This is a genomic window from Paraburkholderia largidicola, from assembly GCF_013426895.1.
GTDB lineage: Bacteria > Pseudomonadota > Gammaproteobacteria > Burkholderiales > Burkholderiaceae > Paraburkholderia > Paraburkholderia largidicola.
Genome location: NZ_AP023175.1, coordinates 57,672 through 173,014, shown reverse-complemented (window position 1 = coordinate 173,014; position 115,343 = coordinate 57,672). Strand labels below are relative to the sequence as shown.

Annotated in this window: 97 protein-coding genes and 2 pseudogenes (2 of these 99 cut by a window edge); 47 read left to right on the top strand and 52 right to left on the bottom strand. The window is 62.5% G+C overall.

The annotated features are described in order from the left end of the window. From PPGU16_RS17525 to PPGU16_RS17505, 5 genes are all read right to left on the bottom strand, one after another. A protein-coding gene (locus tag PPGU16_RS17525; RefSeq protein WP_180723889.1) for a (Fe-S)-binding protein crosses the window boundary here: on the bottom strand, positions 1–950 show its 5' portion. Its footprint begins 970 nt before the window's first position; 950 of the gene's 1,920 nt are visible here — the first part of the coding sequence; the start codon lies at positions 948–950; its stop codon lies off the left edge, out of view. Between the two features lie 2 nt (positions 951–952). After that, positions 953–3,016: an NADH:flavin oxidoreductase gene (locus PPGU16_RS17520; RefSeq protein ID WP_180723888.1), complete on the bottom strand. Its 2,064-nt coding sequence runs from the start codon at positions 3,014–3,016 to the stop codon at positions 953–955. Positions 3,017–3,109: 93 nt separating this feature from the next. After that, complete coding sequence (locus PPGU16_RS17515; RefSeq protein ID WP_042314027.1) at positions 3,110–3,655, bottom strand: DUF5943 domain-containing protein; 546 nt, start codon at positions 3,653–3,655, stop codon at positions 3,110–3,112. Between the two features lie 30 nt (positions 3,656–3,685). Next, positions 3,686–4,657, bottom strand: a complete 972-nt coding sequence (locus PPGU16_RS17510) for a dipeptidase (RefSeq protein WP_042314023.1) — start codon at positions 4,655–4,657, stop codon at positions 3,686–3,688. A gap of 42 nt (positions 4,658–4,699) precedes the next feature. After that, positions 4,700–5,974, bottom strand: coding sequence for a serine hydroxymethyltransferase (locus PPGU16_RS17505; protein WP_007744918.1), 1,275 nt, complete (start codon positions 5,972–5,974; stop codon positions 4,700–4,702). A gap of 514 nt (positions 5,975–6,488) precedes the next feature. On the opposite strand from PPGU16_RS17505, the gene PPGU16_RS17500 reads away from it, so the two are divergent. The 3 genes from PPGU16_RS17500 (at position 6,489) to PPGU16_RS17490 (ending at position 11,557) form a co-directional block, all read left to right on the top strand. After that, complete coding sequence (locus PPGU16_RS17500) at positions 6,489–7,508, top strand: GlxA family transcriptional regulator (RefSeq protein WP_180723887.1); 1,020 nt, start codon at positions 6,489–6,491, stop codon at positions 7,506–7,508. A gap of 871 nt (positions 7,509–8,379) precedes the next feature. Beyond that, entirely contained in the window at positions 8,380–10,941 is a 2,562-nt protein-coding gene (locus PPGU16_RS17495) for an adenosylcobalamin-dependent ribonucleoside-diphosphate reductase (protein ID WP_180723886.1), read from the top strand. Positions 10,942–11,062: 121 nt separating this feature from the next. After that, the gene (locus PPGU16_RS17490; protein WP_224032913.1) at positions 11,063–11,557 is read left to right on the top strand and encodes a hypothetical protein; all 495 of its coding nucleotides are present in this window, start codon (positions 11,063–11,065) and stop codon (positions 11,555–11,557) included. Between the two features lie 143 nt (positions 11,558–11,700). Here PPGU16_RS17490 and fdhA read toward each other — a convergent pair whose 3' ends face one another. Then, a complete protein-coding gene (gene fdhA, locus PPGU16_RS17485) occupies positions 11,701–12,900 on the bottom strand; it encodes a formaldehyde dehydrogenase, glutathione-independent (RefSeq protein ID WP_180723884.1) in 1,200 nt (399 codons plus the stop codon). 197 nt (positions 12,901–13,097) lie between these two features. Between fdhA and betI the strand changes: the two genes are divergently transcribed. The 5 genes from betI (at position 13,098) to PPGU16_RS17460 (ending at position 18,974) form a co-directional block, all read left to right on the top strand. Next, complete coding sequence (gene betI / locus PPGU16_RS17480) at positions 13,098–13,688, top strand: transcriptional regulator BetI (RefSeq protein WP_180723883.1); 591 nt, start codon at positions 13,098–13,100, stop codon at positions 13,686–13,688. Between the two features lie 41 nt (positions 13,689–13,729). Next, on the top strand, positions 13,730–15,199 hold the full coding sequence (betB, locus tag PPGU16_RS17475) for a betaine-aldehyde dehydrogenase (RefSeq protein ID WP_180723882.1): 1,470 nt from the start codon (positions 13,730–13,732) through the stop codon (positions 15,197–15,199). An 11-nt stretch (positions 15,200–15,210) separates the two neighbouring features. Continuing rightward, entirely contained in the window at positions 15,211–16,929 is a 1,719-nt protein-coding gene (gene betA / locus PPGU16_RS17470) for a choline dehydrogenase (protein WP_180723881.1), read from the top strand. A 162-nt stretch (positions 16,930–17,091) separates the two neighbouring features. Beyond that, positions 17,092–18,507 (top strand): MFS transporter, encoded by a 1,416-nt coding sequence (locus PPGU16_RS17465; protein ID WP_180723880.1) that lies wholly within the window; start codon positions 17,092–17,094, stop codon positions 18,505–18,507. A 248-nt stretch (positions 18,508–18,755) separates the two neighbouring features. After that, complete coding sequence (locus tag PPGU16_RS17460; RefSeq protein WP_180723879.1) at positions 18,756–18,974, top strand: hypothetical protein; 219 nt, start codon at positions 18,756–18,758, stop codon at positions 18,972–18,974. A gap of 6 nt (positions 18,975–18,980) precedes the next feature. On the opposite strand, the gene PPGU16_RS17455 is transcribed toward PPGU16_RS17460, so the two are convergent. The 6 genes from PPGU16_RS17455 to PPGU16_RS17430 form a co-directional block, all read right to left on the bottom strand. Continuing rightward, the gene (locus PPGU16_RS17455) at positions 18,981–20,126 is read right to left on the bottom strand and encodes a metallophosphoesterase (RefSeq protein WP_180723878.1); all 1,146 of its coding nucleotides are present in this window, start codon (positions 20,124–20,126) and stop codon (positions 18,981–18,983) included. 252 nt (positions 20,127–20,378) lie between these two features. Next, complete coding sequence (locus PPGU16_RS17450; protein ID WP_180723877.1) at positions 20,379–21,722, bottom strand: sigma-54-dependent transcriptional regulator; 1,344 nt, start codon at positions 21,720–21,722, stop codon at positions 20,379–20,381. Between the two features lie 605 nt (positions 21,723–22,327). Beyond that, positions 22,328–22,807: an OsmC family protein gene (locus PPGU16_RS17445; RefSeq protein ID WP_180723876.1), complete on the bottom strand. Its 480-nt coding sequence runs from the start codon at positions 22,805–22,807 to the stop codon at positions 22,328–22,330. A gap of 28 nt (positions 22,808–22,835) precedes the next feature. After that, positions 22,836–23,768, bottom strand: a complete 933-nt coding sequence (locus PPGU16_RS17440; RefSeq protein ID WP_180723875.1) for a 2-hydroxyacid dehydrogenase — start codon at positions 23,766–23,768, stop codon at positions 22,836–22,838. A gap of 93 nt (positions 23,769–23,861) precedes the next feature. After that, the gene (locus PPGU16_RS17435) at positions 23,862–24,374 is read right to left on the bottom strand and encodes a DUF1697 domain-containing protein (protein WP_180723874.1); all 513 of its coding nucleotides are present in this window, start codon (positions 24,372–24,374) and stop codon (positions 23,862–23,864) included. 98 nt (positions 24,375–24,472) lie between these two features. Continuing rightward, entirely contained in the window at positions 24,473–25,486 is a 1,014-nt protein-coding gene (locus PPGU16_RS17430; RefSeq protein ID WP_180723873.1) for an aldo/keto reductase, read from the bottom strand. A gap of 148 nt (positions 25,487–25,634) precedes the next feature. On the opposite strand from PPGU16_RS17430, the gene PPGU16_RS17425 reads away from it, so the two are divergent. After that, the gene (locus tag PPGU16_RS17425; RefSeq protein ID WP_180723872.1) at positions 25,635–26,546 is read left to right on the top strand and encodes a LysR family transcriptional regulator; all 912 of its coding nucleotides are present in this window, start codon (positions 25,635–25,637) and stop codon (positions 26,544–26,546) included. A gap of 16 nt (positions 26,547–26,562) precedes the next feature. Here the strand turns inward: PPGU16_RS17425 and PPGU16_RS17420 are convergent, their stop codons facing one another. From PPGU16_RS17420 to PPGU16_RS17410, 3 genes are all read right to left on the bottom strand, one after another. After that, the gene (locus PPGU16_RS17420; protein WP_180723871.1) at positions 26,563–26,826 is read right to left on the bottom strand and encodes a DUF2164 domain-containing protein; all 264 of its coding nucleotides are present in this window, start codon (positions 26,824–26,826) and stop codon (positions 26,563–26,565) included. Positions 26,827–26,933: 107 nt separating this feature from the next. Continuing rightward, a complete protein-coding gene (locus tag PPGU16_RS17415; protein ID WP_180723870.1) occupies positions 26,934–27,755 on the bottom strand; it encodes an alpha/beta fold hydrolase in 822 nt (273 codons plus the stop codon). A 253-nt stretch (positions 27,756–28,008) separates the two neighbouring features. Continuing rightward, positions 28,009–28,209 (bottom strand): hypothetical protein, encoded by a 201-nt coding sequence (locus tag PPGU16_RS17410; protein WP_180723869.1) that lies wholly within the window; start codon positions 28,207–28,209, stop codon positions 28,009–28,011. A gap of 340 nt (positions 28,210–28,549) precedes the next feature. Between PPGU16_RS17410 and PPGU16_RS17405 the strand changes: the two genes are divergently transcribed. Then, the gene (locus PPGU16_RS17405) at positions 28,550–29,740 is read left to right on the top strand and encodes a polysaccharide pyruvyl transferase family protein (RefSeq protein ID WP_180723868.1); all 1,191 of its coding nucleotides are present in this window, start codon (positions 28,550–28,552) and stop codon (positions 29,738–29,740) included. 167 nt (positions 29,741–29,907) lie between these two features. Next, a complete protein-coding gene (locus PPGU16_RS17400) occupies positions 29,908–31,380 on the top strand; it encodes a sensor domain-containing diguanylate cyclase (RefSeq protein ID WP_180723867.1) in 1,473 nt (490 codons plus the stop codon). Positions 31,381–31,402: 22 nt separating this feature from the next. Here PPGU16_RS17400 and PPGU16_RS17395 read toward each other — a convergent pair whose 3' ends face one another. Further along, positions 31,403–31,717, bottom strand: a complete 315-nt coding sequence (locus PPGU16_RS17395) for a VOC family protein (protein WP_180723866.1) — start codon at positions 31,715–31,717, stop codon at positions 31,403–31,405. Between the two features lie 166 nt (positions 31,718–31,883). Here PPGU16_RS17395 and PPGU16_RS17390 point away from each other — a divergent pair, with 166 nt between their 5' ends. After that, positions 31,884–32,276, top strand: coding sequence for a VOC family protein (locus PPGU16_RS17390; protein ID WP_180723865.1), 393 nt, complete (start codon positions 31,884–31,886; stop codon positions 32,274–32,276). A gap of 22 nt (positions 32,277–32,298) precedes the next feature. On the opposite strand, the gene PPGU16_RS17385 is transcribed toward PPGU16_RS17390, so the two are convergent. Beyond that, positions 32,299–33,279, bottom strand: coding sequence for an AraC family transcriptional regulator (locus tag PPGU16_RS17385; protein ID WP_180723864.1), 981 nt, complete (start codon positions 33,277–33,279; stop codon positions 32,299–32,301). Between the two features lie 366 nt (positions 33,280–33,645). On the opposite strand from PPGU16_RS17385, the gene PPGU16_RS17380 reads away from it, so the two are divergent. After that, entirely contained in the window at positions 33,646–34,698 is a 1,053-nt protein-coding gene (locus PPGU16_RS17380) for an NAD(P)-dependent alcohol dehydrogenase (protein ID WP_180723863.1), read from the top strand. 188 nt (positions 34,699–34,886) lie between these two features. Further along, on the top strand, positions 34,887–35,846 hold the full coding sequence (locus PPGU16_RS17375; RefSeq protein ID WP_180723862.1) for a LysR family transcriptional regulator: 960 nt from the start codon (positions 34,887–34,889) through the stop codon (positions 35,844–35,846). Between the two features lie 835 nt (positions 35,847–36,681). Here PPGU16_RS17375 and PPGU16_RS17370 read toward each other — a convergent pair. From PPGU16_RS17370 to PPGU16_RS17340, 7 genes are read right to left on the bottom strand one after another with little or no spacing between them, the layout of a single operon-like run. Beyond that, positions 36,682–36,942, bottom strand: a complete 261-nt coding sequence (locus PPGU16_RS17370) for a hypothetical protein (protein WP_180723861.1) — start codon at positions 36,940–36,942, stop codon at positions 36,682–36,684. A 9-nt stretch (positions 36,943–36,951) separates the two neighbouring features. Next, positions 36,952–37,413, bottom strand: coding sequence for a dihydroneopterin aldolase (locus tag PPGU16_RS17365; protein ID WP_405033778.1), 462 nt, complete (start codon positions 37,411–37,413; stop codon positions 36,952–36,954). Then, entirely contained in the window at positions 37,410–38,060 is a 651-nt protein-coding gene (locus PPGU16_RS17360; RefSeq protein WP_180723860.1) for a sarcosine oxidase subunit gamma, read from the bottom strand. The genes PPGU16_RS17365 and PPGU16_RS17360 overlap by 4 nt, the downstream gene beginning before the upstream one ends. After that, complete coding sequence (locus PPGU16_RS17355; RefSeq protein WP_180723859.1) at positions 38,050–41,049, bottom strand: sarcosine oxidase subunit alpha family protein; 3,000 nt, start codon at positions 41,047–41,049, stop codon at positions 38,050–38,052. The genes PPGU16_RS17360 and PPGU16_RS17355 overlap by 11 nt, the downstream gene beginning before the upstream one ends. Next, a complete protein-coding gene (locus tag PPGU16_RS17350) occupies positions 41,046–41,345 on the bottom strand; it encodes a sarcosine oxidase subunit delta (RefSeq protein WP_180723858.1) in 300 nt (99 codons plus the stop codon). The genes PPGU16_RS17355 and PPGU16_RS17350 overlap by 4 nt, the downstream gene beginning before the upstream one ends. 26 nt (positions 41,346–41,371) lie before the next feature. Continuing rightward, positions 41,372–42,616, bottom strand: coding sequence for a sarcosine oxidase subunit beta family protein (locus PPGU16_RS17345; protein WP_180723857.1), 1,245 nt, complete (start codon positions 42,614–42,616; stop codon positions 41,372–41,374). A 28-nt stretch (positions 42,617–42,644) separates the two neighbouring features. Continuing rightward, positions 42,645–44,033 (bottom strand): L-serine ammonia-lyase, encoded by a 1,389-nt coding sequence (locus PPGU16_RS17340; protein ID WP_180723856.1) that lies wholly within the window; start codon positions 44,031–44,033, stop codon positions 42,645–42,647. A gap of 371 nt (positions 44,034–44,404) precedes the next feature. On the opposite strand from PPGU16_RS17340, the gene PPGU16_RS17335 reads away from it, so the two are divergent. Beyond that, positions 44,405–45,490: a GlxA family transcriptional regulator gene (locus PPGU16_RS17335; protein ID WP_180723855.1), complete on the top strand. Its 1,086-nt coding sequence runs from the start codon at positions 44,405–44,407 to the stop codon at positions 45,488–45,490. Positions 45,491–45,522: 32 nt separating this feature from the next. Here PPGU16_RS17335 and PPGU16_RS17330 read toward each other — a convergent pair whose 3' ends face one another. The 4 genes from PPGU16_RS17330 to lhpH form a co-directional block, all read right to left on the bottom strand. Beyond that, complete coding sequence (locus tag PPGU16_RS17330; RefSeq protein WP_180723854.1) at positions 45,523–47,163, bottom strand: hypothetical protein; 1,641 nt, start codon at positions 47,161–47,163, stop codon at positions 45,523–45,525. Positions 47,164–48,391: 1,228 nt separating this feature from the next. Continuing rightward, positions 48,392–49,876, bottom strand: coding sequence for a glucose-6-phosphate dehydrogenase (zwf, locus tag PPGU16_RS17325; protein WP_180723853.1), 1,485 nt, complete (start codon positions 49,874–49,876; stop codon positions 48,392–48,394). Between the two features lie 211 nt (positions 49,877–50,087). Then, positions 50,088–51,005, bottom strand: coding sequence for a bifunctional Delta(1)-pyrroline-2-carboxylate/Delta(1)-piperideine-2-carboxylate reductase (gene lhpI, locus PPGU16_RS17320; RefSeq protein WP_180723852.1), 918 nt, complete (start codon positions 51,003–51,005; stop codon positions 50,088–50,090). A 24-nt stretch (positions 51,006–51,029) separates the two neighbouring features. Then, positions 51,030–52,037, bottom strand: a complete 1,008-nt coding sequence (gene lhpH / locus PPGU16_RS17315) for a trans-3-hydroxy-L-proline dehydratase (RefSeq protein WP_180723851.1) — start codon at positions 52,035–52,037, stop codon at positions 51,030–51,032. Between the two features lie 197 nt (positions 52,038–52,234). Here lhpH and PPGU16_RS17310 point away from each other — a divergent pair, with 197 nt between their 5' ends. Continuing rightward, positions 52,235–52,972 carry a FadR/GntR family transcriptional regulator gene (locus PPGU16_RS17310; RefSeq protein ID WP_180725119.1) on the top strand — a complete coding sequence of 246 codons (738 nt, stop codon included), beginning with the start codon at positions 52,235–52,237 and terminating at the stop codon, positions 52,970–52,972. Between the two features lie 215 nt (positions 52,973–53,187). Here the strand turns inward: PPGU16_RS17310 and PPGU16_RS43215 are convergent, their stop codons facing one another. From PPGU16_RS43215 to PPGU16_RS43080, 8 genes and pseudogenes are all read right to left on the bottom strand, one after another. Beyond that, positions 53,188–53,595 (bottom strand): PAAR domain-containing protein, encoded by a 408-nt coding sequence (locus tag PPGU16_RS43215; RefSeq protein WP_180723850.1) that lies wholly within the window; start codon positions 53,593–53,595, stop codon positions 53,188–53,190. A gap of 49 nt (positions 53,596–53,644) precedes the next feature. Continuing rightward, positions 53,645–55,651: a type VI secretion system Vgr family protein gene (locus PPGU16_RS17300; protein WP_180723849.1), complete on the bottom strand. Its 2,007-nt coding sequence runs from the start codon at positions 55,649–55,651 to the stop codon at positions 53,645–53,647. A gap of 188 nt (positions 55,652–55,839) precedes the next feature. Then, positions 55,840–56,481, bottom strand: coding sequence for a hypothetical protein (locus PPGU16_RS17295; RefSeq protein ID WP_180723848.1), 642 nt, complete (start codon positions 56,479–56,481; stop codon positions 55,840–55,842). Beyond that, positions 56,453–57,052 carry a hypothetical protein gene (locus tag PPGU16_RS17290; protein ID WP_180723847.1) on the bottom strand — a complete coding sequence of 200 codons (600 nt, stop codon included), beginning with the start codon at positions 57,050–57,052 and terminating at the stop codon, positions 56,453–56,455. The genes PPGU16_RS17295 and PPGU16_RS17290 overlap by 29 nt, the downstream gene beginning before the upstream one ends. Before the next feature lie 51 nt (positions 57,053–57,103). After that, positions 57,104–58,209: pseudogene (gene tssG, locus PPGU16_RS17285) on the bottom strand (type VI secretion system baseplate subunit TssG). Next, positions 58,209–60,095, bottom strand: coding sequence for a type VI secretion system baseplate subunit TssF (tssF, locus tag PPGU16_RS17280; protein WP_180723846.1), 1,887 nt, complete (start codon positions 60,093–60,095; stop codon positions 58,209–58,211). Before tssF ends, tssG begins: the two are co-directional and overlap by 1 nt. 893 nt (positions 60,096–60,988) lie before the next feature. Beyond that, positions 60,989–62,328: pseudogene (locus PPGU16_RS17275) on the bottom strand (NAD(P)/FAD-dependent oxidoreductase). 306 nt (positions 62,329–62,634) lie between these two features. Next, positions 62,635–62,760, bottom strand: coding sequence for a hypothetical protein (locus tag PPGU16_RS43080; RefSeq protein WP_274599987.1), 126 nt, complete (start codon positions 62,758–62,760; stop codon positions 62,635–62,637). A gap of 33 nt (positions 62,761–62,793) precedes the next feature. On the opposite strand from PPGU16_RS43080, the gene PPGU16_RS17270 reads away from it, so the two are divergent. After that, entirely contained in the window at positions 62,794–63,648 is an 855-nt protein-coding gene (locus PPGU16_RS17270; RefSeq protein ID WP_007588675.1) for a helix-turn-helix domain-containing protein, read from the top strand. A 28-nt stretch (positions 63,649–63,676) separates the two neighbouring features. Here the strand turns inward: PPGU16_RS17270 and PPGU16_RS17265 are convergent, their stop codons facing one another. Further along, entirely contained in the window at positions 63,677–65,530 is a 1,854-nt protein-coding gene (locus PPGU16_RS17265; RefSeq protein ID WP_180723845.1) for an ATP-binding response regulator, read from the bottom strand. Continuing rightward, the gene (locus PPGU16_RS17260; protein ID WP_180723844.1) at positions 65,500–66,036 is read right to left on the bottom strand and encodes a putative pterin-binding protein; all 537 of its coding nucleotides are present in this window, start codon (positions 66,034–66,036) and stop codon (positions 65,500–65,502) included. Before PPGU16_RS17260 ends, PPGU16_RS17265 begins: the two co-directional genes overlap by 31 nt. Positions 66,037–66,235: 199 nt before the next feature. Here PPGU16_RS17260 and PPGU16_RS17255 point away from each other — a divergent pair, with 199 nt between their 5' ends. Beyond that, complete coding sequence (locus PPGU16_RS17255; RefSeq protein WP_180723843.1) at positions 66,236–67,183, top strand: phosphoribosyltransferase; 948 nt, start codon at positions 66,236–66,238, stop codon at positions 67,181–67,183. Between the two features lie 21 nt (positions 67,184–67,204). On the opposite strand, the gene PPGU16_RS17250 is transcribed toward PPGU16_RS17255, so the two are convergent. Next, on the bottom strand, positions 67,205–68,878 hold the full coding sequence (locus tag PPGU16_RS17250) for an ATP-binding domain-containing protein (RefSeq protein WP_180723842.1): 1,674 nt from the start codon (positions 68,876–68,878) through the stop codon (positions 67,205–67,207). Positions 68,879–69,033: 155 nt separating this feature from the next. Between PPGU16_RS17250 and PPGU16_RS17245 the strand changes: the two genes are divergently transcribed. From PPGU16_RS17245 to PPGU16_RS17235, 3 genes are read left to right on the top strand one after another with little or no spacing between them, the layout of a single operon-like run. Then, positions 69,034–69,660: a glutathione S-transferase family protein gene (locus tag PPGU16_RS17245; RefSeq protein WP_180723841.1), complete on the top strand. Its 627-nt coding sequence runs from the start codon at positions 69,034–69,036 to the stop codon at positions 69,658–69,660. A 2-nt stretch (positions 69,661–69,662) separates the two neighbouring features. Next, positions 69,663–70,289, top strand: coding sequence for a glutathione binding-like protein (locus tag PPGU16_RS17240; protein WP_180723840.1), 627 nt, complete (start codon positions 69,663–69,665; stop codon positions 70,287–70,289). 19 nt (positions 70,290–70,308) lie between these two features. Continuing rightward, positions 70,309–70,902, top strand: a complete 594-nt coding sequence (locus PPGU16_RS17235) for a Fur family transcriptional regulator (RefSeq protein WP_180723839.1) — start codon at positions 70,309–70,311, stop codon at positions 70,900–70,902. A 33-nt stretch (positions 70,903–70,935) separates the two neighbouring features. On the opposite strand, the gene PPGU16_RS17230 is transcribed toward PPGU16_RS17235, so the two are convergent. Together PPGU16_RS17230 and PPGU16_RS17225 are read right to left on the bottom strand one after the other, a co-directional pair. Then, on the bottom strand, positions 70,936–71,400 hold the full coding sequence (locus tag PPGU16_RS17230) for a response regulator (RefSeq protein ID WP_180723838.1): 465 nt from the start codon (positions 71,398–71,400) through the stop codon (positions 70,936–70,938). Positions 71,401–71,794: 394 nt separating this feature from the next. After that, positions 71,795–72,541 carry a TetR/AcrR family transcriptional regulator gene (locus PPGU16_RS17225; protein ID WP_180723837.1) on the bottom strand — a complete coding sequence of 249 codons (747 nt, stop codon included), beginning with the start codon at positions 72,539–72,541 and terminating at the stop codon, positions 71,795–71,797. An 84-nt stretch (positions 72,542–72,625) separates the two neighbouring features. On the opposite strand from PPGU16_RS17225, the gene PPGU16_RS17220 reads away from it, so the two are divergent. The 3 genes from PPGU16_RS17220 (at position 72,626) to PPGU16_RS17210 (ending at position 76,907) form a co-directional block, all read left to right on the top strand. After that, positions 72,626–74,134 carry an MDR family MFS transporter gene (locus tag PPGU16_RS17220; protein ID WP_180723836.1) on the top strand — a complete coding sequence of 503 codons (1,509 nt, stop codon included), beginning with the start codon at positions 72,626–72,628 and terminating at the stop codon, positions 74,132–74,134. Between the two features lie 510 nt (positions 74,135–74,644). Then, positions 74,645–75,682, top strand: a complete 1,038-nt coding sequence (locus PPGU16_RS17215) for a zinc ribbon domain-containing protein (protein ID WP_243460626.1) — start codon at positions 74,645–74,647, stop codon at positions 75,680–75,682. Between the two features lie 118 nt (positions 75,683–75,800). After that, positions 75,801–76,907: a TAXI family TRAP transporter solute-binding subunit gene (locus PPGU16_RS17210; RefSeq protein WP_180723834.1), complete on the top strand. Its 1,107-nt coding sequence runs from the start codon at positions 75,801–75,803 to the stop codon at positions 76,905–76,907. Positions 76,908–76,988: 81 nt separating this feature from the next. Here the strand turns inward: PPGU16_RS17210 and PPGU16_RS17205 are convergent, their stop codons facing one another. From PPGU16_RS17205 to PPGU16_RS17195, 3 genes are all read right to left on the bottom strand, one after another. Beyond that, the gene (locus PPGU16_RS17205; RefSeq protein WP_180725118.1) at positions 76,989–78,419 is read right to left on the bottom strand and encodes an efflux transporter outer membrane subunit; all 1,431 of its coding nucleotides are present in this window, start codon (positions 78,417–78,419) and stop codon (positions 76,989–76,991) included. A 101-nt stretch (positions 78,420–78,520) separates the two neighbouring features. Next, the gene (locus PPGU16_RS17200; protein WP_180723833.1) at positions 78,521–80,089 is read right to left on the bottom strand and encodes an MDR family MFS transporter; all 1,569 of its coding nucleotides are present in this window, start codon (positions 80,087–80,089) and stop codon (positions 78,521–78,523) included. Further along, positions 80,082–81,206 (bottom strand): HlyD family secretion protein, encoded by a 1,125-nt coding sequence (locus PPGU16_RS17195; RefSeq protein WP_180723832.1) that lies wholly within the window; start codon positions 81,204–81,206, stop codon positions 80,082–80,084. Before PPGU16_RS17195 ends, PPGU16_RS17200 begins: the two co-directional genes overlap by 8 nt. 178 nt (positions 81,207–81,384) lie before the next feature. Between PPGU16_RS17195 and PPGU16_RS17190 the strand changes: the two genes are divergently transcribed. Together PPGU16_RS17190 and PPGU16_RS17185 are read left to right on the top strand one after the other, a co-directional pair. Continuing rightward, on the top strand, positions 81,385–82,119 hold the full coding sequence (locus tag PPGU16_RS17190; RefSeq protein ID WP_180723831.1) for a CerR family C-terminal domain-containing protein: 735 nt from the start codon (positions 81,385–81,387) through the stop codon (positions 82,117–82,119). A 266-nt stretch (positions 82,120–82,385) separates the two neighbouring features. Then, on the top strand, positions 82,386–82,592 hold the full coding sequence (locus tag PPGU16_RS17185; protein WP_238269887.1) for a hypothetical protein: 207 nt from the start codon (positions 82,386–82,388) through the stop codon (positions 82,590–82,592). 47 nt (positions 82,593–82,639) lie between these two features. On the opposite strand, the gene PPGU16_RS17180 is transcribed toward PPGU16_RS17185, so the two are convergent. Then, on the bottom strand, positions 82,640–83,194 hold the full coding sequence (locus PPGU16_RS17180; protein ID WP_180723830.1) for an acyl-CoA thioesterase: 555 nt from the start codon (positions 83,192–83,194) through the stop codon (positions 82,640–82,642). 131 nt (positions 83,195–83,325) lie between these two features. After that, on the bottom strand, positions 83,326–84,429 hold the full coding sequence (locus PPGU16_RS17175; RefSeq protein ID WP_180723829.1) for an aromatic acid exporter family protein: 1,104 nt from the start codon (positions 84,427–84,429) through the stop codon (positions 83,326–83,328). A 221-nt stretch (positions 84,430–84,650) separates the two neighbouring features. Here PPGU16_RS17175 and PPGU16_RS17170 point away from each other — a divergent pair, with 221 nt between their 5' ends. The 6 genes from PPGU16_RS17170 (at position 84,651) to PPGU16_RS17145 (ending at position 90,727) form a co-directional block, all read left to right on the top strand. Continuing rightward, positions 84,651–85,217, top strand: a complete 567-nt coding sequence (locus PPGU16_RS17170) for a GNAT family N-acetyltransferase (RefSeq protein ID WP_180723828.1) — start codon at positions 84,651–84,653, stop codon at positions 85,215–85,217. A 55-nt stretch (positions 85,218–85,272) separates the two neighbouring features. Further along, positions 85,273–86,121 carry a MerR family transcriptional regulator gene (locus PPGU16_RS17165; RefSeq protein WP_180723827.1) on the top strand — a complete coding sequence of 283 codons (849 nt, stop codon included), beginning with the start codon at positions 85,273–85,275 and terminating at the stop codon, positions 86,119–86,121. A gap of 229 nt (positions 86,122–86,350) precedes the next feature. Then, on the top strand, positions 86,351–87,901 hold the full coding sequence (locus PPGU16_RS17160) for a flavin-containing monooxygenase (protein WP_180723826.1): 1,551 nt from the start codon (positions 86,351–86,353) through the stop codon (positions 87,899–87,901). 63 nt (positions 87,902–87,964) lie between these two features. After that, a complete protein-coding gene (locus PPGU16_RS17155) occupies positions 87,965–88,873 on the top strand; it encodes an SDR family NAD(P)-dependent oxidoreductase (RefSeq protein ID WP_180723825.1) in 909 nt (302 codons plus the stop codon). Between the two features lie 46 nt (positions 88,874–88,919). Next, on the top strand, positions 88,920–89,801 hold the full coding sequence (locus PPGU16_RS17150; protein ID WP_180723824.1) for a metal-dependent hydrolase: 882 nt from the start codon (positions 88,920–88,922) through the stop codon (positions 89,799–89,801). A 5-nt stretch (positions 89,802–89,806) separates the two neighbouring features. Further along, the gene (locus PPGU16_RS17145) at positions 89,807–90,727 is read left to right on the top strand and encodes an alpha/beta fold hydrolase (RefSeq protein WP_180723823.1); all 921 of its coding nucleotides are present in this window, start codon (positions 89,807–89,809) and stop codon (positions 90,725–90,727) included. Here PPGU16_RS17145 and PPGU16_RS17140 read toward each other — a convergent pair. Beyond that, complete coding sequence (locus PPGU16_RS17140; RefSeq protein ID WP_180723822.1) at positions 90,688–91,242, bottom strand: putative glycolipid-binding domain-containing protein; 555 nt, start codon at positions 91,240–91,242, stop codon at positions 90,688–90,690. The genes PPGU16_RS17145 and PPGU16_RS17140 overlap by 40 nt on opposite strands. 247 nt (positions 91,243–91,489) lie before the next feature. Between PPGU16_RS17140 and PPGU16_RS17135 the strand changes: the two genes are divergently transcribed. The 8 genes from PPGU16_RS17135 to PPGU16_RS17100 all read left to right on the top strand — a co-directional run bounded on the left by PPGU16_RS17135 (position 91,490) and on the right by PPGU16_RS17100 (position 99,736). Next, complete coding sequence (locus tag PPGU16_RS17135; RefSeq protein WP_180723821.1) at positions 91,490–92,449, top strand: urea transporter; 960 nt, start codon at positions 91,490–91,492, stop codon at positions 92,447–92,449. A gap of 23 nt (positions 92,450–92,472) precedes the next feature. Further along, positions 92,473–93,252 (top strand): class II aldolase/adducin family protein, encoded by a 780-nt coding sequence (locus PPGU16_RS17130; protein WP_180723820.1) that lies wholly within the window; start codon positions 92,473–92,475, stop codon positions 93,250–93,252. Between the two features lie 35 nt (positions 93,253–93,287). Beyond that, positions 93,288–93,476, top strand: coding sequence for a 4-oxalocrotonate tautomerase (locus PPGU16_RS17125; RefSeq protein WP_180723819.1), 189 nt, complete (start codon positions 93,288–93,290; stop codon positions 93,474–93,476). 741 nt (positions 93,477–94,217) lie between these two features. Then, positions 94,218–95,353, top strand: a protein-coding gene (locus PPGU16_RS17120; RefSeq protein WP_180723796.1) for an IS3 family transposase whose coding sequence is annotated in 2 segments (ribosomal slippage) — positions 94,218–94,476 and positions 94,476–95,353 — 1,137 coding nt in all. Because the reading frame shifts where the segments join, the coding sequence is not laid out codon by codon here. A gap of 392 nt (positions 95,354–95,745) precedes the next feature. Then, a complete protein-coding gene (locus tag PPGU16_RS17115; protein ID WP_180723818.1) occupies positions 95,746–97,152 on the top strand; it encodes a cytochrome ubiquinol oxidase subunit I in 1,407 nt (468 codons plus the stop codon). 29 nt (positions 97,153–97,181) lie between these two features. Further along, positions 97,182–98,183, top strand: coding sequence for a cytochrome d ubiquinol oxidase subunit II (gene cydB, locus PPGU16_RS17110; RefSeq protein WP_180723817.1), 1,002 nt, complete (start codon positions 97,182–97,184; stop codon positions 98,181–98,183). Continuing rightward, on the top strand, positions 98,161–98,328 hold the full coding sequence (locus tag PPGU16_RS17105; protein WP_180723816.1) for a hypothetical protein: 168 nt from the start codon (positions 98,161–98,163) through the stop codon (positions 98,326–98,328). Before cydB ends, PPGU16_RS17105 begins: the two co-directional genes overlap by 23 nt. A 649-nt stretch (positions 98,329–98,977) precedes the next feature. After that, entirely contained in the window at positions 98,978–99,736 is a 759-nt protein-coding gene (locus tag PPGU16_RS17100) for a response regulator transcription factor (protein ID WP_180723815.1), read from the top strand. A gap of 78 nt (positions 99,737–99,814) precedes the next feature. Here the strand turns inward: PPGU16_RS17100 and PPGU16_RS17095 are convergent, their stop codons facing one another. Both PPGU16_RS17095 and PPGU16_RS17090 read right to left on the bottom strand, forming a co-directional pair. Beyond that, positions 99,815–100,132, bottom strand: a complete 318-nt coding sequence (locus tag PPGU16_RS17095; RefSeq protein WP_180723814.1) for a hypothetical protein — start codon at positions 100,130–100,132, stop codon at positions 99,815–99,817. 335 nt (positions 100,133–100,467) lie between these two features. Continuing rightward, complete coding sequence (locus PPGU16_RS17090) at positions 100,468–102,297, bottom strand: ATP-binding response regulator (RefSeq protein WP_180723813.1); 1,830 nt, start codon at positions 102,295–102,297, stop codon at positions 100,468–100,470. 451 nt (positions 102,298–102,748) lie between these two features. On the opposite strand from PPGU16_RS17090, the gene PPGU16_RS17085 reads away from it, so the two are divergent. Together PPGU16_RS17085 and PPGU16_RS17080 are read left to right on the top strand one after the other, a co-directional pair. Then, positions 102,749–103,558, top strand: a complete 810-nt coding sequence (locus PPGU16_RS17085; protein WP_180723812.1) for a hypothetical protein — start codon at positions 102,749–102,751, stop codon at positions 103,556–103,558. Between the two features lie 359 nt (positions 103,559–103,917). Then, a complete protein-coding gene (locus tag PPGU16_RS17080; RefSeq protein WP_180723811.1) occupies positions 103,918–107,316 on the top strand; it encodes an alpha/beta fold hydrolase in 3,399 nt (1,132 codons plus the stop codon). A gap of 59 nt (positions 107,317–107,375) precedes the next feature. Here the strand turns inward: PPGU16_RS17080 and PPGU16_RS17075 are convergent, their stop codons facing one another. Both PPGU16_RS17075 and PPGU16_RS17070 read right to left on the bottom strand, forming a co-directional pair. After that, positions 107,376–108,776 (bottom strand): FAD-binding oxidoreductase, encoded by a 1,401-nt coding sequence (locus PPGU16_RS17075; protein ID WP_180723810.1) that lies wholly within the window; start codon positions 108,774–108,776, stop codon positions 107,376–107,378. Positions 108,777–108,784: 8 nt separating this feature from the next. Further along, positions 108,785–109,768, bottom strand: coding sequence for an isopenicillin N synthase family dioxygenase (locus PPGU16_RS17070; RefSeq protein ID WP_180723809.1), 984 nt, complete (start codon positions 109,766–109,768; stop codon positions 108,785–108,787). A gap of 291 nt (positions 109,769–110,059) precedes the next feature. Between PPGU16_RS17070 and PPGU16_RS17065 the strand changes: the two genes are divergently transcribed. From PPGU16_RS17065 to hutC (PPGU16_RS17045), 5 genes are all read left to right on the top strand, one after another. Continuing rightward, complete coding sequence (locus tag PPGU16_RS17065) at positions 110,060–110,899, top strand: transporter substrate-binding domain-containing protein (protein WP_180723808.1); 840 nt, start codon at positions 110,060–110,062, stop codon at positions 110,897–110,899. Between the two features lie 71 nt (positions 110,900–110,970). Then, a complete protein-coding gene (locus PPGU16_RS17060) occupies positions 110,971–111,621 on the top strand; it encodes an amino acid ABC transporter permease (protein ID WP_180723807.1) in 651 nt (216 codons plus the stop codon). 10 nt (positions 111,622–111,631) lie between these two features. Beyond that, the gene (locus PPGU16_RS17055) at positions 111,632–112,294 is read left to right on the top strand and encodes an amino acid ABC transporter permease (protein WP_180723806.1); all 663 of its coding nucleotides are present in this window, start codon (positions 111,632–111,634) and stop codon (positions 112,292–112,294) included. Between the two features lie 19 nt (positions 112,295–112,313). After that, complete coding sequence (locus PPGU16_RS17050; protein ID WP_274599986.1) at positions 112,314–113,189, top strand: amino acid ABC transporter ATP-binding protein; 876 nt, start codon at positions 112,314–112,316, stop codon at positions 113,187–113,189. 109 nt (positions 113,190–113,298) lie between these two features. Next, on the top strand, positions 113,299–114,045 hold the full coding sequence (gene hutC, locus PPGU16_RS17045) for a histidine utilization transcriptional repressor HutC (protein ID WP_180725115.1): 747 nt from the start codon (positions 113,299–113,301) through the stop codon (positions 114,043–114,045). 758 nt (positions 114,046–114,803) lie between these two features. On the opposite strand, the gene hutC (PPGU16_RS17040) is transcribed toward hutC (PPGU16_RS17045), so the two are convergent. Further along, positions 114,804–115,343 carry the 3' portion of a histidine utilization transcriptional repressor HutC gene (gene hutC / locus PPGU16_RS17040; protein WP_180725114.1) on the bottom strand. The gene runs 216 nt beyond the window's last position, so only the last 540 of its 756 coding nucleotides appear in the window; its start codon lies off the right edge, out of view — the gene reads right to left on this strand; the stop codon is at positions 114,804–114,806.

Sequence of the window (115,343 nt, the reverse complement as noted above, 5' to 3'; positions counted from 1 at the left end):
AGGCTCGAAATGATGGGACGCTGCGGCTCGCCGCCATGCTGGCCGACCTGGATGCCGGGCGTCGGGCTGCCCGCATAGGCCGCATCCGTGCCGCCGACCATGCCCGTCACGAGGTCCTGAATCAGCTTCTTCGGATTGAGCGGCTGGCCTGCCGCAAACGCGGGACATGCCGCTTCGCACTTGCCGCATTGCACGCATGCATCGAAGCTCAGCAACTGGTTCCAGCGAAACTCGACCGGCTTGCCGACGCCGTATTCGTTCTGTTCGAGCGCGGGTGCTTTGAGCGCGGTCGGCGGAACAGCCGCTTCACGACGCACGTCGCCTTGCGCCGCAAAGCGCTCCTGACGCGGATGAAACGCAAGGTGCAGGAGGCCGGCCAGCGCATGCTTCATCGGACCGCCGCGCGCCGCGCCGAACGTCATCGCGAATGCGCCTGCCGCAATCAGCAGCGCGAAGATGATCGCGAGACCACCCGACATCGCCGACGCCGGCAACAGCGTGTACAGCAGCAGACCGAGCGAGAACGAGCCGAGCAGCCAGGGCAGCGTATTCCACGGACCGCGCGACAGACGTGCGGGCACATCCTTCGCGTGACGCCGGCGCCATACGAACACGGCGCCCACCAGCATGATCAGCGCAGCCAGAAAGATCAGCCGGTCGAGCCACGGCGAATAGATCGCGAGACCGTAGTTGATGAAGACGAGCGCGAACGCGGCGATGGCGCCGCCCGCCGTCGCAACGTGGGTCTTCGCGATGTACGGATCGCGCGCGACGACGTGATGCAGATCGACGAAGTAGCGCTTCGGGATGGTCAGCAGATTGGTCCAGCCGAATGCACCGGCTGCCGTTGCCCGTCCGAGACGCCAGTAAGCCGCCCGTTTTGCGACCGCGAACGCAAGGCCGGCGACCGAGACCCACAACAACGCGGTGATGAGAAACGCCGGGCTCATCGTCAGAAGTCCTTGCAGAGACGCAGCGCGTCGTAGATCGCGCCGTGGATGTTATGCATCGAGATGCAGTCGCCGACACGGAACAGCAGGAAGCGTCCGTTGCCGAGTTCTTCCGAAAGCGACGGCTGCGGTTCCGCTGCAAAGAGCTTGTGCACGTCCACCTGCCCGCGATTCACCGACTCGGGCTTGAGCTTCCAGTACAACGCGTCGTTCGGCGTGCTGCCGTTTTCGATGATGACCTGATCGACGGCGCGCTCTTCCTGCTCTTCCGTGTACTCGTTGCGGATCACGGCAATCTTCCTGCCGTCTTCCTCGTATACACGGTCGAGCCAGTAGTTCGGCGTGTGGATCACACCTTGCGCGTACAGACGTCGATAGAAAATCGGGAACGTGGTGCCGCCGACATCGTCGGCCACTTTCACGTCCGGCGTGACGATCTCGACCTTCGAGCCGCGGCTCGAAATGAAGTCGGCCACGCCCGCGCCTGCATGCGTGCTCACGCCGTCATAGACGAGCACGTTCTGCTTCGGCTCGACCTTGCCCGACAGAATGTCCCACGAACTCACGGCGAGACCTTCTTCGACGCCCCATGCAGGCACTTGCTGCGTGAAGCTCGTGCCGCCCGTGGCGAGCACGATGATGTCGGGCTTCTCGGCGAGAATCATCTTCTCGTCGGCTTCGACGCCCAGACGCCGATCGACGCCGAGACGCTTCGTTTCCATGTCGAACCAGCGCACGATGCCCGCCATCTGCTCGCGTTGCGGCGCTTTCGCGGCCAGCATGATCTGGCCACCGACAGCATCGCTCTTTTCGAACAGCACGACGTCGTGACCGCGCGAACGCGCAACGCGCGCCGCCTCCAGACCCGCCGGACCTGCGCCGACCACGACCACCTTGCGGCGCGGTCCGCGCGTTTTTTCGATCACATGCGGCATCGTCGCTTCACGCGAGGTCGCCGCGTTCTGCACGCACAGCACATCGAGGCCGTTGTACTGGCGGTCGATACAGTAGTTCGCGCCGACGCACTGCTTGATCTCGTCTTCGCGGCCATCGCGAATCTTGATGACCATATGCGGATCGGCGATCTGCGCGCGCGTCATGCCGACCAGGTCGACCATGCCGTTCGCGAGCAGACGCTCCGCTTGTCCAGCATCGCGGATGCTTTGCGCGTGCATCACGGGGAGCTTGACCACCGACTTGATGCCCGCTGCGAGATGCACGAACGGCTCGGGCGGCAGCGCCATCGGCGGCATGCAGTTGGCGAGCGTGTTGTGCGTGTCCGCGCCGGAACCGATCACGCCGATGTAATCGATCAGCCCTTTTTCCGCCATCGCCTGCGCGATTTCTTTCAGTTGCTCGTGATCGAGGCCATCTTCATGGAACTCGTCGCCGCACATGCGCAGGCCGACGCAGAAGTCCTTGCCGACTGCTTCGCGCACCGCCTGCAATACTTCGACGCCGAAGCGCAGACGGTTTTCGAGCGAGCCGCCCCATTCGTCGGTACGGAAGTTCGTGCGCGGGCTCCAGAACTGATCGATCAGATGCTGGTGCGCGGCCGAAATTTCGATGCCGTCCATGCCCGCGTCTTTCACGCGCTTCGCAGCCGCGGCGAAGTCGCTGATGATGCGGCGGATTTCTTCCACCTCGATGATCTTCGCGTTGCCGCGGTGCACGGGCTCGCGCACGCCGGAAGGCGTCATCAGATGCGGCCAGTGCTCGCCATGAAACGCCGAGCGGCGGCCCATGTGCGTCGCCTGAATCATGATCTTCGCGCCGTGGCGATGCATCGCTTCGGCGAGACGCGAGAGAGGATCGATGATCTTGTCCGTCGACAGATTGACGGACTTCCACCAGCCCTGCGGACTGTCGATCGACACCGGGCTCGACCCGCCGCACACGGCCAGGCCCACACCGCCCTTGGCCTTTTCCTCGTAATAGCGGATATAGCGATCGCCGGGCAGTCCGCCTGGTTCGGCATACACCTCGGCATGCGCGGTGCTGACAATGCGGTTGCGCAGCGTCAGCTGATTGAGCGTCAAGGGCTTGAACAGATTGGGGTAACGCATTGCGGGCGACCTCGGGCGGGTTCGATTCAGTCTGTTGTTTCAGTCACGCAGCGGCGCTGTGTTCAAAAGCGCCGCTGCGTGTCTGTACTTCTGTCATGCAGCAAGCGGGGATACTTCGAATACGCAGTGGTCGTGCTTGTGGTCGTGATGCTCGCCCGCGCACTGCGCTTCCTTCGACTGACTGCGCGGCGCCTTCTTGCCGCCTTCCGTCGTGTCGTTGACCCAGTCCATCGCGCCTGCGAACCAGCCAGCGAACATGTAGCAGAGCTTGCCGCTCTTCTCAGGCTGCTGCAGCACGAACGACGAATAGCGCAGTTCGATCTTCGCGTGCGCCGTCGCCGGGTCGGCTTCGATGATCTTGAACAGACCCCAGCCGCGTTGCGACAGACGGTTCAGGTAATGCTCGAACACGGCCATGCCGCTGATGCCGTGCTGCTTCGCTTCCTTGTCGCACCAGTAATACGCGGACTTGTAGCCGGCCTTGTAGAGAATCTCGGCATACGCTTCGACGCCGAGCGCTTCTTCGACGGCAGCGTGATTGTTCGTGAAGAAGTGACGCGGCACGTAGAGCATCGGCAGCGCGTCGGTGGTCCAGACACCCGTGTTCGGATCGACGTCGATGGGCAGTTGCGGTTGCATTGCAGGTTTCCTTCTCTCTCAGGTTTTCGCTTAGACGTTCCAGACTTCGCCGAACACGCGCAGCCAGTTCTCGCCCATCACTTTCTTGATGCGCGACTCGCTCCAGCCAGCTTTTTCCATCGCAGCCGTCAGGTTCGGGAACTCACCGATCGTACGGATGCCTTCGGGATTCACGACCTTGCCGAAGTTCGTCAGACGGCGATAGCGGCCCTTGTCGTGCGTGATCCAGTCGAAGAACTCGGTCGAGTAGCCTTGCGTGAAGTCGGTGCCGATGCCTACTTTGTCTTCGCCGATCACGTTGATCACGTAGTCGATCGCTTCGAGGTAGTCCTCGACGGTCGCATCCGGGCCGCGCTTGAGGAACGGTGCAAACATCGTCACGCCGACGAAGCCGTTCGCGTCGGCGATCTCTTTCAGTTGCTCGTCGCTCTTGTTGCGCGGATGCTCCTTGAGACCCGACGGGCAGCAGTGCGAATACGTAACGGGCTTCTTCGAGCAGGCGATCGCATCGGACGAGGTCTTTCCGCCGACGTGCGACAGATCGACCATGATGCCGACGCGGTTCATTTCCTGAATGACTTCGCGGCCATAACCCGAGAGACCGCCGTCCGGCTCATAGCAACCGGTGCCGACCAGGTTCTGCGTGTTGTAGCAAAGCTGCACCACGTTCACGCCGAGTTCCTTGAAGACTTCGATGTAGCCGAGGTTGTCCTCGAACGCGTACGAGTTCTGGAAGCCGAAGATGATGCCCGTCTTGTTCTCTTTCTTCGCGCGCAGAATGTCGTCCGTCGTGCGCACCAGCGTGAGAATCTCGCTGTACTCGCGGATCTGCTGCTTCATTTCCGCGATGTTGTCGATGGTCTTCTGGAAGTCTTCCCAAACCGAGACCGTGCAGTTGACCGCGGTGACGCCGCCCTTTCTCATGTCCTCGAACACCGAGCGGTCGAACTTCGAAATGTTCAGGCCGTCGATAATGATGCTGCTGTCGTGCAGGTTGCTCATCTTTGACTCCGTAGCTGTGGGGCTTTCGTATAGAAGGTCGGCTTAGTAGATCGGGAAGCGTTCGCACAGCGCGAAGATCTCGCGGCGCACACGCTGTTCCGTTGCCGCATCGCCATCGGGATGCGTGCGCAGCGCGTCGAACACTTCGAGAATCAGGCGGCCGATATCGCGGAACTCCGCGACGCCGAAGCCGCGCGTCGTGCCCGCCGGTGTGCCGAGGCGAATACCCGAGGTGACCGTCGGCTTTTCCGTATCGAACGGAATGCCGTTCTTGTTGCACGTGATGCCCGCACGTTCGAGCGCCTGTTCGACCTGCGTGCCCTTCAAACCCTTCGGGCGCAGATCGACGAGCAGCAGATGGTTGTCGGTGCCGCCCGTCACGAGATCGACGCCGCCTTCCTTCAATACTTCGCCGAGCGCCTGGGCGTTGGCCAGCACGTTGTCGATATAGGTCTTGAAGTTGTCTTCGAGTGCTTCGCCGAATGCGACGGCCTTGCCCGCGATCACATGCATCAACGGACCGCCTTGCAGACCGGGGAACACGGCCGAGTTGATCTTCTTGGCGATGTCTTCGTCATTGGTCAGCACGAAGCCGCCGCGCGGACCGCGCAGCGTCTTGTGCGTGGTCGACGTGACGACGTGGGCATGTTCGATCGGATTCGGATGACGGCCCGCCGCGATCACGCCTGCGATGTGCGCCATGTCGACCATCAGCTTCGCGCCGACGCTATCGGCGATCGCGCGGAAGCGCGCGAAATCCAGCACGCGCGGATACGCGGAGAAGCCCGCGATGATCATCGACGGCTTGTGCTCGTGCGCAAGTTTTTCGACCTGGTCGTAGTCGATGCGCAGGGTCTCGCGATCCACGCCGTACTGAACCGCGTTGAACCACTTGCCGGACAGCGCGGGCTTCGCGCCGTGCGTCAGGTGACCGCCTGCATCGAGCGACATGCCGAGAATCGTGTCGCCCGGCTTGGCGAGCGCGAGCATCACGGCGCCGTTGGCCTGCGCGCCCGAGTGCGGCTGGACGTTCGCAAAGCCCGCGTTGAAGAGTTTCTTGATCCGTTCGATAGCGAGCGCTTCCACTTCATCGACGAACTCACAGCCGCCGTAGTAGCGCTTGCCGGGATAGCCTTCCGCGTACTTGTTCGTCAGCACCGAGCCTTGTGCTTCGAGCACAGCGCGCGAGACGATGTTTTCCGATGCGATCAGCTCGACCTGCGACTGCTGGCGCTCGAGTTCCTTGAGCACCGACTTGCGTACGGCTGCATCGCGCTCGGCGAGTGACTGCGAGAAGAATGGGTTGGCGTTCGACATGGCTTCCGTTCAGTTGACCGTTGATAGCTGAAAAGCGAAAAGCGAGTGCGAGGCCAACTGTCCGATTCCGCGCTATCCCTTGACTGGACTGGCTTTGCACCACCTCCACCGACGACTCTATTCTTGTCTTTCGCCTGCCCGGTCAATTTATGAATTCAGACGCGTTCTTTGCCTTTTCCGCCATGCAAGTCCGTTTTGGACAAGTGGCGGGAAGCGACCGGTCGTGCTTATCGGCAGTGTCAATGCAGTAAATTGATGTGCTTTTGCCATGGTGCGCCGCAGCGCACGACTGCTGACGGTTCGTGAAAAGAGCACCGCTTGGGAGCGCGACAGGCTCGCAGACAGTGCGGGCATTGCACAGCGCCGGTGCGATCGCGCGAATGCACTGCCGCATGGAGGTTATCCAGCCAGGGTTTAGCCGTATGGCATGCTTGTTGCGCTCACTCGCAGAATAAGAAAGGCCGTTTCCCCACTCGGCCGTAACAGAACATCGAGCTGAAGGAACGCCCGAACCATGTCGCCCGATCGAACCGCGTCGTTGTCGCACTTCGCGTTCATGCCGCTGCCCAACTTCACGATGATCGCGTTCACGAATGCGATCGAGGTGCTGCGCATGGCCAACTACCTGAGCGGGCAGACGCTCTACCGCTGGTCGATCATCAGCCCGGACGGCGGGTCGGTCACGGCGAGCAACGGCCTGTCCGTCGATACGGGTCCGGCCGACTGCGTGGGCACGCCGGACATCGTGTTCGTATGCGGCGGCATCGATGTGCAACGCGAGACCACCCCCGAGCATCTGTCGGCGCTGCGCCGGTTTGCACGCGCGGGCGTCGCGCTGGGTAGTCTGTGCACGGGCACGTATGCACTTGCCAAGTCGGGATTACTTGCGGGCTATGCGTGTGCGATTCACTGGGAAAACATGTCGGCGCTCAAGGAAGAGTTTCCCGACACGCGTTTTCTGAAAGAACTCTTTGTGATCGATCGCGATCGCGTGACCTGCACGGGCGGCGTCGCGCCGCTCGACATGATGCTGAACCTGATCGCCGCGCGCGTCGGCACGCCGCGTGTGACGCAGATTGCCGAGCAGTTCATCGTCGAGCATGTGCGCGACAATAGCGCGCAGCAGCGGATGCCATTAGTGGCGCGGCTCGGGTCGGCGAACAAGTCGTTGTTCGAAGTCATTGCGTTGATGGAGAACAATATCGAGGAGCCGCTTTCGCGGGAGGAACTCGCGAGGCTGGCGAATATGTCGCAACGGCAGTTGCAGCGGCTGTTCCGTGAGCATCTCGGGATGACGCCGACTCACTACTATCTGACTTTGCGGCTGCGCCGCGCGCGTGAGCTTTTATTGCAGACTGATATGTCGATCATGCATATCACGATGGCTTGCGGGTTTCAGTCCGCCTGTCATTTCAGTAAGAGCTATCGGGATGCTTTTGGTACCGCGCCTACGCGGGAACGAAGGAAGCAGGTCGCGCCTCTTGCGCATGCTGTGATTAGTAATTCGATTGGTGGGGTTGTTGTGCATGCATAAAGGTTTTGGGTTTTGTCTGCGACGCTCGGTGGTTTCTTTGATGTTTGTGCTGGCATCCGCGTGATGTTATCGGTTCGCTAGCGTTGCCCCTGTGCGGGGCGGCACCTACTTTTCTTTGCCGCCGCAAAGAAAAGTAGGCAAAAGAAAGCGGCTCACACCGCCAATCCTTGTCCCTGCCTGAGGGCCCCCAAAGGTTCTTACACTTCACACGGCAACCACGTGACCCACGTTCGTTGCCAGCGCTCTTGCCGCGCGCCTCACCCGCTTCGCGCACCCGAGTTACATCCCCCCCACCAGATATTCCACCGCCGCCCAGGTGGCAAACTGTGTGTAGGCCCCGCTACTCCACCTGCCTCACTTTGGACCGATAGCGCACGCGCCCCACCCTGTAAGAACACGAACTTATACGACGTGACAACCTACACACAGTTTGCCACCTGGGCGGCATAGACCATTCGCTGCCGCTGGCCGTTGCACGGGAGTTTGACGCGGGTGATGAGCACATTCAAAGCGCTGGCAACGCGCGCAAACAGGGACGTTGCCGCGTGAAGTGTGGGGACGTTGGGGGCCCGTGGATAGGAACATGGGCTGGCGGTGTTAGCCGCTTTCTTTTGCCTACTTTTCTTTGCGGCGGCAAAGAAAAGTAGGTGCCGCCCCGCACAGGGGCAACGCTAGCAAACCAGAAGCAAAACGCGGATGCCAGCGCATAGCTCAAAACACCGACCGGCAAAGCCCGCGCCACGAAGGCCCCCCACCCTACGCCCTGCACAGTTTACGGACCCATCCCCATTGCGCTATCGTGACCGTCATCGCGACGCCGCGTTGCGCACCTTCGCGCGAAATGCTGGAGCGCCGCCCTCTGAGGCTCCTCATGGCTGACACCGACAACGACCCGACGCAACTGCAGCAACCAAAGCAAGGCAGCAAAACCCCCATCGCACCGCAACAATTCTCCCTCGACGTCCTGCAGGAAAAATACGCCAAGGGCGACGAGCAAACCGCCGACGACGTATACCGCCGCGTCGCGCGCGGCGTTGCAATGGCCGAACCCGAACCCCTGCGCCCCGCAATAGAAGCGCGCTTCGTCGAAAACCTCCAGAATGGCGCACTCGGCGCCGGCCGCATCATGAGCGCCGCCGGCTCCGGCATCGCCGCCACGCTCATCAACTGCTTCGTGCAACCGGTCGGAGACAGTATTCAGGACGTCGACGAACAGGGATTGCCCGGCATCTACGTCGCGCTGCTGCAAGCCGCAGAAACCATGCGCCGCGGTGGCGGCGTCGGCTACAACTTCTCGGCAATCCGCCCGCACGGCGCGCGCGTGAAAACGACCAGTTCGTCGGCGTCAGGACCCTGCAGCTATATCGACGTGTTCGACGCGTCCTGCCGCACCGTCGAAAGCGCCGGCTCCCGCCGCGGCGCGCAAATGGCCGTGCTCGACTGCACGCACCCCGATCTGCTCGAATTCATCGAAGCCAAGCATTCGAAAGGCCGCTGGAACAACTTCAATGTGTCCGTCGCCGTCACCGACGAATTCATGCACGCCGTCGAAAACGACGAGATGTGGCAACTCGTGCATCGCGCGGAGCCGACACCAGCCATGCGCGCGGCCAACGACATGCATAAGCGCGAAGACGGCATGTGGGTCTACAACGAACGGCGCGCAAAAGAAATCTTCGATCGCATCATGCGCTCCACCTACGACATCGCGGAGCCAGGTATCGTCTTCATCTCGCGCATGAACGACGACAACAACCTGCGCGCCGTCGAAACCATCCGCGCCACCAACCCATGCGGCGAACAGCCGCTGCCGCCTTACGGCTGTTGCAACCTCGGCCCGCTGAATCTGACGCGGTTCGTGGTCGATCCGTTCGCGCAGCGACATGGCGGCACGCCGTCGTTCGACTGGGACGCGCTCGCACAACGCACGCGCACCCACGTGCGCTTTCTCGACGACGTGCTCGACGTGACCCTTTGGCCGCTCCCGCAGCAATACGACGAGTCGCGCGCAAAGCGCCGCATCGGCGTCGGCTTCACGGGCCTTGGCGACACGCTCGTGATGATGGGACTGCGCTACAACTCGCAGGAAGGCCGCGATTTCGCGGTGCGCATCGCGCGTTTGATGCGCGACGAAGCGTATCGCGCATCCGTCGAACTCGCTCGTGAGCGCGGCGCATTCACGCTCTTCAACGCGAAGCAATATCTGGAAGAAGGCACGTTCGCATCGCGCCTGCCCGACGACATCAAGGACGCGATCCGCACGCACGGCATTCGCAACAGCCATCTGCTCTCCATTGCGCCGACGGGCACGGTCAGTCTGGCTTTCGCGGACAACGCGTCGAACGGTATCGAGCCGGCGTTCTCGTGGACTTACACGCGCATGAAGGTGATGGCGAACGGCAGCCGCGAGCAGTTCGCAGTCGAAGATCATGCATACCGTCTTTATCGTGAGCTTGGCGGCGATGTCGGCCATCTGCCGGACTATTTCGTCAGCGCGCTCGAAATGTCCGCGCGCGATCATCTGGACATGATGGCGGCCGTGCAACCGTATATCGACACGTCCATTTCAAAGACCGTCAACGTGCCCGCCGACTATCCGTTCGACGCTTTCGAAAGCCTTTATTTCGATGCGTGGAAAGGCGGCCTGAAAGGTCTTGCGACGTATCGGCCGAACGAAACGCTCGGCGCCGTGCTCAGCGTGACGCCGGAGCCCGCCGCCACGCGCGACGATGCGCTCGCGGAATTCGATCTCGACCCGCTGCGCGTGGCAATCGATCATCGGCCAAGAGGGGAATTGCCCGCAATCATCGAGAAAGTGGAATATCTGACGGCTGCCGGGAAGAAGTCGCTGTATCTGGCGGTGTCGTTCATCGAAGTGACGGGACGCGTCGGCGGCGAGGAGGTGACGATCGAACGGCCCATCGAGTTTTTCATTCCCGCCGGTCAGCGCGACGAGTCGCAGCAGTGGATCACCGCGACGATGCGCTCGCTGTCGCTGGCCGCGCGCGGCGGTTTTGTCGCGCGCAATTTGCAGGATCTGCGCAAGGTGTCGTGGGACCGGGGCCAGGTCAGGCTCGGCGAGGTGCAGCGGATGGACGGGCACCACTCGCCCCGCTGGCACGATTCGGAAGTCGCCGCGCTCGCTTATGCGCTTCAGCAGATACTGCACCGGCGCGGCTTTCTCGATGCGGAAGGCAATCAGGTGCCGTCGCGTTTGCTCGCGCGTCTGCCGCTCGGGCACACGAATCCCAATGCGTCGACAGCAGATCACGCACTTTCCATCGTCGAAGACAGTGCGGAGGAACAACGCGGCGCTCAGGAAATGCGCACGATGCATGGCCGTAAATGTGGCAATTGCGGCGCAAATGCTGTGATTCGCAAGGACGGTTGCGATTTTTGCACGGCGTGTGGGGAAATCGGTGCGTGCGGGTAATTACCCGTATTTTTACCTGCAATATAAAAGAACTAAAACGGATTATCGATGCCTTAACCGATAAGGGTTCTAATGAACCAGGGTGGCCGGTAGTGTGATTAGTTCCGTCTTGGGTTGGATCATGTTCGTGACGCGCCGCAATCCAGCACGCTGGATTGCCGGTGCGTTATTGATTCTGGTGAGCGGCACTTCATTCGCGAATGATCGCGTCCACTTGACGTCCGAAAGGCATTCCCCATTTATCCTGTTTTACTCATATCCCGTCATTGCGGCGTCGCCGTATGCGCCACAACGTCATGTGCATCGCTACGTCATGAAGAGTTCGATGCAATGGGTGAATGCGGCTTATGGCCTGCCTGACAACGGCGGCATTGCGCCAGGCAAACAGCGGTTCCGCGTCGGACACGCGCCGGGCAACCCTTATCTCGCGCCGCTGGACAGCGTTCAGGCCGGCCAGCAGCCGGGCCTGCCCTATGGCTTCGGGCTTCCTTCCGACTCGCAGGCCCCTCCACCTACGGCCGCCAGCGACGACTGGAGCTTCCGCGCCGATCCGCTTGTGAACCTCAATCACGCGCATGAAAGAGGCGCGACTTTCTCGATTCGGCACGACTTTTAACGGCCGGCCCTCGCACTTGCATCACGTCGAGGGATAAAAAAATGCTGCGTTCCTCGCGAAAGGACACGCAGCATCGTCCACGACAGGGGACAGAGGAGACTTCGACCAGCTCTACCTGCGAAATGCGAACCCTCCAGTTCGCATCAGGCAGCCTTCAGCAATCCATGCGGATCGAGCACGAACTTGCGCGGTGCGCCGCCATCGAACTGTCGATAGCCATCGGGCGCGTTGTCCAGCGAAATAACGGACACATTGACGATATCCGCGATAGGCAGACGGTCCCACAGAATCGCCTGCATCAGGTTGCGGTTGTACTTCATGACGGGCGTCTGCCCCGTGTGGAACGAATGCGACTTCGCCCAGCCGAGGCCGAAACGAATCGACAGGCTGCCTTTCCTCGCTGCTGCATCGGTAGCACCGGGATCGTCGGTGACATACAGACCGGGAATGCCGATTGCGCCTGCGACCTTCGTGATGTCCATCAGCGAATTGAGCACCGTGGCAGGCGCTTCTTCACGCGAACCGTGGCTGCCGTGGCCGTGCGCCTCGAAGCCCACGCAGTCCACCGCGCAATCCACTTCCGGCTTGCCGAGAATCTGCGCGATCTGCTCGCCAAGCGTCGCGTCCTTCGACAGATTGACCGTTTCGAAACCCACGGCTCGCGCATGCGCGAGCCGCTCTTCGTTCATGTCGCCGACGATCGTGCAGGCCGCACCCAGCAAGCGCGCCGACGCAGCGGCCGCCATGCCGACAGGGCCCGCGCCCGCGATATACACCGTCGATCCCGGCTTCACGCCCGCCATCACGGCGCCGTGGTAGCCAGTCGGCAGAATGTCGGACAGACAGGTCAGGTCGCGAATCTTTTCCATCGCGCGGTCGCGGTCGGGAAACTTCAGCAGATTGAAGTCCGCATACGGCACCAGCACGTATTCCGCCTGACCGCCGATCCAGCCGCCCATGTCCACGTAGCCATAAGCGCCGCCCGCGCGCGACGGGTTCACGTTCAGGCACACGCCCGTATGCTGTTCCTTGCAGGTCTGACAGCGGCCGCATGCGACGTTGAACGGCACGGAAACCAGATCGCCGATCTTCAGCGTCTCGACGTCGCGGCCCACTTCGATCACTTCGCCCGTGATTTCGTGCCCTAAAACAAGGCCGATTTCAGCTGTCGTCCGGCCGCGCACCATATGCTGGTCGGAGCCGCAGATATTGGTCGACACCACTTTCAGGATCACGCCATGACCGATCGCGCGTCCGCGCGGATCGACCATCTTCGGGTAATCGATCGACTGCACTTCGACCTTGCCCTGGCCCAGATACACGACACCGCGATTGCTGCTCATCGTCTCGTCTCCATGTTTGTCTGAATGCGCAAAAAGGCGCTGAGTCGAGGTTAGTCCCTTTGCCCCATCGGCCAGTGTTCAAAACCCGACACGTGTTTTCCCCAAACCGACAAAGCGGCTTCGCGCGGTTTTTGTTGATTGAACGTTCAATAAAAAACGACTAGAGTGACGACTTTCTGGAGCATCGCGAGTTACCTATGCCCAAAGTCGGAATGCGCGAAGTGCGTCGCGCGCAACTGATCGACGCCACGCTGCTCACCATCGACCAGTCCGGTCTGTCGGGCACGACGCTCGCGTCCGTCGCGCAGCGCGCGAACATTTCGACGGGCATCGTCAGCCACTATTTCGGCGACAAGGACGGCCTGCTCGAAGCGACCATGCGCCATATCCTGCGCGACCTGTGGGCGGCCACGACGCGCCGCCGCATCGCTGCGAAGCCGCAGGCGCGCGCGCGTTTGCGCGCCATCGTCGCCGCGAATTTCGATGTCTCGCAGGTCAGCGGCCCGGTGATGAAGACATGGCTCGCGTTCTGGTCCGAAAGCATGCACGAGCCTGCCCTGCGCCGCCTGCAGCGCGTGAACACGCGGCGTCTCTATTCGAACCTGTGCGCGGAATTCGCCAGGGAACTGCCGCGCGCGGCGGCGCGGCGTGCCGCCAGCGGCCTTGCGGCGATGATCGACGGCTTGTGGCTGCGCGGCGCATTGTCCGGCGATCCTTTCGATACCAAAGCCGCGCTGCGCCTCGCGAACGACTACATCGACCTGCTGCTCGCGCAAAGCGGCTCATAACGCAGCGCGCCACGAACACCCGCATTTCAAGGAGAAAACCGATGTCCGTCTACGGCCTGCAACGTCTCTACATCGGCGGCGAATATGTCGACGCCACCAGCGGCGTCACCTTCGACAGCTTCGACCCCGCCACCGGCGAACTGCTCGCGACCGTCCAGCAAGCCAGCGAGGCCGATATCGACCGCGCGGTGCAATCGGCCCGCGAAGGCCAGCGCGCGTGGGCCGCGATGACGGCCATGCAGCGTTCACGCATCCTGCGCCGCGCCGTCGAGTTGCTGCGCGAGCGCAACGATGCACTCGCCGAACTCGAAATGCGCGACACGGGCAAGCCGATTGCGGAAACGCGCGCCGTCGATATCGTCACAGGCGCCGACGTGATCGAGTACTACGCGGGCCTCGCGACGGCCATTGAAGGCCAGCAGATTCCGCTGCGCGCCGAGTCGTTCGTCTATACGCGGCGCGAGCCATTGGGCGTGACGGCCGGCATCGGCGCATGGAACTATCCGATCCAGATCGCGTGCTGGAAATCCGCGCCCGCGCTCGCTGCCGGCAACGCGATGATCTTCAAGCCGAGCGAAGTGACGCCGCTGTCCGCGTCGAAGCTCGCAGAAATCTATCTCGAAGCGGGCGTGCCGCCCGGCGTGTTCAACGTCGTGCAGGGCGACGGACGCGTCGGCGCGATGCTGAGCGCGCATCCGGGCATCGCGAAGATTTCGTTCACGGGCGGCGTCGAGACGGGCAAGAAAGTCATGTCGATGGCGGGCGGCTCGTCGCTGAAGGAAGTGACGATGGAACTCGGCGGCAAGTCGCCGCTGATCGTATTCGACGACGCGGATCTCGACCGCGCCGCCGATATCGCCGTCACCGCGAACTTCTTCAGCGCGGGCCAGGTATGCACGAACGGCACACGCGTGTTCGTGCATCAATCGGTGCAACCGGCCTTCGAAGCACGCGTGATCGAGCGCGTGAAACGCATTCGCATCGGCAAGCCGTCGGACCCGTCGACCAACTTTGGACCGCTCGCAAGCGCAGCGCAACTGGACAAGGTGCTCGGCTACATCGAAAGCGGAAAGCACGAAGGCGCACGGCTCGTGACGGGCGGCGCACGTATCACCGACGGCGATTACGCGCACGGCCAATACGTGCAGCCGACCGTGTTCTCAAATTGCCGCGACGACATGAAGATCGTGCGCGAAGAAATCTTCGGCCCTGTGATGAGCATTCTGTCCTTCGCCGATGAAGGCGAAGTAATTGCGCGCGCGAACGACACGATCTACGGTCTCGCGGCAGGCGTCGTGACGGAGAACCTGTCGCGCGCGCACCGCGTGATTCACCAGCTCGAAGCGGGGATCTGCTGGATCAACACATGGGGCGAGTCGCCCGCCGAAATGCCCGTGGGTGGCTACAAGCAATCGGGCGTGGGCCGGGAGAACGGCATCACGACACTCGAGCATTACACGCGCATCAAGTCCATCCAGGTCGAACTGGGCCAATATCAGCCCGTGTTTTGAGGGAGCGCAGCATGGCAGCGAAAGAGTACGACTACATCATCATCGGCGCGGGTTCGGCGGGCAACGTGCTCGCGACGCGTCTGACGGAAGACCGCGACGTGACCGTGCTGCTGCTCGAAGCGGGCGGCCCCGACTACCGCTTCGACTTTCGCACGCAGATGCCTGCCGCGCTCGCGTATCCGTTGCAGGGACGCCGCTACAACTGGGCCTATGAAACGGACCCCGAGCCGTTCATGAACAATCGGCGCATGGAATGCGGGCGTGGCAAAGGCCTCGGCGGCTCGTCGCTGATCAACGGCATGTGCTATATCCGCGGCAACGCGCTCGACTATGACGGCTGGGCCGAACGAAAAGGCCTTGAAAACTGGGCTTATCGCGATTGCCTGCCGTACTTCCGCAAGGCCGAGACGCGCGATATCGGCGCCAACGACTATCACGGCGGCGACGGCCCCGTGCACGTGACGACGAGCAAACCCGGCGTGAATCCCCTCTTCGAAGCGATGATCGAAGCGGGCGTGCAGGCGGGCTACCCGCGCACCGACGACCTCAACGGCTATCAGCAGGAAGGCTTCGGTCCGATGGACCGCACGGTGACGGCAAACGGCCGCCGCGCGAGCACCGCGCGCGGCTATCTGGATCAGGCGAAGCAGCGGCCCAACCTCACGATCGTCACGCACGCGACCACCGACCGCATTCTCTTTAGCGGCAAGCGCGCGCAAGGCGTCGTGTATCTGGATGGCGACGCGCGCATCACCGTGCATGCGCGCCGTGAAGTGCTGCTGTGCAGCGGCGCGATTGCGTCGCCGCAAATCCTGCAACGCTCGGGCGTCGGACCCGGCGCATGGCTGCGCGAGTTCGATATTCCCGTCGTGCTCGATCTGCCCGGTGTCGGCCAGAATCTGCAGGATCATCTCGAGATGTACATGCAGTACGAGTGCAAGGAACCCGTATCGCTCTACCCTGCACTGCTGCTGCGCAATCAGCCCGCCATCGGCATCGAATGGATGCTGAAAGGCACGGGCATCGGCGCGAGCAATCATTTCGAAGCAGGCGGCTTCATCCGCACGCGCGACGACGATCCGTGGCCGAACATCCAGTATCACTTCCTGCCCGTGGCGATCAACTACAACGGCACCAACGCGATCAAGATGCACGGCTTTCAGGCGCACGTCGGCTCGATGCGCTCGCCGAGCCGTGGACGCGTCAAGCTGCGTTCACGCGACCCGCACGCGCATCCGTCGATTCTCTTCAACTACATGGCCGAAGCGCTCGACTGGCGCGAGTTCCGCGACGCGATCCGTATCACGCGCGAGATCATTGCGCAGCCTGCTCTCGATCGCTTCCGTGGACGCGAGCTGAGCCCGGGCGCCGAGTTGCAGACCGATGCACAGATCGATGCGTTCGTCCGCGCGCGTGCCGAGACGGCATACCATCCGTCGTGCTCCTGTGCGATGGGTTACGACGACATGGCGGTGGTGGATGGCGAAGGACGCGTGCACGGTCTCGAAGGTTTGCGCGTCGTCGATGCGTCGATCATGCCGCGCATCACGACGGGCAACCTGAATGCGCCGACCATCATGCTCGCGGAGAAAATCGCGGATCGCATTCGCGGGCGTGAGCCGCTCGCGCGTTCCAGCGCGCCCTACTATGTGGCGAACGGCGCACCGGCACGCGGCGCAAAGAACGTAGCGCGCGCACCGGCACGGAGCGTGGCCGCGCAGACGCAATGAGAGAACATGTGCGTCACTACAAATGGCGTACACATTCCATCCCAATGCCGAATCTGTTCTATATGACGGATTAATGGCGGCATCTACTGGAACGAGCCGGCCCTCGAAGCAAGCGTGCTTCGCTGGACCACCGGCTTCTTCCAACCTCCACCCGAGGATGACATGCCGACCACCGCACGACCCAGCGCCGCCGCGCGTCTCGAACGCCTGCCGTTTTCCGGCTATCACCGCACCATCTTCATCATCATCGCGATCGCGTTCTTCTTCGATTCCGTCGATCTCGGCACGATGACTTTCGTGCTTGGCTCGATCAAGACCGAGTTCGGTTTGTCGAGCGCAACAGCGGGACTCGTCGCGAGCGCGAGCTTCTTCGGCATGGTGCTCGGCGCGGCCGTCGCGGGACTGTTCGCGGATCGCTTCGGGCGACGCCCAGTCTTTCAATGGAGCATGGTGCTATGGGGCGTCGCGTCGTATCTGTGCTCGACGGCGCAAAGCGTCGATGCATTGATCGTCTATCGCGTGCTGCTCGGCATCGGTATGGGCATGGAGTTTCCGATCGCGCAAACGCTATTGTCCGAATTCGTACCGACGGCTTCGCGTGGACGGCTTGTCGCGCTGATGGACGGCTTCTGGCCGCTCGGCTTCATCACGGCGGGCTGCGTGTCGTACTTCGTGCTGCCGCATTTCGGCTGGCGGACCGTGTTCGCATTGCTCGCTATTCCCGCCGTGTTCGTGCTGATCGTGCGCCGCATCGTGCCCGAATCGCCGCGCTGGCTCGAACATCGCGGACGTCTTGCCCACGCGGATGCCGTGCTCGACCAGATCGAAGCGAAGGTGATGAAGTCCAAAGGACTGCGTTCGCTGCCTGCGCCGTCGATGCTCGCCGATCAGGCCGCGCCTTCGAAGCACGGTGCGTTCCGCGAGATCTGGAGCGCGGCGTACCGTCAGCGCACGATCATGGTATGGGTGCTGTGGTTCTTCGCGCTGCTCGGCTTCTACGGCCTGACGTCGTGGCTCGGCGCGTTGATGCAGCAGGCGGGCTTCGCCGTCACGAAGTCGGTGCTCTACACCGTACTCATTTCGCTGGGCGGCGTGCCGGGCTTTCTGTGCGCCGCGTGGCTCGTCGAACGATGGGGGCGGAAGCCGACGTGTATCGCATCGCTGGTCGGCGGCGGCGTGATGGCGTACGCGTATGGCCAGACCGCGTTGCACGCGGACAGCGTGACATTGCTGATCTGCACAGGCCTTGCGATGCAGTTCTTCCTGTTCGGCATGTGGGCCGTGCTCTACACGTACACGCCGGAACTCTACGGCACGGGCGCGCGGGCGACGGGGTCCGGCTTCGCCTCGGCGATAGGCCGTGTCGGCTCGCTGATCGGCCCGTATGCGGTCGGTGTGGTGCTGCCCATCTTCGGACAAGGCGGTGTGTTCACGCTCGGCGCGCTGTCGTTCGGCGTGGCCGCGTTGGCCGTGTGGGTGATGGGTATCGAAACGAAAGGTCTGTCGCTCGAAACGCTGGTGTCGCACGTCGATGACGAAGCGCCTGGCTGGCGCGTCACAGCCGACGACGCACGCTAACCTCGCCCAGGCGCGTGCTTTCCAGATGCTGTAACGGGCTTACCCGCGCGTAAGCCTGTTACACGCACATCGTCGAGTTATCGCCGCTCAATCAGCACATACGTCGCATGCGCGGGACTGGCCGCCGCCTTTCGCCACTGTCATCCCTGTAACCGCGTAACGTGATGAAACACGCCCGTAGTCAAACTGTCGTGTCATCCGACTAGCATGTCCGGACTGCTCGCTCACTTGTCCACGGAGGTGTCCTGATGTTGAGCCCTCACGAACTGGCGACGCTCATGCTGTTGAATAGCCATGAACGCCGTATCGAATCGCTCGACCCAGATGTGCTTGCATTGCGCCACTACGAACTCGTCGAAGTGCACGAGCTTCGCGGCGGCACGGCCGCACTGCAGATCAGTGCGCGTGGACGCGATCTGCTCAGACGGCTAGGAATGGATAAGGCGCGCCACGCGTCGCCGAATTGAATGCTGTTATCGCCGGCGCGTGGCGCCGGTAGTCGCGCCCTGTTGCTGCTCGCTCACGATGCTATGCATGCTCATGCGCACGGTGATGTGCATGCCGTTCGACACGAACGACGTCAACGGTTCAGGCACGGGTCGGGACTCCGGCGCGAGACGTGGCGTTTCGTTTTGCGGGACGTCGCGACGCTCTGCCGTTGCGGCGGGAACGTCGGGCGGCGCAGGACGTTCTGCGAGCGCGACATCGTGCTCGACCGCCGTGTCGGCGCTTGCGGCATCGACATTCACCGCAGGCGCTGGTGCGCTCACGGCACTGCGAGCCATCACCGGCTCGCGCCAACCCGGCTCGTCCACGGCAACCGTGCTGTGCGGCGACACGTCGATCCACTGCGGCAGATCAGCGAGATCCATGATCGTGAGCTTGCCGCCATAGACGGCGCCCGTATCGATGTTGATCACGTTGTCCTTCGTGGTGACGGCCGTCACGGGCGTATGGCCGACGATCACGGCCGTCACGTTGTCGATCCGTCCCACCACGTGCGCCTCGCCGCGCACGCTGTGCCTTGCCTTGTCGAGCAGGCTGCGCAATGTGTTGCGCGACGGCGCGGGGTGCGACGGTTGCGCCTTCCAGCGCGTGCGCGACCAGATTGCCTTGCGGCGCGTCTTGCCGTCCGACCGTTCTCTTTCGATATCGGCAACCAGCCTGTTCCAGTCCGAAACGGGAGAATCCGCGTGCACGATGCCGACCAGCCCGTGCTCGGTTTCGATCTCGATCAGATAGGGCAGCGACGCCATGTAGGTGGCGATCGCCTTGACCCACTCGCGGTCATCGGCCCGGTCGAGCAGCCAGTCCGCGCCGTTGCCAAGCAGCGAAAGCGCCTGCTCCTCGCCGGCATGCCAGCGCAAGATCACCTCTTCGTGATTGCCCTTCACGGATTTGATCCCGAACTGCTCGACGGCCTCCAGCACGCTATCCGATTGCGGCCCGCGATCGACGAGATCGCCGACGGCGAACAGCCGGTCGCGCTGCGGATCGAAGTGGCGCGCCTCCAGCTCCGTACGCAACTGCGTGAAGCAGCCGTGCAGGTCGCCCACGACGAAGTCACGTCCCGAGTCGTTACGCGGATAGCGGTGAACGGCGCGATAGGGCTCTTTCATGGGTCAGAGAAGGTTCCGGAAATACAAAAACAACATAGGACGGAATAAAAAAATCCGCGAAAAAAAATCAAAAAAAATCAAAAAAACGAAGCGAAAATAATCAGGGTAGGTACGGGTGAAATCCGCCGCGACGTTGACGGCAAGCATAGCGCGCAGATATGTGACAAGGTGCTACACAAAAAAGGTTTGTGTAACTGTTCGTGAAGCGCATTGCGGATTTCGCCCCGTCGCAGGCGACCGCCTTTTCGGCGACTAGGCGGAATCCATCCGCAGTTCTCCCGGCGTGGCCATCGAACGCCGGTAGTCCGAGGCCAGCATGCGCGCGAGCAACACTTTCGAAATGTGCAGCTCTGTCGCGGCCGCATCGAGTCGGCCCTGATTTCGCGCGATGGCCAGTTCGACCGCCTGCCACTCGGGAATGTCATCGGTATCGTCGGATGCGCTGATCAAAGGCACGCCCGCGACCTGATCAAAACCCAGATCGACGGCGGTGATCAGCGGGCCCTGGCTGGCGACGATTGCATGACGGATGCGATTGACCATTTCCTGCAGATTGCCGGGCCAGGTGTGCGCGTCGAACGCTTCCCACGCGCACACGGAAAAACCTTGCACCTCATGACGGGAATCGGAACGAAAGCTCTTCAGCAGATGCGTCGCGAGCAAGCGGATATCCGGGCCGCGTTCGCGCAGCGGCGGAATCGTGATCGTGTCGGGCGAAAGCCACGAGAAAAGACGCGCGTGCAGACGATGTTCGTCTGCAGCGCGCTGCAAGTCGATATGTGTCGAGCAGATGATGCGCACATCGCGCGCTCCTGTATCGAGCATATCAGCGAGACGCTGCTGCGCCGTCAGCGGCAGTTCGCAGATACCGTCGATATACAGTGAGCCGCCCTCCGCCATCTCAAGGCGGGAGCGCTGATTGCCCCCTTCGACTTTCCTCTCCTCGCCACCCCGTTCCCCGAATAGTTCCGTTTCCACGCGTTCCGGTGCGAAGGCCGCGCAGTCGATCGACACGAACGGCTCTTCGCGGCGCGACGAACCCAGATGGATCGATGACGCCGCCAGCGTCTTGCCACTGCCCGATTCACCGATGAATGTCACAGGCCGTTCATGTTCGGACGCGTTGCGTATTGCCGCACGCACGTCGCTCATCGCCGCGCATGCGCCGATCAGTGCGACCGATCCCGCGCTCGTGTTGATGGGCTCGCCCCCGTCGCCCGCCGACATCTGATACGCGCGATCGAGTTCCTGAGCGACCATCTCCGCAGCAGCGGGCAACCGGATGAAGCTCGTGCAACGAGTGCGCACGATGCGTCCGATTTCCGGGTCGTTGAGATGGGCATTGGTGACCACGGCCACCCAGCTGATCGCAGTGCTGGATCGCGTGAGTTCGTCGACTTCGTGCAGGTCCGCGGGAATGCTCAACGACGGAAATTCGATCAGCCCGGCGGCGCGGTCATTGGCGAGCAATGCGGCGCCCTGCCGCTCGCGGATATCGATGCAACGAATGCGCCATTGCAGCGACGGAAGAATGCCGTCGAGACATGCGCGCTCAGGGTTGCATACGTGATAGAGCCTTTTCAGATTCAGGTTCATGATGTGATCGGTTGACCCGCCTCGAATTGATCGAACAAGTACCGACTGCTTCACGCCCCCCGTAAAACGGCCGCGATCGGTTACTCAATAAGTAATGGAATCATGGTCTCGTCAATTTCGCGGGTTGTTACCGTTTGCAAACGTCTACATGCAGCTTCAGTTGCCATTGATTGAGCGCAACGCCCGCAGTTATCGCGCGAGCCGCGCGGCTGGCCACATGAGAAGAATGGAAATGCACCACTTGTTTGTTGTTTCGGCCGTTACGTGAGTAACGATCCTTTACATTCGGCGCGAGCCACTGTGGCGATCTGAACACATCGGTAATTTATAGCGGTTTGAATGCCGCACTTGTTCCATATTCGCTTGATGAATAACGACAAAACTACCGCGTCGCCTGGAGTACAAGTCGAAAGAACCGGCAATAGCGAATTAAACCTGACGAGAAAGCAACATGCTTACCGGCAGCGTCACATCAGAAGGCCGTGGATCATAAAACGCAATGCTTAAGGCAAGCTGATCCAGATCATTGGCGACGCGGTTATAAAGGAAACAAGTCAAGCTTGCTACATAGACATATGGTTTTAGCGCTTACGTCTAAATGCAAATCAAACCTGTTCGAAGCGCCAAGTCCCCTCAACATCGATCACCGTCTTCACCGAATTGGCGAGAAAACACGCGTCGTGCGCGAGATGATGCAGATGCGCGAGCGCTTCATCGCTTGGTGCTTTCGCTCCGGCGAATGCAACGGCCGGTTTCAGCACGACACGCGCGACCACTTCCTTGCCCTCGTCGTTCTTCGCCATCGTGCCCTCGGCTTCGTCGCGATACGTCGTGACGACATAACCTTGCCCGGCAGCAATCGACAGAAACCACAGCATGTGGCAACTCGACAGCGCCGCGACATACGCCTCTTCAGGATCGACGCCTGCGGGATCGGAGAACGGCACGCGCACGACATGCGGCGAACTCGATGCGGGCACCACTGCGCCGCCGTCGAACGTCCGTCGATGCGCGCGGCTATAGCGGTTGTCGGTGAACTTGCTGCCGTCGCTGCTCCATTCGATGAGCGCCGTATGCTTTGCCATGCGCGAACGGTCCTTGCGATGTGAACGATCAGATGGGTGTCAACACGTCTTCGCCCGCGAAGTGGCGCGTCGCGTTCGTGATGAAGTTTTCGACGGAAGCCGTGATCGCTTCCGGCGACGTACCCGCCACATGCGGCGTGAGCACGACGTTCGTCAGATGCACGAGCGCCTGCGGCGGCTGCGGCTCGCCTTCGTACACATCGAGACCCGCGCCTGCTATCACACCGTTCGCGAGCGCATCCGCAAGCGCGGCCGTATCGACGACGCTGCCGCGCGACACGTTCACCAGAAAGCCCTTCGGCCCCAGCGCTTCGAGCACGGTGCGATCGATCAGATGTTGGGTAGCCGGACCGCCCGGCGTGGCAACGACCAGATAGTCGCTCCAGCGCGCGAGTTCAAGCAGGTTGTCGATGTAGCGCAATGCCGTGCCATCGCGCGGTTTGCGGTTGTGATACGCGACGTCGATATCGAAGCCGGCCGCGCGCCGCGCAACCTTCAGCCCGATATTGCCGAGCCCCACCACACCAAGCCGCTTGCCCGACACGGAAGGCCGCATCGGCAACGTGTCGCGCCAGATGCCTTCGCGAGTCGCGCGGTCGCGTTGCGGCACGTCGCGCACGACAGCCAGCAACAGGGCCATTGCATGATCGGCTACACAATCGTCGTTCGTCCCCGCGCCGTTCGCGAGCACGATGCCGCGTGCTTTTGCGTGCGTGGTCGCGATGTTTTCATAACCTGCGCCGAGCGCGCTGACGAATTCGAGCGCGGGCATCTGGTCCATTTCATCGGCTGTCAGACCTGTCGTGCCGTTGGTCAATACGGCGCGGATCGCCGCACCTTCTTTCGCGATGGATTGAACGCGTGCTTCGTGTGTGGGAGCGTAATGAATATCGAAGGATACTGAAATGCGCGCGCGACTGTCGTCGCCCAGTGGAATCAGGATGAGCAGGGAAGGTTTCATGACTCGACGCAAGCGAAGGATGAGAGGTACTGCAACGAAGTATCGGGCAACGCGAAGTGTAGCAACAAGCCCTGTTCGCCGCAGCGCCCTTCGTCATGACTGCGCGGCCCACTCCGCCAGTCTGGCGATCGTGTTGATGTTGCGCGCGGTGCCTGTTTTCGCGGCGGGAATCTTCAGCTTCGTCTTTGCCATGCCGTCGCCGTAGTGCACGTAGATCTCGTGCTTGCCGAGCGCGACCTGTTCGTTATGCTGTCCGGCGATGTGCTCGAGCGTATCGGCGGGCGGCGCTGCATCGAGGAAGATCGCGACCGTGCGGTTTGGCGCTTCGTCGCGAAACGGATTCGCCGCCAGCACGGCAGCCATTTCCTTGCCGGTGCGAATCAGCACACCGACCGGCTTACCCGCATACGCCTCGAGGCTGCGTTCGAGCGCCTGCTGCGCCGCGCGTTTCGCCAGCGTGCTGTCGAACACGACGTTGCCGCTCGCGATGTACGTGCGCACGTTGGTGAAGCCCGCTGCCTCGCACATCTTGCGAAGCTCGGTCATCGGAAGCTTGCCGGTGCCGCCGACATTGACGGCCCGCAGCAACGCAACATAAGTGGTCATGGACGGAGGTTGGAGTCGCGATTGCGTTCGATGCTACCGCATCTGCTTTGCAGCGATAGCATCGCCGATCACGCCCGGCTTCGTCGACGTTCGACGCATCAGTGCGCGCCGCCCTTCTCGCTGTCGAGATGCGCCATCTGCGCGGCCGCATAGCGTTCGCCCGCTGCCGCGCCCTTCGGCACCGCTGTCTCGATCGCGGCAAGCTCCTGCGCGTCGAGCTCCACGTCGAGCGCACCGAGCGCTTCCGTGAGCCGCTCGCGCCGCCGTGCGCCGATCAGCGGCACGATGTCGTCGCCTTGCGCGGCAACCCAGGCAATCGCAATCTGCGCCACCGACACGCCCTTGCTGTCCGCGACCTTGCGCAGCGCGTCGACGAGCGCGAGATTATGGTCGGCATTCTCGCCCAGGAAGCGCGGACTCATCGTGCGAAAATCGCCCTTGCCCGCCGAATCCTTCTGCCAGTGTCCGCTGATCAGCCCGCGCGACAGCACGCCGTAAGCCGTGACACCGATGCCGAGTTCTCGCAGCGTCGGCAGGATCTCGTCTTCGATGCCGCGCGAAATCAGCGAGTACTCGATCTGCAGGTCGCAGATCGGCGTGACGGATGCGGCCTTGCGAATCGTCGCCGCGCCCACTTCGGAGAGGCCGACGTGCCGCACATAGCCCGCCTTCACCATCTCCGCGATAGCACCGACCGTGTCTTCGATCGGCACGTTCGGATCGAGCCGGGCCGGGCGATAGATGTCGATGTGATCCACGCCCAGGCGCTGCAGCGAATACGCAAGAAAGTTCTTCACGGCGATGGGGCGCGCGTCGTACCCCGACCAGCCGTTCGCGGGATCGCGCGTCGCGCCGAACTTCACGCTGACGAGCGCATTGTCGCGCCGCGACGCGGGCGCGCTCCTGAGCGCCTCGCCGAGCAGGATCTCGTTGTGGCCCATGCCGTAGAAGTCGCCCGTATCGAACAGCGTGATGCCCGCCTCCAGCGCCGCGTGGATCGTCGCGATGCTCTCGGCGCGGTCGGCCGGCCCATACATGCCCGACATGCCCATGCAGCCGAGGCCGAGCGCCGAACTCGCCGGACCTGTCTTGCCAGGTTGCAGTTGCTTCATGTGAGTGCTCTCCGTGGATTCGTTGAAACGGTGGGTCCGTCGCCTTTCGCGCATCCAGCGCGGCGCGACGTTTGAACGGCAGTATCCGCGCAAACCAACCGTGCGATAATCCCACTCAATCCGAATGCCCCGTGCGGAATTCCGAACAATGGTCGAACCCGATCTGAGCGATCTGAAAGCCTTCGTCGCCGTTACCGCGGCGCGCGGGTTCCGCAATGCCGCCTCCACGCGCGGCGTGTCCGCTTCGTCGCTGAGCGAAGCCGTACGGCGCCTGGAGCATCAACTGGGCGTGCGACTCCTGAACCGCACCACGCGCAGCGTCACGCCGACGGAGGCCGGCCAGCGACTATTCGAGCGGCTCGCGCCCGCGTTCGGCGAAATCTCGACGGCGCTCGATGCGATCAACGTGTTCCGCGACAGCCCCACTGGCACGTTGCGGCTGAACGTGCCATCGATCGTCGCGCGCGAAGTCCTGCCTGCGATGCTGTCGCGCTTTCTGGCCGAACATCCGGGCATCACCGTCGACGTCGCGTCGAACGACACCTTCATCGATATCCTCGCGGCCGGTTTCGACGCGGGCATCCGCTACGACGAACGCATCGAGCGCGACATGATCGCCGTGCCCATCGGCCCGCCGATGCAGCGCTTCGTCGCCGCCGCGTCGCCCGCGTATCTGAAGCAGCATGGCGAGCCCGAACATCCCGATGAACTGGTGCGGCACGCGTGCATCGGCCATCGCTTCGAAAGCGGCGTGCTGGCCGTGTGGGAGTTCACGCGCGGCGACGAAGCGGTGCGGATCGTGCCGAACGGGCCGCTCATCGCATCTACGATCGATCTCGAGCGGCGCGCGGCTGTCGACGGGCTTGGCATCGTCTATTCGTTCGACGAACTGCTGCGCCCCGCGCTCGACGACGGCACGCTCGTGCCGATCCTGCGCGACTGGTGGCAATCGTTCACGGGGCCGCGTCTCTACTACGCGAGCCGCGAGCACATGCCCGCGCCGCTGCGCGCCTTCGTCGACTTCGTGCTGCGCGACAATCGCAGCCGGGATGCGAGATAAAGCAGACCGACGCGGCTCAGCGCCGCTTGCCGTACTTCTTCCAGTAACCGAACGCCTCTTCGTGACACTCGATATCGAGTTCTGCCACGCGCGCGTGCATGCGTTCCTGCGCGTCCTGCACGGCGAGGTTGTAGATCACCGGGCCGATTTCCTCGACGAAGAAGCCGAGCAGCGCGCCCGCCTGGATGTTGCCGATCGGCTCGTCCATGTTCTCCACGAAATAGCGTTGCAGCGAGGCGATCGCTTCGCTGCGCACGTCCTTGTCCAGTTCGATTGTCATGCGTGTTCATCCCAGCGTGATCTGCATCGGGCGATGCAGCATGAGGATGAAACAGCAAAGCGGCGCGTCCCGCAAGGGCGCGCCGCTTTCGGGATATTGCCGGGACTTCAGCTGTTGATGAACGCGAGCAGATCGGCGTTGACCTTGTCGGCTTCCGTCACGCACATGCCGTGCGGCGCGCCTTCGTAGATCTTGAACGTCGCGTTCTTGACGATCTTCGCGGACAGCTTGCCGGCGTCATCGATAGGCACGATCTGATCGTCGTCGCCATGCAGGATCAAGGTCGGCACGTCGATCTTCTTCAGGTCTTCCGTGTAGTCGACTTCGGAGAACTCGCGGATGCACAGGTACTGGCCGTAGGCACCGCCCGCCATGCCTTGCGCCCAGAACGCGTCGATCGTGCCTTGCGACACCTTCGCGTTCGGCCGGTTGAAGCCGAAGAACGGCATCGCGAGGTCCTTGTAGAACTGCGAGCGGTTGTCGGCAACACCCTTGCGGATGCCGTCGAACACGTCCATCGGCAGGCCGCCGGGATTCGCTTCCGTCTTCAGCATGGTCGGCGGCACCGCGCCGATCAGCACAGCCTTCGCGACCCGCTTCGTGCCGTGCCGGCCGATGTAGTGGGCGACTTCCCCGCCGCCCGTCGAATGGCCGACGAGCGTCGCGCCCTGGATATCGAGCGCGTCGAGCAGCGCGGCAAGGTCGTCGGCGTAGGTGTCCATGTCGTTGCCGTTCGACGGCTGATCCGAGCGGCCGTGTCCGCGACGATCATGCGCAATCACGCGAAAGCCGTTTTGCAGCAGGAACAGCATCTGCGCATCCCACGCGTCCGCGTCGAGCGGCCAGCCGTGCGAAAAGACGACGGGACGGCCCGAGCCCCAGTCCTTGTAGTAAATCTGCGTGCCGTCCTTCGTGGTGATCGTGCTCATTCGGTTGCACTCCTTTCGGTGGTAACGCGTGAAGCCGCCGCGCGGCGGCTGGATCGATCATTCTCGACGCCCATGTTACAGGCCGATAAAACATCCTTCAGACGAAGGGTATCGATGCGGACGAGCGCCGACGCGGCGCGGTCCATCAGGACGCGCCGGCGGGACACTTCGCGCGACAACCGGGCGGGCGCGCGGCCCGCTTCGTGCCGTCAGGATTCAAAGCGCCGATGATGAAGCCGGGTTATACGCTGCTTCAGTGCGCTTCGCGAGGCTGCGCATTTGCCACGGACACGACGGGTGCATCCTGCGCGACGAGCGTCGGCGTGACGGCCGCGTCGCTGGTTTCCATATCGTTGTGATGCGAGACGATGGCCTTGACGCCCGCTTCCGCGGCAGGCGTTGCGACATAGGGAATGAAGGCCGACACGGCGACGACGATGATGTAGGCGAACATGACAGTTCTCTGCTTCGAGGCATGACGAGACGCACCGGCATGCCGGCGCGCTGCAGACTGATCGTCGCCCGCTTCACGGCGAAGCGTGTCGAAACGCTTCGCCGGAAAACACGTTTTCCTCGTATTGCGCGTGCCGCTCGCGTGCCATGCCGCGATGCGTGATCGCGCGGCCAATTGGGAATTGCGTGTACCCTCCGAACAGAATTCAGTGACTTGTATGACGCTTTGCACCGTTATAACCGACGACCGGTTAATTCGATTCGTAGGGCATGGAAATGCGAAAGTCAACTCGGCAATCGCGCGGCACGCGGCGTTCGCCAGATAATGGCGGAATAGATCGATGAGTGCGCAATCATTACCTGTCGTGCTGTTCGGCGCGTTCGACCGGCACAACTTCGGCGACATGCTGTTTCCTCACATCGCCGCGCGTATGCTCATGGGTCGCGACGTGCGCGTCGCGGGACTCGTCGCGCGTGATCTGCGCGCGCAAGGCGGGCATCGTGTCCAGGCACTTCGACAGTTGCACGACCGTGCGGTCGATGTGCTTCATGTCGGTGGAGAAATTCTCACCTGCGATGCGTGGGACGCCGCCGTGATGCTGCAATCGAACCACGACGCGCAACGGATCATCGCGTCGCAACAATACGATCGATCAGAATGGGCGCAGCACAGGCTCGGCACGCGCGAGCTTGCACCGTATGTCGTGTCGAAGGACGCATGGCCGCGCGCCACGCGTGTTCTGTTCAATGCGGTCGGCGGCGTGACGCTCGATGATTGCGACGACGGGATGCGCAACGAGATACTCGCCAAGCTCTTCCGCGCCGACGATATCAGCGTGCGCGACCTCCATACGCAAGCGCTGCTCGCGAAGTCAGGCATCGAAGCGCGGCTTACGCCCGATTGCGCGGTGATGGTCGCCGAACTGTTCGGCGATACGATCCGCGCGCATGCATCGAAGCAGGCCGTTGCGCGGATACGCGAAGCCGCGCCGCGCGGCTATCTGGCCGTGCAATTCAGCGCCGACTTCGGCGACGACCCGACGCTCGATCAGATCGCCGCGCAACTGGACCAGGCCGCGCACGCGCAGGATCTCGCTATCGTGTTCTTCCGCGCAGGCGCGGCGCCCTGGCACGACGACCTTGCGTGCTTCGAGCGCACGGCTGCGCGCATGCGTGCACCGTCCGTGCATCTCTTCGATTCGCTGAATATCTGGGACATCTGCGCGCTGCTTGCGTACAGCCGCGGCTATCTCGGCAGCAGCCTGCATGGCCGGATCGTCGCGATCGCACATGCGTTGCCGCATATCAGTCTGCTGCACGACGGCGATTTCGCGCGGCCCTGCAAGCAGACGGCTTTCGCGCAAACGTGGGAAGACGTGGACCAGCCCGTCGCCGTGCGCGTGAACGGGATTGCCGAAGGCATCGATCACGCGTTGTCCGTGGACCCAGCACGCCTGAAGCAGACCGCGGAACGTCTCGTCGCGCTTTGCCGCGACGGTTTTCAAACAACTGTTTCAGCACTCGCGGATTGAGTACGCGTCGCGCCGGTTTTACTTCCGTGAGACGCCTGCAGAATCGCGGTAATTTGCCGTTATAACGGTTGCGGCCGCATCCGACCGCGCCGATGCCGGGCGCCCGACATTTTCTCCGGGCCCAATTGGCACCGTAGAATAGCGAGAAATTCGATTCTGGACCTGTCATGCCCAACCACCCTCGCCCGCGCTCCACAGCCGACGACGACTCGGAAATGTTCGATCTCGCGCCCGTCGCGCTCTGGCTCGAAGACTTCAGCGGCGTCAAGGCGCTGTTCGAAGACTGGCGCGCGCAAGGCGTGACGGACCTGCGCACGCACATCGGCGAGGACATCAAGCGTGTGGCCGAGTGCGCAAGCCGCATCCGCGTCATCAAGGTCAACCAGCAGACGCTGACGCTGTTCGAAGCCGCGGATTTCAGTGCGCTGACGGACAACCTGTCGGCGATCTTTCGCGACGACATGCTGAAGACTCACCTGGAAGAGCTGTGCCAGCTCTGGTCCGGCCAGCCGCACTTCACGAGCAAAACGGTCAACTACACGCTGGGCGGCCGGCGTCTGGACGTGCTGCTCAAGGGCAAGGTCCTGCCGGGCCATGAGGAACGCTGGGACCGCGTGCTGGTGTCGACGGAAGACATCACGGAACTGGAAGGCGCGCGCCATCGCGTGACAGAGGCCGAGCAGTACGTGCGCGGGCTGTTCGAGTATTCGCCCGTGTCGCTGTGGGTCGAAGATTTCAGCGCCGTCAAGCACCTGCTCGACGACGCGCGCGCGGCGGGCATCACCGATTTCCGTACCTTCACCGACGTGCACCCGGAGTTCGTCGAACGGTGCATGGCGGAGATTCATGTGCTCGACGTCAACCAGCACACGCTGGAGATGTTCGCCGCGCCCGACAAGAAAACCCTGCTCGGCCGCCTTCCGGAAGTGTTCCGCGACGACATGCGCCCGCATTTCCGCGAACAGCTGATCGACCTGTGGGACGGCAAGCTGTTCCAGCAGCGCGAAGTGCTCAACTACTCGCTCGAAGCGAACGAGGTGCACGTGCATCTGCAGTTCTCGGTGCTGCCGGGACATGAACGTTCGTGGGACCTCGTGCTCGTCGCGCTCACCGACATCACCGCGCGCAAAAAGGCCGAGGCGTATCTGGAGTTCCTCGGCAAGCACGACGTGCTGACCAAGCTGCGCAACCGCTCGTTCTATGTCGATGAACTGAACCGGCTCGAACGCAAGGGGCCGTTCCCGGTGACGGTCATCATGGCCGACCTCAATGGCCTCAAGCGCGTGAACGATCAGCTCGGCCACGCAGCGGGCGACGCGCTGCTGCGCCGCGCCGGCGAAGTGCTCGCGAAAGCGATGGAGACGCCGTTCAACGCGGCGCGCATTGGCGGCGACGAATTCGCGATCCTGCTGCCCGGCACCGACGAGCGCGGCGGCGCGACGATGATCGAGACGATCCGCCAGCTGGTAGATCTGAACAACCAGTTCTATCCGGGCTCGCCGATCAGCTTCTCGATGGGGATGGCGACCGTCCAGCGCGGCGAACGGATCGAAGCAGGCGTGCAGCGCGCCGACCTGCTGATGTATGAGGAAAAGCGCGCGCACTACACGTTGCAGGAAGCGAGCGGCGCGCAGAAGTAGGCTTTTGCGTTTTGCGGCGGCGTCAGCTTTTCACGGGCACGCCGTACGCGCCGACGATGCGTCTGTCCTGTTCGGCCGCGGAGAACAGCTCCCATTCGAGCCCGTTGACGTCGCGGCTGCTCGAATAGCCTTCGACCGCGTCGTCCTCGAAGCCGACATGGCGCAACTGCCCTGCTTTTTCGGGCTTTTCATTGATCGAGAAGTTGAGCAGATCGGTGCGCCACATCGCGTACTGACCTGGCACGACGGCCGCGGGCGGCTGCCCGAGACGCCCGCTATAGTCGGCAATCGATTCGTCGAGATTCGCAACGGCGAGCGCGATGTGAAAACGCTTCATGATGGTGGGCTCCGTGAGTGTTGTTCGCGTGTGTTGTTCGCGTGTTTGTTCGAATACACAGCGCAGCCATCGTAATCACCACGCGAACGCGTAGCCAGATCAGCAATCATGCTGGTATCGGCGTTACCTGTCTTGCTGGACTTCTGCGTGAAAGGAGCCGTATTCGATGCTTTCCCACGTATTCATCGGCGTCAACGATTTCGAGCGGGCGTTTGCTTTCTATTCGGCGGTGCTCGCCGAACTGGGGCTCGCGCTGAAGTTTCGCGAGGACGACAGGCCTTGGGCGGGATGGATGAAGCCGGGCGTCGCGCGGCCGCTGTTTCTCGTTGGCAAGCCGTTCGACGGCGAAGCTGCCGTTTCGGGCAACGGCCACATGGTCGCGCTGCTGGCGGCGGACCGTCTCATGGTTGATCGCGTGCATACGACGGCGCTCGCGCATGGCGCTGCATGCGAAGGGCCGCCAGGGCTGCGCCCCGAGTATCACGCGAACTACTACGGCGCGTACTTCCGCGATCTCGACGGTAACAAGCTCTGCGTGTGCTGCCACGACGCCGCGTGACAGCACCACATCGTGCGCAGCATCAGTTCGTCGTCACGTACTTCGGAACGGCGCGTTGCGGTTGCGGCGGCACGACGGGGTCCAGCGTGCCGCGCATGCGCTTCACTTCATCGACGGGACTCAGCCCGAACAGACGCTTGAATTCGCGGCTGAACTGCGACGCGCTTTCATAACCGACGCGCGCCGCCGCCGCGCCCGCGTTCAGGCCGTCCTGCACCATCAGCAGACGCGCGTGATGCAGACGCGTCGTCTTCACATACTGCATCGGCGAAGTCGACGTGACGTTCTTGAACTGCGCGTGAAAGACCGCGAGGCTCATGCCCGATTCGCGCGCGAGCGTCTCGACGTCGAGATCGCCGTCGTACTCCGTATGGATGCGGCGCAATGCCTTCGCGATACGGCCAAAGTGATGCTGGTGCGTGAGCGCCGCGCGTATCGCGTTGCCCTGCACGCCCGTCAGCACGCGATAGCAGATCTCGCGCACGATCGACGGCGCGAGAATGCGCGCATCGACGGGCGACACCAGCGCTTCGAGCAGGCGCAGCACGGCATCGCCGAGCGGCTGGTCGAGCGGCGTCGAGTAGATGCCGCGCGGCTCGCTGTCGACGGCGCCGTGTGTTTCGTTGAGCAGCATCAGCAGCTCAGCCACCATCGTCAGATCGACGCGAACCGAAATGCCGAGGAACGGCTCGTCGACGCTCGCTTCCGTTTCACATTCGAACGGCAGCGGCACGGACAGCACCAGATACTGCTGCGCGTCATAGATGTACGCGTGGTCGCCAAGATAGCCGCGCTTGCGGCCCTGACAGACGATCACGATGCTCGGCTCGTACATCACCGGGCGACGTGGCATGGGGTGGTTCGCGCGCAGGAACTTGACGCCTTCGAGCGGCGCGTCCGTCATGCCTTCAGCGGGCGCGAGCGTGCGCAGCAATTCGACCATGCGCTGCTGCGGCGAGCGCTCCGCGTGGGGTGCGCTATTTGAAAGTTTTGTGTCGGACATGATGAAATCCATTCGGCGAAAACATGCACCGCCAGAGAATATGGCTTGAAATCTAGCATTAAATGGCCTAGGGCGGACGGCTCCAGGAGAAATAGGCAAGCCTTCAAGACGTTCAGGTATTCCCTGGGGGGCGCCCGGTCCCTAATATGGGAACCCTGTCGCAAAGCCCGCTACCTGTCCGCGACACCCGTCCGGCGCCTCGCACGAGGCCTGCCAACCCCGCGTAGCCACTTGCATGCTGCGCTGATGCCCATCGGACGAACCTCACGGCGGACATTCCGCGTGCCTCGGCGCACGACAGATTCAACCGCCGCGCAAGCATGCTGCGCGGCGCCTCGCGCAACGCATCTACAAGCTGGAGCCCTCATGTCCACGACCTACGCCTATGCCGCAACCGACGCGCAATCGAAACTCGCGCCGTTCGAATTTCAGCGTCGCGATCTGCGCGAACACGATGTACAGATGGAAGTCCTGTTTTGCGGGGTCTGTCATTCGGACCTGCACCAGGCACGCAACGAGTGGAAGAACACGATTTATCCCGTCGTCCCGGGCCATGAGATCGTCGGCCGTGTGACGAACGTTGGGTCGCAAGTGTCCAAGTACAAGGTCGGCCAGCTGGTCGGCGTCGGTTGTCTGGTCGATTCGTGCCGCACGTGCCCGAGTTGCCAGGAAGGCCTCGAACAGTATTGCGAGAACGGTTTTGTCGGCACGTACAACGGCAACGACAAGCTGACGGGCGCCGTAACGTACGGTGGTTATTCGACGCAACTCGTGGTCGATGAAGAATTCGTGCTGCGCGTGCCGGAGAACCTCGACCCGGCTGGCGTCGCGCCGCTGCTCTGCGCGGGCATCACGTTGTATTCGCCGCTGCGCACGTGGGGCGCGGGGCCGGGCAAGAAGGTCGGCATCGTGGGTCTTGGTGGCCTCGGCCACATGGGCGTGAAGATCGCACACGCGATGGGCGCGCATGTCGTGCTGTTCACGACGTCGGCATCGAAGATCGAAGACGCGAAGCGCCTCGGCGCGGACGAAGTGGTGATCTCGAAGAACCCGGCGGAGATGGAAGCGCATGTGAACAGCTTCGATCTGATCGTCAACACGGTCGCGGCGCAGCACGATCTGAATCCGTTCATCAACCTGCTGAAGCGCGATGGAACGCTGACGCTGGTGGGTGCGCCGGAGCACGATCATCCGTCGCCGCAGGTGTTCAACCTGATCATGAAGCGCCGCCGTCTGGCGGGATCGCTGATCGGCGGCATTGCCGAGACGCAGGAAATGCTGGACTTCTGCGGCAAGCACGGCATCACCTCGGACATCGAGATGATCCAGATGCAGCAGATCAATGAAGCATATGAGCGCATGTTGAAGAGCGATGTGAAGTACCGCTTCGTCATCGATCTCGACTCGCTCCGCAAGTAACGGGCAGCAGGACCCAACGCTTTACCCCTTCCATCCAGGCCGCGCAGGACGGCGGCCTGTCCCTGCTTCCCGCCTCGCATCCGTCATTGCATGTGCAGTATCGGCGCGCCTCCCTATCGGGACGGGGTGTGCCGTGGTGTTTTCCGCTCGTTGTCTTTTTCTGGAATGTCCCGTTTTTGGAGAGTTCCGTGATCGATCGTATCCAGGCGATGCGCACGTTCATGCGTATCGTCGATACCAATAGCTTTACACGCGCCGCCGAGTCTCTCGAGATTCCGCGCGCGACGGCAACAACGATTGTTCAGAACCTGGAAGCGCTGCTGGGCACGACCCTGCTCGTGCGTACGACTCGGCGGTTGAGTCTCACGCCGGAAGGCGCTGCTTATTACGAGCGCTGCGCGCAGATACTTGCCGATATCGATGAGATGGAAGCAACGCTGCGGCAGACGCTCGATAATCCGAGCGGGCGTTTGCGGGTGGAGATGCCGGGGGCCGTGGCGACGTCTATCGTGCTGCCCGCGCTCGATGATTTTCATGAGCGTTATCCGGGGATTGATCTCGCGATTGGGGTGAGTCATCGCAATGTGGATCTTGTCGGTGAGGCTGTTGATTGCAGTATTCAGTTGGGCGAGTTGCCGGATTCAGGGCTGGCTGCTAAACGGCTTGGCACGTTGGAGCACGTGACGTGTGCCAGTCCGGCTTATCTCGAACGTTACGGCATGCCTGAGAGTCTTGATGATCTTTCCGGTCATGTCGCCGTGAATTGCATGTCGATGATTACTGGGCGTGCTGTTGATTTTGATTTTGATGTGGGTGGGAGTCCGCTGACGGTTAAGGTGGATGGGTTTATCAAGGTCAGCGATGAGCATGCTTATTTGACCTGCGGGCTGCAAGGGCTTGGTTTGATTCAGCCAGCGAGGATTGCTGCGCAGGCTTTGTTGGACAAGGGATTGTTGCGGGAGGTTTTGCCGCAGTGGAAGCCTGTGCCGATGCCCGTTTCGGTTGCTTATGTGAAGGGGCGGCGGGTGTCGCCGCGGGTTCGGGCGTTCGTTGATTGGCTCGCTGAGTTGTTTCAGCACCAAGGGCATGTTGAGGCGGATTTGTTGCGGGTGAGGATTTTGATGCAAGGTGGCTTGCAGGCGGCTTGAGTTTTTGCTTTTTGCTTTTTGCTTTTTGCTTTTTGCTTTTTGCTTTTTGCTTTTTGCTTTTTGCTTTTTGCTTTTTGCTTTTTGCTTTTTGCTTTTTGCTTTTTGCTTTTTGCTTTTTGCTTTTTGCGCTGGCATCCGCGCTTTGTTAGCGTGCTTCAAGCGTCGCCCCTGTGCGGGGCGGCACCTACTTTTCTTTGCCGCCGCAAAGAAAAGTAGGCAAAAGAAAGCGGCTCACACCGCCAGCACGTGTTCTTATCCACGGGCCCCCGACGTCCCCACACTTCACACGGCAGTGCCTTGGCTGGTGCCCGTTGCCAACGCTTTGAATGTGCTCATCACCCGCGTCAGACTCCCGCACCAAGGCAAGCGGCAGCGAATGGTATGTGCCGCCCAGGTGGCAAACTGTGTGTAGGTTGTCGCGGCGTACAGGATAGCGCTCTTACGGTGTGGGACGCGTGCGCTATCGGTCCGAAGTGAGGCGTGTGAGGTACTACGGCCTGCACACAGTTTGCCACCTGGGCGGCGGGGGACTGTCTGGCACGGCTTGCTGTAGTGCGGGAGCGTGAAGCGGGTGAGGCGTGCTGCAAGAGCGCTGGCAACGAACGTCGGTCACGTGGTTGCCGTGTGAAGTGTAAGAACCTTTGGGGGCCCTCAGGCAAATACAAGAACTGGCGGTGTGAGCCGCTTTCTTTTGCCTACTTTTCTTTGCGGCGGCAAAGAAAAGTAGGTGCCGCCCCGCACAGGGGCAACGCTTGCGAACCAATAACATCAAGCGGATGCCAGCGCAAAAGCAAAGCGGACCACCCAGCGTCGCAGACAAAAAAAACAAACCCACCTACATCCGCTTCGCCCGCAGACGCGCCTCGCCTACCACTCTAGCCAACGTATCCGGACTCATCCGCGCAGCAACACCCCTCACATACTCATGATGCCTGGCATTGAGCACCGCCTCGAGATACTGCGCCTGCAGATACCGAATCAAAGCAATCCGCCGATGCCCCAACGCAATACTCTGCTCGAGCAGAGCAACAGCGGCATCGGCGTCGCCGCCCGTATACGCACGCTTGACCAGATCAGACGTTTGCGCACGCGACATATCAACGGCTCAGCCGAAAGCCGAAGCCGAATGCGCTTCGAAATCACCGCGAGTCCAGTCCAGCTCAACCCCGATCCGCTTAGTGCCCTCACGAATCTTGGGCTTATGCAAAGCCAGCGTAATCGCCTCAAGCGCAGGCCACTCGGCAAACGAAAGCAAAGCAATCTCAACAGCAAGCGTCTCCAGCATCCGCGTATGCGGCTTAACAGAAAGAAACTCACTCACGCGATTACAGTACCGCTCATAGTCGATCATCGCATGCAAACCCTCCTCCGAAGGCTCGCAGCGATAAGCAAGACTCACATCGATCACAACGGGCTGCGCCGCAAGATGCTCATGCGCATGAATACCAATTCGCGTGTCGACAACCAGCTCATCGATAAACACACGCCAGCCCTTGCCCCTGGCAGCGCCACGCGCATCCGAAGAAGCCCGCACATAAGCCGCCAACGGCGCCTCGAACGGCTTCACGACATCAGCGGCTCAGCCGCATCGAGCATGATACGAACGAAGTAATCGGCGAAACTGCGTCGCACGACGATCTCATACACATCATCCGCGACAGGCACGAGTACGATCGACGCCTTGAAGTAATGCGTCTGCGCGCACTGCCCCGGCGCGAGCACGCGCGGATGCAGATCCAGCGGACAACCCCGCGCAATCACGTCGCGCACCTTCTCGCCGCTCACTTCGAGCACCGTCCAGCCGCTGCCGATATCCACGGCCGACGCAAACTGCCCTTGCAGCGCTTCGACCAGCTTGTCCTCGGCCACCGGTGCCTGAGGTTGCTGCGAGCGCACGAGCCATTCGTCGGGCCCGAGCCACAGCACGTCGTAGCCATTGCCGCGTGCAACGGTATTGGGCTTCGCCGGCGGACGGCAACCCGTCACGCTTTCGACCGCGCTGAGAAACCCGGCATCACCCACGTCGCCCCGCAGATTCACGAGATCGCAGAACGCCTTTTCGCGCAGATGAAACTTCTTCGATGGCGCCGCCGCATGCTTTTTCACCAGCTCGCCGACACCGGCGAGCGGCGACTCCTGCCACGGTTGCCCCGCCACCCGGTTCGCGACAGCCGACGTTGCGCCCGGTGCATTGTTCCTTGCTTCATTCCACATGTTGACGCACTCCTTCGGTGTCGTAGAAAACGGGGCTGGCGATCTTCGCGGCGATCTGCTTGCCGCTCGCGAGCGGAATCGTCACGTTTTGCCCCATCTTGTTCAGGCCGCCCTTGACCACGGCAAGCGCAATCGAACGATTCAGAATCGGGCTGTAGTAGCTCGACGTCACGTGTCCGAGCATCGGCGCTGTATCGCCCTGGAACGGACCGGCGACGATCTGGCTGCCCTCGGGGAGCACCAGTTGCGGATCGTCGGTGAGCAGGCCGACGAACTGCTTGCGCCCCTCCTTCGCAGTGTCCGAGCGCGCCAGCGAACGGCGTCCGAGGAAGTCCTTCGTCTTCGCGACCAGTCCGCCCATGCCGAGATCGTGCGGCGTCACCGAGCCATCCGTATCCTGACCGACGATGATGTAGCCCTTCTCCGCGCGCAGCACGTGCATCGTTTCCGTGCCGTACGGCGTGATATCGAACTCGGCGCCCGCGGCCATCAACGCTTCCCACACCGCGCGGCCCATGTTCGCCGGCACGTTGACTTCGTAGGCAAGCTCGCCCGAGAAGCTGATCCGCATCACGCGCGCCTTCACGCCCGCCACCGTGCCGTTGCGGTACGACATGAATGGGAATGCCTCGTTGGCGAAGTCGATGTCGCTGCAAATCTTCTGCACGACCTTGCGGCTCTTCGGACCGACGACGGCAAACGTCGCCCAGTGATCGGTGACGGACGCGAGGCGTACCTTCATGTCCGGCCATTCCGTCTGCAGCCAGCGTTCCATCCACGTCAGCACGCGCGCCGCGCCGCCCGTCGTGGTCGTCATCATGAAGTGCTGGTCGGCGAGGCGCACCGTGACGCCGTCGTCGAACACCATGCCGTTTTCATCGAGCATCAGGCCATAGCGGCACTTGCCGACTTCGAGCTTGCTCCACGGGTTCGTGTACATCCAGTTCAGCAGCTTCGCGGCGTCCGGCCCCTGAATGTCGATCTTGCCGAGTGTCGACGCATCGAGAATGCCGACGCTGTTGCGCACCGCAAGGCATTCGCGCTTCACAGCCGCATGGAGGTCTTCACCGCTCTTCGGGAAGTACCAGGGGCGCTTCCAGTTGCCGACGTCCTCGAACATCGCGCCGTTCTCGACGTGCCATTCGTGGACAGCCGTCTTGCGGATCGGATCGAGCAGGTCGCCGAGTTCGCGGCCCGCAAACGTGCCGAAGCTGACAGGCGTGTAGTTCGGGCGGAACGTCGTCGTGCCCGTTTCGGGAATCGTCTTGCCGAGTGCATCGGCGAGAATCGCCATGCCGTTGATGTTGCCGAGCTTGCCCTGATCGGTGCCGAAGCCCATCGCCGTGTAGCGCTTCACGTGCTCGACGGATTCGAAGCCTTCGCGCGCCGCCAGCAGAATGTCAGCCGCCGACACATCATTCTGGAAATCGACGAACTGCTTCGGGCCGCGCGCCGCATCCGCGCGGCTGCCGACCAGCCACAGCGGCTGCAACGGCGACTCGGCGACTTCCGCGGCCTGCGGCACTTGCGGACGCGTCACCGCGTAACCGATCGACTTCACCGCTTCGACGCCTGCATCGACAGCGAGACGCAGACCGCGCGCCAGGCTGAATTCGCCCGCTGCTGCGCCGATGCTCGTTTCCGGCTGCATGCCCTTGCCCGGCACGAAGCACACCTTGCTGTCGTTCCAGTGCGCCTTGCCGCCCGACTGCGCGAACAGATGCAGCACAGGGCTATAGCCACCCGACATCGCGACGAGATCGCACGGCAGGTCCGCCTGCTTCGCGCCCGTCTTGCCGTTCGCATACGCGACCACTTCGACCGACGTGACGCGCAGCTTGCCGTGCGCCGTCATCACAGCCGCGTTGTTCATGATCTTCACGCCATGACGACGTGCCGCCGCCTGCAATGCGCCGCTGCCCTGCGCACGCGGATCGACGACCGTGACGGTCGCGCCGCACGCCTTCATGTCGAGCGCACACTGATAGCCCGCGTCGTTGTTCGTGAACACGACGGCATTGCGGCCCGGCAGCACGCCAAAGCGATGGATATACGTCGAAACGGCCGACGCCATCATCACGCCCGGCAGATCGTTATTGCCGAACACGATGGGACGTTCGTGCGCACCCGTCGCGAGAATCACGCGCCTGGCGCGGATTTTCCACAGCAGTTCGCGCGTACCCTTGCGCATCGACACGGGCAGATGATCCGTCAGACGCTGCGTCACCGTGACGAGGTTGTGGTCCTGATAGCCGAACGCCGTGCTGCGCGACAGGATCGTCACATCCGGCATGCGCGACAGTTCCGCTTCGATCTTCTCGACCCAGCTCAACGCCGCGCGTCCGTCGATCTCCGTCTTGCCCGACAGCAGGCTGCCGCCGAGTTCACGCTGATCGTCGACGAGAATCACACGCGCACCGCTCACGGCCGCCGCGTGTGCCGCCGCAAGACCCGTCGGCCCGCCGCCGACCACCAGCACATCGCAATGTGCGTAGCACTTGTCGTAGCGGTCGGCGTCGCGCACCTCGGGCGACTTGCCGAGGCCCGCTGCTTCGCGAATCTTCTCTTCGTACTTCGGCCAGAACTTTGCCGGCCACATGAACGTCTTGTAGTAGAAGCCCGCGGGCATGAAGCGCGAGAACTTCTGATTGATCGCCATGCGATCGTGCTCGAGATTCGGCTCGGCATTCACGCTGTTCGCGACCAGCCCCTGATACAACTCGATTTCCGTCGCGCGTGCATTCGGCACTGTGTATGCGCCGCGCTCCAGTTGCACGACGGCATTCGGTTCCGCGACGTCGGCCGTGACGATGCCACGCGGGCGGTGATACTTGAAGCTGCGCGCGACGAAGTGCACGCCGTTCGCGAGCAGTGCCGACGCGAGCGTGTCACCCTGAAAGCCCTGATACGTGCGGCCGTTGAACGTGAAGGTCAGCGGAATCGCGCGGTTGATGCGCCCACCGGCGCCGAGGCGGTTCTTCTGGCTCATTGCTTGTTGCCCCCTTGTGCGTCGGCGGACGTGTTACCCATCTTGAACGTGTCGTAACCTTGAATCTGATACGAGACGGTGTCGCGCGTCGCCATGAACCAGCGGCGGCAGCCCTGCGTGTGCAGCCATTGCTCGCGATGCACGCCACGCGGGTTCTTGCGCATGAACAGGTAGTCGCCCCATTCCTTGTCGGTGAGCTTGTCGGTGTCGAGCGGACGTGCAATATCGGCTTCACCGCCGCAGCTAAATTCGGATTCGGCGCGCGGCCCGCACCACGGGCATTCGATCGTCAGCATGTTTGTCTCTCTCAGCGTGAGTGCGTTTAGTGGGCCACGGCAGCAGCGCCGTGTTCGTCAATCAGATGGCCGGTATAGAAGCGGTCCAGCGAGAACGGCGCGTTCAGCGGATGCGGTTCATCGTTGGCGATCGTGTGCGCGAACACCCAGCCCGAGCCGGGCGTCGCCTTGAAGCCGCCCGTGCCCCAGCCGCAGTTGAAGTACAGGCCCTTCACGTCGGTCTTGCTGATGATCGGGCATGCATCCGGCGACACGTCGACGATGCCGCCCCACTGACGGTTCATCCGCACGCGCGAGAACACCGGGAACATTTCGACGATCGCCTGCAGCGTGCCTTCGATAATGTGGAAGCTGCCGCGCTGCCCAAAGCCCGTGTACTGATCGACGCCCGCACCGATCACCAGATCGCCCTTGTCGGACTGGCTGATGTACGCGTGCACCGCGTTCGACATGATCACCGAGTTGACGACGGGCTTGATCGGCTCCGACACCAGCGCCTGCAACGGATGGCTTTCGAGCGGCAGACGGATGCCCGCCATGTCGGCGAGCGTCGACGTGTTGCCGGCTGCGACGACAGCGACCTTCTTCGCCTTGATGAAACCCTTCACCGTATCGACGCCCGTCACACGGCCGCCGTCGCGGCGAATGCCCGTCACCTGGCAATTCTGGATGATGTCGACGCCCGCCTGGTCCGCGCCGCGCGCAAAACCCCACGCCACAGCATCGTGACGCGCGACGCCTGCACGACGTTGAATCGACGCGCCGAGCACGGGATAGCGGCTATTCAGGTTGATGGTCGGCTCGATTTCCTTGATCTGCTCGGGCGTGAGGAACTCGGCATCGACGCCGTTCAGGCGGTTCGCATTCACGCGGCGCTCGGTGTCGCGTACGTCCTGCAGCGTGTGCGCGAGATTCATCACGCCGCGCTGCGAGAACATCACGTTGTAGTTGAGGTCTTGCGACAAGCCTTCCCACAGCTTCATCGCCTTCTCGTACAGCGCCGCCGATTCGTCCCACAGATAGTTCGAGCGCACGATCGTCGTGTTACGCGCCGTATTGCCGCCGCCAATCCAGCCCTTCTCCAGAATCGCGACGTTCTTCACGCCGTGCTCCTTCGCGAGGTAGTACGCGGTCGCAAGACCATGCCCGCCGCCGCCGACGATCACCACGTCGTATTCCTTCTTCGGTGCCGGACTTCTCCACTGTCGCTCCCAGTTCTCGTGATACGACAACCCGTTGCGGAACAGACTGAATATCGAATAGCGGCTCATCGTGCAGACCCCTTGTTGCTCGTTACCATTAACATTCGATGACGTTCACGGCGAGACCACCGCGCGACGTCTCCTTGTATTTCGTTTTCATATCGGCGCCCGTTTCGCGCATCGTCTTGATGACGTTGTCGAGCGTCACGTAGTGCTGGCCGTCGCCCTTCAACGCCATGCGCGATGCGTTCAGTGCCTTGATCGCGCCCATCGCGTTGCGCTCGATGCACGGAATCTGCACGAGGCCGCCGACGGGATCGCAGGTCATGCCGAGGTTGTGCTCCATGCCGATTTCGGCGGCATTCTCGACTTGCGTCGGCGTGCCGCCCATCACGGCTGCAAGCGCCGCCGCAGCCATCGAGCACGCGACGCCCACTTCGCCCTGGCAACCCACTTCCGCACCCGAGATCGACGCCGTTTCCTTGTAGATGATGCCGATCGCCGCGGCCGTCAAAAGGAAATCGACGATGCCGCTTTCGTTCGAGCCCGGCACGAACTTCACGTAGTAGTGCAGCACGGCGGGAATTACGCCCGCCGCGCCGTTGGTCGGCGCGGTGACGACGCGGCCGCCCGCGGCGTTCTCTTCATTGACGGCCATTGCGTAGAGGTTGACCCAGTCGAGCATCGACAGCGGATCGCGCAGCGACTCTTCCGAACGCGTGCGCAGTTGCACGGTGAGATCGGCGGCGCGGCGCTTCACGCGCATCGGGCCGGGCAGTTCGCCGTGCATCTTGCAGCCGCGTTCGACACAGGCGGCCATCGTGCGCCAGATGGTCAGCAGGCCTTCGCGCACGTCTTCCGGCGCGCGCGACGCGCATTCATTGGCGAACGTCACCTGCGCGACGGACAGGCCGCTTTCACGGCACACGCGCATCAGGTCGTCGCCGGTGCGAAACGGATACGGCACTTCGCCGCCCGCTCGCACGCCGTTCACGCGGTCGCCTTCGCGGTTCACGACGAAGCCGCCGCCGACCGAGTAATACTCTTTCTCGACCAGCAACTGACCGTTCTCGTCGAAAGCCTGGAAGCGCATGCCGTTCGGATGCACGACGCTGCCCGTGCCGCTCATCAGGCGGCGAAAGAATGCGATGTGCTCTTTCTCTTCAAAGCCGATCTCGTGCTTGCCGAGCAGCGACAGGCGCTTGCCCTTGCGGATATCGACCAGGCGCGGCTCGATCAGATCGGGATCGATGGTGTCGGGCAGATGGCCTTCGAGGCCGAGCAGCACGGCCTTGTCGGTGCCGTGGCCCTTGCCCGTCGCGCCGAGCGAACCGTACAGCTCGACTTTCACGCGGCGCACGAACGCGAGCAGGTTCGCGTCCTCGATGTGGGAAGCGAAGCGGCAGGCGGCGATCATCGGGCCGACTGTGTGCGAACTCGATGGGCCGATGCCGATCTTGAACAGGTCGAAAACGCTGACGTTCATGGAAACCTTGCTCAGGTAGGTGGGCGGAAACGCGTGCACTCCGCAGTGACGCCAGTACACCAAAGCGTAAAATCCGCCGATAGAACAAAAACGGCATCGACGTGGGATGGCGACGCCAGATAGCGCCCCGACTGCGTTTCTCAGCAACTCGGTGACGGAAAAACGCAAGTCCGGGCGCGGCACGAGCGGCCGGATCCCAAGCCGCGTGGGGATGAACGCGCTTCGCATCTACGCAAGTCGGTGTCGGAAAAGGACAAGAGACGCGGGCGCGAATCGGCGACGCTAGGGTTATCCCGCGTGCGTGCGCGTTCTGGTTACGCTTTTTGTGTTGTCAGTCGATTGAACTTGCCGGACCACTGCGCCATCGCGCCATGACCATCATCGATTCGCTACCGTTGACTTCCATCGATGCGCTGCCCAAAGAGCGCATCCGCTTCGGCATCATCCTGCTGCCGAACTTCACGCTCACTGCATTCTCCGGCTTCGTCGACATGCTGAGGCTGTCCGCCGACGAAGGCGACTACAGCAAGCCTGTGCGCTGCTCGTGGAGCGTGATCGGCGACACGCTCGCGCCCGTGCGCGCGAGTTGCGGGATCCAGATTACGCCGTGGGAAACCTTCGCCGATGCGGAGCCGTTCGACTATGTGGTCGTCGTCGGCGGGCTGTTGCATTCGGGGCCGCAGGCGAACGACGAGACTTTGCAGTTCATCCGCGCTGCAGCGCGCGGCAACACGACGCTGGTCGGCATCTGCACGGGCGTGTTCGCCCTGATGCGCGCGGGCGTGCTCGACGAGCACCGGATTTGCGTGAGCTGGTTCCACTACTGGGATTTCGTCGAGCGCTTTCCGTCCGTCAGTTCCGATGCGCTGGTTGCGGACCGGTTGTTCGTGATCGACCGTCGACGGATAACGTGTTCGGGCGGACGGGCTTCGATCGATGTGGCGGCGGCGATCCTGCTGCGTCACTTCGAGACGGCGACCGTACAGAAGGCGCTGCGGATTCTGCTGGTCGGCGAAATGCAGAAAGGGAACGCGCCGCAGCCGCACCCGCCGGGACTGGAGCCGGCGACGCATCCGAAGGTCAAGCGTGCAATTCTGCTGATGGAGCAGCATGTCGGGCGCACGCTGCCGCTGGAGGAACTGGCTTGCAAGCTGGATTTGTCGCCTCGGCAACTGGAACGGCTGTTCAAGGCGGAGACCGGGAAGAGTCCGCAGGCGTTTGCGAAACAGGTTCGGTTGAGGACGGCGGCGTGGTTGTTGACGAGTTCGGACAGGACCGTGGCGGATATTGCTTCGAGTTGCGGGTTTTCTGATGCATCGCACCTCGGGCGGGAGTTCAGGAAGGAGTTTGGGATGCCGCCTGTAATGTTCAGAGAGCAGCGTGGCGGGACCCCGGTTGAGGGGGATGCGGCCGTGGCTTATGAGGAGACGTTTCCGGGGAGAGTGGATGTGTTTTGAGATCCTCCGCTATCCCGGTAGCGCGCCCTGCACTACTGCCCCGCATACCCCACCGGCGCCGTGTACTTCCCTGAAAATGCATTCACATTCGTCGACACGACATAAATCGGCGACTCGGTCAGCGTGAGGTTCACCACACCATTTGTATAAGCAACGGACACGGGGTTACCCATCATATCGATCACGGTTACCTGGCCGCTCGTGCCGGGCGAATCGACCGTCAGCGCGTAGCTCGTGCTGTAGGTCGCACTGTAAGTGCCCGACGACGTCGGCCAGTTCGCGTTGTTGTGTGTCCATAGCGCAGTGACGATCGGCCCGTTGTTGAGTTGCTGGAACACGTAGCCATATACCATCGATGGCAATCCGTTCAGATGCCCCAACGTCTGCGTGCCATCGAGCACGCGAGTCAGCGCAGCGAATGCAAGCGCCATCGGTTTCGGGCTGACGTTACTCGCGCCATACTGACCCTGTGGATCGACGATATCAAAGAAGGTTCCCTCGCCGACATCGACGGGATAATCCGCGCCATAGAAGAAATACGTGACCTGTGCGCCCTCGCCCAGGACGATCAGATGCGCGCGCAACGCGACCGCAGCCTGTCCGTAAAGTTGATTCGCTGGCGGATAGCTGGGCCCATACGCGGCGCCCGCATCGTAGCTAATGCCAAGTTCAGTCACCCAAAGCCGCATATTCGGCTTGACCGTCTGCATTTGCGCACGCAACGAACGCATCTGCTGATCGAGAGCATTGGCCACATTGGCCGGGTTCGGATCGGTATCGTATTGCTCCGGCGGATGAGCGGCATAGGTGCCCGCGTTGTAATAGCCGTGCGTCGTGACGCCGTCCAGATAGTTGCCGATACCGAGCGGTCCGTACGTCGCGAGAAAGCCTTGCGTGCACTGCGTCGGACAGTTGGCGGGGAAAACATTCGTCGTGCCCATGACGACAGCGTTGGGATCCGTCGAATGCAATCCCTTGTAGACGGCCGAGTACATCGCGACGAAATTGGCCGTGGAATCCGCCCATTGCGGTTCCCATGTCACCTGATAGTAGTTGTTCTGCTGACTGGGGAAATACGCCTTTCTGATTGCATCGCTGTCGCTGCCGACACGCGCCATGTAGTTCTGGTAGTACGTCAGGTTGATCGGCGCACTGGTGTCGTCCTGGAAACCGCCCGTCGGGCTGGCCCATGCGGGAATGCCATCGAGCCGGATCAGACGCATGATCTTTCCGCTCGTATAGAACGGGTCGAGATCCGATAGCGCCGGCGTCCACGTGTTCGCGCCGTTGGGTTCCATCGCGGACAACTCGCGGTCGTCGATCGTCTGCGAAATGCCGAGCGCGGCGAGCATCGGTCCGTTGTCGTTGAAGCCTTGCATGCCGAAGCGGTGCTGCTCCTGGTGTGCATAGCTGACGGCGGGAATCGTACTGGACAGATTAGGCAAGATGCCGAACGTTGCAATGCCCGTGGGGCGCGTGCCGGCTTGAGGCAATGTGCCGCCCCCGCGCGAAAGCGTCGCCGTGATCGCGAAGTAGCCCGCGATGGATGAGGTGCACGACAGGACGCTCGTCCGCTTGCCGCTCGAAACCGCGAACGAGCCGCTGCCCTTGATGTTGCCCAACTGATCCTGCATCGACCAGACGACGGTATCGGCCGAAGTCGCTGCCGTCACGAACGATACCTGAAATGCGCTGCCTTGATTGAACAGACGCGTGCCATTGCTGCTCGGCGTATCGGCGGCGATCAGCCCATTGGTTGTTCCGCCCGCCGTCGATGTTGGGTTGCCGCAGGAGATGGATCCTGTCGGTGTCGGTGTCGGTGTCGGTGTCGGTGTCGGTGTCGGTGTCGGTGTCGGTGTCGGTGTCGGTGTCGGTGTCGGTGTCGGTGTCGGTGTCGGTGTCGGTGTTGGCGTCGGTGTCGGTGTCGGTGTTGGCGTCGGTGTTGGTGTTGGCGTCGGTGTTGGTGTTGGCGTCGGTGTTGGCGTCGGTGTTGGCGTTGGCGTTGGCGTTGGCGTTGGCGTTGGCGTTGGCGTTGGCGTTGGCGTCGGCGTCGGCGCGGGCGTCATCCCCGCAGGAATCCAGCAGTACTTCCCATACCCGTAATCCGGATCGGTGCCGAAAGCTCCATTCGTACAAGCGGTGCCGTTTGTAAAGACCTTCGAAACGTTGTGTGCGGTCGTGCTTCCGCCGTACAGCACGGTCTTCGTGCCGGCAAACGCGCAGTAGCCATTTTCTGCGGCACATTGAGTCCACGAACCCGATGGAGATGGCGCTGGCGCTGGCGCGGGTGCAGGAGTCGGAGTCGGAGTCGGAGTCGGCGTCGGCGTCGCGGCACTGCTCGCGTACCAGCAACTCTTCCCATACCCGAATGCGGGATCCGTCGGAGACACGGCCCCCGTCGAGCACTGCACACCGTTCGTGAATGGCCCGTTGATGTTGTATTGAAGTGTCGGCGATGTGGTGCCATACACGACACGCGCCGACCCACTGAACGCGCAGTACTGGTTTTCCGCCGCGCAATACGTGTAGGTCGTCCCGCTGATCGTCAGCGAGCTTTGTGCGTGGGCAGCACTGGCCAACATGCCGCTCACGCGCGCAAACATGAGTAGCGCGCGTTTCATGACAGACTCCGCGAAGGATTCGTCGGAACCGCTCTCGCGCAAGCAAATGCGCTGAGGGTTCGAGGCGTGATCACTGCCGATCTGCTCGTAAAACTACGTGCTAGTAGATGCCCTTTATCTCCCTGTCACCGGACAACAAAAAGTCATTTTCGGAAAAAATTCCTTAAGCGTGCACTGATAAGTAAAAATTGCTAACAGTTCGCCTTCAATACGCGCGGCAAAAACGAAAAGGGCGAAGAGGTGCCCTCTTCGCCCTGCTTTCATGGATGGTCCGTTCGACTTACGACTCTTCCGACCACACCATATTGTCCCGCGCCATCATCGCCGTCGAAGCCCCCGGCCCGAACGTCCCGGCCGTATAACCCCTTGGCTTGTCGCCATTGCGTTTCCACGCTTCGATGATCGGATCGACCCACGTCCATGCCGCTTCCAGTTCATCACGGCGCATGAAGTGAGTGAGCCTGCCGCGCACGACGTCGATCAGCAGACGCTCATACGCTTCCGCGCGACGGCTCGTGAACGCCTGCTCCAGATCGAGATTCAGATTCACTGGCAGCGTCCGCATCCCGCTACCCGGCTCCTTCGCAAGCATCTGCAACTGGATCGATTCATTCGGCTGCAACTGGATCACGAGTCGATTGCCGCAGTTACGCGGACCGCACGGACTATTCGGCATGATCGAAAACGGCAGATCCGCGAACTCGATCACGATCTCCGACAACTTCTTCGCCATCCGCTTGCCAGTGCGCAGATAGAACGGCACGTTCGCCCAGCGCCAGTTGTTGATATGCGCGCGCAACGCGACGAACGTTTCCGCGCGGCTATCGGCGGGCACATTCGCTTCTTCCAGATAACCCTTCACCGGCTCGCCGCCGACAGCGCCCGCCGTGTACTGCCCGCGCACCGTATCGCGCGAGATGTCCTCGGCTGTCATCGGACGCAGCGAACGCAGCACCTTCAGCTTCTCGTCGCGCACGGCATCGGCATCGAGCGACACGGGCGGCTCCATCGCGACGATACATAGCAATTGCAGCAAGTGGTTCTGCACCATGTCGCGCATCGCGCCCGTATGGTCGTAGAAGCCCGCGCGCGTACCCACGCCGACCGACTCCGCCACCGTGATCTGCACGCTGCGGATATACGGCGCCTGCCACAGCGGCCCGAAGATCGCGTTGCCGAAACGCAGCACCATCAGGTTCTGCACCGTCTCCTTGCCCAGATAGTGGTCGATCCGGTAGATCTGATGCTCGGAGAAATGCTTGCCGACGGAATCGTTGATCGCCTGCGCCGATTGCAGATCGTGACCGAGCGGCTTTTCGAGCACGACGCGCGAGTGCTCGTCGAGCAGACCGTGCGACGAGAGGTTGTCGCAAATCGTCGTAAACAGTTCAGGCGACGTCGACAGATAGAACACGCGCAGCGCATTCGGGCGCGATGCCTCGGCAAGACGTGCGTAATCGTCGGCCTGGTCGACATTGACGCGCACGTACTCGAACAGCGACAGGAAGCGATCCCATGCGCCCGATTCATACGCACCGGATTCGATGAACGGACGGCTCTGCTCGTCCATCCATTTCAGATAGTCGTCACGCACCCATTCGCGGCGGCCGATCGCGAGAATGCGCGTTTCGGCGGGCAGATTGCCGTGCGTGTGCGCCATATACAGCGCGGGCAGCAGCTTGCGGGCTGACAGGTCGCCGGCGCCGCCGAAAATGATCATGTCGAGCGGGCGGTCCGGCGAAGCAGGAGCGGTGGAAGTCGTCATAGCGCGGTCGCAAAAATTAACTGCTGGGAAAAACGCAAGCCCGTCCGGACCAACCTTTCAGGCAGCGCTGAAATCGGGCAGGTTTGCGCGAGACGACTATGTTGCAACGTTTTAGGATTGTTTGCACGCTTGCTGTCGTGACACGGCACGCACGTTCGTTCCGCTTCGCCCTGTCACGTGGCCTGCGACGACAGCGCCGACGGGCGAGCGCTCAACCCGCGCCCAGCGCTGCCCGCGCGACACGCCCCGCTGCCAGATCCCACGCCGCGCAGCCGACGGTCTTGAAGACCACGGGCGTATCGAACGACGGCTGGCTCGCGAGCGCATCCGTGATCCCCGTCACCGTCGACCAGTCGATGCCCGCCTGAATGAAGTCCCCGGCTTCGTGCTTCGCGCCCGCGAGATCGTCGACATACAGCGTGCTGCCTGCAAGCGTGCGCGTGCCGATCTCACACATCTGCGGCGTGAACGCACCGACGCCGATCACCAGCCGCCCCGCGCGCGGCGCTTCGTCGTAGACGGCCTGGCGGCTCGTCGTGAGCGCGATGATGGTGTCGACGGAATCGGGAATCGTCGCGTCGCTCATGGCTTGCAGATCGCGCACCGTGCCGCGCTGCGCGTCGCAGAACGCCTGCGCGCGCGCCGTTGATGTGCCTCGCACGCGCACACGCGCCTCTGGATACAGTTCGCCGATCGCCTGCAGATGGCTCGCGGCCTGCGTGCCCGCGCCGATCAGCAGGATGTCTTTCGGTGCGACGCGCGACAGCGTCTCGATGCCGAGCATCGTCATCGCGGCCGTGCGGCGTCCCGTAACGGTCGGGCCGTCGAGAATGAACAACGTCTTGCCCGTGTCCGGATCGAAGGCCATGACCTGACCGTGGATGGTCGGCAGCGCGCGCTCGCCATTGCGCGGACAGACGTTGACGAGTTTGTGGATCGCGAGATCGGCCGCCGCGGCGGGCATCGACAACATGATGCCGTTGTCGTTCAGCGGCACGACGAGCCGCTCGGGGCTCGCGACGCGTCCGGCGGCATAATCGGCGGCGGCTGTCTTCAGCGCGTCGACGAGCGCGCGAAACGGAATCAGGCGCGCCGTGCCGGCGGCGTCGAAAATCGGCGTGCTGCTCATATCGGGGTTGCTCCCTTTGCGCGTTCAGCGCACCAGAAAACCATACGTCAGCGGATCGCGCTCGTCGACGAGCCAGTTCGCGAAACCGCAAATATGCGCGTCGCCTTCGATCTCGGGAATCACAGCGTCGAAGCGGTCGAGCTTCGTCTCCGACAGCACGCGCCCGCGAAACACCGTGCCGATGATCGACTCGTTGACGAGCGTGTCGTCCTTGCCCAGTTGCCCGCGCAAATACAGTTGCGCGACGCGACCGGCCGTGCCCGAACCTGTCGGCGAACGGTCCACTTCGCGATCGGCGAACACGCAGCAGTTGGCCTGCGTCGAGCCCACGTGTCGCGGCGCGTTGTCGATGATCGTGCCGTAGATGTGATTGATCTCGGGAATATGCGGATGCTCGACCTTGAACGCCTCGTTCGCCGCGCGCTTCACTTCGGCGCCGAACTGGATCAACCGGTCCACCTGGTCTTCGCGCACATCGAGTCCGAACGGCTCGCCTGACGTGTAGAAGTAGAACGCGCCGCCGAACGCGATGTCGCCGCGCACAGTGCCGAAGCTCGGCGTCTCGACGCTCACGTCGCGCTGCCAGATGAACGACGGCACGTTGACGAAGCGCACGCTACCTGCGTGGTCGCCGTCCCATTTGACGAACGCTTCGATGAACCCGCACGGCGCATCGATGCCGACACGCGTTTCCGGCTCCGTGCGCTCGACCCAGCCGAGCGCAACGGCCGTGGTCGCCAGCGCGATCACGCCGTGGCCGCAGTGATCGCTATAGCCCTCGTTATGGACGAAGATGATGCCGAAATCCGCGCCTTCCGTGACAGGATCGGTCAGATAGCCGCCGTACATGTCGGCGTGGCCGCGCGGCTCGAGCATCAGCGCGCGGCGCAGATGATCGGCGTGCTCCTTCAGCCAGGTGCGCCGCTCGACGATGGTCTTGCCCGGAAACTTCGGCAGCCCGCTCGTGACGATGCGAAACGGCTCGCCACCCGTATGCACTTCGACCGTGCTGATGACTCGGTTCAGCTTCATGATGCGCGCGTTCCTCGCAAGAAAGCTTCGGGCCGTTGCCTGTCCAACATATCGTCTCGCTCCATCGTCTTTGTCTTATACTGGATCGAAATGTAGACCAGCTTTGGTTCGCGATCAACCAGTTTCAAAAATTTATCGATCAAACTGGTTTGAAGACTACCCACATTACGCTGTCATTTGCCGCACGGTACCCATCCATGGCCTCGACCTCATTTGCACTGGAACGCGCGTTTCGCCCGAAGCAGATTTACGAGCAGGTCGCGGAGCGCATGCGCGGCGACATTCGAAGCGGGCAGTTCTCGCCTGAAGCGCGGCTGCCTTCGGAGCGCGAGCTTGCGGCGCGTTTTGGGGTTGGACGGCCTGCTGTGCGGGAGGCACTGGGCGCGTTGCAGAACGAGGGGTTGGTCGTCACGCGGCGCAATTCGGGCACTTACGTCTGCGCGGACGCGTTGCAGCGGTTGGCGGCGGCGCCCGCTTCTGGCGAGATACCGGGCGACGCCGATTTCAGCCCTACGTCGGCCCTCGATGTGCGTTTGATCCTGGAGCCCGCCATCGCGCGACGCGCGGCCGCGCATGCACAGCGTGACGAGTTCGCCGAGCATTACCTTGCGCAGATGGATTCGATCGACGATGTCTCCGACGCCGTGCAGCGCGCGCTATGGAACGATAGCGACCGGTTGTTTCATCGGCAGCTTGCGGTGATGACGGGCGATGCCCTGCTCGTGAAGATCGCCGATGAAGTGGCTAAAGCCATGGACCAGCCTTTATGGAAACGCCTGAAGGATGATGGGATTCATGATCCTGGGCGGATCAGGCTTTATGTTTCCGAGCATCGGTTGATCTATGAGGCCATTGTCAATGGCGATGCCGATGCGGCTGCTTTTTATGTTGAGCAGCATATTGTCAGAGTGCGGAGGGATATTGCGCCTAAGTGATTTTTGGATTTTTGGGGCCTTGTGAGGGCATCCGCGTTTTCATGTCGTTACGGAGGCGTTGCCCCATTTGCGCAGATGGCCCTCGCCCAGCCAGGCCAACGGGCGCGCGGACTTGGCCAACCTGACGCTGCAGGACAGGCCGGGTTCAACTAGCGCAAAACCCTCGACCTGTTCACACGGTCAACGGCTCTGCGTCGAATTGCATCAGGTTTCGGTTACGCTCCATTGTCCGGGGGCACCTGCGAAAAGGTCGGTTCGTCGGGAAGGAAGGGACTCGCATGGTATGGGTTGTATACGGGTTGAGCTGGCGATGAGTGATCCCATAAAGGATTCGCATATCTGCCGTTCTTATCCTGGCGCGATTCGGTTGTATTGAACATGGTCTGGCTCGCGATCAGGCGGCTGCCACATGCGGTCTTCCCACCTTCGACGGCCGCGGCCTTGCCATCGATAGAGACGGCGGAGTTGCCGCTGACAATCGCGTTATTCCCGTGCTTGGGACATGACACCGTGTCACCCACGCGAGCAATCGCCACGCGGTCGAAAGTCTTGTCAGGGCTGCCCGTCAGGACGGTGCCGCCATGATCCGTGACGTCGCCTACCAGGATAATTTTTCGATGCATTACTTCTCCTCTTGCGCGCTGAGGCCGCATGCCACAACGGTGCCTGTATTTACGCAGACTTGAGATTGGTCAGCGGCGCGGCCGTCGTCAAGGTTCCTGCTGCGATGACGGATACGTTGATGCCGGAGATCGTCACCGTACCGCTGCTATCCATCACGATGCTGGATGCGCCGCACAGGAAGCTCATCTGTGCGCCAGCGGTGACCGACACGTTGGCGGTTGCCGATATGCTTTGACTACCATTGACGCTCACGGTCTGACCACCATTGACCGTTAGCGAGTGCCCGCCGTTTAGCGTGGTTTGTTGCGCGCCGTTCACGACGTGCTGCTCCACGCCCTGCACCTTTACAGTTCGCACACCCGCAATGTCGGTGGTGTCGTCGGCGCCCGTGGAACGCGTGCGATTCATCTGCACGGCGTGAACCTCGTCGCGCTCCACTTCGATTAGCAGATCTCGCTCTGCGTGGATCCACAGTTGCTCCAGCCCTTTCTTGTCCTCGAAGCGGATCGCATTGGCTGTGCCGTATCCACCACCTTCTGAAGACCGGGACAATGTTCCACTTTGTGTGGCATTGTCCGGTAGCGTCCATGGCGGCATGTTCGAACCGTTATAGACGCGCCCGATGATGATGGGTCGATCAGGATCGCCATTCTCGAAATCAACGATCACCTCGGAGCCGACACGGGGAATCGAGATTGTTCCGTAGTTGTTGCCGGCCCACGGGTACGAGACCCGCACCCAGCAGGATGAATTTTGATCGCGCACCGGCGAGCGGTCCCAGTGGAACTTCAGCTTGACCCGACCGTACTGATCAGTCCAGATTTCATGACCCTCCGGGCCTGTGACGGTAGCGGTCTGTGGCCCACGCGTACGAGGCTTCTGGATCGTGCGCGGTGGACGGAAGACAACCGTGGCGGGCTGCACGACAAAGGTCGACCGGACGTGGAATTCCCCCGCGCCAGTCGACTCGCCCAGCTCAGAGGCAACAAACGTCGCGCCAAGAACCAGATACTCGCGATTGGCATCTTTCTGCGGGTAGCCATGAAGCGTAAATGTCGTACCACAAACAACATCGCGCAGATTGCCGCCTCCCCATGCACGACTCCCGTGAGCATGGATTTCCTGCATTCGTATCTGGGCAAACTCTTCCCCGGCATCCAGATCACTGTAATCACCCGGCCATTCGTAATGCTCCAGTTCGTTATATTGAGTGTCACGTGGCAAGGCGTTTTCCGCTTCCAGACGTGCTTTCGGTTTCTTGAAATTGAAATCGCCCGTTGTCCAGCGACCCGACTGGATACTCTCGCTCGCGTCAAAGGTATCGATATATTCCCTATCTATCTTGTGTCCCGGAGGGTAGTACGAGAGTGTCTGGTATGCCTCGCTATCAACCGGTTTGTGGGCACCCAGCTGATCTACCAGCACCATCCGGTGAATCCCGTTCGAATGCTCATAGAACCAGTAGATGCCATGTTCCTGCATGAGCCTCTGAACGAACGCGAAATCGGTTTCGCCGTACTGGACTTGATACGCGAGGCTTTTGTACTCCGCGCTCAGGCGTTTGTCCCACGAGAACATATAGAAGCCCAAGACCTGGTCCACAATTTCGACCACCGTCTTGTTCTGGAATATTCTGTAGTTCGACTGTTGATCTGCAAGACGGATCCATGGCTGGAGGAGCAGACGATACTGACCTTGTCGGGTTGACTGCCCGACATATCTGGCTTCCGTGACAATGCCGCTAATCTCCCGAATGCCTTTGCCGATATTCGACGGCCCCGACAATCCGGTCATTCCGGGCACGAAGGAGCCCATGCCGTCAAGTTGAATCGTGACGGTCAGCTCCTTGCCGATAAGCGATTTCAGATCGAGGTTTGCAGCGTCGTCCATCATCAGATCAGACGCTGATACGCAATCCAGCACGTAGGTGTAGATCGTGGATACGGTTTCGGAGCCGTGTAGCGCCCTGAGTTGCAACGCGGGGACCCCACCCGTCGAGAGCGGGATGGCCGGGCCGCTAATCGTAAGCGTACGGTCTGTCAGAAATTGCAACATAAACGAATTCCTCATGCCAGGTGACTTGCTGGACTGTGCGTATCGCGGCTGATACGCCTGCTGCGGTCAAGACGTCAATTTCCCGCTGAAATACGGCAACCTCTACATGCTCGACGGTCTGTCGATTCATTCAACATCCGCTTTGGTATCCTAAATTAATATTGCGGCCAATACTTCATGTGTGTCGTCTAGTAGACCGGCAGCCCATAACAAATTCCAGGAGAATGCATGCCGTATCGCTGCTGCAATGCCTGCGCGAACGTAGCGCCTGCCTGGATCGATCTGACATTATCGGGATTATTTCCATCTATCCCGCTCGTGTCGATCCTTCTGTTGGTCAGATAGTGGCTACGATTAAGCAATCCGCCGCCAATCAACGCAGCACGCTCTCCAATGCCAGAATAGGTTGCAACAAGCCCAAAATGAAACGAGGCGCTATCGGTAAACTCGGAAACAAAACACCCGGGGTTCGTCCCGTCGCTCTCCGGGTAGGTTCGCTGCAGATCGTGGGAGCCATTGGGCATAAACGCTCCGATCATCAAGCCATAGGCCGAATTGATACCGTTGCAGACAAGTGTGTCCGAAATCATATTCGAAAATACTATGGCGCTCTGGATAGAGTAATCAGACGGCACGATAAAGTATGCATCGGGATTTGCGTTGTCTGCCAGCGAATGTCCTCCCGCATCAGTATAAATGACGGCGTTCCTTGCTTTTTCCACATTGGGATCTCGAATATATCTTCCGTCATAGGACAGGAAACGTGCAGCGAGCGTTTTTCCAGTTTTACCCTTATTGGCGTTATTTTTTAAATAAAATACATTGCTCATGGATGGCTCTGCATTCCGAAATCAGTTCATCATCGCGGGCGTAATAGAAAGTTACCAGGTAAAAATCACCGGTCAGGCGGCGAGCAGAAAATTCGCCGGACCCGAACGGCCGGCCCAACGTGAGCGCAGCGTTAATCCAGTCGGGGCTGTGCAGGCGATGTTGACGCATAATCTGCCCGCTGGAATCGTAGACAACTGCCTCCGTAAAATTAAAACGCCACCAATTCTCATTGGTCGCACACACGGACAGACGATTTCCTTTAAATTCGACACCGGTGCTTCTGCAATTTTCGTATTTTTTCGCCTCCAGCTTGATCAAAAGACGGTCAGTCCAATGATGGCGATGATTAAATATCAGCAAGCTTCCCCACACGGCGACGAATACCGCCATCGGAATACGCCTTGTCAGCTTCTTTCTCGATGCCGTGATTCCAAATGCATTCAAAATCAGCAGGGCCAGATACCCTGCGAAAGCCACGAATACGAGAATAGATAATATCGGTCGATACTGAAGCCACGTCATCGCACACGCGATCACAATAGCCAAAATAATGCATTTGAGTTTTTTCATATCTGCCTTGCTATTCCGCCGCTCACGACCTTGAGAGGCCTCGTCACTTAATCAGGCACCCTCCGAAGAGCTGGCCTCAAGGTTCGACCGCACTATCCATCGCGCTTCAGCGTCACGCGTGAGTTGCGGCAAATAATCTTCTGGATCGAGGTGCATCCCTCTCACGGGTACATCTGGGGATGACTCCCCTAACCACCCTGACCAGCCAAGCTGCTGCGCACCCCAAGCACGGCGGGCGACGCGCGCGCTGGCAGGATTCTCAGCTCCAGCTCCCAGCGCATCTCTTCGCCCACGAACGCCCTGACCCATTCGACAAGGCGAATCAGTTGCGCGCCCTGAGGCGTAAATCGCAGATACGCCTCCAGATCGAGTGGCCCCAACACGATACGGAATTTGCACTGGCGATCCGGGATGTGGTCCCCGAGCATGGCGTTGATGCCCATCGTAGGAGATGCGCCTGGTACGCCCAACCGGCTTTGCCTGGGCACGGGCCGCTGCATCCAGTGAAACACGTACTCTTCGATGTGCACTGGCACGCGAAAATAATGCGCGAGCGTGGCGCCCAGCCCATCCGGATTGCGAGACTCGCGTACGAGATGAGGTGCTGCAGCAAGCCGCGCATGCGACGGAAGCGGTCCTTGCCCAATTTCCCTGACGTCATGCCCCGTTAGACTTGCGATGTAGAACGTGAACTTCTCCTCACCGGCACGATCAAGGCCAGCGGTCGACTGCGCTGTCGCCCACGCGCGATAGAAAATCGTGAAATAGCGGTGATGGAACAGGTCCAGGAAGTGACTCAGCGTCGGGTCGTGCCGAAGTTCCTCGCGCTCGCGCGCGATTTCTGTGATGTGAATGGGCAACGGGCCGTTGGGACCAAGCATGCCCAACCCGAAGAGCCGGACTTTCAGGCGCTTGTGATCCACCGCCACGCGGGCAATTTCGCTGGGCGCGAACGTCAAGTGTGGCAACTGTCCCAGCCGAAAAGGTTCCGCCTGCGGAAGCTGTGCCGTGCCGACGGGATCGATCCGCGAATTGGCACCGATGCGACGCATCAGTGCCAGAAAACTGTGCTTCCACGGCGCGGTAGCGAGGCTTTCGAGCCACTGTGGAGATAAGGCGAGATCCTGCATGAGGGTCTCGAAGGGCACGCGCTGCATCAGGCTACTCCGCGCGTACCCATGCGCACCGGCCAGCGTGCGACCAGTCCGCGCTGCATTGAATGCAGTTCAGTCTGCGTGAACGAATTCATCGACACGTGCCGCGCCAGGTAGTGTTCGAGGATCAGGCCAAGCAGGTAGGGACTGCCGCCGGAAAAGCCCGTTTCGTCGACGGTCAGGACACATTCGATGCCACGCCCGAAGACAAGCGGTCCGTTCCCCGGCAGCATCTCGTTGACCGGCCGCGTCTTCACCCCTAGCAGTGCTTCCACCTCGCGTTGACGGTCGGTGTCGTCATCCGCCACGAACAGCCTGAGCAGGTCGCGCAGCCCCTGACCGCCTTCGCGGTGATCCATGTCGCTGAACGGCAGGTAGTTGAAATTCAGTTGCCGGATCACACGCCACGCCATCTCGCGATCCGCATAGGGTGGCCTGGGCGGGCTAGGCGGACGGATCAGGCCCACCGACTCGATAGCATCCTCTTCCAGACCTCTGAGATCATCCGCTCCGTTGCGCGGCACCAGCAATGGCAGTTCGCGGTTGGTTACCCATGCATCGACCGCGAGATAGCGCAATTCCGGACCGTATGGTGCCTCGTGCTGGTCAACCAGGGAAACAAAGACCTCCGTTCCGATATAGGGCGTGCGTGTCCCGTAGCGTCGTGCCAAACCGGATATGAGCCTGCGCTCGCGCCGAATCGAAAAGTACCGCCCATCGTTACCCTCGTCGTTGCTCAGCGTCTGGAACAGCGGACGAAACTCCACCTCTTTCGAATCAGACGTTTTCTGCCCGAACACTCTTTCGATGGCAAACACCTCGTAATCGAGCGGTTCAAGCCGTGAAGGAACCAGCCGGGTTTCGCCTCCCGGAGGAATCTCGATCTGGTCGGTCCGTTTGGGGAACAGGTTGATAACGGGCGTACAGAAAAGTGCGAAGTGGGACACGTCCACCACACCAGCCAGGCGATCGGTGGGCCGATCGAGCAGGATGATCACCTCAACCTCACTGCCGCCGACCCGTGCGAAAGCCTCTTTCAGGCCGTTCAACGCAAAGAAGTAAAAGCGGCTCGGGCAAGCGAAGTATTCATGCAACAGGTTATGGCCGTGGAACTTCGACCCGGTCAGAGGCAGCAAACCCTCATTGATGCCGATACCTTCATGCACAACCGGATCCGATGTCACAACCGATAGCGGTTTGCCAGGCATTCCAAACTGGCCTGGTTCGCCAGCGACCAACGCGATACTGGCGGCGTGCAGCAGCTCGAACAGGTGGGAGGCAACCTGCTCGTCACCCTGAAGATAAATGGGCAGGCGGACGAGTCCCTGGAGATCGGCAATGCGTACGGCATTCGTGGTACGGAAACGCAGGCGCAGTGCGCCGCGCACTTGCCGCTCGGGGGAAAGATAACGGTCGAGCCCCACCACATCGGGTGGGATAGGCGTCAGCCTGGCATCCGTGATCGTCAACGGATACAAGACCACATCCTGACCGCTGCGAAACCGGCACTCGGTCTTCTCGCCCTTCGGCTTGCGTGTCTTGAAGATTGTGCCGCGCGGAACGCGAAAGCCTTTGACCAGGTTACCTTCGACGGCGCTCGGATAGATCCTCGCGACGGAGACAGATGGTGTCGGCGCCACGTAGTTCGGGTAAATGACTTCCAGCAATCGTCCGATGAACTTCGGAAATTCCGCATCGATCCTGATCTGCATGCGGGCCGCCATGAAGCAGAATGCCTCAATGATGCGTTCGACATACGGGTCGGCTACTTCACCGCCCTGCATACCGAGACGCGCAGCGATCTTGGGATGTTGTCGTGCGAACTCGCCCGCGAGTTCACGCATATAAATCAGTTCATGGTTGTAGTAGTCCAGCAGCTGTGGGTCCATTCACGGCACTCCGTAGCGGAAAAATCCGTCAGCACGTTGATGTGATATCCGATCATCCGCTTACGCGTTCGCGCATAAAAATGAAGACGCGAAATCAGGCAGATAGGGAATCTCGCTAACGGCCGCACTCATTCAAGCCCGCCATAGCTCCTCACACAAATTTCACTATGAGTTTTAACATCAATCAGGATTCCGATGCAATTTTTAAGATTATCGGTTATTGAATAACTCCCAAATTCGCACTTAATCGCCCTGGGGTCATACGAAAACAGAATCATTGGAGTCGGATAAAGACGGCATGGAGGAAGGAATCCCACCGCCCGCACGCTCACCGCGTGGCGAAATGGCGTTGCACGGCGAATCACGAGCGTCCCAATACGGCACATGAGACGCTATTCACACATGCGAATTTAGATAGAAATGCGAGGAGGAAGTCAAAAACTCGGGACCTGTCCGTGAGCGCGGACTATTGAAGGAAAGGCATGCAGATGGTCGCCCCAGAGGGGCCGACGCCCCCGCCCCTGCTTTCAGTCCGGAGTGAAGCGCATAAGCCGCGAAAGCCTACACACAGTTTGCCACCTGGGCGGCGGCGAACTGTCAGGCGCCGCGTGCCGCGGCGCGGGCACATGAAGTGGGTGAGGCGTACAGAGAGAACGTTGGCAACGAGCGCGAACAGATAAGCTGCCGTGTGAAGCGTAAGACCTTTTGGGGGCCCTCAGGCAAATACTGGAACTGGCGGTGTGAGCCGCTTTCTTTTGCCTACTTTTCTTTGCGGCGGCAAAGAAAAGTAGGTGCCGCCCCGCACAGGGGCAACGCGTGAAGCACCAAGGCATCACGCGGACGCCAGCGCAAAAACAAACAAACCACCCCAACGTCGCCAGACAAAAAAAACCTCACAACATACTTCGAGGCCTCTGCATAGTCCCATCAAAAAACCTCTGCAACCGGAACGCAGAAAGATCAAGCGAAGGCTGCCCATCAACGATCCATTCAGCCATCAGCCGCCCAACAATCGGCCCCATGGCGAAGCCATGCCCACAAAACCCGGTAGCAACCAGCAGGCCCTGCGCCTGAGCAGCAGCATCGAGCACGGGAATCCCATCGGGCAGCACATCGATCAACCCGGCCCACGACTCCACCACCTGCGCATCCTTCAAAGCCGGAAACAACGCCCGCAACTTCTGCAAAGCCCGCGGCGCATGCGAACGATTCGGCTGCGGATTCGGATCCCGCGGATGCAACACGCGCTCATCAGCAGCCAAAACACCCGGCACCCGCTCGCATAGATCACGCACGAACGCGCCATTCAGATGAAAGCTGAACTTCTCGCGCTGCGTCCAAAGCTCGGGCAAGAACCACTTGAGCGCCCGAAAATGCCCAAATGTCATATCGACATCAACCTGCATATCGTCAGCGAGATTGATCGCGCCATTCGCGCGCTGGCGAATCCCAAGCCCATGCCCCAGAACGTCGAAGCAGTAATCGCAGGCAACGGATTCGTTCGCATACAGGTACCCCGCACCGCCTGCTGCGACAAAACAATACCGAGCGTATCCAGCAACCGCCAGCTGCTCGCGCCCGCCGCGCAAATCACCTGCCGCGTACGGATCGTGCCGCGCTCGGTGACGACACCCGTCACGGCGCCCGCCGCCCGTTCGATCCCGATCACGCCACAGCCTTCAAAAAACCGCGCGCCCGCTTCGGCGGCCCGCGCCGCGAAAGCGGCCGCCGCGCGACGTGGTTCGGCCTGGCCGTCGGTCGGCGTGTACAGGCCGCCCAGCACCTTGCCTTGCATGCCCCGCACGTGCTGGTCGACCTGCGCGCGGTCGAGCACGCGCGTATCCAGCCCGTATTGCTTCGCGACGTCCATCCATTGCTGGAACGACGCCCAGTCCTCCTCCTTGTCCGCGACGTAGAGACAGCCGCCCTGGCGCCATTCGAGATCGAAATCCAGCTCGCGTTCGAGCTGCTCCCAGATGCGCATGCCCGCCATCATCAGCGGCACTTCGGCAGCCTCGCGGCCCTGCTGGCGCACGAAACCCCAGGCGCGCGTCGACTGCTGGCCCGCAATGCGCGACTTGTCCAGCACCACCGCCTTCACGCCCCGGCGCGCCAGGTAGTACGCCGCCGCGCAGCCCATGATGCCGGCGCCCGCAATCACGACGTCGGCTTGATCGGGAAACGGCGCGTCGGCCGGGCTCAGATTGGCGTGCAGCGGATAAGTGGTCGTCATCAGGAAAACGATAGAGAAATGGCGCGGACGCCGTGTCGAGGGACAGCATCTTCTCAGGCCCGCCCGCGCCCGGCAATCCCGGTCAGAAAAGCGGCCGCCACAAGCAGCCGCGCCGGCGCACCCCGTTCCGCTAGTGATTCGCCCCAAAAGAACTGTGCAAATTCACATGCCTTACCAATTAATTTCATGCGGTTTGCATATACTTCACCGCTAAAATAGACAGTCTTCGCATGATTCGAACACCGCCTCATTCGCGTGAGGCGGTCGAACTCATTAGAATCGGCGGGTTCGTCGAAAAAAGCTCGATTACTGCGGATAGGGCGCGACACCAGGCGCGCCCGAAGTCTTGCGGTACAGTTGCGGTCCTGCGAGGGCAGCACGCCCGTCCGGCGTGTCGCGCAGCACCGCGCTGCCGCCATGACGCCGCGTCATATACAACTATTTACACCGACACACACTTCGCGCATGTCCAACGAAGCCACCTCTACCGACTCGCTTGCTGTCGCCGAACGCGTGCGCGAGTTGATGAGCCGTCACGGCATCGGCAAGCGTCAGCAGACCAGCGAGCTTTGCCGGATCCTCGATCTGAGTTTCTCGCAGGGTCACCGCAAGCTGCGCGGCAACAGTCCGTGGACGCTCTCGCAGATCAAGAAGGTCGCCGAGGTATTCGGCGAGCCGGCGGCGCAGCTGTTCGGCGCGCAATCGCTCGATCCCGGCATGGTCGGCGCCACCGCGCAGGAAGCCGTGTTCGCGATCGGCGGAATCGAGCTCGCGTGCACCGCGTGGATCGGCGCGCCGATCGAAGCGGGCAGCCGGCCGGAATTCATCGCGTGGTCGAAGCTCGACCAGTGGCGTGTCGTGCGGCACGATGGCGCGCTTTATCAGAACGCGTATGAAGTCCACAAGATCGAGATCTATCCGCGCCGCGCCGAGACCGACAAGCCGTTGATCGCCGTCGTCGACGACGACCAGGCCTCCGCTGACAATCTGCGCGACTATCTCGAGCGCAGCGGCTTCGCGGCCATCGCGATCTACGGCCTAGCGGCGTTCGCCGAGACGCTCCAGACGCAGGTGTTCGACGGCGTGGTGATCGACTGGCTGTTCGGTCCGCAGACGTCGGCGGAAGCGATCCGCGCCGTGCGCGCGTCGGAGAACCCGGATGCACCGATTTTCGTGCTGACGGGTGAGTTGCTGACGGGCAAGGCGAGCGAGTCGGAAATCAGCGACATCGTGCGCAACTACGATGTCGCCTGTTACGAGAAGCCAGCGCGCATGGCGATTCTCGTCGCTGATCTGTCGAAGCGTCTGAGCCGCGCATAAATCACGGCCTCGAGCGTGGGCTCGCCTGTCAGCCCGCGACGGACGCCCCGTGCCGCGCCGCCAGCGCGCGTTGCACGGCGTCGCGCAGCACCTCGTAGTGAACAGGCTTGGTCAGGCTGTCGAAGAACGGGTCCGCCTCCGTGCGCGCCCCGCTCTCGGGCGCGTAAGCGCTCACGGCGATCACGGGCGTGCGCACCGCCTGACCCAACCCTTCCGACCTCTCCACATACTCGACCATGAACGCATAGCCGTCCTTGTCGGGCATGTGCAGATCGAGCAGCACCAGATCGCACTGCCGCGCGGCGAGCCACGCGTGCGCGTCGTCAGCATTGGCGACGGCGGCCGCGTCGCATCCCATGTGTTCGAGCATTTCGCACAGCGACTCTCGAATCAGCTGGTTGTCGTCGACGATCAGCACCTTCGGGCGCCCTTCACTTTGCGCCGCGTGCGGCACGGCCGACGCGCCGGCCGGCGCGGCGACCGGCCTCACGGGAATCGTCACCGTGAAGCGCGTGCCCTTGCCCACTTCGCTGTCGACGTCGATCGTGCCGCCGAACAGATCGACGAGACCCTGCACGATCGCGAGCCCCATCCCCGCGCCTTCGAAGCGGCGCGTACGCGATGCGTCGAGCTGCGTGAACTCCTTGAAGATCAGCGGAATCTGCTTGTCCGGCACGCCTGCGCCCGTGTCGGTGACGACGATGGCCAGCGCGTCGTCGCGCTGAGCGAAATGCAGCGTGACGGTGCCGCGCTCCGTGTAGCGAATCCCGTTGGTCACCAGGTTGTTGACGATCTGCCGGATGCGGTGCGGATCGGAATCGACGAGCCCCACCCGGCCGCTCGCGCTGCCTTCGAACACGAGACCCTTGGCCCGCGCGAACGGCTCGTGCTCGTCGACGATCGACGTCAGCAGCTCACGCGGATCGAAATGCTCGTTGCGCAATTCCAGCTTGCCGGCGCCGAGGCGCGCGTAGTCGGTCAGATCCTTCATCTGCGCTTCGAGATGGCGCGCCGCCGTCTCCAGCCGCTGGATCACCTTGCGGTCCGCTTCGGAGTGAAAGTTGAAGCCGAGCAGTTCGATCGACGAAACGATCGCGTGCAGCGGCGTGCGCAGCTCATGGCTGATCATGCCGAGGAACGCGTCCTTGGCGAGGCTCGCCTCGCGTGCGGCGCGGCTGGCCTGATGCTCGGCGTCGAGCGCGGCGTGCTGCTGCAGGATCAGTTTGGTACGGCGCCGGCCATTCATCACCAGCAGCGTGGTCGCCGCCGCCGACAGCAACAGCAGCACCAGCCCGCCCGCGAACAGCATCCGGCGTTTCGCGATGAAATCCGAATTCATCGCCTCGCGGCCCTGCAGGTCGACGTTACGGCGGCTCAGCGCGAGGTCGTTGACTTCCTTCCAGTGCTTGCGCAGCTCTTCGACCATCTGCGACGCGAGCGCAGGCGAATTCGGCAGCGCGTCGAGCGAAGGCTGCAACGCGACCAGCATGTCCGAGAGCCCCGCGATCTCTTCCTGCTGGCGCTGCACGGCCTCCGTCTGCTCGGCGAGGCGCTGCGTCGAGCCCGCCATCACGCGCAGCTTCGATTGCAACACCTGGAAATGCAGCGTGAGCCGTTGATAGTCGCTATCGGCGCCCGTCTGGTATTGCAGCAGCTGGCTTTCGAGCCGCGCGTAGGCAATCTGGAGTTGCGCGGCGTCCCAATAGAAGCCGTCGTAAGTGCCCGTCAGCTGCTGGGTTGCTCGCGGATTGAGGAGGGCCGAGTACAGCAGGTAGCTGATCGCCGCCGTCGGCGCCGCGAGCGCGGCGATCCAGATGACGACGAGCACCACACGGCGCAGCGGGCGCCGTCCTATTTGACGATGAGTGCCTTGATCTGCCATACGAATTTCGCGTCCGCCGACGCTCCCGCCAGCTCGCCGGGAAACTGGTCGCGCGGATAGATGAGAAACAGCGGCCCGAAGTCGCTGACCTGCAGGCGCTTGCCGTTCATGCTGTACGCGACGATTACGCCGTACCGGCTCGTGTCCGATACTGGAACGGTGTACGTGTAGTCATCCAGCGTGTGGATTTCGATCTGATCGCCGTACGCGCCCACGGTCTTCAGGATATCCGCGAGCAGCGGCCCCGTGAAGGTGGATTTTGCCGTCCATGTCGTCGATGTCGAAATGCTATGGACGGGCAGCGCGAGCAACTGGGCTTCGGAAAAGTGAAAAACGGTGTGATCGTCGTCGTTGGTCTTCGAGATCTTGCCTTTGACGTCGAGCGCGAGCGTGGTCGTCAGCGGCGCGGCCGACGCTCCGAACGAAGCGAAAGCCAGTACGAAGACGCTGGCCAGCGCGGACATCAAGGCGAACGAACGCAACCATCCGCATTTCTTGTAGTGCACTTTCAGGTCCCTCTCGTGTGGTCTTGTTGTTAGTCGTGCCCGCATTGTGCCTGACAACGCCATCAGACGATAACTACAACGCGGCAGGACCGGCCCCGACACAGAATCTTTACATGGCGTGCATAATATCGGCTCCATCTCAAAAAAGCCGCTTCGCCGACGCACGTTCATCCGGCCCACCACAAGCGCAACATCCGTCATGAAAAAGCCGGTTCTACCGTTGACCTACGAACAGCTCGACCACTGGATCGAATCGTTGCAGCCCGCACTGCTCGAAGAGCGCTTCGCCGCGGCAGTCGGCATTCTACGGGGCGGTGCACCGCTCGCCTTGATGGCGTCGCATACGATCGGCGTGCCTGTCGCGTTTCTCAGCTATGACCGCAGGGCGCGTCACGTCACGTGGGACTCGGCCCAGCCGCTGCCGCCGGCCGGCTCGAAGGTGCTGCTGTGTGAGGACATCGCGGGCCGCGGTTTTACGCTGGTCGATTGCATCGCCTTTCTCGAACAGCACGGTCTGATCGTGAAGACACTGACGGCCGCCTTCGACGAAATCAGCCGCATCCGCCCGGACTTTGCGAACGACGCGTCGGGCTTCTTCGCGCTGTTCCCGTGGGAACGCCAGGCCTATACGGACGACTATCGCGAGGACTGGTTGAAAGTCGAGTCCGGTACGGCCGGGAGAATGGCCGATGACCACGAATACGCGACCTACGCAATCGATCTGGACGGCATCCTGCTGCCCGACGTGCCGCTGTCACGGTATGACGAAGATCTCGCCGCCGCTTTGAACGAGCGCGATGCGCTGTTGCCTTACGAGGTCTTGCCCGACGTCGATCTGCAGAAAGTGCGCGCGGTCATCACGGGCCGGCCGCGTGCCGACCTGGAGCGCACGCGTGCATGGCTCGAGCGGCACGGCTTCGGTCATCTCGAACTGGTGATGCGCACGCCCGACGCCCATGACGAAACGCCCGAAGGCGCCGCCGCGCACAAGGCAGCCGCGGCGTTGAGCAGCGGCGTCACGCATTTCATCGAAAGCGATCCGGTGCAGGCGCTCTTCATCGCGAAACTCGCGCCGCTGCTGCGCGTGATCTGGTGGGATGCGCTCAAGCACAAAGGCACGCTGATCAGCGCGTCGGCCTGGCGCTGAGCTTCAGCACGCCGCCGCGTCTCAGCCTGCCTGCTCCTGCGCGGCGCCGGGTTGCAGATGCCGCGCCGCACGCTGCGACGCGACGACGATCAGCTTCATCGTGGCACGCGTTGCGCCGACGAACAGCTTGCGCGCATTGCGTTCGTCGAATTCGTCGAAATCCACCTCGCTCAGGATCACGCACGGCGCCGACTGCCCCTTGAAGCGGTAGATCGAGTCGAGCAGCACATCGCCCTCCCGATACGCGGGATTGCCGAACAGATCGTATTTACCCGTGAAGCTGCGCAGCCGGTGCGGGCCGAGATGATCGAGCGGCCACAGCACCGAGCCTTCGCGTCCGCGAAACGACAACACCGCGATGTCCTGCTTGCGAAAGCCGAGCGCCAGCGCCTGGGTGATCGCGCGCTTGGTCGCGTCGATGCAGCTTTCGGGCGTCTGGGTTTCGTCGTAGGTGGACAGCGAGATATCGGAGCCGTCGAACGGACTGCCCGCCGCGAGGCCCGCCGCCAGTGGCACCGTCGCGCCGACCACGCCGCGCAGATAGTCGAGGATGTCGCGCGGGCTGCGATAGTTGGTCGATTCGCGCAGCACCGTCCAGCCCGGCAGCGCGACGCTCTCGCGCATATACAGGTTCTGCAACGGATCTTCGAGCCACCACCACGCGCCGCCCGGCTTCAGCAGCCGTTCGAGCGCGGGCACCCAAGGCTGCTGGAAGTCCTGGCCTTCGTCGACGATCAGCACGTCGTACTGGAAGCGTTCGTCGATCGGCGTGTCGGCGAAGGCGCTTTCGAGTTGCTCGAACACATCGCTGCTCTGGAAATCCGGCGCGCGGCCGCTATCCCGCACGATCCAGTCGCACAACTGGTGATAGTTCGCGACCTTCGCCTCAGGCGGCGCGACGCGCGCAATATGATCCGCGAGCGGCCGGTTGAAGCACACATACAACGGACGCGCGCCGCGCGCAACGGCGTCCTTCATCACCTGAATCGCGAGTTGCGTCTTGCCGGAGCCCGCCGTGCCGATCACGCGCAGCCGGAACGGCGCGAATTCGAGCCGCCGCGCCCAGCTGGCCAGCCCGCCCGCCAGCCGCGTGACGAGCGTGCCCGCCTGGCCGACGAGCGCGCTGGCGTCGGGCGTGAGCGCCAGTTCGTCGGCGAGGAAGTGATGGATTTTCGGCGCGCAGGCAAGACGCGGCTCGTCCTCGGGCAGCGCCTCGCGGATGATGCTGACGAGCTTGTCCTTGCGTGTCGCGTCGACGATGCGCGCCGGGTTCACGCCCGAAATGGCCGCGTCCTTGACGACGTGATCCGGGCAGTACAGCAGCTCTTCGATGAAATACGTGCCCGCGCCGAACGCCGCCGTGAAGCGCCGGTGCAGCCCTTCGATCGTGCGCGCGAGCGCAATCGCCACGTTGCGCTCGGTCTGCATGTAGACCTTGACCAGCCCTTTCGGCGTCTCGCGCAGGAAGCCCGTTTTCTGCTCGACGATCATCACGCGCCCCGCCGGACTGACGATCACGAAGTCCGCTTCGCCGAACACGGAAAAGCCTTCGTGCAAGCGCGTCCAGTGCACGCCGTGATAGACCGTGTACTCGCGCGGCAGCGCCTCTTCGAGCAGCGCCAGCGTTTCGCGCTCGCGCGAAGCGGCGCCCGTGGCGGCAAGACTCTTCCAGTCGTCGGGGACAATGCGGGCCATGCGCGCCTCGTCAAAATGGGGTGCGCCCATTGTACGCAACGCGTGTAGGGGCATTGGTCGCTGCCGGAAGAAAAAGGCTGCTTCGTGTATCGTTACTGGTTCAGCGCCACGCGCAGCGCGGCTTGCCAATCAAGAAGACAAAAGAGGATTACCGGATGATTACAGTCTGGGGACGCGCCAACTCGGTCAATGTGCAGAAGATCCTGTGGGTGTGCGACGAACTGGTCTTGCCCTACAACCGTATCGACGCCGGCCTGCAGTTCGGCCGCAACGACGAACCCGACTATCTCGCGATGAACCCGACGGGCAAGGTGCCGACGCTCGTCGACGGCGACTTCGTGCTGTGGGAATCGAACGCGATCCTGCGCTATCTGGTCATGCAGTACGGCGAATCGAGCGTACTCTATCCGGATGAACCGAAGGCGCGCGCCAGCATCGACCGCTGGCTCGACTGGTCGCTGTCCACGCTGCAACCCGCCGAGCGTCCCGTGTTCTGGACCATCGTGCGCACGCCAGAGGCCGAACGCGATACCGCGAAGCTCGCCGCCGACATCGACAATGTCGCGAAGCTGTGGAAGATGCTCGATGCGCAACTGCAAGGGCGCTTCTTTATCGAAGGCGAGAAGTTCACGCTCGCGGATATCGTGCTGGGCGCGTATGCGAAGCGCTGGTTCGGGCTGCCGGGCGTCGAGCGTCCGTCGCTGCCGAATCTCGAACGCTGGTATCAGCGGCTGTCGACCCGCTCCGGCTTCAAGCAATACGTCGACTTCGATCTGACCTGAACATGACTATCTCGCTCTACGCATGGGGAACGCCGAACGGCCGCAAGATCAGCGTCGCCCTCGAAGAAATGGCGCTGCCGTACGTCGTCAAGCCGATCAACATCACGAAGGACGAGCAGTTCGACCCCGACTTTCTCGCGATCAGCCCGAACAACAAGATTCCCGCGATCGTCGATCCCGATGGACCGGACGGCAAGCCGATCAGCGTGTTCGAATCGGGCGCGATCCTGCTGTATCTCGGCGAAAAGACGGGCAAATTCCTGCCGCAAAGCCTGCGTGACCGGGTGCCCGTCCTCGAATGGCTGATGTGGCAAATGGGCGGCTTCGGTCCGATGCCGGGCCAGGTGCATCACTTCGCGGCGCTCGCGTCCGAAGACGACAAGCGCTATGGCCTCAAGCGCTTTTCTACCGAAACGCGGCGCCTGTACAAGGTGCTCGACGCGCGCCTCGCCAGGAGCGAATACGTGGCGGGCGACCTGTCGATCGCCGACTTCGCGATTCTCGGCTGGGCGTGGCGGCACGAGCGCCACAAGGTCGATCTCGCCGAGTATCCGAATGTGAAGCGCTGGTACGAGACGCTGTTCGCACGTCCGGGCGTGAAGCGCGGGTTCGACGTGAAGCTCGATTGACGCACCGTATAATCAGCGGATGAAAAACGCCAAGCCAACCGCTGCCGACGCTGCATCCACGCCGGGGCATGCGCCGGGTCTTCCGCATCACGCGCATGCCGCAGATCACGTGCATTCGCACGCGGACGACCCGCATCGCGATCACGCGCACGGCACGCCTGCATCGGCTGAGGCGGCGCTCGCGCTGGCCGAAGAATACTGCCGCGAGCGCGGCGAAAAGCTCACGCCCATTCGCCGCAAGGTGCTGGAACTGCTGCTGACGTCTGGCCGCGCCACCAAGGCGTATTCACTGCTCGACGACATGCGGCAGATTCACCCCGGCTCCGCGCCGCCCACCGTATATCGCGCGCTGGATTTCCTGCTGTCCGCGGGGCTCGTGCACAAGATCGAGTCGATCAACGCCTTCGCCGTCTGCCACGATCTGACGCAATGCCAGCACGGCATTCTGGTGGTGTGCCAGCAATGCGGCAACGTCACCGAGCTGCATCAGCCGGCGCTACGCGAGGCGCTCGTCGAGCAAATCGAAAACGCAGGCTACCGGCTCGCCGGTGATGGAATCGAGCTGAAAGGGCTGTGTTCAGCGTGCCAGGCGGCGCAAGCCGCCGGCAGCTGAAATCGCCCACTAAAAAGCGCCGCGGTTCGAGCGTCAGGTCAAACCGGCGGCGCGCGCGCCTATCGCGTCATGCAACAGCGTCACCAGCGCCTCGGGCGGCGCCGGCTTCGTCATGAAATGCTGGAATCCTTCGCCGATGCTGCGCAGCCGGTAGGCTTCATCGGTATGGCCCGTCAGGGCCACTGCGACCGAAGGGGAATGATCGCCGCGAATCTCGTGATCCCGAACCCGCTGAATCAGATAGAAACCATCCATGGCGGGCAAGTCGAGATCGCAGACGACAGCGTCGGGCAACGCCCGCAAAGCCGCCTCGACACCCTCTTCCGCATCCGCCACGGCGATGACGTTGGCGCCTTCCGATTCGAGCAAAATCTTCAACGATTCCCTGTTCTGCGGATCGTCTTCAACGAGCACGATCGTGGCCTGATCGAGCCTCAATACTCCGTTCATCTTGATGTTATGGCTTGAAAAGCTGGTTATGCATTCTGACGTGGACATGATGTATCTAACGCAAGGTGTACCGCGCCAGAGCCGGCAGCGGAAAACGGTTCAACGTTTCTACTCTCGTATGCACGTTCTTACCAACGAGTGACGGACGCGCTGTTCGTCCGACAAACTCCCCTGTTTCGCAAATTCGTCACTGCATGCGCCGACTCGCAGCGCATATCGTTCTGTCGGACTCAATTGTACGGAACGAGTTGCACGCGACTGTACGCTTGTCCGCTCCGGCATATAGCTTGACGGTCAAAGACCACGCGCCATGGTGACGATTAGCCAAGGCGCTTGCATGACCGTTCGATAGCAGATTTGCGAAACGCATAGCATGAAGCACGTTGCGTGCCGCGTAGTCCGCGGGGCGCGACGGCGTTGCTCTATTTTGATCCAGCGCCGTTCAGGCTGCAGCAGGCGGGGTCACGCCGTGCGTCAGCAGCGCGACCGCATGGCGCGCGATGTCGTCGGCTGTCAGCTTGCGGCGGGCCGGGTCGTTGCGCCACATCGAGGACGTTGCGAGCGGCAGGATCGTGAGGCCGATCACCGACAGAAAGACCAGCGACGGCTCCAGTTCGCGATTGAGCTTGCCTTCCTTCTGCCATTTCTCGATGAATTCGATGCCGCTTTTCTGGTTCGCGTTGCCGAAGCGCTCGTGCATGCGCTGCTTGAGCAGGCCGCCCTCACTGATCACTTCGCGGATCCACAGCGATGGGAACCATGGGTAATCGCCTGCCACTTCGACGAACCGCTGCGCGAGCAGCGTGATCCCCGCGATGGGGTCGTCGGGATTCGTCTGAAAAGAGCCGCTGAGTTTCGCGCGCAACGGCAGGAAGCGCTCGTCGATCAGCACGTCGAGCAGTTGATCGCGGGTCTTGAAGTAGTAATGCATCATCGCGGGCGTGAAACCGGCCTCGCGCGCGACCTGACCGAGCGTCGTATCGACGATGCCCTGCCGCGCGAACAGCGCGAGCGCCGCATCCAGCAGACGGGCGCGCTGTTCCGGTCCGCGTCCGCTGCCGGAAGGACGGCCGGGCCGGCGCGCAGCAGGCGCGCCTTGTGCGCCTGTGCTTTCGCCCTCTTGCGCCTCAGAGACCTGCTCATCCCGACCTGAACTCCCTACCGCTGCCGATTTTGTTGCCATGACCATGAATTTGACGAACGCTGGAATATGTCATATATTAATCTGCATGTTAATTAATTTCAAGGCGGTTTGACAGCCATGGAAGCCCAGATGGACAGCCAGACTCTTTCTTCCGACGCGGCACCCGCAACGCTGGAACGCCCGTCGCTGCGCGTGCTGTTTCCGGCGCTGCTGCTGGTGATGCTGCTCGCCGCGCTCGACCAGACCATCGTGTCGACCGCGTTGCCTACTATCGTTGGCGAGCTTGGCGGACTGGACAGCCTGTCGTGGGTCGTCACCGCGTACCTGTTGACGTCCACGATCGTCGTGCCGTTGTACGGCAAGTTCGGCGACCTGTTCGGCCGCAAGGTCGTGCTGCAGACTGCGATCGTGCTGTTTCTGATCGGCTCGGCGCTCTGCGGCGTCGCGCAGAACATGACGCAGCTGATCCTGCTGCGCGCGCTGCAAGGACTCGGCGGCGGCGGACTGCTGGTCATCACGATGGCGGCAATCGGCGACGTGATTCCGCCTGCCGAGCGCGGCCGCTATCAGGGCGTATTCGGCGGCGTATTCGGTCTTGCGACCGTGATCGGTCCGATGATGGGCGGCTTCCTCGTCGACCATCTGTCGTGGCGCTGGATTTTCTATATCAACGTGCCGCTCGGCATCGTCGCGCTGCTGGTGATCGGCGCCGTGTTCAAGCCGCGCGTCGCGCATGTGAAGCACACCATCGACTACATGGGCGCAGCCTTTCTCGCAGGCGCCCTCACTTGCCTGATCCTGTTCACGAGCCAGGGCGGCACGGTGCTGCCGTGGACGTCGCCGCAACTGTGGGGCACGCTGCTGCTCGCGTTCATCTGCATCGGCGGGTTCATCTATGAAGAGCGTCTCGCCGTCGAGCCGATCATGCCGCTCGAACTGTTTCGCGACCGCACGTTCCTTTTGTCGAGCGCGATCGGGTTCATCGTCGGCGTGTCGCTGTTCGGTTCGGTGACGTTCCTGCCGATGTATCTGCAGGTGGTGAAGAACTCGACGCCGTCGGAAGCGGGGATGCAGATGCTGCCGATGATGGGCGGCGTGCTGCTGATGTCGATCATCACGGGCCGCATCATCAGCCGTATCGGCAAGTACCGGATGTTCCCGATCATGGGCACGTTCCTCGTCGGCGTGGCGATGGTGCTGCTGACCACGCTGAAGCTCAGCACGCCCGTTCACGTGATGTATGCGTACATGGCCGTGCTCGGCTGCGGTCTCGGCATGGTGATGCAAGTGTTGATTCTCGCCGTGCAGAATGCTGTGCCGTTCAAGCATCTCGGTACGGCCACGTCGGGCGCGACGCTGTTCCGTTCGATTGGCGGCTCGGTCGGCGTCGCCGCATTCGGCGCGATCTTTTCGAATGGACTCGCTTCACGCCTGCAAGCGTTGATTCCACCCGACACCGAGCTGCCGCACGCGCTCGGCCCGGCTGCGATTCATCACCTGCCCGCCGCATTGCGTGACGACTATCTGCAAGCGTTCGCAAGTGCATTGCACACGGTGTATATCGTCGCGGCTTGCGTGGTAGTGCTCGCGTTCGCGCTCGCATGGCTGCTGAGGGATCATCCACTGCGCAAGCAGTAAAGTGCCGGCGAAAACGGACAAACGCTAGCAAACAAAGACACACTCACGACGTCACGCACAAAAGACGTGCAGCATTCGTTCGACATGCTCTGCAGTTTTCACATACATGGTGGGCCGGCCGCTTTTGCGCGCCGGCCTTTTATCTGAAGGATGTGTTTCCTATGATTAATCAGCGACGCGTTGCGTTGTATTCGCGTCTATGCAAAAACCCTGATGCACGATCGTTTTCGCCCTGAAAACACGACACATTTGTGTTCGGTAGGTAACAACGTCGATTGACGCGAGGAACGAAAGAAACCATATTGGCACACACAGCGGCCCCGTACGAAAGGACTGGGCCGGCCGCTACCCAGCGCATGTGGATCGTGAGTTCCGCCGACTGCGAGTTTGCTTCAACTTCGATCCTGAGCATGCCGAAATGGCATCGCCTACAACTGGTTGGGGTTAAGCATGTCTGCTGAAACATCACCTGCCCAGGGTTTCCCAACGCCGTGCACACGGTGCGGGGGCGTGCTGTACCAGCATGTCGAATTCTGCCCATATTGCGGCGCCGATCATCCTCTCGAACGAACCCAGCGCAGACGCAACGGCACGCAATTGAGAGCTGTCGAGACCCAGCCGCCCGCGCCTGAAGAAGTCCATACGGCTGAGCCAGTTGGCCTCCCGTCGCTTGCATCGCCCGAACCTCCCATTTCGCCGCTCGACGGGCCGCCACCGCTGCGTCAGTCGGCCGGCCGCTGGATCGCCACGAAAGGCATCGTGCTCCTGCTCTTCATCGTCGCGCTTGGCTACGCGGGCTATCTGCTGCTCGGCGACAATCACAGACAGGACACAGCGACGGAAGAAGCGACGAACAGCGCGAGCACGTCGGGCGGATCGATTTCGCCGTACACCGCGCCGCAAAACGCGCGCAACACGCCGACCGCCAACGTGACCAACGTGCCCGCCGCGAAGGCACTGCCCGCCCCCATCGCGCCGCCGCGCCCGCGCGTGGCCCAGCACTACCAGAACGTGGCCGATGCATTGCGCGCGGCGCGCGCCGCGCTCGCGCGCAACAACCTCGCTGAAGCGCAGTCCGCGCTATCCGATGCACTGTCCGTCGAATCGGGCAATACGGACGCGATACAGATGCAAAGCGATCTGAAGGATCGCGAGAACAAGCGCGATGTTGCGCTCGGCGCTGCGACCACCTGTGCAAAAGACAAGCAATGGGGCTGCGTGCGCGAGCGCGCAGCGCAAGCGCTCGCGATCGACGTCAGCAGCGTCGATGCGCAGGCACTGCTCGAGCGCATGATTCTGACGACGGGCTGGAAACCGCTGGCGGGCGCAGCCGCTTCCGCGCCGCGCGCCGGGACGCCGCAAGCCAACGCGAACGCAAATACCAACGTCGCGCCGGCGCCAGCGCCCGCCATGCCCTCGAACAACACGGCAACGACGAACACCACAGCCACGCCACCAGCAACGAACACGGCCAGCGGCATCGAAGCGCAAATGCGCGCGATCCGCGAATCGGGCTGGAAGCAGGCGCCGTCAGCGAAGAAACAGTAGAGCACGTCACGCAATCGAGAAAACGAAGCTACTCAACGCATTGCAATGCCTGATGTAACGGAACATGCGCGTCAGCCGTTGGCGCATGCTGTTCAACACACCATGAGGTAGGTAGACCATGCTCAAAACGATGCTAACGGGATTGACGGGACTGGTGTGCATGATGATCGCGTCATTGGCCGTGGCGGCGGGGGCCAGTGCGCACTACAAGATCGTCACGGGACAGGAACGCGGCACGTATATCCAGATCGGCGCCGATCTCGCGAAGTATGTCGCGCAGCCTGCGGGCATCGACCTCGAAGTGATGCCGTCGAAAGGCTCCGCGGAAAACGTGCAGCGTATGCGCTTCGAGCCGGGTGTGAAGCTCGCGCTCGTGCAATCGGACGTGTATCAGGCGTATCTCGACATGGCCAATACCGGCAATGCCGACGCGGGCACGACGATCCGTCCGCTGCGGCTCATCATGCCGCTCTACAACGAGGAGATCTATTTCGTCGTGCGCGACGACTCGCCTATGAAGTCGATCAACGAGATCAAGGACAAGGTCATCAGCATCGGTCCGATCGGCAGCGGCACGGCGCAATCGGCGACCACGCTCTACCACCTGATGTTCAATCAGTCGATTCCCGAGCAGAACGTGCAGAGCCTGTCCAACGAGGACGCGATTGCCGCGCTCGTCGTGAAGAAGATCGACGTGGCCGTGATCGTCGCGGGGCAGCCGGCCAAGCTCTTCACCGATATGAATCCCGATCTGCTCTCGCAGATCCGTATCTTGCGCGCCGATCCGAACGCGGCCGAAACCACGCGCGCAAAGGAAACCTATTTCCCGGCGACGATCCGCCAGAGCAGCTATCCGAACTGGCTGAAGGACGACGTGCCGACGCTGACCGTGAAAGCCTTTCTCGTCACCTATGACTACGGTCTGCGCGACACGGTGAGCAATCTGAACCGCTTCGCCGATTCACTGTGCGAGAACTTCGATGTGCTGCAGGAAAAAGGCCACCCTAAGTGGAAGCAGGTGAAGCTCGAACTGCCGCCGCTCACGAAAGGCTGGCAATACTATCCGCCCATCGAGCGGCACTTGCGCTCGTGCATCGCGCGCCGGGCGTCGATGCCCTCAGGCGGCGCGACGGCGGCAGCGGTGCAGCAACAACCCGCCGCGCCGAAAGTGAACAAACGTCCGTGCTCCGATCAGGAGCGTCTGCTGCTGTTGTGCGGCAAGTGAGATCGTATTGACGTAACGAGCACAAAAAACGCCACGACGTGATGCGCGCCGTGGCGTTTTTTCTTGCGTCCTCTTGCGGGACTACTGCGCAGACGCGCTGCTTTCCCAGCCAAGCCCCAGGCTCTTCTGCAACGCGACGTAGTCCTTGATCAGCTGCGCGTCGCTCTGTACGCGATTCTGCTCCGCCGTGTAGCGCGTGCGTTCCGCGTCGATCCAGTCGAGCGCCGACGCCGTGCCCGCGCGATAACGCTGCTCGGTCAAGTTCGCCGCGCGTGTCGCGGAGCCTTCAACCGTACGCAGGCTGACGACGTTCTCGCGCTCGTGCCCGAATCGCGACAGCGCGACATCGGCATCGCGCAGCGCGCCGAGTACGGTGCTTTCGTACTTTGCCTGCGCTTCGTCGAACGACGCGCGCGCCTGATCGACTTTCGCCTTCGTGCGGCCGAAGTCGAACGCGTTCCACTGCAGATACGGCACGCCGAGCCACGTGAGATTGTCCTTGCGCACCAGATGGCCTGGGTCTGCGGCGCTGTAGCTCAGGCTGCCGAACAGCGTGACTTTCGGAAACCAGTCCGCTTCGCGCTCGCCGATCTGCGCGCTCTGCGACGCGAGCCGGCGCTCGGCCGCGCGCACATCGGGACGCCGCCGCAGCAACTGCGCCGGATCGCCGACGGCAACCGTCTGCGGCAACGCGGGCAGCGGCGTGGGCTGCTTCAACATGTCGTCGAGCGCGCCCGGCTCGCGGCCTGTCAGCAAGGCGAGTTGATCGAGCGATTCGGCGATCTGCGCGTCGAGCGGTATGAGCGCGTTGCGCGTGTTCTCGACCTGCGTGCGCACCCGCTCGACATCCACTTGCGATGAGACGCCGCGCTCGCGCCGCTGCTCGGTCAGCGACAGCACATGCTCTTCGAGCTCCGCCGATTTGCGCACGATCGCAATGCGCTGCTGCTGATCGCGCAAGCCGACGTACGCGCTGCCGATTTCCGCGGCGAGTTGCACGTGCGTATCGGCGAGATCGGCTTCGGACGCGTCCGCTTCCGCCGATGCCGCTTCCACCGCGCGACGCGTGCCGCCAAACAGATCGAGTTCCCAGCTCGCGTCGAAGCCCGCCAGATACAGCGCGACGGGACCGCGCCCGCCCGACGATCCAGAACTGCCGCCGCTCAGCGACGACAGATCGGGTTCGCGCGTGCGCACATAAGCCGCGCTCGCGCCGACTTTCGGCAACGCGTTACTTTGCTGCTGCGTCAGCCCGGCGCGCGCCTGGCGCACACGCGCCTGCGCCGCGCGCAGATCCGGACTGTTGTCGATCCCCGCTTCGATCAGCGCGGTCAGTTGCGGATCGTTCAGCGCGACCCACCACGCTGCAACGCCCGGCGCAGTCGCTACGACGCCGTCGGGCGCACGCTTGAAGCTGCTGGCGTTCGTCGTGGCCGGCGCGCCCTTGTAGTCGGGGCCGACCGTGCAGCCGGCGAGCAGCACAGTCAGCGCAGCCGCGACGGGCGCAAGCATCGACGCCACATATGAAACGCGGCGCGGTGCGAAATGGGAATCGGAGCGCGCGGCAACCGCGCCGCGTCGAGCGGCAAAATCAAATGGCTTCATCACAGGTGTCAATGTCCGGCCGACGGCGTGCCCGGTGCCGGTTTCTTGAGAAGAAAAGCGAGAGGAATGCACAGCAGCAGCGCGACGGCGAGCACATAGAACGTTTCCGAGAACGTGATCACGCTCGCCTGCAACTGCATCTGTGCTGCGAGCTGGCCGAGCGCCTGCATCTTCGCGTAGGCCATATCGCCGTGCTGCGCGAAAAAGCCCGCCGCGCTCTGCGCGACGTGTTCCTGACCGATCAGCGAATTCGCCGTCACCGACTCGCGGATCATGTCGTCATGAAACGTATTGCGCCGGTCGATGAACGTGCCGAGCAGCGCGAGTCCCACCGAGCCGCCCAGGTTGCGCGCCATGTTGTAGAGCCCCGCGGCATCGCCCGCCTGTTCGCGCGACACGGCCGCCATCGACGCCTGGTTCAGCGGCATCATCGCCAGCACCTGGCCGACGCCGCGCAGCAGTTGCGACCACGTGAAGTCGTCGCCCGCGCTCTGCGCCGTCAGTGAAATATCGAGCAGACAACTGCCCGCGAAACACGCGAGCCCCGCCATCACGAGCAGCCGCGTATCGACGCGTCCCATCAGACGCGGCAGCACGGGCATCATCAGAAACGCGGGCAGGCCCGACATCAGCATCACCGCGCCCGACTGCTGCGCGTTGTAGCCCGCCACGCCAGAGAGAAACTGCGGCAACAGATACGACACGCAGTACAGCCCCGCGCCGACCGTGAAGACGATGAAGATCACGCTCGCATAGCGCGCGTTGGTCAGCAGCTTCAGACGCACGATCGGCTGCTTCGACACGAACTGCGCCGCGAGCAGCAGCGCAATGCCGACAGCCGCGACCACGCTCAGCCATATGATCATCGGCGATTCGAACCAGCGTTCGCGCTGCCCTTCTTCGAGCACCACGGTCAGCGAACTCAGACCCGCCGCCATCCCGACGATACCGAGCCAGTCCGCGCGCACGAACTGCTGCCAGTTGGTGCGCGCGTTGTCCAGCCCGGCGACGAGCAGCACGACGAGCGCCACGCCCACGGGCAGGTTGAGAAAGAAGCACCAGCTCCAGTCGATGTTCTCCGCGAGCCAGCCGCCGACCACAGGCCCGAGCAACGGCCCGAGCAGCACGATCAGTCCGAACATCGTCATGCCGATCGGCATCTGATGACGCGGCAGCCGCGTCGCGACGATGGTCTGCGCGGTCGGAATCATTGCGCCGCCCGCGAAGCCCTGGCCGATCCGCCCGACGATCATCTGCGGCAGGCTGTGCGACATCCCGCAGAGAATCGAGAACAGCGTGAAGAGCGTCGCGTTGCCGAGCAGGAAATTGCGCAGCCCGAACACGCGTGTGAGCCACGCGGCGAGTGGAATCATCACGATCTCGGACATCAGATAGCCCGTCGATATCCACGTGCCTTCCGTGCCCGTCGCGCCGATCTGCCCTTGGATCTGCGGCAAGGCGGAGTTCGTGATCGAGATGTCGAGCGTGGCCATCAGCGCGCCGAGCGCGCCCGCCGCGACGGCCGTCCAGTCGGCGGCCGTTGCGTTGGCCGGTTTTGCGCCAGCGTGCTCAGCCACGGCCGTTCTCGCGTTCGATGCGCGCTTCGTTGTCGCGCGCGCCGCGCGTGTCCACGTCGACGTTCACCGACAGGCCCGGCAGCAGCACCTTGCGCGTTTCCTGCCCGACGTCGAGCCGGATGCGCACGGGCACGCGCTGCACGATCTTCGTGAAGTTGCCCGTCGCGTTCTGCGCGGGCAGCAACGCGAACTGCGAGCCCGTGCCCGGCGAAAAGCTGTCGATCCTGCCGTGCAGCTTCGTGCCCGGCAGCGCATCGACGCGCAGCGTCACGGGCTGTCCGACACGCATCATGCCGATCTGCGTTTCCTTGAAGTTCGCGACGAGATATACGTCCTGCACAGGCACGATCGTCATGAAGCGCGAGCCCGGCTGCGCGTATTGACCGACGCGCACGCTGCGGTCGCCGACGCGTCCGTCGATGGGACTCTTGAGCACGGTGTCCTGCGTGTCGAGTTGCGCCTGGCGCGCGCTCGCCTCGGCGGCGGCCAGTTGCGCGCGCGCCTGTTCGATCGCCGCGTGCGTGGTCGCGATCTGGCGTTCGGCGCTTTGCAGCGCGGCGGCATCCGCGGCACGCGTGGCGCTCGCCTGACGCTGCGTGTTGCGCAGCTCAGAGACGCGCTCGCCCGTCTCGGCGCCCGTTGCGGCCAGCGGCTCGTAGCGCCTGACCTGATCGGCCGCATGCGCTTCGTTCGCGCTCGCGCCGTCCAGCTGCGCGCGGGCTTGCGCGATGGCCGCCTGCTGCTGCGCGAGTTCCGCTTCGCCATGCAGGATGTCGGCGCGGCGCGCGGCGATGGTCGCGTTCGCCTGTTCGAGCACCGCGTCGTACTGGCGGCTATCGAGCCGCACCAGTGGCTGGCCGCGTTTGACGGCCTGGTTGTCGCCGACCAGCACGTCGGCCACGTAGCCCGACACTTTCGGCGCGACGGTCATGCCGTCGGCTTGCAGGTACGCGTCGTCCGTGCTTTCGATGAAACGTCCCGCCGTCCACCAGTGCGCGCCCCAGGCAATCGCGCCGAGCACCGCGACACCGCCGATGATGAGAAATACGCCCTTCTTTCTGGACCGTTGCGCGTTTGCGGCGCGCCCCGCGTCTTCGACGGGCAAAGTGGCTGACATGTTGACCTCGGATAACTTATACCAATCGTTATAATTATTCCAGTTGGTACAATTTAGTCAACAATATTGTTTTTACGATCCTTACCTTTTACCTTTGCGTTCATCGTCTATTCATTTTTTTGTCGACGGGTGTTGGCGCCTTAGCACCGGCTCCCGTCCCATGCAAAGCTAAAGCAACGTGACGACACGCACACCGAGACACCGTCCCGCAGCGGAAGGCGGCTACCAGCGCGGCGAAGAGACCCGCGCGAAGATCATCGAGGCGGCGCTGAGCCTGTTCGGCGAACGCGGCTTCGAAGGCGCATCCACGCGCGAGATTGCCGAGCATGCGGGCGTCAACGCGCCCGCGCTGGTGTATTACTTCGACAACAAGGAAGGCGTCTATCAGGCGTGTGTCGAATACATCATGACGAACGTGGCGGACTACTTTGCGGAGGCCGTCGAGGCCGCGCAGACCGTGCTCGACGCGCACCCTTCCGACGACGAACTGATCGGCGCGTTTCGCGCGATCCAGGCGCGCGTCGCCAGTTATCTGTTCACGACGGAGACGCCCGCCACCTGGCGCCTGTTCATGGCGCGCGAGCAGGCGGGACTCGGCCCGGCGTTCGCGGCCGAGCGACTGAACGAGCGCATGCGCAAGCCGCTGCTGAGCGTGAGTTCGGAAATCGTCGGGCGCCTGCTGGGAAGACCGGCTGACGATCCCGAAACGGTGATCCGGCTGCTGGCGATCAACGGACAGCTCGTGTCCTTCCATCTGACGCGCTGCACGGCCCTGGCGGCGTTGCAGTGGAAGTCGATCGACGGTGAGCGACTGAAGCAGCTCTGCACGATCATCGATGAACAGAGCGTCGTGCTACTGCGCGCGATGATCGAATGGCGCGACGCAAACAGCAAGCAACGCAAGAAGAAGTAAGGCGACGTGACTCGCCTGCGAATGCCTTAACGCTCCTTACAAAGTCAGACAGAGCGTGACGGCCGACGGCGCGCGCCATAAACGCCGAGCGCTATGCGTGACGGGCGTTCGCACCCTCTTCCGCGGCACGTCGAGCACGCCGGTACTCGCAAACTTCTGTTGATTCTGTAACGAGGCTGTTAAACACGATTGGCCCGGGATGGGTAAGGTGCGGCTTCGCACTGCGCCGCGCATGCTCGCAGCGGTGCAGCGACACGCACAACTCATTGAAGGAGCAATCGATGCGCAAGCTCGCGATTCTGGCCGTCATGGCCGCATTGACCGCCACGTTGTCCGGCTGCTGGTGGGGACCGGGGCCTGGCTGGGGCGGCGGTGGACCGGGCTACGGCGGCGGACCGGGCCACGGTGGTGGGCCCGGCGGCGACGGACCGCACGGCGCGGTCGTCGTGCCGCATGCAACGGCACGCGCCTGACCCTGCCTCGCCCGACGCGCGCGCCTCAGCGAGCGCGTCGCGGCCGTTCAACCCCGCGCGGACACTTCGCGCGGTGCCGCGGGCGGCGTCATTCCGCCTTCCGCCGCGCTCCACTGTACGACCCAATCGGGCAACGCGGGCGACGCCTGTGTGACGCCCGCCAGCCCGAGCAGTTCGCCCGTCGGCACCGTGCCGCCGCTGCGCTTCAGAAAGCGCGTGCGCACGACGCCCAGCGCGACCTGCACGCCATCGCGGATAAACGCCTGTTCGAGGAACACGTGCCGCTCGTCCCAGCCGATCACGCGCGTCGCCACCTCGTAGCGGTCCCACAGTTCCAGTGAGCGATGGAAGCGCATCGTCTCCAGCGTGACGACGGGATACCAGCCCTGCCGTTTGATTTGCGGCCACACACGCGAGCGGATCATCAGGTCGACGCGCGCCAGATCGAGGATCGTGAAGTAGCGGCCGTTCGTCATGTGGCGCAGCACGTCGAGATCGTTGAACCACACACGAAACGGCGTGACGCAAGTGTCGAGCACATGCAGATGCCCGCGACGCGGACTCAATATGAAAGTGAGGAACAGGCGCAACAGCAGGTTCATGACAAAGCTCGCAGAGGCGGCGCTAACGTTGCAAAAGCACGCATGTTAATCGACAGTCCGGTGCGCGGGCGGCCCGTGGTATAGAGGGCTTCTTCACATGCCGTTCGTCGATGCGCCTGTTGCGGCGCGCCTCATATTGCCTTCGATGGCTGCGCGGCCGTCAGATGCTGCGTATGCATGTCGCTCAGCCGGCACAGCAGAATGCCATAGCCCGTCAGATGGCCCAGATAGACGCTCGTGAACACACCGGGCGCAGGCAAGGTGTCGACGATGTCGTTCAACGCATCCATCTGCAAGGGCTTCTCTTCGAGCGCCGGGCGTTCGACGCGCAGATCGGCGACCCGCGCGAGCTTTCCGTGTGCGTCGAGCAGCTTCGCGAGCCCGGCGAGAAACGCTTCGCGCCAGCGGGGATCGAGCGCGGTGAACTGCTCGTGAAACGTATCGAGCGTCTCGAGGAAGTTGACGAGCGAGTCGAACAGTTCGTGATAACACCAGAACAGCGGCAGCCGGTCGCGATTGCGCTGCAGATGAGGCGACATCCACGCCTGCTCCAGATCGAGCTTGAGCAGGCCGTGTGATTCTTTCAGGTCGGTGCTCGACTTGCGCAACTGGCCGATGATCGTTTTCAGTTGCACCGGATCGTGCTGGCCCGACGCGATCTGCCCGAGCGCTTGCAACGCCTGTTCGTTGCCGTCGTTGACGAGGCGGTTCGCCCAGAAGCCGTGATCGGGCGGAAAGACGATCTGCTGAATGATGAAGCCGAGCAGCATGCCCAGCACGACGCCGATCAGACGCTGTTCGAGTAGCGGAAGATGTTCGCCCGTGTAGAGCACGAGCGTCATCGGAATCGTGATGCTCGTCATCTGGAACAGCGACGGCCTCAGGCGCACGATCGCGAAGATCACGAGCGGCAGCAGCAGCGTGCCGAGCAGCAGATGCGGCGCCGTGAGCCAGATCACGAGCGTGGCGATCGGCATGGCGACGACGTTCGACATTACGCGTCGATAGAAATAGCCGCGCGCGGCAGAGATCGAGCTGCCGAGCGCAAGCGTGAGCATCGTCGAACTGGCGAGCGCGACGGCCGCTTCGGGATAACCGAGGCTATAGGGAATCCAGAAGCCGATCCATAGCCCGAGCGCGAGCTTCACGTACTTGGCGTTTTCCGAAAGCGAGAAGCGCGCGAGTGCGCGGCGAAACGGCGTCAGCGGCTTGTGGGCGTAGGAAGCGGTCGACATGGTTGCTCCTGCAATCGGGAAGGCACTCCAGGTGTGGCATCGGCATGGGCTGGTTGGAATTGTACGGCGCCTCGATGAACGCAAACGCGCGACAGCCGTCGCTCCTGGATTTCCTCACCCTCCTGGATCGCCTCACCGTCGCCATTTTTGACCCGCTTCATTTCCTTGCGCGCCGCAGGCATAGTGAGAGGTTTCCAGCCTCGACACCGCAATCCGACACAATGAGCGAGACCTCTCCGGCCGCCGCGCCCGTCATCCGCGACGCCACCGACGCCGACTTCCACGCCATCCAGGCCATCTACGCGCACCACGTGCTGACAGGCGTCGCGTCGTTCGAAGAAACGCCGCCGTCCGTCGACGATTTGCGGCAGCGCCGCGCCGCCGTGCTGTCGCATGGCTTGCCGTATATCGTGGCGATTGTCGACGGCAAGATTGCGGGCTACGCGTATGCGACGCTCTATCGTCCGCGAATCGCCTATCGCTTTACGATCGAAGATTCGATCTATATCGACGATGCGTGCCGCGGACGCGGCGTCGGACGCGCGGTGCTCGCGGCGCTGATCGAGCGATGCGAACAGGGTCCGTGGCGCCAGATGATCGCCGTCATCGCCGACGGCGGACGCGGCGGCTCGCTGTCGCTGCACCGTAACGCCGGCTTCGAACTGGTCGGCACGTTGAAGGCGGTCGGCTTCAAGCATGGCCGCTGGCTCGACTCGACGGTGATGCAGCGCGCGCTCGGACAGGGCAGCGACGCACTGCCCGCCGACGCCGAAACCGCCAGCGACTGAAAGCAGCGCACTGCGTTGAAACGTTCGACGCAGCACGCCGCGCTAGAATCAGCGCATGCCCAGATCGCCCACATCCGCGCCGCCGCCTGCCGCGCAGCGCAACGAATACACCGTCGACGAACTCGCGCGTGTCAGCGACTCGACCGTGCGCAATATCCGCGCGTATCAGGATCGCGGCCTGCTCGCGCCGCCGGAAAAACGCGGCCGCGTCGGCGTGTATGACGACACGCACGCCTCGCGGCTCAAGCTCATCCATCACCTGCTGGCGCGCGGCTATACGCTCGCGAACATCCAGGATCTGATCAAGGCGATCGACGAAGGCCACGATCTGCGCTCGATTCTCGGTCTGGAGAACGCGATCGGCAGCCGCTGGTCGCACGAGCGCCCGAAGAAGTATTCGCTCGTCGAACTCGCGAAGATGTTCGGCGTCAAGGGAACGCCGGCTTCGTTGACGAAGACGGTAGCGAAGGCCGTCGAACTCGGGCTGCTCGAACGCGATGGTCTCGCCTTCGTCGCGCGCAGCCCTGCCACGCTCGATGCCGGCGCAACGATGGCGCAAGCGGGCATTCCCCTCGCCGATTTGTTCGACGCCGTGCGCGAGTCGCGGCCGCACTTCGACGCGATCGCGAAGGCGCTGGTCAATCTCGTCGTGCGACAACTGGACCGCTACGAGTCCGACGCGCTGCCGCCGCCCGCCGACGTCCCCGCCCTCGTCGATGCGATCTGGCGCGTGCGGCCGCTCGGCATGGTGCTGGTCGAAAGTGAAATGAACCGCGCGCTCGAAGAAGCATCGGGGGATTACCTCGGCGACCGGGTCGCGGCGATCATGGCGAAGCTCGAACGCACGCAGGCGCGCGCGGCGAACGAGCCGGACACGGCGCGCGTCAGCAAGAAGAAAAAGTAGATGGAGAAGCGCCGCGCGTTTGAATGCTTCGCGCAAACGCCTGTTGCGCCGTCAACCACGTTTATGCGCCGCGTTTCAACACGTCGTTTCGCGCTGAAACTTCCCCTACCCATAGAGTCCACCGTCTAAAGCCGCGCCTTGCGCGATGCCAGTTCACGCCCTATCGTTACATCACTCAATGTAACGGTTGTCGATGAACATAACAGGCAAAACCAGGGAGACGGTACGGATGAATGCACGCACGATGCAACCCGCCGCGTTCACGCCCGGCGACACGACACCCATCGCGACGGACATCGCCATCATCGGCTCGGGCTTCGCGGGCCTTGGCATGGCGATCCGTCTGCGGCAGTCCGGCATCACGGACTACGTAGTCGCGGAGAAAGCGGATTCCGTCGGCGGCACCTGGCGCGACAACCATTACCCTGGCTGCGCGTGCGACGTGCAATCGCATGTCTATTCGTTCTCGTTCGCGCCGAATCCGCGCTGGTCGCGCATGTTCGCGCGCCAGCCGGAAATCCGCGCGTATCTCGAAGACTGCGTGCAGCGCTTCGGCGTCGCCTCGCATCTGCGCCTGCGTCATCAGCTTGTGAGCGCCGTCTACGATGAAACGCAGCATCGCTGGCAACTGCGCTTCGCGAATGGTCAGCAGTGGTCCGCGCGTGTGCTCGTGTCTGGCATGGGCGGGCTGTCGCGCGCGGCGTTTCCGGATATCGAAGGCCTCGATTCGTTCGAGGGCAAGATGTTCCACTCGCAGCAATGGGACCATGCGTATCCGCTCGACGGCAAACGCGTCGCCGTGATCGGCACGGGCGCGAGCGCAATCCAGTTCGTGCCGCAGATTACGCCACGCGTCGCGCATCTCGATCTGTTCCAGCGCACGCCGCCGTGGATCATGCCGAAAGGCGACCGCGCCGTGCGGCCATTCGAGCAGTGGCTGTTCCGTCATCTGCCGTTCACGCAGAAACTGATGCGCGCAGGCTTGTTCAGCATGCTCGAATCGCGTGCGTTCGGGTTTGCCGTGCACCCTTCGCTGATGAAGACGGCGCAGAAGATTGCCCTGCGGCATCTGCACAAGCAGGTCAGCGATCCGCAACTGCGCAAGACGCTCACGCCCGACTACACGATGGGCTGCAAGCGCATCCTCATTTCGAACGACTACTTCCCCGCCGTTGGGCGCGCGAACGTGTCTGTGAAGGCGACGGGCATCGCGCGCGTCGAACCGCATGCCGTCGTCACGACGGACGGCGTGCGCCATCCCGCCGACTGCATCATCTTCGGTACGGGCTTTCAGGTCGCCGATCCGTTTCCGCCTGGTGTCGTGAAAGGACGCGGCGGCGTCGATATCGTCGATACATGGCGCAACGGCGCGCATGCGTATCTCGGCACGACGCTGCCCGGCTATCCGAACTTCTTCATGATCGTCGGTCCGAATACGGGGCTTGGGCACAACTCGATGGTGTTCATGATCGAGTCGCAAGTCGAATACATCCTGCGCGCGCTCCTGACGATGCAACGCGAAAACGCGGCCGCCATCGAAGTGCGTCCGCAAGTCGAACGCGATTACAACGAGCGTATCCAGCAGAAGCTCGGGCGCGCGATCTGGTCCGTCGGTGGTTGCAAGAGCTGGTATCTCGATCCGCGCAACGGCAGAAACACGACGCTGTGGCCAGGCTTCGCGTATCGCTTCAGAAAGGCGACGAGCACCTTTCGCCTCGACGATTACTACGCTTATACGCCCGCGCCGCAGACGCGAACGATGAACAGATATCGCGTGTGACGACCGCGGACGCGACATAAAGGGAACACGACAAGCAAGGCAAAAAGATCAGGGAGACGATTAATGAAAAACTTCAACGACCGCGTCGCTGCGATTACGGGCGCAGGCTCAGGCATGGGCCGCGCACTCGCGATCCGGCTTGCACGCGAAGGCTGCCACCTCGCGCTGGCCGACCGCAATGCAACGGGTCTTACCGAAACTGCGCAACTCGCGCAAGCCGCGGCGGCGCCACACATCGGCGCGCCGCTGCGCATCACCACGTGCACGCTCGATGTCGCCGACCGCGCCGCCATGTATGAGTGGGCAACGGACACCGCGCGCCAGCATGGGCGCGTGAATCTCGTCTTCAACAATGCGGGTGTCGCGCTGTCGAGCACGATCGACGGAATGGATTACAGCGATCTCGAATGGATCGTCGGCATCAATTTCTGGGGCGTCGTGCATGGCACGAAAGCGTTTCTGCCATTGCTGAAATCGGCGGGTGAAGGGCATATCGTCAATACGTCGAGCGTGTTCGGTCTGTTCGCGCAACCCGGCATGAGCGGCTACAACGCGACGAAGTTCGCAGTGCGCGGCTTCACGGAAGCGCTGCGCCAGGAACTCGACCTGATGAAATGCGGGGTGTCCGCGACCTGCGTGCACCCGGGTGGCATCCGCACGGCGATTGCGCAATCGAGCCGCATTGCGCCGAACATGGTCGGCTTCATGATCGAGAACGAGCAGCAAGGCAAGGACGACTTCGAGAAGTTCTTTATCACGACCGCCGATGAAGCCGCGCGCGTGATTCTCGACGGCGTCAGACGCAATAAACGGCGCGTGCTGATCGGCCGCGACGCGCGCGCCGCCGACTGGCTTGCGCGCACGCTGCCCGCCGCCTATCAGGCGCTCGTCGTGTTGCAGACACGACGCCTCAAACGGCTCGCGCAAAAGCGCGCGCGGCGCGGTACGGCCGTCGAAGGACGCCGCGCATGAACGACCGCATAGCGTTATCGAACGAGACTTGTCAGGGAGAAAGGCCATGATGCCCTTACGCCGCGACCTCCGTTTCGCCCTGCCCGCCGATCGCGCGTGCGACTGGCACCGGCTCGGCCCGCACGTCACGCATTTCTTCAACGCACTCTCGCTGCTGTTCCCCGCGGGCGAGCGCTTCTTCATGGATAGCGTGCGCCACTATCGCGATCAGATCACGGAACCCGAACTGAAGAAGCAGGTACTCGGTTTCATCGGGCAGGAAGCGATGCACACCCGCGAGCACATCGAGTACAACGATCTGCTCGAAGCTGCCGGACTGCCCGCGCATCTGCTCGACAGACGGCTCACGATGTTCCTCGACCTGAACCGCAAACTGCTGCCAGCTTCGCACCAACTGGCGATGACGGTCGCGCTCGAACACTACACGGCGATGCTCGCGGGCCTGTTGCTCGACGATAGCTCGCGTATCGAGGGTTCCGTCGAAGGTTATGCGCAGATGTGGACGTGGCACGCGCTCGAAGAAACGGAGCACAAGTCGGTCTCATACGACGTGTGGAATACGGTGATGAAGCCCGGCCCCGTACGCTATCTGATTCGTACGGGCACGATGCTCGCCGTCACTGTGTTCTTCTGGCTGATCGTGTTCGACTACCACGTGCGCCTGCTGATTCGCGACCGCAAACGCGGCCACAATCTGCGCGGCTTGTGGAGCGTCGTGAAGTTTTTGTATGGGCCGAAACATGGCGTGTTTCCCGGCATCGCGCGCGAATGGCTGCGCTTTTTCAAGCCTGGGTTTCATCCATGGGACCACGATAATCGCGCGCATCTCGCGCGTATCGACGGACTCGTCGCCGCCGTCGATGCCGCCAATGCCGCGAACCCCGGCGCGCTGAAGAAGTCGCGGCGCGGCGTGCGGGCCGCGGCGTAACGGGCATGATCCACGACATGCAAGCCGTCAATGCAGACGGCGTTCAACTCGCCGTTTACATCAGCGGTCCGCGCGACGCGCCGCCCGTCGTATTCGTGCATGGCTACCCCGATTCGGCCGCCGTGTGGGAGCCGGTCCGCGCGCTGCTCGAGTCACGTTACCGCGTGATTGCGTACGATGTGCGCGGCGCAGGCGCATCCGATGCGCCACGCGAGCGGGCGGCCTACCGGCTCGAACGTCTGGCGGCCGACCTGAGGGCCGTCGCCGATGCGACCTGCGGCGCGCGAGCGTTTCATCTCGTCGGGCACGACTGGGGTTCGATCCAATGCTGGGAAGCCGTGACGGACGAAGCGTTCTCAGGCCGCATCGCGTCGTTCACGTCGATATCCGGGCCTTGTCTCGATCATGCGTCGCTCGGGCTGCGCGGCGATCACGCGCAACGGGTCGCGCGTCCCTTTGGCGCGGGCGTTCGGCAAATGCTGAAGTCCTGGTACATCTTCTTTTTTCATCTGCCTGTCTTGCCAGAACTCGTCTGGCGGCTCGGCGGCGCATTTGGCTGGCCGCTCTGGCTGCGCATGACAGAACGCGTGCGCGCGCCGCGCGATCCGGCGCAATTGCGCAACGCGTTGAACGGCCTGAAGTTGTATCGCGCGAATTTCATCGACCGGTTAATGCATCCACGTGCGCGCCGCGCGCATGCGCCCGTGCATTTCATCGTGCCGCTGCGCGACCGCTATGTCGGGCCGGCACTCTCGCTCGGACTCGAAAGCTGGATCGGCCCGCACTCGCGCGATGAAATCGATGCGGGCCATTGGGTCGTGCTGCGCGATCCGGCGCGCGTCGCGGCCAGTATCGACGCGTTCATCGGCAAGCGCGAAGCGTCACGTCAGACTGATGGCAGCGTGCGTGTGAACATCGTCGGATAGTCGATGACGAGTCCGTCCTCGTCCACTTTCAGTTCCGCCGCGAAGCCGGTGTCGATGCCTTCGTAGCGATATTCGCTGTCCGGCTCGACGCATGTGTACGCCTGTTCGACACGCGAGACCTGCAAATCGGGCGTCGAAATGAATACGACGGCAATCGGCTCCCGCGCGCTTTTGGCCAGTTGCAGGCGGCGGATCGGCAGCGTGTTCGTATAGGGCGTAGCGGCGATGTCGATATCGATGCAGCCCGCCAGCGATGGCAGAACGAGCCCATGTCCATCGCGCCAGTTGCCTTCGCCGTCGCCGTGCAGTTCGAGTTCGGGGCCGCCCGTCACCTTCAGCCACGCGTGCAGCGTGCGCCATTGCGGATCGCATTTCACGCGGTACATGAGGCCATATGCGCGGCCATCGCGCTCGCCGACCAGCACGCTTTCGGCATAAAAGCCGTCGGCGCGGGCGTCGAATGCGAGATGCTCGACGCCTTCGCCCTCTTCCGGGGTCCATCGCACTTCACGCATGAATCTGTCTCCTGTGTGGGATCGCCGGGAATGACGCGTCCACGGACGACATCGTAACGCGCCACGCGGACTCGCGAGTCGCCCGCGCGCCTCGCTCAAATAGCCGCTATCAACGTGCGAGCATGCCGCTCGCGCCGCGCCTGCCCTATGCTCGCATGTCGTCTGCTTCGAATCGAAAGCGCCGCGTGAGTTCCGCCTCGCGCGGCTTTGTCACGTCTTCGTCACGTCTGTTGAAACGGTATTACCCATGTCCGCCGCGCCCCATGAAGAACCGTTCGATGCCTTGCGCACGCTGCTGCGCAGCTTCGGCCAGATCGTCCTGCAACGGAACGCGGCGACGGGCGCGTGCGTGCTCGCTGCGTGGCTCGTCAGCGATCCGCGCCTCGCATGTGCCGCGCTGGCGGGCGCGATCGCGGCGAACATCGGCGCGGTGCTGCGCGGCTACGATTCCGCCGATACCCGCGACGGACTGCACGGCTTCAACGGCGCGCTCGCGGGACTCGCCGCGTTCACCTTCATCGCCGACGACGCCACTGCAATGGCCGTGTCGATACTCGCCGCGACGGCGGCTGCATGGCTGCTCGGTCCGTGGGAACGGCTATTGCGCTCGCGCGGCCTTGGCTACTATTCGAGCCCTTGCCTGCTGGTGACGTGGGCGTGGCTGCCGCTCGTGCATCTGGCGCCGGCATACGTCACTGCGAGCGACACGGCTTCAGGGTTCGATGCAATGCGCGGCTTGCTCTTGGGAATTGCGCAGACATCGTTTGCGTGCAGTGTGCTGGCAGGCGCATTGATACTTGGCGGCATCGCGCTCTCGTCGATACGCGCCGCGCTGTTTGCGCTCGCGGGCGCTGCGCTCGCGACCTCGGCGCACTGGCTGATCGGCGGGAATAGCGCATCGCTCACGGCGGGCCTGTTAGGATTCAATGGTGCGCTCACCGCGCTCGCTCTGGCCGATTGCGGCGTGCTGGCGGCGCTCGCGGGCGTGGGCGTGTCGGTCGTGCTGCAACAGGCTGCCGGTCTGTGCGGCATACCGGGGATGACGGCGCCGTTCGTCGTCGCGACGTGGACGATGCGCCTGCTGATGCGCGATACTCGCCGCACAGACACTAGCAACCCGAGCCGCGCGCCCGATTCCGCGATTGAAAGATCCGCGGGCATGGGGCGTCGCGAGACAACCACCCGCGCCGTTTGGCCCGAAGGCTGAAGCGGCCAGCAACAGGAGACGTCATGTCGTCGTTCGCTCATACGCCTGCGGGCCGCATTGCGCAGTCGAAGCTCATGTCGGAGGCCGAGCAGCGCACGCGCGTCGATCTCGCGGCCGCCTACCGGCTCGCGGCGCTCAACGGCTGGGACGATCTCGTCTACACGCATATTTCCGCGAGCGTGCCCGACGAGCCTGGCCATTTCCTGATCAATCCATTCGGCCTTTCGTTCGATGAAGTGTGCGCTTCGAATCTGGTGAAGATCGATATCGCGGGGAACATCGTCGGTGAGAGCGAGCATCCCGTGAACGCGACGGGCTTTGCGTTGCATGCGGCTGTTCACGCGGCGCGCGACGACGCGTTTTGCGTGATGCATTTGCACAATACGGCGGGCATTGCCGTGTCGTTGCAAAAGGATGGACTCTTGCCGGGCCCGCAGCATGCACTGCGCTTTCATGGATACCTTGCGTATCACGATTACGAGGGGCTTGCGTTTACGCCGGCGGAGGGCGAGCGCCTCATTGCGGATCTCGCGGACAAACCGGCGATGCTATTGCGCAATCACGGTACGTTGACGACGGGCCGCACGGTTGCCGAGGCGTATGTGTTGATGGCGACGCTCATCAAGGCTTGCGAGATTCAATTGCTCGCGCAGGCGGGTGGCGGCGCGCTGGTGTTGCCATCGGAGGCCGTGGCTAAGCGCACGGCTGAACAGCTTTTCGATGGGGGCGCTGTTGAAGGTGTGATTGAATGGCCGGCGTTGATGCGGAAGCTTGATCGCATCGATGCGTCGTATAAGGGTTGACGTTTTTGTTTGATTTGTTTTTAAGGACACGAGACATGCCTACTTTTCATATCGAGCTTTTTGAAGGTCGTACTGTTGAGCAGAAGCGCCAGTTTGTTGAGGCCATCACGAAGGCGACGTGCGAGTCGCTGAAGGTCGAGCCGGGTTCTGTTGATATTGTTCTTATCGATGTTAAACGTGAGAACTGGGCTACGGGTGGGAAGCTCTGGTCTGATGTTGAGTGAGGGTTTTTTTGTTTGTCTGCGACGCTTGGAGCGCGGTTTGCTGTTTGGGCTTTTCGCTGGCATCCGCGTTTTGCTTCTGGTTTGCTAGCGTTGCCCCTGTGCGGGGCGGCACCTACTTTTCTTTGCCGCCGCAAAGAAAAGTAGGCAAAAGAAAGCGGCTCACACCGCCAGTTCTAGTTTCTGCCTGAGGGCCCCCAACAGGGTCTTACACTTCACACGGCAACGTGCCAGCCCGTGCAAGTTGCCAACGTTCTCCCTGTACGCCTCACCCGCTTCGTGCGTCCGCATTACCGCATGCCGCGCCAGACAGTCCACGGCCGCCCAGGTGGCAAACTGTGTGTAGGCCCTTTGTGCTCCGCACGCCTTACTTCGGACCGATAGCGCATACGCTCCACCTGTAAGAGCGCTAACTTCTACGGCGCGACCACCTACACACAGTTTGCCACCTGGGCGGCATATACCATTCGCTGCCGCTTGCCGTCGTACGGATGCCTGAAGCGGGTGATGCGATTGTTAGAGGCGTTGGCAACGAGCGCTGACCAGGGCACTGCCGTGTGGAGTGTGGGGACGTTGGGGGCCGTGGATAAGAACACGTGCTGGCGGTGTGAGCCGCTTTCTTTTGCCTACTTTTCTTTGCGGCGGCAAAGAAAAGTAGGTGCCGCCCCGCACAGGGGCAACGCTTGAAGTGGTCCAATACTCCTGGACACCTCGAAAGGGGATAATCCCCAACTGAGGTGAGAGATGAGCAGACGGAAGCTGACAGAAGAATTCAAGGCTGATGCGATAAAGCTGGTTGTGACACAAGGCTATTCATATTCGAAGGCCTGTGAAGCGATGGGTGTGGGCGATACGGCGCTGCGACGCTGGGTGGCGCAATGGCGCGCCCAGCAGGCCGAGCCGGCGCGTAGTGAGCGGGAAGTCATGGCCGACCAGCGCCGTATTCGTGAACTCGAAGCGCGCGTGACGGAACTCGAAAGGGAGCGCGAGATACTAAAAAAGTCCACGGCCTTCTTCGTCAAGGAAATGGATCGCTTCTCGAAGTGATCCGTTCGCTGAAGAAGGCCTGGCCCGTGAGTCTGATATGCCGGTTGCTCGAGGTGCCGCGAAGCAGCTACTACGCTTTTGCGGGCCGACGCGTCAGGCCAGGAGCATCACCTGCTGTGCTCAAGGCCATGCACCGGATTCACAATGAAACCCGGCGCAGTTACGGCAGCCGCAGGATGGCGCAGGCGTTGCAGCAGCAAGGTCACGCGATCGGACGGCACCGGGCACGCTCGCTGATGCGCGAGGCGCAACTGGTGGTTGCGCGTCGACGCACACATCGGTACCGCAAGGCCGAAGGTGATGCGCTGGTCGCGCCAAACCGGCTCGAGCGCCAGTTCTCACCAGGTGCCGTGAACCGGGTGTGGGCAGGCGATATCACGTACATCAGAACGCGGCAGGGCTGGTCTTATCTGGCTATCGTGATGGATCTGCATTCGCGTCGAATCGTCGGTTGGGCGTTTGCCACGCAGGCAGACACCGAACTGGTCATCCACGCGCTGGAACAGGCTCGACGCAGCCGGCGCCCGGCAGCGGGACTGATGTTCCATTCAGATCAGGGCTGCCAGTACACCAGCGAGCGCTTCGTGAACGATCTGAAAGCAAACGGGATCGTCCAGAGTATGAGCAGAAAGGGAAATTGCTGGGACAACGCGGTGGTCGAGCGCTTCTTCAGAAGCCTGAAGAGTGAATGGATCGGCGAGCAGGAGTACGGCAGTCACGAACACGCCGAACGTGACATCGCAGACTACATCACTGATTTTTATAACTACAGGCGCATACATTCAGCGGCAAACGGCTTGCCGCCAGTGCCGTACGAAGCTTCGATTTATTGAAAAGCCCCTTTGGGGGTGTCCAAAGAGGCTTGACCGCTACAGCTTGCGAACCAATAACATCACGCGGATGCCACCGCAAAAAACAAGCAAACCACCCAGCGTCGCAGACAAAAAAAACAAACCCACTGCGACATCCCACCACACACCCACGTCGCGCGACATCGACAACACATGTGCTGCGACGCGGTCGATTGCCGCACGTCACGTGCAAACCCACACCCCCACCCCACATCGCAAAAAACAAAAATCCTGATCCAGATCAACCGCTTAAATCAAAAAGGCGCGCCCACAGAAGCACCGATCTGCGCCAAATCGCCACACAGCGCACCGCAGCAAAACAACACACATTCCCCTACGCTTGCGGTCATCTGCACGAACCCGGATTCGGACACATGACCACCGCAATCTCCGCCTTCGACCTCGCCCGCATGCAGTTCGCGTTCACGGTCTCGTTTCACATCATCTTCCCCGCGCTCAGCATCGGGCTCGCCAGCTTCATCGCCGTCCTCGAATGGCGCTGGCTCAAAACCGGTAAGGCCTACTACAAAGATCTTTGTCTGTTCTGGTCGAAGATCTTCGCCGTGGCCTTCGGCATGGGCGTCGTCTCCGGCGTCGTCATGAGCTACGAATTCGGCACCAACTGGTCGGGGTTCTCGTCGTTCGCCGGCCCCGTCACCGGCCCGCTCCTGATGTACGAAGTGATGACCGCCTTCTTCCTTGAAGCCGGGTTCCTCGGCATCATGCTGTTCGGCTGGCAACGCGTCAGCCCACGAGCGCACTTCGGCGCGACGCTGATGGTCGCAATCGGCACGCTCATCTCGACGTTCTGGATTCTCGCGTCCAACAGCTGGATGCAAACGCCGCAAGGCTTCGATATCGTCGATAACCACGTCGTCCCCGTCGACTGGTTCAAGATCATCTTCAATCCTTCGTTCCCCTACCGTCTCGCGCATATGGCAATTGCCGCGTTCATCGTCACGGCGCTCGTCGTCGCGGCCGTCGGCGCGTGGCATCTGCTCAAGGGACGGCGCGACAACGCAGTGAAAAAGATGTTCTCGATGGCGCTGTGGATGCTGCTGGTCCTCGCCCCCGTCCAGGCCTTCGTCGGCGACGCGCACGGACTGAACACGCGCGAACATCAGCCCGCCAAGATCGCAGCGATCGAAGGTCTGTGGGACACGGAGAAAGGCGGCACCGCGCTGAACCTGTTCGGCATCCCCGACATGCAGGCGGAAACCACGAAGTACGCGGTGTCGATTCCGCACCTCGGCAGCCTGATCCTCACACATAGCTGGGACGGCGAAATTCGCGGGCTGAACAGCTTCCCGAAAGAGGACCGCCCGAATTCGACGGTCGTGTTCTGGAGCTTCCGCGTGATGGCGGGCCTCGGCGTCGCGATGATCGGCTTCGCAATCGCCGCCTGGGCGCTGCGCCGGCGCGGCAAGCTGTACGACGCGAAGTGGTTCCACCGCATCGCAATCGCGATGGGACCGACGGGCTTCCTGTCGCTGCTCGCCGGCTGGGTGACGACAGAAGTCGGCCGTCAGCCGTGGGTCGTGTATGGCGTCAAGCGCACCATCGAAGCCGTGTCGCCGCTGTCCGCGCAACAGGTCGGCATTTCGCTGATGGCGTTCGTCGTCATCTACTTCCTCGTGTTCGGCACGGGCATCTATTACATGTTCAAGCTGATGCGCTCGGGGCCCGCATTGCCCGGCCACACGCCGGACGGCATCGCTGATGCACCCGACCGCACCGCGCGCCGCCCCCTGTCCGCCGTCGACCAGATGATCGACGCCTGATCCACCCCGCCAATACCCGTGAGAGAAAAATGGATGTGACCGTAGTCTGGGCCGCGATCATCGCACTGGGCCTGTTCATATATGTCGTGCTGGACGGCTTCGATCTGGGCATCGGCATCGTGTTTCCGTTCTTCCCCGACGAAAAGGAACGCGACTTGATGATGAACACCGTCGCGCCCGTCTGGGACGGCAACGAGACATGGCTCGTGCTCGGTGGCGCAGGCCTGTTCGCGGCGTTTCCCGTCGTCTATTCGACGGTGCTGTCCGCGCTCTATCTGCCCCTCGTCTTCATGCTCGTGTGCCTGATTTTCCGCGGCGTGTCGTTCGAGATCCGCGCGAAGGCGAATCGCACGAAGCATCTGTGGGATCTGGCGTTCATCGGCGGCTCGACGGGCGCGGCCTTCTTCCAGGGCATCGCGCTTGGCGCGTTCTTGCAAGGCATCCCCGTCGTCAGCGGCAGCTTCGCGGGCGACGCATTCGGCTGGCTGACGCCGTTCTCGCTGCTGACGGGTCTCGGGCTCGTCGTCACGTATGCGCTGCTCGGCTGCTGCTGGCTCGTCGCGAAGACGGAAGGCGATCTGCAACGGCGCCTGCACCGCGTCGTGTGGCCGCTGACGATCGTGCTGCTCGGCTTCATCGTCGTGATCAGCCTGTGGACGCCGCTGCAGGAACCCGAGATCGCGCAGCGCTGGTTCGATGCCGGCATCTTCTGGCGACTGCTGCCCGTGCCGTTCCTCGTCGCGATCTGCGCGTTCTTCATGCGCCGCGCGGTGCGCGACCGGCATCACAACACGCCGTTCATGATGGCGCTCGGTCTCGTGCTGCTCGGCTACGTCGGCTTGCTCGTGAGCCTGTGGCCGTACGCGATTCCGTCGAGTCTGACGCTCTGGGAAGCGGCCGCGCCGCGTTCGAGCCAGATGTTCACGCTGGTCGGCGCGGCCATCATCATCCCCATCATCATCGGCTACACGACGATGGGCTACTGGGTTTTCCGCGGCAAGGTGCGCCATGGCGACGCCCATTACCACTAAGCCCGCCCGCTTCCGCCCGCGCCGGGTGCGCCTGCCCGGCTGGCTCTGGTTCGTCGCGCTGTGGTGCGGCGGCGTGGGCGGCACGATGATCGTCGGCTATGCATTCAAGGCGCTGATGAACGCGACGCTGTTCGCGATTACCTGAGCAGCTGACGACAGCCGGACATCCTTGCCCGCATCCGCAGCGCATAACCTGCCGGGCGGCCCGTCGAGGCCGCCCGCTTGCCTTCAAAATCCTTCCGCGAAGCTCGTCTACGTAGCAGGCCGCGAGAGCACCATCCTCCTGGCCTCCGATGCAGTGCCGTACAACCAAGGGAAACCACACGCGCCCAAACCGCGACGACCGTGCCGGACTATCCGGCGAGGCCGCAGCGGCTGCGCGAGCGAGACCAGAGCAACTGATAAAACCGCGCCGACGCCGTTGCGTTCCAGACGGCCGACGCGAACAATCAAGCGCGGACGCGCGCTGGCCGCAAGGCCGGCGCAGCCGGGCGACAAGCATGACCCATCCGGCGATCCGGCATATGATCGCGGCTTGGGAAGCAAAACAAGCTGTTGCTGCATGGACGGCCCACCTCTGGTCGGGCCGCAGGGAGTGCAGCGGGTTGCAATGCGCAGCGGGCGTTCACGCCCGGGTGCGTCGCGGCCTTGCGGACGGGGCGTGCGCAACGGGAAGCGCGCGCCCCGCCCTCGTCCCGACCGACAACATGGGCACAACACGGGCAGGGCCGAGCGCCTGCATGGGACGGGAGGAAGGCGCCAAAGCGTCAACTCTGGTCCACAGCGGAGACATCATGAAGTTTCTTGTAGCCGACGATCATGAACTGATCCGCCAGGGCGTCAAAGGTCTGCTACGCGGACTCGATCCCGACGCCGTATTCGACGAAGCCGACACCTGGGAAACGCTGGCCGCAGCCGCAAGGCCCGACGCCAACCACGATCTCGCCATCGTCGACCTTCACATGCCCGGCATGACGGGCGCCTCTTCATTGCACGCCCTGCTGAAAGCCAATCCGGCGCTCCCCGTGGTGGTGCTGTCGGCGGAAGAATCGCCGGACGAAATGCGCGCCGTGCTCGCAGCGGGCGCGCTGGGCTTCGTGCCGAAGCGCCAGCCGGCCAGCGTGATGCTCAAGGCGATCGAGCTGGTGCTGTCGGGCGGCGCCTATGTGCCGATGGAAGCCCTCAGCCTGCTCGGCTCGCGCAGCGCCGACACGGCGACCGCAACCGCCACGGCGGAAGCGGCGACGACGGCGAGCGCAACCGCCATCGCCGGACAGACGACGGCCGCGCCGCCGGAAGCGGCGCCCGTTCGCATCGAGGCGTTGCAGCCGCATCAGCAGCATCTGCTGGAGAACCTGTCGCCGCGTCAGCAGGAAATCATGCGGCTCGTGCATCGCGGCTGGACCAACAAGATGATCGCGCGCGATCTCGGCGTCGCCGAAGGCACGATCAAGGTCCATCTTTCCGTGATCTTCCGCGCGCTCGGCGTGCACAACCGCGCAACCGCCATTGCCGTGATCAACGGCTGGCTCGAAGCGGGTAAGACGCTTTAGCTGGGGATAAAAAAGAAGGCGACGGAGCGTCGCCTTCGGCAGGATGCGGCCGTTGCAGCCGCACTGGATACATGCCCGTCAGAGCATTTCGGTCGCCACCGTGACGCCGAGCGCCAAGCCGCCGATCACGCCGATCGCGCGGCCGAGCAGCATCGCGTTGAGGTCCTCGTCGAGGATGAACTCGCTGCGGCGCTCGCGCAAAACCGTGCGATGCAGCAACGGCACGGGAAACAGCAACGCGCACGACAGCGCGACGGGCGCGCCCAGGCGCATGGCCATGTTCGCGTGGTGCTCGGCGGGAATGCCGAGATACAACAGGCCGACGACGAAAACAGCCGTCAGCAGCGCGCCCGCCAGCACGCCTGCGACGAGCTTGTCGGATGGATGTCCGTTCACTTCTATACCTCTTTGATTCGAAAGCCGCGCCGGGCCGATGGCCGGACGCGAGGGTTGCCGGAAACGTTCGCGGCGGCCGGGGAGCCGCTGTTATCGCGAAACGGCTTATTTCAGCAGCCAGGCATGGCGCCGGTCGATCAGACACTTCTCAAAAAAGCTGACGAACGGGCAGTGGCGGGGTGACGCAAGCGGCAAACGGAAGCGCAACGGCATGGCGCCGTTGCGAGCGGGAAATGGATCGTCGACGGATGGAATGCAGCTCGCGTCATTGCGCGAGCTTTTGACCGTGATGGTGAGCCGGACCAAAAAGTCCGGCGTGTCACTACCGCAGAAAATCAGCCGCGGGTCGTCAAAGGCTGCTCGGAAGTCACGGATTCCGCGCGATCAGCCGGCCTATCGGCGACCGCGCCAGGCTGTTGCCACAGCATCTCCAGCGTGCGGCGCAGTCGTGCCGGGGTCACGGGCTTGTGCAACACGGGGATGCCCTGCATCGCCAGCGCCTCCAGTTCCACCGACGCCATATCGCCCGTGATCAGCAGCGTCACCACGCGCTCGCGGCCACGCCGCCGCAGCGCGTCGCGCACGGCGCCGAGCGCCTGCGCGCCCGTGCGGTGGTTCGCCAGCTGATAGTCGCAGAGCACGGCGTCGGGCATGAAGCCTTCGTCGATGGCCAGCAGCGCATGACGCTCGTCGGGCACGCCGCGCACCACGCACCCCCAGCGGCCGAGCAGGCTCTGTATGCCTTCGAGAATCGCCGGCTCGTCGTCGATGCACAGCACGTGGCGCCCGAGCGCCGCCGCGCCGCTCGCGACGGAATCGTTCAGCCCCGCGACGATCCGCGCCGGATCGCCCGGCTGCACCGGGAACCGGAACACCGAGCCCCGCCCCGGCACCGAGCGCAAGTGCAACTGCCCGCCCAGCATCTCGACAAGCCGCTTGACGGTCGGCAGCCCGAGCCCATGCCCCTGCCGCGCGTCGCGCTGCGGATTGGCGACCTGATAGAACTCTTCGAAGATCCGCCCTTGCTCGGCCGGCGGGATCCCGATGCCCGAGTCGCGCACCTCGATATAGCCGCCCTCGCTTCGCCCGGCGCGCCGGAAGCCCATCCAGATCGCGCCGCTTTCCGTGTAGCGCACCGCGTTCGACAGCAGATTGCTCAGGATCCGCTCCAGCAGCACGGGGTCGTCGTGGATCACGGCGTCCGTCGGCGCGATGCGCAGCGCAAGTCCTTTGGCGGCCGCCTGCGGCCAGTACTGGTTGCCGACGCGGTCGAACAGTTCGGACAGCCGGAAATGCAGCCGGATAACCTGCGTGACGCCGCTTTCCAGCCGCGCCAGATCGAGCACCTGGTTGAACAGCTGGTTCAGCGCCTCGACATTGTTGGCGATGTTACTGGCTGTCTTCGCGTGCTGCACGGGCGTCGCCGACGTGTCGTTCAGCGACGCCGCGAGCAGCCCGATCGCATGCAGCGGCTGGCGCAGATCGTGACTCGCGGCGGCGAAGAAGCGCGTCTTCGCGAGGCTCGCTTCCTCGGCGACGAGCTTTTGCGCAGCGAGCGATTCGGCGAGCGCCTGCTGGTCGACGCGCGCCTGCACGACGCGCTGGAACAGCTTGCGATAGCTGAGCGCATAGACGTTGATCGCGCAGAAGAAGAACGCAAGGACGATCGCGAGAATCGTCCGGTCGAACGTGTGGGTGCCGAAGTGCAGCACGATGGCAGGCAGCAGCAGGAACGGGATCGCCGTCACGAAGTTGGCGACGTCGAAACCGTTCGACATGAACACGCCCGCTGCCAGCGTGACGAGCATCACCGTGTGCAGGATGGGGAGATCCGTGTGGGGGCTCTGGAACGCGAACCAGATCGCGAGTCCAGGCGCGCTGTAGAGCAGCGCGCCGCGCGCGGCATGCAGGTTGATCCACGTGCGCGGCGAGACCGACTCGGGCCAGCGCCGGTTGCACATCCACAGCGCGAGGCTCGCGCAGTTGGCGAAGCCGTAAAAAATGAAGCAGGCCGCGAAAAGATGCGGATGCGGGATGTTATTCCAGTAGATCGCCACCAGCACCGCAATCGAGAACCAGTGCGTGAAGAAAGCAATCGGGTCCTGCGCGTACAAGACGCGCACGAGGTCTTCGTCGATGGCGCGCTGGATGGGATCGGCCCGCATCGTGCGGTCTCCTTGTCGGCAGGAGCAGGCGCAGTGGCGCGCCGCTCCCGTCCATTCAATTGATTGTGCGGTCGGCGGGAGCGCATGCCTTGGGCGATCGCTCCCGTGCTGTGCGAGATTCGCTGGTCGTTTCGTTTTCTGTCAAAGCGCCGCCGATTGCACCGGAATGGGAATAAAACCCAGGCGTCACGCGTCCTATAAAAGGCACCCGGTACAGTCTAAAGATAGTTTACCCGTCTTACCGGCGGTTTACCCTTCAGCTATCACTTAATCCATATAGGCGGCGCCGCGTGCAAAAAGCATACTGGGTTCAACGATTCAACATTCAAGCGCGGCCGACAGCCTCTGAAGGTTCAGCTTCACGACCTGTTTCATGCCTGTTTGTCGAGGCTCTACCGGCGGCATCCCCCGCCGCCACCGCGCTCCTTGCCCCTTACCGATGGAGGCCTTCATGGGCGCAGTTCCGAGCCAGGTTTTCGCACGCACTCTCGACGAAGCCGTTCTTCCTGACCTGTGGCGCCGCCGCACGCAGCTCACGGACGACGAAATGATGTCGATGTACGACCTCGTGAAGCGCGCGTTGCGCACCTACCACCCGCTCGAATTGCACGCGCTCGGCGAAGACAAGGAAGAGCTCGTGCATCAGTTCATCTATACGAAGGTGCTGCGTCTTGCGCCCGGCCATGTCGAATCGAAGGCGACGCCGGAAAGCGCGCCGTCCAACAGCTACGCGATCTGCGCTTACTTCCGCCGCTATCTGATCGACTGCCTGAGAAGCGCGAGCCATCAGCGCAACGTGTCGATGGAACACGAAGGCATGATGCAGGAGATCGATCTGCGCGCGCAGGCGCTCGAAGATCCCGTCGAAAGCGTGCTGCTGCAGTACGGACTGAGCGAGCGCGGCGTGCGCGAAGCGGCGCGCGAGTTCATCGCGTCGCTCGATTCGCCCGAACGCATCGTGCTGGCGGGCAGCCTCGGCTGGTGCTCGGAAGCGAAAGGCGGTCTGTCGGCGGTGGCCGCGCAGCATCGGGTGCCCTCCTATCACTATCGTGCCGTCAAGCTCGGTGTCACGATGAAGAAGACGGACGACGCCGCGCAGTTTTCCAACACGAAGATCGGCCAGTGGCTGCGCGACGAGCTCGGCATCGAAATCCACGCTGAAAACCGTGAGGCGATCCTCGTCGTGTTCAACCTGCTCGCAGCGGAAGCGACGGAAGCCGCCACCGCGCCCGACGATGAAATGATCGAAGCGGCGGCGTGAGCAGTTGAGCGCGCCGTCTGAAACTCAACGCACTTAACGCACTGAACATTTAACAATCGCCGTCTTCGATTCGCATTTGACAATCCGGCTCGCTTCACGCGTCGCAAATCAGAACGAGCCCGCCTCTACGCTTCATCCCTCGTGCAATTCGCGCGACCGCTGCCTGATGGCACCCGTCCGCCCGAACGCATTCCACGCCTGCCATCACAGCATTTTTTGAATCACGCGGCTAAACGCGCGTTTTCCCTTTGCATTTCGCTGCGCGACGTCCAGGATAAAGAGGCTGCGAGCGCCAGCCAGCCGTCCATATCGCCGGGTTTCCCCCGCCCGGCGCACTTCCAATATAACGAGGTGGTCGAATGAACCGCTTGTCCAGCGCCCTTTCGGCGATGAAGGACCATTACGAGGTGGTAGTCGTGGGTTCCGGCTATGGCGGCGCGATTGCCGCGAGCCGCATGGCCCGCGCGAAACGCAGCGTGTGCCTGCTCGAACGCGGGCGCGAATTCATGGCGGGCGACTTCCCCGCCACGCCGCCCGAAGGCGTCGCACAAATGCAGTACAACACGGGCGTCGCGCAGATCGGCTCGCCGCTCGCGCTGCTCGAAGTGCACGTGAATCCCGATGTGAACGTGGTGGTCGGCTGTGGACTGGGAGGCACGTCGCTGATCAACGCGAACGTCGCGCTCAAGCCCGATGCGCGCCTGTGGGACGATCCGCGCTGGCCCGCCGCCTTGCGCGCGGACCAGGCGAACCTCGACATTTGCTACGAGCGCGCCAGAACGATGCTCGGCGCGACGCCCGTCCCCGACGACTACCCCAATTTGCCGAAACTCGATGCGCTCGCGCTGTCGGCGCAACGACTCGGCATGAGCGACCGTTTCTACCGCCCGCCCATCACGGTGACGTTCAAGGACGGCAAGAACGCGGCGGGCGTCGACCAGCAGCGCTGCATCGGCTGCGGCGACTGCAATTCAGGCTGCAATCATGGCGCGAAGAACTCGACGCACATGAACTATCTGCCCGACGCCGTCGCGCACGGCGCGCAGATTTTCACGGGCGCGGCGGTGCATTCGGTGGTGCGCGACAACGAGCGCGGCGTCTGGTGCGTACGGTATCAGCCCGCCGATCTGAAGCGCGAACTGTACGACGCGCCCGAACTGTTCGTGACGGCCGATATCGTGATCCTGTCGGCGGGCACGCTCGGCTCGACGGCGATCCTGCTGCGCTCGCAGGAGGCGGGCTTGCCGGTGTCGAAGCAACTCGGCCAGCACTTCACGGGGAACGGCGACGTGCTTGCGTTCGCGTTCAACACCGACAAGGTGATCAACGGCGTCGGCTGGGGCACGCATCCGGCTGGCGACATTCCGCCTGTCGGCCCTTGCATCACGGGCATCATCGACCATCGCAACACGCCGGACGTGAAGGACGGCTTCGTGATCGAGGAAGGATCGGTGGCCGCGCCGATCGGCCTCGGCCTGATGGGCGTGCTCGGTCTCGCCGCGCCTGTCGAAGGCGTCGAGATGCCGGACCCGGCAGGCGATCCGCCTCTCGCGGACGAAGCGCGCATTGCCGAGAGCATTTTGCGCGGCCCGTATCACGGCGCGATGCGCAACACGCAGACCTTCCTGGTGATGGCGCACGACGACGAAAGCGGCCAGATCACCGTCGAAAATGGCCGCCCGCGCGTGAACTGGCCGAACGCGGGCAAGCAGCCCATCTATGAAACCGTCGAAAAGACGCTGATCGCAGCCACAGGCGCGCTCGGTGGCACGTATGTGCGCAACCCGATTTCCGCCGACCTGTTTCAGAACCGCACCGTGACCGTGCATCCGTTGGGTGGGTGCGGGATGGCGGACGATGCCGCGCACGGCGTCGTCGATCAGGCGGGCCGCGTGTTTTCCGGCACGGACGGCAACGCGGTGCACGACGGGCTGTACGTAATGGACGGCGCGGTGATGCCGCTCTCGCTCGGCGTGAACCCGTTGCTGACGATCTCGGCGCTCGCCGAGCGCAATTGCGCGCAGCTTGCGCAGTCGCGCGGCTGGAAGATCGACTATGACGCAGCGGGCAACACCGCCCCGCCGCCCCCGCTGAAAATCGGCTTGCGCTTCACCGAGACGATGATCGGCACGTATTTCGTTGGCGATACGAAGCCGGCGGGTCAACGGGACGATCCAGCGGAAGGCACGCCCATCAACTTCACCGTGACCGTCGTCTCCGACGATCTCGACGACATGCTCGCGAACTCGCAGCATCAGGCACACATGATCGGCACGTTGACGTGCACCGCCTTGTCGCCGCAACCGATGACCGTCAACGACGGCATCTTCAACCTGTTCGTCGTCGATGAAACAAACGTCGAACGGCGCAACATGAATTACCGGATGACGCTCGACACCGTCGACGGCAAGCATTTTTATCTGATCGGTCAGAAGATCATCACGCACACGTCGTTGACGGAACTGTGGACGCAGACCAACACGCTCTACGCGAAGATCCGCGAGTCCGATGCAGACGACGCGCCCGTCATCGGTCACGCGACGCTCATCATCACGCCGGAGAATTTCCTCAAGCAGCAGCGCACCATCGAGGTGACGAATACGCCCGACATCGAAACGCGCCTCGCATATACGCTGAAATTCGGCCGCTTTTTTGCGGGCGTGCTGTACACGGAATACGGCGGCGTCGCTGCGCCGCTGCAGTATTTCAATCCCGATGCGCCGCCGCGCGTGCGCCGGGCGCTGCGGGCGCCCGCGCCGCAGATCACCTACTTCAATACCGACGACGGCAAGACGCTGCGGCTCGCCCGTTATCACGGCGGCAGCAAGGGACCGCTACTGCTGATTCACGGCTCAGGCGTATCGAGCCGCATTTTCTCGACGGACCTGATCGGCACGAACCTCGTCGAGTTCCTGTGCGCTGCGCACTACGACGTGTGGCTCGTCGATCTGCGCGTGAGCATCGAACTGCCGACGGCAACCGAACGCACGACCGCCGATGAAATCGCGCGCTACGACATTCCGGCCGCTGTCGCGAAGGTGCGCGAGCTCACGGGCACAGACGGGATTCAGGTCATCGGGCATTGTCTGGGCGGGCTGGCCTTGAGCATGTCGCTGATGTCGGGACTCAAGGGCGTGCGGTCCGCGGTGATGTCGCAGGTATCGGCGCATCCCGTGCCGGGACTGTTGCAGCGGATCAAGGCGGGACTGCACACGCCGCAGATTCTCCAGCATCTCGGCATCAAGGATATGACCGCGTATACGCAGCACGAAAAATGGCCGCACAACCTGCTCGACGATGCGCTGAAGTTCTTCCCTGTCGAGCGCGACGAAACGTGCAATAGCCCCGTGTGCCATCGCGCGACATTCCTGTATGGTCTGCTCTACGAGCACGAGCAGCTCGATGAACAGCTGCACGCGAACCTGCAGGAGCTATTCGGCATTCACGATGTCGAGCTGTTCAATCAGCTCGCGGCAATGGTGCGCGCGGGGCACGTGGTCGATGCGAATGGAGACGACGTGTATATGCCGAACATCGCGGGCATGAAGCTACCCATCGCGTTCATTCACGGCTCGAAGAACCTCTGCTATCTGCCGACCAGCACGGAGATGACCTACGATCTGCTAGTTGAGCGGTTCGGTCCGGAGAACTACGAACGCCATGTGATCGACGGATATGGACATATCGATTGCGTGTTCGGCAAGCGCGCGGCGCTCGATGTGTTTCCGACGATTGTCAGGTATCTGGATGCGCATTGAGCGTTGACGGTTCGTCATGAATGCTGCGGCATACATGACGAACCGGCGCTGCCAACGAACTAGAATAACTTCCCAGGATTCAAAATCCCATTCGGATCGAGCGCATGCTTGATCGCCTTCATCACGGCGAGTTCTTCATTCGAGCGCGACACCGGCAAGAACTCGCGCTTGAGCGACCCGATCCCGTGTTCCGCCGACACCGAACCGCGCAGCGGCGCAAGCATGTCATAGACGAGCGCATACACATCGTGATGATCGACGCCCGGCACGGAATGCCCGTCGACAGTCAGATGCAGATTCGAATCGCCGATATGGCCGAAGAAATACGACTCGTTGCCCGGCCAGGCGCGGTCGATCGCCACGCGACAACGATCGACGAATGCGCCGATCTCGCCGATCGGCAAACTCACATCGAAGTTGATGGGATCGAGCTTGACGGGGAATTCCGCCGTGCATTCGCGGATTGCCCACAGTGCGCGCGTATCGGCAACCGACTGCGCGATCACGGCATCGCGGATCGCCGCTTCATCGAGCGCCTCCATCAGCACGCCGGAAAAACGCGAGCCATCGTCATCGGCATCGAAGCTCGCATGCTCGATCAATGCATATAACGGATGCGCTTCGGCAAATGGCGAGCGCGCGCCCGTCAACTTCACGCCGAAGTCGAAGAAGTCCGGCCACATGATCTCGAATGCGCCGATGTCGTTGCCGAAGCGCGTCAAGAGCCGGCGCAGCAAACCAACGGCCTGCTCGTAGTCACTCAGCGCAACGAGCGCCGTATGACGCGACGCACGCTGCGGCTGCAGCTTCAGCACCGCGCGCGTGATCACGCCGAGCGTCCCTTCCGAGCCGATGAACCAGTGCTTCAGGTCATAGCCGGTGTTGTTCTTCACCATCTTGTTCAGCGAACTCAACACCGCGCCGTTCGCTAGCACCACTTCGAGACCGAGCACCTGATCGCGCGCGGTGCCCGATTGAATCACGCGATTGCCGCCCGCATTCGTGGCGAGATTGCCGCCGATCTGGCAGGACCCGCGCGCGCCGAGATCGAGCGCGAGTTCGAAGCCCGCTTGCGCCGCCGCCTCCTGCGCGGCCTGCAAGGTCGTGCCAGCCCGCACCGTGATGGTCGCCGCAGCGCTGTCGATCTCCTCGACGCCAGCAAGACGGTCCAGCGACAAAGCGATATCCGTCGCGCGCGGAATCGAGCCGCCTGCAAGGCCCGTCATCCCGCCTTGCGGCACGATGCTCTGGCGCGCTTCGTTGCAGATCATCAGCGCGCGTGCGACCTGCTCTGTCGTGCGCGGCAACAACAAGGCGGCGGGACGCGTGGGTTCATGGCGCGTCCAGTCCGTCATCGAGCGTTCGCCGATTTCATCGCCCACGCGTACCGCGTCGTCGCCCAACGCTTCGCGTAACGCGGCCAAAGTCGATGCGAGCGCGGCCCGTTCGTTCACTGTCATGCGGTTCCTTATGTCGTGCCTTGCTCTGCGGCGAGCTTCTTCCGATACCCCATCGAACTGTTGATGCGGCCCAGGATATAGTCGCCCGCAGCGACGGGTTCGTATTTGCTGTCGGCGTCCGGCGTACCGAGATCGCGCGGATCGACGTTCGACGTATAGGTCGGATCATAGAACGTCGCGATCGAATAGCGCTCGCGGCCCGATGCGTTGATCACGCGATGCAGCGTCGAGCGGAAGCGGTCATTCGTCCAGCGTGCCAGCAGATCGCCGACGTTCACGACGAAACTGCCTTCGATAGGTGGCGCCTCGATCCACGTCTCGTTGGCGATCTCGCGCACCTGCAAGCCGCCAACCCGATCCTGCCACAGCAGCGTGATACAGCCATAGTCGGTATGCGGCGCGACGCCGAACTGGTCATCATCGGATTGCGGCGGCTGCGGCGGATAGTAGACCATCTGCGTGCGCTGCATCCGCTTCGTATAGCGCGGCGCGAAGAAATCCCCGGAAACGCCCAGGCCCGTCGCTACAGCGCGCAGCAAGTCCGCACCACAGGCGCCGACTTCCTCGTAATAGCCGTACAACGCGGGCTGCAACGCCGGCATGAAATCCGGCCAGTTGTTCGGCCCACGCAGCGCCTGGCCAGCGAGCACATCGGGATCGCTCTCGGGCAACTCCAGACCGATGCTATAGAACTCCTTGTAATCGGGGCGCTTTGCCTGGTACATCGTCGCGTCGCCGAGCGCATTGAAGCCGCGATGCCGATGATTCACCGCCGCGCGCCGTTTCGTCTCGACGGGAAACGCGAAGAACTCGCGCGCCGCCTGTTCCGCACGATCGATCACCGCCTGCGGCACGCCATGATTGACGATGTAGAAGAAGCCGATCGTCGTGCATGCGTCGCGTATCTCGCGGCCCGCGCGCACGAGCGCGTCGCGGTCGCCGGCGCGTACGCCGGCCAGATCGACAATTGGAATGCGAGTGACTGGCTGCATCAAGGGACTCCTTCATCACGAAGATTGAACTGATGATTCAGTACATGCGTCGATACACGCTTCGCTCCGCATGCGGATCAGCGAGAGTTTCACGTTGTATATACCGCCAAAAGCGCAATCGCAAGTTGCATTGCACCCGGCTGCATTCCTCTGCAGAAGATGCGCCAGCGGCATTAGGGTTTGACAGCATGCGATTATTTTTTTCGCGCAAAACCAGCGGTATATACTGCCTCGCATGATTCGCGCCCTGCCACGTCGAGCGCGACACGCTTTGCCAACGGGAGAATCTCTATGGGTATCTTTGCAGGCTGGAAGTGTCGTCTCGCGATGGTGGCGTTCTGCGCCGCTGCGTCCGTGGCCAGTGTCGGCGCGCACGCGGAAGATCAACTCGCGAAGGTCAAGAAGGCGGGTGAACTCGTGGTCGGCACGGAGATGCAGTTCGCGCCGTTCGACTTCCTCGAGAACGGCCAGCAGGCCGGCTTCAACAAGGATCTGTTCGCCGAAGTCGGCAAAGAACTCGGCGTGAAGGTGCGCTTCATCGATCTGCCCTGGCCGAGCGTGCTGCCCGGCCTCGAAGCCGGCAAGTTCGACATGGTGGGCGGCCCGCTCACGGTGACGAAAGCGCGCATGGAGCGCTACACGTACACGCTGCCCGTCGCCGATGCGACCGACGCCCTTCTCAAGCGCGCCAACGATACCTCCATCAAGCAGTCGTCGGATATCGTCGGCAAAACGGTGGGTGCAGGCAAAGGCTCCGCGCAGCTCGATCAGCTGAAGGCCTACATCGCGACACTGCCGAAGCAGCCCGAAGTGCGCGAATACGTCGACAACAATCAGGCGTATGCGGATCTCGCAGCGGGCCGCATCGCTGCAGTCGCCAACTCGATGACGAACATCGCCTACGTCGCGAAACAGCGCCCCGAAGCGTTCGCCGTCGTGACGCCGCCGTTCGGCGCGAAAGTGTACTTCGCCTACTGCCTGCGCAAGGATGCCGACAGCAAGCCGCTCGCCGACGCGTTCAACGCCGCACTGGTCAAGATGCACAACGACGGCCGTCTCGCATCGTTGCAGAAGAAGTGGTTCGGCGTGGCGATGGACGCGCCCACCACGATGCCCACGCCCAACTATTGATGCCCTGAATCGCGCGGCGCTCCCGCTTTCGGGCGCGCCGCTTACATGTCCTTTCTTGCAGGCAACAGGCCATGTTCAGCGCCCACGTTTTCGCTCAAGGTTTTCCGCTACTGCTGCAAGCCGCGCTCGCGACCATCGGCATTTCGCTGACGGGACTCGTGATCGGCTTCTTCGTCGGCATTGGCGTGTGCTCGGCGCGGCTGTCGCCGAACAGACTCGCGCAGCGCTTCGGCGGCGCGTATGTGTTCTTCTTTCGCGGCGTGCCGATGCTCGTGCAACTGCTGCTCGTCTATTACCTGCTGCCCTTCGTCGGCATCAACGTGTCGCCTGTCGTCGCCGCGATCAGCGCGGTGTCGCTCTGTTCCGCGTCGTATATCGCGGAAATTCTGCGCGGCGGCTTTCTGAACATTCCGCCCGGCCAGATCGAAGCGGCGCGCATGCTCGGCCTCTCGCCCATCGACATGCTGCGGCGCATTCAGGTGCCGCAAGCCTTCCGCATGACGTTGCCCTCGCTCGTCAATGAAATGGTGCTGCTGATCAAGGCGTCGTCGCTGATTTCCGTGGTCGGCGTGGCCGAAATCACGCGCACCGCGCAGAACATCGCGGCCAGCACGTACCGGCCGCTCGAAGCCTATGTCGCGGCGGGGCTGATCTACTTCGTGATATGCGGCGCGCTGGCGCTGGTCGCGCACGCCGCCGAGCATCGTCTGCAACACACCTGAGGGCCGAACGATGCAGCAATTCGATCCCACCATCATCACGCACAATCTTCAGCCGATCGCCGCCGGTCTCGCGACGACACTCGGCACATGGATCGCCGGCGTCGCGCTCGGCCTGCTGATCGGCTTCCTGATCGCCGTGCTGCAACTGTTTTGCGGACGCTGGGTGCGCGGCGTTTTGCGCGTGTATATCGAACTGTTTCGTGGCACGCCGTTTCTCGTTCAACTGTTCCTGCTCTATTACGGCGGCCCATCCATCGGCCTGACGCTCGAACCACTGACAGCCGGCGTGCTCGGTCTCGGCCTGTACGGCAGCGCGTATTTCGCGGAAGCGTTTCGCTCCGGTTTTCAATCGATACCGCGCGGACATCTCGAAGCCGCGTCGTGTCTCGGCCTCACGCGCTGGCAAGCTGTGCTGCGCATCCAGGTGCCGCAAATGCTGGTGCTGATCGTGCCCGCGCTGACCAATCTCACCATCGTGCTCAGCAAGGAAACGGCCGTGCTGTCGATCGTCACCGTGCCCGAACTGACGTTCGTGCTGACGGGCATCGGCTCCGCGACGTTCGCTTTCGTCGAGACCTTGCTGATGCTGTGCGTGTGCTATCTCGCCCTCGTCGAACTCACGTCGCGCGCGGGCATGTGGGCGGAAGCGCGCGTTGCCCGCTTCATGGCGTAATCGAAAATCAAGGTTCATCATGAATGCACTCGTCGACATGCCCGCTTCTTCTGCTTCCTCTACGCTCGATATGACGCAATCCGGTCCGGCGCCGCTGATCGAAGTGCGCGATCTGCGCAAGCGCTTCGGCGAAGTTGAAGTGCTGCGCGGCGTCGATCTCGACATCAACCGCTCGGAAGTGGTGTGCATCATCGGGCCGTCGGGCTCGGGCAAGAGCACGCTGCTGCGCTGCCTCGCGGCGCTGGAGACTTACGATCACGGCGACGTGCGGATCGAAGGCGAGTTGCTCGGCTATACGGAACGCAACGGCAAGCGCGTGCGCGCATCGCAGAACGAGATCAACCGCGTACGCCGCAACGTCGGCATGGTGTTCCAGCAGTTCAACTTGTGGCCGCATATGACGGCACTCGGCAACGTAATGGAAGCGCTATTGCGCGTACGGAGCCTGTCGCGCGACGATGCGAAAAAGCGGGCCAATGCAATGCTTGAAACGGTCGGCCTTGCACACAAGGGCGACGCGTATCCGGCGAAACTCTCGGGCGGCCAGCAGCAGCGCGTCGCGATTGCACGCGCGCTCGCGATGGAACCGCACATCATGCTGTTCGACGAGCCGACTTCCGCGCTCGATCCGGAGCTCGTGGGCGAAGTGCTGCAGGTGATGAAGCAGCTTGCGCGCGACGGCATGACGATGGCCGTGGTCACCCACGAAATGGGATTCGCGGCGCAGGTCGCCGACAAGGTCGTATTCATCGACCAGGGGCGCATCGCCGTGCAAGGCAAGCCGCAAGACGTCTTTCACGACGCGAACCAGCCGCGCCTGCGTCAGTTCCTGCAAAACTACTTCGACCGCAACGCATTCTGGTCGCGCGGCGCGGACAGCGCGGAGCCGGTATGAGCGCCCGCCTCGACCGGTAAAGCCGATGCCCGCCCCCGCCATCCGCGACAAGCTGCGCACGCGAGCCCTTGCGAAAGCGCGCAAGTCTCGCGGGCCAAATGCTCACGCGATGGCGCCGGATGCGCCGAACGGCGCCCCCGCTGCGCGGTACGAACAGGTCAAGCAGTACATCCGCAACACGATCGAATCCGGCGAGCGACGCGCGGGCGACCGCATTCCATCGGAGCTCGATCTCGTTGAATCGCTCGGTGTGTCGAGGATGACGGTCAATCGCGCGTTGCGCGAGCTTACGAACGAAGGGCTGTTGACGCGCGTGTCAGGTGTCGGCACGTTCGTCGCCGAGTCGAAGCCGCAATCGACGCTGCTGATGATCGCGCATATCGGCGACGAGATCCGCTCGCGTGGGCATGAATACAGTTATCAGACTGTGCTCGTGCAACGCGAGGTTGCGCCCGTCCATGTATCGAATGCGTTGGGATTGCCGTTGGGCGCGTCGGTGTTTCATGTGATCTGCGTGCATCGCGAGAATGGCTTGCCCGTGCAACTCGAGGACCGTTACGTGAATCCCGCTATCGCGCCGGATTTCATCGAGCAGGATTTTGCGGCCGTGCGGCCTTCCGAATATCTGTTCAGTGTCGTGCCCGCGCATGACGTCGAGCATGTTGTCGATGCCGGCCTGCCGAGCCGTGCGGAAGCCGAGTTGCTGCAGATCGCGCCTGAAGAGCCCTGTCTTACGCTGATGCGGCGCACGTGGACGAGCGGCGTCGCGGTGACGTTCGCGCGGTTTGTGCATCCCGGTTCGCGGTATAGGCTCGGGTGCAGGTTTGCGACGGATACTTCGCAGAGACAGGGGTAAGGTTTGGGGGTGCTGTTTGGTTTTTTTTGTGCTGGCGTCCGCGTTATGTGTTTGCGCTGGCATCCGCGTTATGCATTTGGTCTTCTAGCGTTGCCCCTGTGCGGGGCGGCACCTACTTTTCTTTGCCGCCGCAAAGAAAAGTAGGCAAAAGAAAGCGGCTCACACCGCCAGCCCATGTTCTTATCCACGGGCCCCCAATGTCCCCATCCTTCACACGGCAACGCCGCTGTTCGCGTGCGTTGCCAACGCTCTTAATGAGCGCCTCACCCGCTTCGAATACCCGTGCAAAGGCAAGCGGCGACGCATGATATGTGCCGCCCAGGTGGCAAACTGTGTGTAGGTTGTCGCACCGTATTGGTTATCGCTCTTACGGGGTGGGACGCGTGTGTTACCGGTCCGGAGTAAGGCGTGTGGAGTACTTGGGCCTACACACAGTTTGCCACCTGGGCGGCAGTGGACTGTCTGGCACAGCGGGCTGTCGTGCAGGTGCGTGAAGCGGGTGATGCGCACAGAGAGAACGTTGGCAACGAACGCGAACCAGGGCGTCGCCGCGTGAAGCGTAAGAACCTGTGAGGGCCCTCAGGCAAACACTAGAACTGGCGGTGTGAGCCGCTTTCTTTTGCCTACTTTTCTTTGCGGCGGCAAAGAAAAGTAGGTGCCGCCCCGCACAGGGGCAACGCATGAAGCACGCTAACAAATCGCGGATGCCAGCGAAACCAAACAGCAAACCACCCAGCGTCGCAGACACAAAAAAACCCCTACACATTCCCCGCCAAATGAAACCGCGAAGCGGGATGCCACAACTGCACCGACGTCGCGACCTGCTCCCCAACCCAGGTCCTTCGCCACAACATCAGGCAAGGCTCGCCAATCTCCATCATCAGATGCCGGCGCACATGCGCAGTGGGCTTCTGCGCATAGATGCGAAACTCAGCCCGCTGGATCGGCGCGAGACGCACCATGTAGTGATTCGGCGTTTCAACCGTGAAGTCCTGATCCAGGTACTCCGGAAACACGCGCGGATTCACATAACGGTCTTCGTACTGAATCGGCTCGCTTTCTTCGTTATGCACGATGCGCGAATGGAACACAGGCCCTTTCGCGAGCACCAGCGCATCGAGCGCGAGCGGATCTTCGCTCGATTCGAGCGTCAGCACGCGCGCCGAATGCCGGTGGCCGCGCGCGGCGATCTCGTCGGCAATATTGCGGATTTCGAGCACCGTCGATTCATAGCGTTGCGGCGCGACGTACGTGCCCGAGCCTTGCACGCGTGTCAGCACGCGCTCCGTCGTCAACTC

Coding starts and splice junctions, on each gene's coding strand:
- PPGU16_RS17520 (WP_180723888.1), bottom strand. CDS start 3,016: ATGCGTTACCCCAATCTGTTCAAGCCCTTGACGCTCAATCAGCTGACG.
- PPGU16_RS17515 (WP_042314027.1), bottom strand. CDS start 3,655: ATGCAACCGCAACTGCCCATCGACGTCGATCCGAACACGGGTGTCTGG.
- PPGU16_RS17510 (WP_042314023.1), bottom strand. CDS start 4,657: ATGAGCAACCTGCACGACAGCAGCATCATTATCGACGGCCTGAACATT.
- PPGU16_RS17505 (WP_007744918.1), bottom strand. CDS start 5,974: ATGTCGAACGCCAACCCATTCTTCTCGCAGTCACTCGCCGAGCGCGAT.
- PPGU16_RS17500 (WP_180723887.1), top strand. CDS start 6,489: ATGTCGCCCGATCGAACCGCGTCGTTGTCGCACTTCGCGTTCATGCCG.
- PPGU16_RS17495 (WP_180723886.1), top strand. CDS start 8,380: ATGGCTGACACCGACAACGACCCGACGCAACTGCAGCAACCAAAGCAA.
- PPGU16_RS17490 (WP_224032913.1), top strand. CDS start 11,063: ATGTTCGTGACGCGCCGCAATCCAGCACGCTGGATTGCCGGTGCGTTA.
- fdhA (WP_180723884.1), bottom strand. CDS start 12,900: ATGAGCAGCAATCGCGGTGTCGTGTATCTGGGCCAGGGCAAGGTCGAA.
- betI (WP_180723883.1), top strand. CDS start 13,098: ATGCCCAAAGTCGGAATGCGCGAAGTGCGTCGCGCGCAACTGATCGAC.
- betB (WP_180723882.1), top strand. CDS start 13,730: ATGTCCGTCTACGGCCTGCAACGTCTCTACATCGGCGGCGAATATGTC.
- betA (WP_180723881.1), top strand. CDS start 15,211: ATGGCAGCGAAAGAGTACGACTACATCATCATCGGCGCGGGTTCGGCG.
- PPGU16_RS17465 (WP_180723880.1), top strand. CDS start 17,092: ATGCCGACCACCGCACGACCCAGCGCCGCCGCGCGTCTCGAACGCCTG.
- PPGU16_RS17460 (WP_180723879.1), top strand. CDS start 18,756: ATGTTGAGCCCTCACGAACTGGCGACGCTCATGCTGTTGAATAGCCAT.
- PPGU16_RS17455 (WP_180723878.1), bottom strand. CDS start 20,126: ATGAAAGAGCCCTATCGCGCCGTTCACCGCTATCCGCGTAACGACTCG.
- PPGU16_RS17450 (WP_180723877.1), bottom strand. CDS start 21,722: ATGAACCTGAATCTGAAAAGGCTCTATCACGTATGCAACCCTGAGCGC.
- PPGU16_RS17445 (WP_180723876.1), bottom strand. CDS start 22,807: ATGGCAAAGCATACGGCGCTCATCGAATGGAGCAGCGACGGCAGCAAG.
- PPGU16_RS17440 (WP_180723875.1), bottom strand. CDS start 23,768: ATGAAACCTTCCCTGCTCATCCTGATTCCACTGGGCGACGACAGTCGC.
- PPGU16_RS17435 (WP_180723874.1), bottom strand. CDS start 24,374: ATGACCACTTATGTTGCGTTGCTGCGGGCCGTCAATGTCGGCGGCACC.
- PPGU16_RS17430 (WP_180723873.1), bottom strand. CDS start 25,486: ATGAAGCAACTGCAACCTGGCAAGACAGGTCCGGCGAGTTCGGCGCTC.
- PPGU16_RS17425 (WP_180723872.1), top strand. CDS start 25,635: ATGGTCGAACCCGATCTGAGCGATCTGAAAGCCTTCGTCGCCGTTACC.
- PPGU16_RS17420 (WP_180723871.1), bottom strand. CDS start 26,826: ATGACAATCGAACTGGACAAGGACGTGCGCAGCGAAGCGATCGCCTCG.
- PPGU16_RS17415 (WP_180723870.1), bottom strand. CDS start 27,755: ATGAGCACGATCACCACGAAGGACGGCACGCAGATTTACTACAAGGAC.
- PPGU16_RS17410 (WP_180723869.1), bottom strand. CDS start 28,209: ATGTTCGCCTACATCATCGTCGTCGCCGTGTCGGCCTTCATTCCCTAT.
- PPGU16_RS17405 (WP_180723868.1), top strand. CDS start 28,550: ATGAGTGCGCAATCATTACCTGTCGTGCTGTTCGGCGCGTTCGACCGG.
- PPGU16_RS17400 (WP_180723867.1), top strand. CDS start 29,908: ATGCCCAACCACCCTCGCCCGCGCTCCACAGCCGACGACGACTCGGAA.
- PPGU16_RS17395 (WP_180723866.1), bottom strand. CDS start 31,717: ATGAAGCGTTTTCACATCGCGCTCGCCGTTGCGAATCTCGACGAATCG.
- PPGU16_RS17390 (WP_180723865.1), top strand. CDS start 31,884: ATGCTTTCCCACGTATTCATCGGCGTCAACGATTTCGAGCGGGCGTTT.
- PPGU16_RS17385 (WP_180723864.1), bottom strand. CDS start 33,279: ATGTCCGACACAAAACTTTCAAATAGCGCACCCCACGCGGAGCGCTCG.
- PPGU16_RS17380 (WP_180723863.1), top strand. CDS start 33,646: ATGTCCACGACCTACGCCTATGCCGCAACCGACGCGCAATCGAAACTC.
- PPGU16_RS17370 (WP_180723861.1), bottom strand. CDS start 36,942: ATGTCGCGTGCGCAAACGTCTGATCTGGTCAAGCGTGCGTATACGGGC.
- PPGU16_RS17360 (WP_180723860.1), bottom strand. CDS start 38,060: ATGTGGAATGAAGCAAGGAACAATGCACCGGGCGCAACGTCGGCTGTC.
- PPGU16_RS17355 (WP_180723859.1), bottom strand. CDS start 41,049: ATGAGCCAGAAGAACCGCCTCGGCGCCGGTGGGCGCATCAACCGCGCG.
- PPGU16_RS17350 (WP_180723858.1), bottom strand. CDS start 41,345: ATGCTGACGATCGAATGCCCGTGGTGCGGGCCGCGCGCCGAATCCGAA.
- PPGU16_RS17345 (WP_180723857.1), bottom strand. CDS start 42,616: ATGAGCCGCTATTCGATATTCAGTCTGTTCCGCAACGGGTTGTCGTAT.
- PPGU16_RS17340 (WP_180723856.1), bottom strand. CDS start 44,033: ATGAACGTCAGCGTTTTCGACCTGTTCAAGATCGGCATCGGCCCATCG.
- PPGU16_RS17335 (WP_180723855.1), top strand. CDS start 44,405: ATGACCATCATCGATTCGCTACCGTTGACTTCCATCGATGCGCTGCCC.
- zwf (WP_180723853.1), bottom strand. CDS start 49,876: ATGACGACTTCCACCGCTCCTGCTTCGCCGGACCGCCCGCTCGACATG.
- lhpI (WP_180723852.1), bottom strand. CDS start 51,005: ATGAGCAGCACGCCGATTTTCGACGCCGCCGGCACGGCGCGCCTGATT.
- lhpH (WP_180723851.1), bottom strand. CDS start 52,037: ATGAAGCTGAACCGAGTCATCAGCACGGTCGAAGTGCATACGGGTGGC.
- PPGU16_RS17310 (WP_180725119.1), top strand. CDS start 52,235: ATGGCCTCGACCTCATTTGCACTGGAACGCGCGTTTCGCCCGAAGCAG.
- PPGU16_RS43215 (WP_180723850.1), bottom strand. CDS start 53,595: ATGCATCGAAAAATTATCCTGGTAGGCGACGTCACGGATCATGGCGGC.
- PPGU16_RS17300 (WP_180723849.1), bottom strand. CDS start 55,651: ATGTTGCAATTTCTGACAGACCGTACGCTTACGATTAGCGGCCCGGCC.
- PPGU16_RS17295 (WP_180723848.1), bottom strand. CDS start 56,481: ATGAGCAATGTATTTTATTTAAAAAATAACGCCAATAAGGGTAAAACT.
- PPGU16_RS17290 (WP_180723847.1), bottom strand. CDS start 57,052: ATGAAAAAACTCAAATGCATTATTTTGGCTATTGTGATCGCGTGTGCG.
- tssF (WP_180723846.1), bottom strand. CDS start 60,095: ATGGACCCACAGCTGCTGGACTACTACAACCATGAACTGATTTATATG.
- PPGU16_RS43080 (WP_274599987.1), bottom strand. CDS start 62,760: ATGACGCGGCGTCATGGCGGCAGCGCGGTGCTGCGCGACACGCCGGAC.
- PPGU16_RS17270 (WP_007588675.1), top strand. CDS start 62,794: ATGTCCAACGAAGCCACCTCTACCGACTCGCTTGCTGTCGCCGAACGC.
- PPGU16_RS17265 (WP_180723845.1), bottom strand. CDS start 65,530: ATGGCAGATCAAGGCACTCATCGTCAAATAGGACGGCGCCCGCTGCGC.
- PPGU16_RS17255 (WP_180723843.1), top strand. CDS start 66,236: ATGAAAAAGCCGGTTCTACCGTTGACCTACGAACAGCTCGACCACTGG.
- PPGU16_RS17250 (WP_180723842.1), bottom strand. CDS start 68,878: ATGGCCCGCATTGTCCCCGACGACTGGAAGAGTCTTGCCGCCACGGGC.
- PPGU16_RS17245 (WP_180723841.1), top strand. CDS start 69,034: ATGATTACAGTCTGGGGACGCGCCAACTCGGTCAATGTGCAGAAGATC.
- PPGU16_RS17240 (WP_180723840.1), top strand. CDS start 69,663: ATGACTATCTCGCTCTACGCATGGGGAACGCCGAACGGCCGCAAGATC.
- PPGU16_RS17235 (WP_180723839.1), top strand. CDS start 70,309: ATGAAAAACGCCAAGCCAACCGCTGCCGACGCTGCATCCACGCCGGGG.
- PPGU16_RS17230 (WP_180723838.1), bottom strand. CDS start 71,400: ATGTCCACGTCAGAATGCATAACCAGCTTTTCAAGCCATAACATCAAG.
- PPGU16_RS17225 (WP_180723837.1), bottom strand. CDS start 72,541: ATGGTCATGGCAACAAAATCGGCAGCGGTAGGGAGTTCAGGTCGGGAT.
- PPGU16_RS17220 (WP_180723836.1), top strand. CDS start 72,626: ATGGACAGCCAGACTCTTTCTTCCGACGCGGCACCCGCAACGCTGGAA.
- PPGU16_RS17210 (WP_180723834.1), top strand. CDS start 75,801: ATGCTCAAAACGATGCTAACGGGATTGACGGGACTGGTGTGCATGATG.
- PPGU16_RS17205 (WP_180725118.1), bottom strand. CDS start 78,419: ATGCTTGCGCCCGTCGCGGCTGCGCTGACTGTGCTGCTCGCCGGCTGC.
- PPGU16_RS17195 (WP_180723832.1), bottom strand. CDS start 81,206: ATGTCAGCCACTTTGCCCGTCGAAGACGCGGGGCGCGCCGCAAACGCG.
- PPGU16_RS17180 (WP_180723830.1), bottom strand. CDS start 83,194: ATGAACCTGCTGTTGCGCCTGTTCCTCACTTTCATATTGAGTCCGCGT.
- PPGU16_RS17175 (WP_180723829.1), bottom strand. CDS start 84,429: ATGTCGACCGCTTCCTACGCCCACAAGCCGCTGACGCCGTTTCGCCGC.
- PPGU16_RS17170 (WP_180723828.1), top strand. CDS start 84,651: ATGAGCGAGACCTCTCCGGCCGCCGCGCCCGTCATCCGCGACGCCACC.
- PPGU16_RS17165 (WP_180723827.1), top strand. CDS start 85,273: ATGCCCAGATCGCCCACATCCGCGCCGCCGCCTGCCGCGCAGCGCAAC.
- PPGU16_RS17160 (WP_180723826.1), top strand. CDS start 86,351: ATGAATGCACGCACGATGCAACCCGCCGCGTTCACGCCCGGCGACACG.
- PPGU16_RS17155 (WP_180723825.1), top strand. CDS start 87,965: ATGAAAAACTTCAACGACCGCGTCGCTGCGATTACGGGCGCAGGCTCA.
- PPGU16_RS17150 (WP_180723824.1), top strand. CDS start 88,920: ATGATGCCCTTACGCCGCGACCTCCGTTTCGCCCTGCCCGCCGATCGC.
- PPGU16_RS17145 (WP_180723823.1), top strand. CDS start 89,807: ATGATCCACGACATGCAAGCCGTCAATGCAGACGGCGTTCAACTCGCC.
- PPGU16_RS17140 (WP_180723822.1), bottom strand. CDS start 91,242: ATGCGTGAAGTGCGATGGACCCCGGAAGAGGGCGAAGGCGTCGAGCAT.
- PPGU16_RS17135 (WP_180723821.1), top strand. CDS start 91,490: ATGTCCGCCGCGCCCCATGAAGAACCGTTCGATGCCTTGCGCACGCTG.
- PPGU16_RS17130 (WP_180723820.1), top strand. CDS start 92,473: ATGTCGTCGTTCGCTCATACGCCTGCGGGCCGCATTGCGCAGTCGAAG.
- PPGU16_RS17125 (WP_180723819.1), top strand. CDS start 93,288: ATGCCTACTTTTCATATCGAGCTTTTTGAAGGTCGTACTGTTGAGCAG.
- PPGU16_RS17115 (WP_180723818.1), top strand. CDS start 95,746: ATGACCACCGCAATCTCCGCCTTCGACCTCGCCCGCATGCAGTTCGCG.
- cydB (WP_180723817.1), top strand. CDS start 97,182: ATGGATGTGACCGTAGTCTGGGCCGCGATCATCGCACTGGGCCTGTTC.
- PPGU16_RS17105 (WP_180723816.1), top strand. CDS start 98,161: ATGGCGACGCCCATTACCACTAAGCCCGCCCGCTTCCGCCCGCGCCGG.
- PPGU16_RS17100 (WP_180723815.1), top strand. CDS start 98,978: ATGAAGTTTCTTGTAGCCGACGATCATGAACTGATCCGCCAGGGCGTC.
- PPGU16_RS17090 (WP_180723813.1), bottom strand. CDS start 102,297: ATGCGGGCCGATCCCATCCAGCGCGCCATCGACGAAGACCTCGTGCGC.
- PPGU16_RS17085 (WP_180723812.1), top strand. CDS start 102,749: ATGGGCGCAGTTCCGAGCCAGGTTTTCGCACGCACTCTCGACGAAGCC.
- PPGU16_RS17080 (WP_180723811.1), top strand. CDS start 103,918: ATGAACCGCTTGTCCAGCGCCCTTTCGGCGATGAAGGACCATTACGAG.
- PPGU16_RS17075 (WP_180723810.1), bottom strand. CDS start 108,776: ATGACAGTGAACGAACGGGCCGCGCTCGCATCGACTTTGGCCGCGTTA.
- PPGU16_RS17070 (WP_180723809.1), bottom strand. CDS start 109,768: ATGCAGCCAGTCACTCGCATTCCAATTGTCGATCTGGCCGGCGTACGC.
- PPGU16_RS17065 (WP_180723808.1), top strand. CDS start 110,060: ATGGGTATCTTTGCAGGCTGGAAGTGTCGTCTCGCGATGGTGGCGTTC.
- PPGU16_RS17060 (WP_180723807.1), top strand. CDS start 110,971: ATGTTCAGCGCCCACGTTTTCGCTCAAGGTTTTCCGCTACTGCTGCAA.
- PPGU16_RS17055 (WP_180723806.1), top strand. CDS start 111,632: ATGCAGCAATTCGATCCCACCATCATCACGCACAATCTTCAGCCGATC.
- PPGU16_RS17050 (WP_274599986.1), top strand. CDS start 112,314: ATGAATGCACTCGTCGACATGCCCGCTTCTTCTGCTTCCTCTACGCTC.
- hutC (WP_180725115.1), top strand. CDS start 113,299: ATGGCGCCGGATGCGCCGAACGGCGCCCCCGCTGCGCGGTACGAACAG.